99 protein-coding genes, 1 tRNA gene and 1 pseudogene (1 of these 101 cut by a window edge) are annotated in these 113,659 nt (G+C 69.9%); 52 read left to right on the top strand and 49 right to left on the bottom strand.

The window, feature by feature from the left end:
• Window positions 1–228, top strand: the end of a protein-coding gene (locus tag EV148_RS10020; protein ID WP_131997395.1) for a pyrroloquinoline quinone-dependent dehydrogenase. Its footprint begins 1,728 nt before the window's first position; the window shows 228 of its 1,956 coding nt (coding positions 1,729–1,956); the start codon falls outside the window, past its left edge; it ends in the stop codon at window positions 226–228.
• Between the two features lie 213 nt (window positions 229–441).
• Here EV148_RS10020 and EV148_RS10015 read toward each other — a convergent pair whose 3' ends face one another.
• Window positions 442–942: a Slp family lipoprotein gene (locus EV148_RS10015; protein WP_158287418.1), complete on the bottom strand. Its 501-nt coding sequence runs from the start codon at window positions 940–942 to the stop codon at window positions 442–444.
• Between EV148_RS10015 and EV148_RS10010 the strand changes: the two genes are divergently transcribed.
• Entirely contained in the window at window positions 941–1,390 is a 450-nt protein-coding gene (locus tag EV148_RS10010; RefSeq protein WP_131997389.1) for a GNAT family N-acetyltransferase, read from the top strand. The genes EV148_RS10015 and EV148_RS10010 overlap by 2 nt on opposite strands.
• A 48-nt stretch (window positions 1,391–1,438) precedes the next feature.
• Here the strand turns inward: EV148_RS10010 and EV148_RS10005 are convergent, their stop codons facing one another.
• Window positions 1,439–2,848: a hypothetical protein gene (locus EV148_RS10005; RefSeq protein ID WP_131997386.1), complete on the bottom strand. Its 1,410-nt coding sequence runs from the start codon at window positions 2,846–2,848 to the stop codon at window positions 1,439–1,441.
• Between the two features lie 128 nt (window positions 2,849–2,976).
• Here EV148_RS10005 and EV148_RS10000 point away from each other — a divergent pair, with 128 nt between their 5' ends.
• Window positions 2,977–5,181 carry a winged helix-turn-helix domain-containing protein gene (locus EV148_RS10000; protein ID WP_131997383.1) on the top strand — a complete coding sequence of 735 codons (2,205 nt, stop codon included), beginning with the start codon at window positions 2,977–2,979 and terminating at the stop codon, window positions 5,179–5,181.
• Here the strand turns inward: EV148_RS10000 and EV148_RS09995 are convergent.
• Together EV148_RS09995 and nhaD are read right to left on the bottom strand one after the other, a co-directional pair.
• Entirely contained in the window at window positions 5,178–6,365 is a 1,188-nt protein-coding gene (locus EV148_RS09995) for a cation:proton antiporter (RefSeq protein WP_131997380.1), read from the bottom strand. The genes EV148_RS10000 and EV148_RS09995 overlap by 4 nt on opposite strands.
• Window positions 6,366–6,412: 47 nt before the next feature.
• Window positions 6,413–7,798, bottom strand: coding sequence for a sodium:proton antiporter NhaD (nhaD, locus tag EV148_RS09990; RefSeq protein ID WP_199222754.1), 1,386 nt, complete (start codon window positions 7,796–7,798; stop codon window positions 6,413–6,415).
• A gap of 115 nt (window positions 7,799–7,913) precedes the next feature.
• On the opposite strand from nhaD, the gene EV148_RS09985 reads away from it, so the two are divergent.
• Entirely contained in the window at window positions 7,914–9,425 is a 1,512-nt protein-coding gene (locus EV148_RS09985) for a WS/DGAT/MGAT family O-acyltransferase (protein ID WP_241988043.1), read from the top strand.
• A gap of 43 nt (window positions 9,426–9,468) precedes the next feature.
• Here the strand turns inward: EV148_RS09985 and EV148_RS09980 are convergent, their stop codons facing one another.
• Window positions 9,469–9,717, bottom strand: a complete 249-nt coding sequence (locus EV148_RS09980; protein ID WP_131997374.1) for a hypothetical protein — start codon at window positions 9,715–9,717, stop codon at window positions 9,469–9,471.
• A 187-nt stretch (window positions 9,718–9,904) separates the two neighbouring features.
• Complete coding sequence (locus EV148_RS09975) at window positions 9,905–11,620, bottom strand: tetratricopeptide repeat protein (protein WP_131997371.1); 1,716 nt, start codon at window positions 11,618–11,620, stop codon at window positions 9,905–9,907.
• A 228-nt stretch (window positions 11,621–11,848) separates the two neighbouring features.
• Here EV148_RS09975 and EV148_RS09970 point away from each other — a divergent pair, with 228 nt between their 5' ends.
• The 4 genes from EV148_RS09970 to EV148_RS09955 are packed head-to-tail and all read left to right on the top strand — an operon-like array spanning window position 11,849 to window position 14,186.
• Window positions 11,849–12,535: a hypothetical protein gene (locus EV148_RS09970; RefSeq protein WP_131997368.1), complete on the top strand. Its 687-nt coding sequence runs from the start codon at window positions 11,849–11,851 to the stop codon at window positions 12,533–12,535.
• 40 nt (window positions 12,536–12,575) lie between these two features.
• Window positions 12,576–13,391, top strand: a complete 816-nt coding sequence (locus EV148_RS09965) for a helix-turn-helix domain-containing protein (RefSeq protein WP_199222753.1) — start codon at window positions 12,576–12,578, stop codon at window positions 13,389–13,391.
• Between the two features lie 31 nt (window positions 13,392–13,422).
• Entirely contained in the window at window positions 13,423–13,779 is a 357-nt protein-coding gene (locus EV148_RS09960) for a VOC family protein (protein WP_131997362.1), read from the top strand.
• A gap of 2 nt (window positions 13,780–13,781) precedes the next feature.
• Window positions 13,782–14,186, top strand: a complete 405-nt coding sequence (locus EV148_RS09955; RefSeq protein WP_131997359.1) for an SRPBCC family protein — start codon at window positions 13,782–13,784, stop codon at window positions 14,184–14,186.
• Here the strand turns inward: EV148_RS09955 and EV148_RS09950 are convergent.
• Entirely contained in the window at window positions 14,177–14,791 is a 615-nt protein-coding gene (locus tag EV148_RS09950) for a TetR/AcrR family transcriptional regulator (protein WP_131997356.1), read from the bottom strand. The genes EV148_RS09955 and EV148_RS09950 overlap by 10 nt on opposite strands.
• A gap of 51 nt (window positions 14,792–14,842) precedes the next feature.
• On the opposite strand from EV148_RS09950, the gene EV148_RS09945 reads away from it, so the two are divergent.
• Window positions 14,843–15,334, top strand: a complete 492-nt coding sequence (locus tag EV148_RS09945; protein ID WP_131997353.1) for a hypothetical protein — start codon at window positions 14,843–14,845, stop codon at window positions 15,332–15,334.
• Between the two features lie 3 nt (window positions 15,335–15,337).
• Here EV148_RS09945 and EV148_RS09940 read toward each other — a convergent pair whose 3' ends face one another.
• Window positions 15,338–16,765: an aldehyde dehydrogenase family protein gene (locus EV148_RS09940; RefSeq protein WP_131997350.1), complete on the bottom strand. Its 1,428-nt coding sequence runs from the start codon at window positions 16,763–16,765 to the stop codon at window positions 15,338–15,340.
• A gap of 125 nt (window positions 16,766–16,890) precedes the next feature.
• On the opposite strand from EV148_RS09940, the gene EV148_RS09935 reads away from it, so the two are divergent.
• The 3 genes from EV148_RS09935 to EV148_RS09925 all read left to right on the top strand — a co-directional run bounded on the left by EV148_RS09935 (window position 16,891) and on the right by EV148_RS09925 (window position 22,811).
• Entirely contained in the window at window positions 16,891–17,463 is a 573-nt protein-coding gene (locus EV148_RS09935) for an ECF-type sigma factor (protein WP_131997347.1), read from the top strand.
• A gap of 71 nt (window positions 17,464–17,534) precedes the next feature.
• A complete protein-coding gene (locus EV148_RS09930) occupies window positions 17,535–20,018 on the top strand; it encodes a right-handed parallel beta-helix repeat-containing protein (RefSeq protein WP_131997344.1) in 2,484 nt (827 codons plus the stop codon).
• 105 nt (window positions 20,019–20,123) lie between these two features.
• Window positions 20,124–22,811, top strand: coding sequence for a serine/threonine-protein kinase (locus tag EV148_RS09925; RefSeq protein WP_131997341.1), 2,688 nt, complete (start codon window positions 20,124–20,126; stop codon window positions 22,809–22,811).
• Here EV148_RS09925 and xseA read toward each other — a convergent pair.
• Both xseA and EV148_RS09915 read right to left on the bottom strand, forming a co-directional pair.
• Window positions 22,798–24,153 carry an exodeoxyribonuclease VII large subunit gene (xseA, locus tag EV148_RS09920; protein ID WP_131997486.1) on the bottom strand — a complete coding sequence of 452 codons (1,356 nt, stop codon included), beginning with the start codon at window positions 24,151–24,153 and terminating at the stop codon, window positions 22,798–22,800. The genes EV148_RS09925 and xseA overlap by 14 nt on opposite strands.
• Window positions 24,154–24,208: 55 nt before the next feature.
• Window positions 24,209–25,672, bottom strand: a complete 1,464-nt coding sequence (locus EV148_RS09915; RefSeq protein WP_131997338.1) for a phospholipase D-like domain-containing protein — start codon at window positions 25,670–25,672, stop codon at window positions 24,209–24,211.
• Between the two features lie 93 nt (window positions 25,673–25,765).
• Between EV148_RS09915 and EV148_RS09910 the strand changes: the two genes are divergently transcribed.
• From EV148_RS09910 to EV148_RS09900, 3 genes are read left to right on the top strand one after another with little or no spacing between them, the layout of a single operon-like run.
• Window positions 25,766–27,436, top strand: coding sequence for a hypothetical protein (locus tag EV148_RS09910; protein ID WP_131997335.1), 1,671 nt, complete (start codon window positions 25,766–25,768; stop codon window positions 27,434–27,436).
• A 45-nt stretch (window positions 27,437–27,481) separates the two neighbouring features.
• Entirely contained in the window at window positions 27,482–28,732 is a 1,251-nt protein-coding gene (gene ispG, locus EV148_RS09905; protein WP_131997332.1) for a flavodoxin-dependent (E)-4-hydroxy-3-methylbut-2-enyl-diphosphate synthase, read from the top strand.
• Complete coding sequence (locus EV148_RS09900; RefSeq protein ID WP_131997329.1) at window positions 28,725–29,432, top strand: phosphatase PAP2 family protein; 708 nt, start codon at window positions 28,725–28,727, stop codon at window positions 29,430–29,432. Before ispG ends, EV148_RS09900 begins: the two co-directional genes overlap by 8 nt.
• Window positions 29,433–29,505: 73 nt before the next feature.
• Here the strand turns inward: EV148_RS09900 and EV148_RS09895 are convergent, their stop codons facing one another.
• Together EV148_RS09895 and EV148_RS09890 are read right to left on the bottom strand one after the other, a co-directional pair.
• The gene (locus EV148_RS09895; protein ID WP_131997326.1) at window positions 29,506–31,311 is read right to left on the bottom strand and encodes a DUF885 domain-containing protein; all 1,806 of its coding nucleotides are present in this window, start codon (window positions 31,309–31,311) and stop codon (window positions 29,506–29,508) included.
• A gap of 51 nt (window positions 31,312–31,362) precedes the next feature.
• Window positions 31,363–33,402, bottom strand: coding sequence for a bifunctional 2',3'-cyclic-nucleotide 2'-phosphodiesterase/3'-nucleotidase (locus tag EV148_RS09890; RefSeq protein ID WP_131997323.1), 2,040 nt, complete (start codon window positions 33,400–33,402; stop codon window positions 31,363–31,365).
• Window positions 33,403–33,514: 112 nt separating this feature from the next.
• Between EV148_RS09890 and gltX the strand changes: the two genes are divergently transcribed.
• The 3 genes from gltX (at window position 33,515) to EV148_RS09875 (ending at window position 35,943) form a co-directional block, all read left to right on the top strand.
• Window positions 33,515–34,915, top strand: coding sequence for a glutamate--tRNA ligase (gene gltX, locus EV148_RS09885; protein WP_131997320.1), 1,401 nt, complete (start codon window positions 33,515–33,517; stop codon window positions 34,913–34,915).
• 9 nt (window positions 34,916–34,924) lie between these two features.
• Window positions 34,925–35,326, top strand: a complete 402-nt coding sequence (locus EV148_RS09880) for a zinc ribbon domain-containing protein (RefSeq protein WP_131997317.1) — start codon at window positions 34,925–34,927, stop codon at window positions 35,324–35,326.
• A 125-nt stretch (window positions 35,327–35,451) separates the two neighbouring features.
• Window positions 35,452–35,943: a transcriptional repressor gene (locus EV148_RS09875; protein WP_131997314.1), complete on the top strand. Its 492-nt coding sequence runs from the start codon at window positions 35,452–35,454 to the stop codon at window positions 35,941–35,943.
• 174 nt (window positions 35,944–36,117) lie between these two features.
• Here the strand turns inward: EV148_RS09875 and EV148_RS09870 are convergent, their stop codons facing one another.
• Window positions 36,118–37,230 carry an ABC transporter ATP-binding protein gene (locus tag EV148_RS09870; RefSeq protein WP_131997311.1) on the bottom strand — a complete coding sequence of 371 codons (1,113 nt, stop codon included), beginning with the start codon at window positions 37,228–37,230 and terminating at the stop codon, window positions 36,118–36,120.
• Window positions 37,231–37,400: 170 nt separating this feature from the next.
• Between EV148_RS09870 and EV148_RS09865 the strand changes: the two genes are divergently transcribed.
• Genes EV148_RS09865 through eda form a run of 6 tightly spaced genes read left to right on the top strand, consistent with a single transcriptional unit; the run spans window position 37,401 to window position 44,587 of the window.
• On the top strand, window positions 37,401–38,750 hold the full coding sequence (locus tag EV148_RS09865; protein WP_131997308.1) for a GH1 family beta-glucosidase: 1,350 nt from the start codon (window positions 37,401–37,403) through the stop codon (window positions 38,748–38,750).
• A gap of 55 nt (window positions 38,751–38,805) precedes the next feature.
• Window positions 38,806–40,251 (top strand): glucose-6-phosphate dehydrogenase, encoded by a 1,446-nt coding sequence (gene zwf / locus EV148_RS09860; protein WP_131997305.1) that lies wholly within the window; start codon window positions 38,806–38,808, stop codon window positions 40,249–40,251.
• Window positions 40,251–41,255 (top strand): glucokinase, encoded by a 1,005-nt coding sequence (gene glk, locus EV148_RS09855; RefSeq protein WP_131997483.1) that lies wholly within the window; start codon window positions 40,251–40,253, stop codon window positions 41,253–41,255. The genes zwf and glk overlap by 1 nt, the downstream gene beginning before the upstream one ends.
• Window positions 41,252–41,971 carry a 6-phosphogluconolactonase gene (pgl, locus tag EV148_RS09850; protein WP_131997302.1) on the top strand — a complete coding sequence of 240 codons (720 nt, stop codon included), beginning with the start codon at window positions 41,252–41,254 and terminating at the stop codon, window positions 41,969–41,971. The genes glk and pgl overlap by 4 nt, the downstream gene beginning before the upstream one ends.
• Window positions 41,972–41,996: 25 nt before the next feature.
• The gene (edd, locus tag EV148_RS09845; protein WP_131997299.1) at window positions 41,997–43,910 is read left to right on the top strand and encodes a phosphogluconate dehydratase; all 1,914 of its coding nucleotides are present in this window, start codon (window positions 41,997–41,999) and stop codon (window positions 43,908–43,910) included.
• A gap of 5 nt (window positions 43,911–43,915) precedes the next feature.
• Window positions 43,916–44,587, top strand: coding sequence for a bifunctional 4-hydroxy-2-oxoglutarate aldolase/2-dehydro-3-deoxy-phosphogluconate aldolase (gene eda, locus EV148_RS09840; RefSeq protein ID WP_131997296.1), 672 nt, complete (start codon window positions 43,916–43,918; stop codon window positions 44,585–44,587).
• A gap of 6 nt (window positions 44,588–44,593) precedes the next feature.
• Here eda and EV148_RS09835 read toward each other — a convergent pair whose 3' ends face one another.
• From EV148_RS09835 to EV148_RS09805, 7 genes are all read right to left on the bottom strand, one after another.
• A complete protein-coding gene (locus tag EV148_RS09835; protein ID WP_241988042.1) occupies window positions 44,594–47,752 on the bottom strand; it encodes a discoidin domain-containing protein in 3,159 nt (1,052 codons plus the stop codon).
• On the bottom strand, window positions 47,752–48,573 hold the full coding sequence (locus EV148_RS09830; RefSeq protein WP_131997290.1) for a carbohydrate ABC transporter permease: 822 nt from the start codon (window positions 48,571–48,573) through the stop codon (window positions 47,752–47,754). Before EV148_RS09830 ends, EV148_RS09835 begins: the two co-directional genes overlap by 1 nt.
• Window positions 48,570–49,448: a carbohydrate ABC transporter permease gene (locus tag EV148_RS09825; RefSeq protein WP_131997287.1), complete on the bottom strand. Its 879-nt coding sequence runs from the start codon at window positions 49,446–49,448 to the stop codon at window positions 48,570–48,572. The genes EV148_RS09830 and EV148_RS09825 overlap by 4 nt, the downstream gene beginning before the upstream one ends.
• Window positions 49,445–50,719, bottom strand: a complete 1,275-nt coding sequence (locus EV148_RS09820; RefSeq protein WP_131997284.1) for a sugar ABC transporter substrate-binding protein — start codon at window positions 50,717–50,719, stop codon at window positions 49,445–49,447. The genes EV148_RS09825 and EV148_RS09820 overlap by 4 nt, the downstream gene beginning before the upstream one ends.
• Entirely contained in the window at window positions 50,716–52,224 is a 1,509-nt protein-coding gene (locus EV148_RS09815) for a glucoamylase family protein (RefSeq protein ID WP_131997281.1), read from the bottom strand. The genes EV148_RS09820 and EV148_RS09815 overlap by 4 nt, the downstream gene beginning before the upstream one ends.
• 130 nt (window positions 52,225–52,354) lie before the next feature.
• Window positions 52,355–55,369, bottom strand: coding sequence for a TonB-dependent receptor (locus EV148_RS09810; protein WP_131997278.1), 3,015 nt, complete (start codon window positions 55,367–55,369; stop codon window positions 52,355–52,357).
• 41 nt (window positions 55,370–55,410) lie between these two features.
• On the bottom strand, window positions 55,411–56,409 hold the full coding sequence (locus tag EV148_RS09805) for a LacI family DNA-binding transcriptional regulator (RefSeq protein WP_131997275.1): 999 nt from the start codon (window positions 56,407–56,409) through the stop codon (window positions 55,411–55,413).
• A gap of 258 nt (window positions 56,410–56,667) precedes the next feature.
• Between EV148_RS09805 and EV148_RS09800 the strand changes: the two genes are divergently transcribed.
• The 4 genes from EV148_RS09800 (at window position 56,668) to EV148_RS09785 (ending at window position 58,817) form a co-directional block, all read left to right on the top strand.
• Window positions 56,668–57,084 carry a MerC family mercury resistance protein gene (locus tag EV148_RS09800; protein WP_241988041.1) on the top strand — a complete coding sequence of 139 codons (417 nt, stop codon included), beginning with the start codon at window positions 56,668–56,670 and terminating at the stop codon, window positions 57,082–57,084.
• Between the two features lie 70 nt (window positions 57,085–57,154).
• A complete protein-coding gene (locus tag EV148_RS09795) occupies window positions 57,155–58,108 on the top strand; it encodes a cation diffusion facilitator family transporter (protein ID WP_131997272.1) in 954 nt (317 codons plus the stop codon).
• 85 nt (window positions 58,109–58,193) lie between these two features.
• On the top strand, window positions 58,194–58,379 hold the full coding sequence (locus EV148_RS09790) for a 30S ribosomal protein THX (RefSeq protein ID WP_131997269.1): 186 nt from the start codon (window positions 58,194–58,196) through the stop codon (window positions 58,377–58,379).
• 228 nt (window positions 58,380–58,607) lie between these two features.
• Entirely contained in the window at window positions 58,608–58,817 is a 210-nt protein-coding gene (locus EV148_RS09785) for a cold-shock protein (protein ID WP_131997266.1), read from the top strand.
• Between the two features lie 249 nt (window positions 58,818–59,066).
• Here the strand turns inward: EV148_RS09785 and EV148_RS09780 are convergent, their stop codons facing one another.
• Both EV148_RS09780 and EV148_RS09775 read right to left on the bottom strand, forming a co-directional pair.
• Window positions 59,067–59,948, bottom strand: coding sequence for a PhzF family phenazine biosynthesis protein (locus EV148_RS09780; protein ID WP_131997263.1), 882 nt, complete (start codon window positions 59,946–59,948; stop codon window positions 59,067–59,069).
• A gap of 40 nt (window positions 59,949–59,988) precedes the next feature.
• Window positions 59,989–60,927, bottom strand: coding sequence for a CorA family divalent cation transporter (locus tag EV148_RS09775; RefSeq protein ID WP_131997260.1), 939 nt, complete (start codon window positions 60,925–60,927; stop codon window positions 59,989–59,991).
• 84 nt (window positions 60,928–61,011) lie between these two features.
• On the opposite strand from EV148_RS09775, the gene EV148_RS09770 reads away from it, so the two are divergent.
• The gene (locus EV148_RS09770) at window positions 61,012–61,635 is read left to right on the top strand and encodes a rhomboid family intramembrane serine protease (RefSeq protein ID WP_131997257.1); all 624 of its coding nucleotides are present in this window, start codon (window positions 61,012–61,014) and stop codon (window positions 61,633–61,635) included.
• Between the two features lie 133 nt (window positions 61,636–61,768).
• Complete coding sequence (locus tag EV148_RS09765) at window positions 61,769–62,698, top strand: 5'-nucleotidase (RefSeq protein ID WP_131997254.1); 930 nt, start codon at window positions 61,769–61,771, stop codon at window positions 62,696–62,698.
• A gap of 13 nt (window positions 62,699–62,711) precedes the next feature.
• Here the strand turns inward: EV148_RS09765 and EV148_RS09760 are convergent, their stop codons facing one another.
• A complete protein-coding gene (locus EV148_RS09760) occupies window positions 62,712–63,236 on the bottom strand; it encodes a hypothetical protein (protein WP_131997251.1) in 525 nt (174 codons plus the stop codon).
• A 68-nt stretch (window positions 63,237–63,304) separates the two neighbouring features.
• Between EV148_RS09760 and EV148_RS09755 the strand changes: the two genes are divergently transcribed.
• The gene (locus tag EV148_RS09755; RefSeq protein ID WP_131997248.1) at window positions 63,305–65,215 is read left to right on the top strand and encodes a hypothetical protein; all 1,911 of its coding nucleotides are present in this window, start codon (window positions 63,305–63,307) and stop codon (window positions 65,213–65,215) included.
• Window positions 65,216–65,227: 12 nt separating this feature from the next.
• On the opposite strand, the gene EV148_RS09750 is transcribed toward EV148_RS09755, so the two are convergent.
• Complete coding sequence (locus EV148_RS09750; protein ID WP_131997245.1) at window positions 65,228–66,031, bottom strand: polysaccharide deacetylase family protein; 804 nt, start codon at window positions 66,029–66,031, stop codon at window positions 65,228–65,230.
• 114 nt (window positions 66,032–66,145) lie between these two features.
• On the opposite strand from EV148_RS09750, the gene EV148_RS09745 reads away from it, so the two are divergent.
• From EV148_RS09745 to EV148_RS09720, 6 genes are all read left to right on the top strand, one after another.
• A complete protein-coding gene (locus tag EV148_RS09745; protein ID WP_131997242.1) occupies window positions 66,146–67,318 on the top strand; it encodes an acyl-CoA dehydrogenase family protein in 1,173 nt (390 codons plus the stop codon).
• An 11-nt stretch (window positions 67,319–67,329) separates the two neighbouring features.
• The gene (locus EV148_RS09740; protein WP_131997239.1) at window positions 67,330–68,106 is read left to right on the top strand and encodes a hypothetical protein; all 777 of its coding nucleotides are present in this window, start codon (window positions 67,330–67,332) and stop codon (window positions 68,104–68,106) included.
• A 22-nt stretch (window positions 68,107–68,128) separates the two neighbouring features.
• Entirely contained in the window at window positions 68,129–68,692 is a 564-nt protein-coding gene (locus tag EV148_RS09735; RefSeq protein WP_199222752.1) for a GNAT family N-acetyltransferase, read from the top strand.
• A complete protein-coding gene (locus EV148_RS09730; RefSeq protein WP_131997477.1) occupies window positions 68,692–69,342 on the top strand; it encodes a glutathione S-transferase N-terminal domain-containing protein in 651 nt (216 codons plus the stop codon). The genes EV148_RS09735 and EV148_RS09730 overlap by 1 nt, the downstream gene beginning before the upstream one ends.
• Before the next feature lie 26 nt (window positions 69,343–69,368).
• Window positions 69,369–71,675: a thiamine pyrophosphate-dependent enzyme gene (locus EV148_RS09725; RefSeq protein ID WP_131997233.1), complete on the top strand. Its 2,307-nt coding sequence runs from the start codon at window positions 69,369–69,371 to the stop codon at window positions 71,673–71,675.
• 122 nt (window positions 71,676–71,797) lie between these two features.
• Window positions 71,798–72,706, top strand: a complete 909-nt coding sequence (locus tag EV148_RS09720) for an adenylate/guanylate cyclase domain-containing protein (protein ID WP_158287417.1) — start codon at window positions 71,798–71,800, stop codon at window positions 72,704–72,706.
• A 91-nt stretch (window positions 72,707–72,797) separates the two neighbouring features.
• On the opposite strand, the gene EV148_RS09715 is transcribed toward EV148_RS09720, so the two are convergent.
• From EV148_RS09715 to EV148_RS09680, 8 genes are all read right to left on the bottom strand, one after another.
• Window positions 72,798–74,216, bottom strand: a complete 1,419-nt coding sequence (locus EV148_RS09715; protein ID WP_158287422.1) for a DUF1501 domain-containing protein — start codon at window positions 74,214–74,216, stop codon at window positions 72,798–72,800.
• Between the two features lie 13 nt (window positions 74,217–74,229).
• On the bottom strand, window positions 74,230–76,077 hold the full coding sequence (locus EV148_RS09710) for a DUF1800 domain-containing protein (RefSeq protein ID WP_131997224.1): 1,848 nt from the start codon (window positions 76,075–76,077) through the stop codon (window positions 74,230–74,232).
• 108 nt (window positions 76,078–76,185) lie between these two features.
• On the bottom strand, window positions 76,186–77,241 hold the full coding sequence (murB, locus tag EV148_RS09705) for a UDP-N-acetylmuramate dehydrogenase (protein ID WP_131997221.1): 1,056 nt from the start codon (window positions 77,239–77,241) through the stop codon (window positions 76,186–76,188).
• Entirely contained in the window at window positions 77,238–78,263 is a 1,026-nt protein-coding gene (locus EV148_RS09700) for a quinone-dependent dihydroorotate dehydrogenase (RefSeq protein WP_131997474.1), read from the bottom strand. The genes murB and EV148_RS09700 overlap by 4 nt, the downstream gene beginning before the upstream one ends.
• Window positions 78,264–78,274: 11 nt before the next feature.
• Entirely contained in the window at window positions 78,275–78,562 is a 288-nt protein-coding gene (locus tag EV148_RS09695; protein ID WP_131997218.1) for a DUF4190 domain-containing protein, read from the bottom strand.
• 94 nt (window positions 78,563–78,656) lie between these two features.
• Entirely contained in the window at window positions 78,657–79,151 is a 495-nt protein-coding gene (locus EV148_RS09690; protein ID WP_131997215.1) for a cytochrome C, read from the bottom strand.
• 167 nt (window positions 79,152–79,318) lie between these two features.
• Window positions 79,319–80,851 (bottom strand): L-piperidine-6-carboxylate dehydrogenase, encoded by a 1,533-nt coding sequence (amaB, locus tag EV148_RS09685; RefSeq protein WP_131997212.1) that lies wholly within the window; start codon window positions 80,849–80,851, stop codon window positions 79,319–79,321.
• Window positions 80,852–80,953: 102 nt separating this feature from the next.
• The gene (locus EV148_RS09680) at window positions 80,954–81,772 is read right to left on the bottom strand and encodes a DODA-type extradiol aromatic ring-opening family dioxygenase (protein ID WP_131997209.1); all 819 of its coding nucleotides are present in this window, start codon (window positions 81,770–81,772) and stop codon (window positions 80,954–80,956) included.
• A 106-nt stretch (window positions 81,773–81,878) separates the two neighbouring features.
• Between EV148_RS09680 and EV148_RS09675 the strand changes: the two genes are divergently transcribed.
• From EV148_RS09675 to EV148_RS09665, 3 genes are all read left to right on the top strand, one after another.
• Window positions 81,879–81,955, top strand: a tRNA-Arg gene (locus EV148_RS09675).
• Between the two features lie 61 nt (window positions 81,956–82,016).
• Window positions 82,017–82,793 (top strand): glycosyltransferase family 2 protein, encoded by a 777-nt coding sequence (locus EV148_RS09670; RefSeq protein WP_131997206.1) that lies wholly within the window; start codon window positions 82,017–82,019, stop codon window positions 82,791–82,793.
• A 2-nt stretch (window positions 82,794–82,795) separates the two neighbouring features.
• Complete coding sequence (locus tag EV148_RS09665) at window positions 82,796–84,466, top strand: hypothetical protein (RefSeq protein WP_131997203.1); 1,671 nt, start codon at window positions 82,796–82,798, stop codon at window positions 84,464–84,466.
• Window positions 84,467–84,636: 170 nt separating this feature from the next.
• On the opposite strand, the gene EV148_RS18910 is transcribed toward EV148_RS09665, so the two are convergent.
• The 5 genes from EV148_RS18910 to EV148_RS09640 form a co-directional block, all read right to left on the bottom strand.
• On the bottom strand, window positions 84,637–86,166 hold the full coding sequence (locus EV148_RS18910; RefSeq protein WP_241988040.1) for a C13 family peptidase: 1,530 nt from the start codon (window positions 86,164–86,166) through the stop codon (window positions 84,637–84,639).
• A gap of 96 nt (window positions 86,167–86,262) precedes the next feature.
• Complete coding sequence (gene mtnC / locus EV148_RS09655) at window positions 86,263–86,943, bottom strand: acireductone synthase (protein ID WP_131997200.1); 681 nt, start codon at window positions 86,941–86,943, stop codon at window positions 86,263–86,265.
• An 87-nt stretch (window positions 86,944–87,030) separates the two neighbouring features.
• Window positions 87,031–87,477 carry a PH domain-containing protein gene (locus tag EV148_RS09650; RefSeq protein ID WP_131997197.1) on the bottom strand — a complete coding sequence of 149 codons (447 nt, stop codon included), beginning with the start codon at window positions 87,475–87,477 and terminating at the stop codon, window positions 87,031–87,033.
• Window positions 87,477–88,043 (bottom strand): 1,2-dihydroxy-3-keto-5-methylthiopentene dioxygenase, encoded by a 567-nt coding sequence (locus EV148_RS09645; protein ID WP_131997194.1) that lies wholly within the window; start codon window positions 88,041–88,043, stop codon window positions 87,477–87,479. The genes EV148_RS09650 and EV148_RS09645 overlap by 1 nt, the downstream gene beginning before the upstream one ends.
• Window positions 88,040–88,687 (bottom strand): methylthioribulose 1-phosphate dehydratase, encoded by a 648-nt coding sequence (locus EV148_RS09640; protein ID WP_131997191.1) that lies wholly within the window; start codon window positions 88,685–88,687, stop codon window positions 88,040–88,042. The genes EV148_RS09645 and EV148_RS09640 overlap by 4 nt, the downstream gene beginning before the upstream one ends.
• Window positions 88,688–88,916: 229 nt before the next feature.
• Here EV148_RS09640 and EV148_RS09635 point away from each other — a divergent pair, with 229 nt between their 5' ends.
• On the top strand, window positions 88,917–89,258 hold the full coding sequence (locus tag EV148_RS09635) for a high-potential iron-sulfur protein (RefSeq protein ID WP_131997188.1): 342 nt from the start codon (window positions 88,917–88,919) through the stop codon (window positions 89,256–89,258).
• A gap of 123 nt (window positions 89,259–89,381) precedes the next feature.
• Window positions 89,382–90,872 carry a DNA recombination protein RmuC gene (locus EV148_RS09630; RefSeq protein ID WP_131997185.1) on the top strand — a complete coding sequence of 497 codons (1,491 nt, stop codon included), beginning with the start codon at window positions 89,382–89,384 and terminating at the stop codon, window positions 90,870–90,872.
• Between the two features lie 148 nt (window positions 90,873–91,020).
• On the opposite strand, the gene EV148_RS09625 is transcribed toward EV148_RS09630, so the two are convergent.
• Together EV148_RS09625 and EV148_RS09620 are read right to left on the bottom strand one after the other, a co-directional pair.
• Window positions 91,021–92,454, bottom strand: a complete 1,434-nt coding sequence (locus tag EV148_RS09625) for an amino acid permease (RefSeq protein ID WP_131997182.1) — start codon at window positions 92,452–92,454, stop codon at window positions 91,021–91,023.
• Window positions 92,455–92,526: 72 nt separating this feature from the next.
• Entirely contained in the window at window positions 92,527–94,035 is a 1,509-nt protein-coding gene (locus EV148_RS09620; protein WP_131997179.1) for an amino acid permease, read from the bottom strand.
• Window positions 94,036–94,182: 147 nt separating this feature from the next.
• On the opposite strand from EV148_RS09620, the gene EV148_RS09615 reads away from it, so the two are divergent.
• Together EV148_RS09615 and EV148_RS09610 are read left to right on the top strand one after the other, a co-directional pair.
• The gene (locus tag EV148_RS09615; protein ID WP_131997176.1) at window positions 94,183–94,764 is read left to right on the top strand and encodes an NUDIX hydrolase; all 582 of its coding nucleotides are present in this window, start codon (window positions 94,183–94,185) and stop codon (window positions 94,762–94,764) included.
• A gap of 124 nt (window positions 94,765–94,888) precedes the next feature.
• Window positions 94,889–95,770, top strand: coding sequence for a TolB family protein (locus tag EV148_RS09610; RefSeq protein WP_131997173.1), 882 nt, complete (start codon window positions 94,889–94,891; stop codon window positions 95,768–95,770).
• Window positions 95,771–95,860: 90 nt separating this feature from the next.
• On the opposite strand, the gene yeiP is transcribed toward EV148_RS09610, so the two are convergent.
• A complete protein-coding gene (gene yeiP / locus EV148_RS09605; protein ID WP_131997170.1) occupies window positions 95,861–96,424 on the bottom strand; it encodes an elongation factor P-like protein YeiP in 564 nt (187 codons plus the stop codon).
• 76 nt (window positions 96,425–96,500) lie between these two features.
• Window positions 96,501–97,268, bottom strand: a complete 768-nt coding sequence (locus EV148_RS09600; protein WP_131997167.1) for an SDR family NAD(P)-dependent oxidoreductase — start codon at window positions 97,266–97,268, stop codon at window positions 96,501–96,503.
• A gap of 212 nt (window positions 97,269–97,480) precedes the next feature.
• Between EV148_RS09600 and EV148_RS09595 the strand changes: the two genes are divergently transcribed.
• The gene (locus tag EV148_RS09595; RefSeq protein ID WP_131997164.1) at window positions 97,481–100,360 is read left to right on the top strand and encodes a S8 family serine peptidase; all 2,880 of its coding nucleotides are present in this window, start codon (window positions 97,481–97,483) and stop codon (window positions 100,358–100,360) included.
• 47 nt (window positions 100,361–100,407) lie between these two features.
• On the opposite strand, the gene EV148_RS09590 is transcribed toward EV148_RS09595, so the two are convergent.
• Both EV148_RS09590 and EV148_RS09585 read right to left on the bottom strand, forming a co-directional pair.
• Window positions 100,408–100,902 carry a GNAT family N-acetyltransferase gene (locus EV148_RS09590; protein WP_131997161.1) on the bottom strand — a complete coding sequence of 165 codons (495 nt, stop codon included), beginning with the start codon at window positions 100,900–100,902 and terminating at the stop codon, window positions 100,408–100,410.
• Window positions 100,902–101,711: a cyanophycinase gene (locus tag EV148_RS09585; protein ID WP_131997158.1), complete on the bottom strand. Its 810-nt coding sequence runs from the start codon at window positions 101,709–101,711 to the stop codon at window positions 100,902–100,904. The genes EV148_RS09590 and EV148_RS09585 overlap by 1 nt, the downstream gene beginning before the upstream one ends.
• Window positions 101,712–101,984: 273 nt before the next feature.
• On the opposite strand from EV148_RS09585, the gene EV148_RS09580 reads away from it, so the two are divergent.
• On the top strand, window positions 101,985–102,578 hold the full coding sequence (locus tag EV148_RS09580) for a hypothetical protein (protein ID WP_241988039.1): 594 nt from the start codon (window positions 101,985–101,987) through the stop codon (window positions 102,576–102,578).
• A gap of 77 nt (window positions 102,579–102,655) precedes the next feature.
• Here EV148_RS09580 and EV148_RS09575 read toward each other — a convergent pair whose 3' ends face one another.
• From EV148_RS09575 to EV148_RS18675, 5 genes and pseudogenes are all read right to left on the bottom strand, one after another.
• Window positions 102,656–103,552, bottom strand: coding sequence for a hydroxymethylglutaryl-CoA lyase (locus tag EV148_RS09575; RefSeq protein ID WP_131997155.1), 897 nt, complete (start codon window positions 103,550–103,552; stop codon window positions 102,656–102,658).
• On the bottom strand, window positions 103,549–104,211 hold the full coding sequence (locus tag EV148_RS09570; RefSeq protein ID WP_131997152.1) for a hypothetical protein: 663 nt from the start codon (window positions 104,209–104,211) through the stop codon (window positions 103,549–103,551). The genes EV148_RS09575 and EV148_RS09570 overlap by 4 nt, the downstream gene beginning before the upstream one ends.
• Before the next feature lie 66 nt (window positions 104,212–104,277).
• The gene (locus tag EV148_RS09565) at window positions 104,278–104,580 is read right to left on the bottom strand and encodes an antibiotic biosynthesis monooxygenase family protein (RefSeq protein WP_131997149.1); all 303 of its coding nucleotides are present in this window, start codon (window positions 104,578–104,580) and stop codon (window positions 104,278–104,280) included.
• Window positions 104,581–104,586: 6 nt separating this feature from the next.
• On the bottom strand, window positions 104,587–106,602 hold the full coding sequence (locus EV148_RS09560; protein ID WP_131997146.1) for an acetyl/propionyl/methylcrotonyl-CoA carboxylase subunit alpha: 2,016 nt from the start codon (window positions 106,600–106,602) through the stop codon (window positions 104,587–104,589).
• Between the two features lie 9 nt (window positions 106,603–106,611).
• A pseudogene (locus tag EV148_RS18675) lies at window positions 106,612–106,715 on the bottom strand (VOC family protein); the annotation flags it as partial.
• 18 nt (window positions 106,716–106,733) lie between these two features.
• Between EV148_RS18675 and EV148_RS09550 the strand changes: the two are divergent.
• Window positions 106,734–108,290: a tetratricopeptide repeat-containing sulfotransferase family protein gene (locus EV148_RS09550; protein ID WP_241988038.1), complete on the top strand. Its 1,557-nt coding sequence runs from the start codon at window positions 106,734–106,736 to the stop codon at window positions 108,288–108,290.
• A gap of 92 nt (window positions 108,291–108,382) precedes the next feature.
• Here the strand turns inward: EV148_RS09550 and EV148_RS09545 are convergent, their stop codons facing one another.
• Window positions 108,383–109,171 (bottom strand): enoyl-CoA hydratase-related protein, encoded by a 789-nt coding sequence (locus tag EV148_RS09545; RefSeq protein ID WP_131997140.1) that lies wholly within the window; start codon window positions 109,169–109,171, stop codon window positions 108,383–108,385.
• Window positions 109,172–109,310: 139 nt separating this feature from the next.
• Here EV148_RS09545 and EV148_RS09540 point away from each other — a divergent pair, with 139 nt between their 5' ends.
• From EV148_RS09540 to hutG, 5 genes are all read left to right on the top strand, one after another.
• Window positions 109,311–109,556, top strand: coding sequence for a FeoA family protein (locus EV148_RS09540; RefSeq protein ID WP_131997137.1), 246 nt, complete (start codon window positions 109,311–109,313; stop codon window positions 109,554–109,556).
• Window positions 109,553–111,430, top strand: a complete 1,878-nt coding sequence (gene feoB / locus EV148_RS09535; protein ID WP_131997135.1) for a ferrous iron transporter B — start codon at window positions 109,553–109,555, stop codon at window positions 111,428–111,430. Before EV148_RS09540 ends, feoB begins: the two co-directional genes overlap by 4 nt.
• Window positions 111,427–111,732: a DUF6587 family protein gene (locus EV148_RS09530; protein ID WP_131997132.1), complete on the top strand. Its 306-nt coding sequence runs from the start codon at window positions 111,427–111,429 to the stop codon at window positions 111,730–111,732. The genes feoB and EV148_RS09530 overlap by 4 nt, the downstream gene beginning before the upstream one ends.
• A gap of 161 nt (window positions 111,733–111,893) precedes the next feature.
• Window positions 111,894–112,703: a hypothetical protein gene (locus EV148_RS09525; RefSeq protein WP_131997129.1), complete on the top strand. Its 810-nt coding sequence runs from the start codon at window positions 111,894–111,896 to the stop codon at window positions 112,701–112,703.
• Window positions 112,704–112,810: 107 nt separating this feature from the next.
• Window positions 112,811–113,593: an N-formylglutamate deformylase gene (gene hutG, locus EV148_RS09520; protein ID WP_131997126.1), complete on the top strand. Its 783-nt coding sequence runs from the start codon at window positions 112,811–112,813 to the stop codon at window positions 113,591–113,593.
• Window positions 113,594–113,659: the final 66 nt, after the last annotated feature.

The raw sequence follows: 113,659 nt of genomic DNA, 5'->3' as shown, positions 1-113,659 counted from the left end.
GGACTCACCTTCGTCGGCGCGACCACCGACAACTACCTGCGCGCGTTCGATACCGCAACCGGTGCGGAAGTGTGGACGATGCGCCTCCCCGCGGGTGCACAGGCCACGCCGATGAGCTACGAGGCCGGCGGCCGCCAGTACGTCGTCGTCGCCGCGGGCGGCCATGCGAAGTTCGGCACGACGCGCGGCGACTACGTGCTCGCGTTCGCGTTGGCGCGGGAGCGATAGTGCGACGGAGCGGCTGTCATGTGGAGCGACGGACGTCTTCCGCCGCTCCCACAGGGCGCTGCATATGATCTTGCTGTAGCGCGCACCCCGTGCGCGACCGTCGCGCCCCGTTGCATCGCGACGCTGGGGTCGCACACAGGGCGGGCTGCAGGAGAGGGACCGCGTTTCGTGGGTCGCGGTGAAGAGCATCGCGGCTTCCGCCGCCCACGTGACTCACCGGATACCGACGCCCACCCCGACGCCGAAACTCCAATGCCCGCGGTCGTCCGGGAAATCCCGCGGCCACAGGTGCACCTCGGCATCGGCGACGCGCGGATGCACGACCTCGCTGCGATCGATCGTACGGGTTTCGCGGCCGGCGACGCGCCCGCGCAGGCTCAGCCAGCGGCCCGGCGGATAGTCCATCGGTTCGACGAAGCCGGGCAGGACGAGCACGAAGCGCCCCTGTGATGGCGCGCGCGTATCGGGTCGCTGCCCGCGGGCGAGCGGATACGCTACGAGCTGGACTTCGGTCGTATCGGCGAGGTTCTCGAGCGCGACGATCTTGCCGCCCCAGACGACCTCGGCGTCGTGGTAGCGTTCGGGTGCTGCAACGACGTCGGCGACGCCCGGCGAGGCGACGGGCGCGTCCTTGAATACGGGCGTCGCGCAGCCCGCGAGCGCGGCGAGCAGCAGCATCGGCAAGCAAGGCAGGCGGGAGGACGGGCAGGGCATGGGCGAGCACCACGAGCGGTCGATCGACGGACTGCCATTCTCCACCGATCGCGCGCGCCTGGACATCGATGCGATCCACGCCTACCTCGCGCACGAGTCGTACTGGGTACCCGGCATCCACCGCGAGCTGGTCGAGCGCGCGATCGAGCGTTCACTCTGTTTCGGCGTCTACGAAGGCACGCGCCAGCTCGGCTTCGCGCGCGTGGTCACCGACGGCGCCGGCTTCGCCTACCTCTGCGACGTGTTCGTCGTCGATGCGGCCCGCGGGCGCGGCATCGGCAAGCGCCTGATGGAGTTCACGTTCGCGCATCCGGACCTGCAGCGCGTGCGCCGCTTCATCCTCGCGACACGCGACGCGCACGGGCTGTATGCGCAGTACGGCTTCACGCCGCTCGCGAACCCGGAGAAGTTCATGGAGCGCTACGACCCCGATGCGCTGTCGCGTTGAGGTACCGCGAATGCCCGCCGCACACGCGGCGGGCGCCGCGCCGGGTGCTCAGCCGCCGTCGAAGCCGTCGGCGAACAGTGCGTCGCGCGTGTAGAAGTACGCCGCGCCCTGGTAGAGGTTGTCGCCGACCTTGCGCCCGTAGGCGCCGACGAGGAAATGGCCGCCCGAGATGCCGGCCGCGAAGCCGTAGTACGGGAACAGGTCGCTCGGATCGCCCGACGGATGCTCGTACGCCTGCAGCAGGTTCCAGTCGCCACCGGTGTCCAGCCCGAACAGGTCGACGCGCCCCTGGCCGCCCGCGTACCCGGGATACGTGACGACCGCGCGATCACCCGACAGCGCGACCGACACGGCGTAGAAGATGTCGGTCGCGCCGTCGGGCGGGAGGATCTTCTGCGTCTGCGTCCATGCGCCACCATCGCGCGCGAATGCGTAGAACTCGCCGAGGAAGCCGTTGCCGACCGGAACGCCGACGAGCGCGTGCGTGTCGTCGTAGCTGACCGAAAGCCCGAACGCATCGTTGGCGAGGCCGTCGTCGGCGACGATCTGCTGCGCTTGCGTCCAGCCGTTGCCGTCGTTCTCGTAGAGGAATACGGCGCCCTGCGCCGCGTGGTCGCCGACCTTCGTGTTCGGCGAGCCGATCATCACGCTGCCACCATGCGCGGCCACCGCGTAGCCGAACTGGTCGTTGGCGGCGCCCTCCGGGTTGGTGATCTCGCCCGACGGCTGCAGCGATCCCTTGGCCACGCCCGAATACGCGTACACGGCGCCCTGGCCGAAATGGCCGCCGATCGTCGCCGCGTACGAGCCGACGAATGCATGGTCGCCGTCGAGAGCGACCGCGGCGCCGAAGAAGCTCTGTGCGGCGCCGTCGCCGGCGACGAGCTTCTGCGTCTGCGTCCACGCGCCGTCGGCGTGGTGGAAGACGTACGCGGCACCTTGTTGCACGTGGCCGTCGATCGTCGCGAAGTGCGCGCCGACGAGGGCCGTATCGCCCTGGATCGCGACCGCATAGCCGAAGAAGTCGCCGGCCTCGCCATCGTCGGCGGTGAGCACGTCGGTCTGCACCCAGGTGCCGCCCAGGTTGCGGAAGATGTATGCGCGGCCCGGACCGGCCGGGATGCCGCCGGAATCCGAGCCGGGCTGCGGCGCACTGATGATCGCGACATCGCCGTCGATCGCGACCGCCGAGCCGAACGTGTCCTCCTGGATGCCGTCGGTGGCGAACACGTCCTGTTCGAGCCAGGGCACGCTGCCGTTCGGCGACGGTGCGGGCGCGCGCGGCAGTTTCGCCATGGAGCCCCCCGCCTGCACGTGCTGCAGTGCGGCGAGGCGTGCGGGCAACGACGCCGGGAATGCAATCGCCGGCGTCTGGGGTGCGTTCGCGGGCGCAGCCGCGGCGGTGGTCGCGACGGCCGCGAGCGCGAGCGGCAGGAAGGAGCGCAAGGGATTGGACACGGATGGTTCCTCGCCAGCGTTGGGGGAGCACTAGGGATACGACATAGGCTATCGTCCAGCCTGTGCTGCGCCGTGGGCGTGGGTGTAATTTGCGTGTGATCCATGTGTGACGGCGCCGCAGCGTGACCATGCTCATCAAATCCGCCGTGCCAGGACGCGCCGTGTACCGGTTCGGACCGTTCCTGCTCGATGCCGCCGAACGCCGGCTGCGGCGCGGCGAGGACGAGGTCGCGCTCACGCGCAAGTCGTTCGACCTGCTCCTGCTGCTGGTCGAGCACGCCGGGCGCCTGCAGTCGCGCGAGGCGCTCTATGCGGCGCTCTGGCCCGACACGATCGTCGAAGAGCACACGTTGACCTGGCACCTGAGCGCGCTGCGCCGCGCCCTCGGCGACACCGGCGATGCGCCCGCGTACATCGAGACCGTGCGCGGACACGGCTACCGCTTCATTGCCGCGGCGCAAAAAATCGAATCGGCCGAGGCCACCGGCGCAGACGCCATGGCGCCGGACGAGGGTGGCGATCGCGCCGATGCGCCGTCGGCGCAAGGCACGCCGGCCCCGGTGCCGTCGCGGCTCCCGGGGGCCGCGTTCGCGCTGCTGGTCGTGCTCGCCATCGCCGCCGCGGCCTGGGCATTCCTGCACGGCGGCGCGCCCCAACCGGCGCCACCCGCGGCCGCGCAACCGCACTCGATCGCGGTGCTGCCGTTCGCGAACCTCAGCGCCGATCCTGCCAACGCCTACTTCGCGAGCGGCATCCAGGAAACGATCCTCGCCCAGCTCGCCGGCATCGCCGACCTGCGCGTGGTTTCGCGCCGGTCGACCGCTGCCTACGAGAACCGGCCCGCCGACCTTGCCGATGTCGCACGTGAACTCGGCGTGGCCAGCGTGCTCGAGGGCAACGTGCAGAAGTCGGGCGCGGGCGTGCTCATCAACGTGCAATTGATCGATCCTCCGAGCGGCACGCAGCTGTGGGCACACAGCTACCGGCGCACGCTCGCCGACGTGTTCGCGGTGCAGAGCGACGTCGCCGAGCAGGTCGCTTCCGCACTGCAGGCGAAACTCCTGCCGGCCGACCAGGATCGCTTCACGCAGTTGCCGACGCAGGATGCGGAAGCCTACGACCTGTTCCTGCGCGCGGAGTATTCCGCGCTGCAGGTCGAGATGGGGACGGCGACCGACCGCCACGCGGCAACCGCGCAGGCGCGTGCGTTGTACGGGCAGGCGATCGCGCGCGACCCGAAGTTCGCGCTCGCCTACGCACGCCTGTCCTACCTCGAGAGCCACGCCTACTGGCTGCCGCTCGACCACACGCCGGCGCGTGCCGCCGCGGGCCTGCGCGCGGCGCAGCGCGCGCTCGAACTCGACCCGGAGCTCGCCCAATCGCACCTCGCGATGGGCTATGCGCACTACTACGGCAAGCGCGACTACACCGCGGCGCTGGCCGAATTCCGCCGCGCGCTGCGCGACATGCCGAGCAATGCCGACGTCAACGCGTCGATCGCGAACATCCAGCGCCGCCGCGGCGAGTGGGACGAGGCGCTCGCCGGCTACCGCCGTGCCGAGCTGCTCGATCCGCGCAACCCGCAATGGCCGATGCTGGTCGGCGACACGCTGACCAACATGGGACGCTACGCCGATGCCGACGTCGCCTACGAGCGCGCGCTGGTGATCGATCCGCACAGTGCGACGAGCGCGATCAGCCAGGCGTTCTCGCGCGAGATCGGCGGCGATTCGCAAGGGGCGGCCGCCAAGCTCGCGCAGCTTCCGGCCGACGCGAACCCGGACGGCTTCGCCAACACCGCGCGCTTCGTCGCGGCGTGGCTGCGGCGTGACGCAGCGGCCGCGCTGGCCGTGCTCGACGGCGCGCCGCCGACGATCGAAGCACCGTGGACGCCGAGTTCCACGCCGACCGACCTGCTGCGCGCGCAGGCGCTCGAGCGCCTCGGCGAGCACGCGCGCGCGCGCGAAGCCTACGGGCGCGCCCGCGACGCGCTGCAGTCCTTGCTGGAAGAACAGCCCGATGATCCGGCGTCGACCGGCCTGCTCGGCCTCGCCGAAGCCGGCCTCGGACATGCCGATGCCGCGCTCGCGGCAGGCCGGCGCGCGGTCGAGCTCCTGCCGCTCGCGACCGATGCGGTCGACGGGCCGTGCTACCTGCTCACGCTCGCGGAGATCGAGATCCGCGTCGGCGACCCGCGCGAGGCGGTCGCACGGCTGCGCCGCCTGCTCGACATGCCCGCCGGCCGCGAGATGTCGCCGTCGCTGTTCGCGCGCGATCCGCGCTTCGACGCGGTGCGCGACGCGGTCGCCCGCGGCGCGGGCGGCCAGCCCTAGTCCGGCGCCTGCACGGGGGGAGAACGCCGCAGCAGCAGCGAGAGCACGGGCGGCGTCACGATCGACGTCAGCAGCGACATCGCGACGATCACCGCGTAGATCTGCTGCGTGAACACGCCGGCAGCGAGGCCGAGGCTCGCGATGACGACGCCCACCTCGCCGCGCGGGACCATGCCGACGCCGACGATGAGTGCGCCGCGGCGGCCGAGCGGCAGCGCACCGAGCCAGCCGCCGATGAGCTTGGAGGCGATCGCGACGAGGGTCGCCGCGGCGAGCATCCACAGCGCGCCCGCGCTCGCGAACACGGACAGGTCGATCTTCGCGCCGGTGACGACGAAGAAGAACGGCGTCAGCAGCGCCAGCAATGGCTGCATCTGGTGCTCGAGTTCCTCGCGCTGCGGTACTTCCGAGGCGATCATGCCGGCGAGGAACGCGCCGATGATCGCGGCGAGCCCGAAACCGGTCGAGAGCCATGCCAGGCCGAGGCAGATCGCGAGCACGATCGTGAGCGGCGAGAGCGGATTGATCGGGTGCTCGAGCCAGTGCCCGCGCGCGCGCATCACGCGCGTGCCGACCCAGCCGATCACGACGACGAAGCCGATCGCCTGCACCAGCACGAAGGCGAGCCCCGCCACGTTGACGCCTTCGCCACCCTGCAGCGAGGTGACGACGCCGAGCAGCAGCATCGCGAGGATGTCGTCGATGACCGCGGCGCCGAGGATCACCCGCGCCTCGAGGCGCGACAGCGCGCCGAGTTCCTGCAGTACGCGCGCGGTGATGCCGGCGGACGTCGCGACGAACGCGGCGGCGACGAACAGCGAGCGCGTCCATTCGAAGCCGCTGCCGTGCGCCCACAGGGCGCCGAGCACGAACGGCACGATGACGCCGAGCACGCCGACGAGCAGCGCGCTGCGGCCGACCTTCTTGAGTTCGTCCAGGCGGGTTTCGAGGCCGACCGCGAACAGCAGCAGCACGACGCCGATCTCGGCGAGCACGTCGAGTGGCGTGCCGGCGACGATCCCCTCGGGCGTGACCAGGCCCAGGGCCGACGGTCCGATCGCGCAGCCGGCGACGATCTCGCCGACGACACCGGGCAGCTTCAGGCGCTGCGCGATTTCCGCGCCGATCTGCGCCGCGACGAAGATCGCGAACAGCGTGTAGAGGATGTCGGCGGCGTGGTGCATCGGCGACCTTCGCGGGGATTCGCCGCGATGCTACACGACCGTCATCGTCATCCGGTGAAATGACGCGCGTTCAGCCAGAGGTGAACGAGGATGCTCGCCGCGTAGCCGAGCGCGATGACGCCGCTCCAGCGCAGGTGTGCGCCGAACGTGTACAGGCCGCGCGACGCACCCATCAGCGCGACACCGGCCGCCGAGCCGATCGACAGCAGGCTGCCACCGACGCCCGCGGTGAGCGTGACCAGCAGCCATTGGCCGTGGTCCATCGCCGGGTCCATGCCGAGTACGGCGAACATGATCGGGATGTTGTCGACGACGGCGGACAGCACGCCGATGACGGTATTGGCCCAGGTGTAGCCGAGGCTGCCATAGAGCGCCTGCGAGGCGAGTTCGAGGTAGCCGATCGCGGCGAGCGCGCCGACGCAGGCGAACACGCCGTAGAAGAACAGCAGCGTGTCCCATTCCGCATTGGCGATGATGCGGAAGATCGAGTATCTCGAGACATTCGCCTGCCCTTGGGCGAGCGCGTAGACCTGTTCCTTGTGTTCGATCCGCGCCGCGATGATGTTGAGCAGGGCGAGGCCGGTGAGCATGCCGTAGGCGGCGGGCATGCCGAGCCACTGCCGCCCGGCCACGGTGATCGCGATGGTGAGCGCGAACGCGATGCAGATGCCGAACCCGCCGACCTTCACCTCGGCGCGCGACGCGACCGGCTCGGGCCTGCCCGCGGGTACGCTGAAGTGCATGATCGCGGCGGGCACGAGCCAGTTCACGAGCGACGGCACGAAGATCGCGAAGAACTGCGCGAACTCGACCTTGCGCGCCTGCCACACCATCAACGTCGTGATGTCGCCGAACGCGCTCCAGGCGCCGCCGGCGTTGGCGGCGACGACGAGGTTGATGAAGGCGAGGGTGACGAAGCGCCGGTTGTCCGGGCAGACGGCGAGGATCACCGCCGACATCACCAGTGCGGTGGTGAGGTTGTCGAGCACCGGCGAGATGAGGAACGCGAGCGCGCCGGTGATCCAGAACAGCGATCGGTAGCCGAAGCGGCGTCGCACGAGCTGGTCGCGCAATGCATCGAACACGCCGCGTTCGCCGATCGCGGTCACGTAGGTCATCGCGACGACGAGGAAGAAGAACACTTCGGCGTATTCGAGGAACATGTGCTGGAACGCATCGCTCACGCGCGAACCATCGCCGGTGCCATGCGCGATCCACCACGCGAGCAAGCCCCACATGAGGCCGGCCGCGAGCATCACCGGCTTGGACTTGGCGATGTGCAGGCGCTCTTCCGCGATGACCGCTGCATACGCGAGCACGAACAGGGCGAGCGCGATCCAGCCGACCGGATGCGCGGTCAGCCCGAACGTCGCGGACGCTTCGGCCGCGGCCGGGGCGGCGAGCAGCGGCAGCATGAGCGGGTTCGTCATCATGGTTGGTCCATAGCGCGGGATCGGCAAGATTAGCAGCGCCCGTCGCCTTCGCGCATTGCGTTTTGGGCGGCGCCCGTCGATGCTACGACGACCGATGCCGTGCGAAGGGGCACAGATGCGGGATACCGACAGTACGCCGCGCGAGCCGATGTCGAAGGTGGATACGGCCTGGCTGCGCATGGAGCGGCCGACCAACCGCATGATGATCACCGGCGTGCTCATGTTCGCCGGACCGCTCGATCCCGCACGCATCAAGGCACTGCTCGCCGAACGCTTCCTTGCGTTCCGGCGCTTCCGCCAGAAGGCGGTCGTCGGCGCGAACGGCGCCTGGTGGGAAACCGACGCCGATTTCGACCTCGACTGGCACGTGCGCATCGCCGCATTGCCCGGTCCGGCCGACAAAGCCGGCCTCGAGGCGTTCGTGAGCGACCTCGCGTCCTCGCCGCTCGACCTGTCCAAGCCGCTCTGGCAATTCCACGTCGTCGAAAACTACACGGCGCCCGATGGCCGCAGCGGCAGCGTGCTCGTCGCGCGCATCCATCACTGCTATGCCGACGGCCTCGCGCTGGTGCAGGTGCTCCTGTCGCTCACCGACACCGCGCCGCAGCCGCAGGCGCACGCGGAGCTCGCGAAGACCTGGCTCAAGCGCGACCGCGGCAGCGTGCTCGAGCGCCTGCTCGAACCGATGCAGGGGGGCCTGCACAAGGCCGTGGCGCTCGGCGAGAAGACCTGGGCCAGGCTCGCGCAGATGATGGCCGATCCGGCCATCGCGGCCGAGTTCGCCCACGAGGGCAGCGAGATCACGCGTGAACTCGCGATCGCGCTCACCTTGCCGGACGACCCGATCACCGCGCTGAAGGGGCGCCTCGGCGTCGCCAAGCGCGTGGCCTGGGCCGAGCCGCTGCCGCTCGACGAGGTGAAGGTGCTCGGCAAGGTTCTCGGCTGCACCGTCAACGACGTGCTGCTCGCCTGCGCCGCGGGCGCGCTGCGCGGCTACCTGCGCGACCAGGGCGAGGACGTCGATGGCCTGACCATTCGCGCGACCGTGCCCGTCAACCTGCGCCCGCTCGAACATGCGAAGAAGCTCGGCAACCACTTCGGCCTGGTCTTCCTCGACCTGCCGATCGGCGAGCCGAATCCGCTGCGCCGGCTCGAACGCGTGGCCGCGTGCATGCGCGACCTCAAGGGTCGCCGCCAGGCGGTCGTCGCGTTCGGCCTGCTCGCCGCGCTCGGCATGGCGCCCGCGGCGCTGCAGGGGCCCGCGCTCGAACTCTTCAGCCGCAAGGCGACCGCGGTCGCGACCAACGTGCCCGGCCCGCAGCAGCCCCTGTTCATGGCCGGCGTCGAGGTGCGCGAACTCATGTTCTGGGTGCCGCAGACGGGTTCGATCGGCCTTGGCCTTTCGATCCTCAGCTACAACGGCCGCGTCCACTTCGGCGTGATCGGCGACGGCAAGCGCGTGAAAGATCCGGACGCGATCGTGCAGCGCTTCGACGCGGAGTTCGAGAAGCTCGTGCTGATCGCGCTGATGGAAGACTGGAGCGAGGATTTCGGTGCACCGGACGCGGCGGCGACGTTGGCGAAGTTCGCGATGGACCCCGCGGACAGCGCCGGAACGCACGCGTGATCGCCACGCGGGTGCATCGTCGCCGCGCCGGTCGTGCCCGTCGTCATCGGCCGGGGACATTGCGTCGGCCGAACGTGCGCACCGCGTAGCCGGCCGGCCACGCCATGTAGGCGAGCAACAGCACGCAACCGCTCGCGGGCTCGGCCACGGGCGGTGCGAATCCACGGTGCGCCCAGGCGGTCCATGCGACGTAGCCGAGGAAGGCGGCGAGGCCGATCAGTGGCGCCAGCAGCGATGCCGATGCGCGCACGCGCGCAGGCCGCGCGCACGCGCGTAGTTCGATGGATGGCATGTTCGACCCTCGTCGCGCCGCGACCAACGGCGCTCCCGTGTCCATGTCGAAGCAGGGGGCCGGATTTCGACATCAGGGCGCCGTGGGATGCGGGGCCTCGTCATGTTCGAGGCGCCAGCGGTCGATCCCCGCATCCGGCCCACGACGGCCACGACGGCCAAGTCGGGCCGGCGCGCGCCGACGACCGTCAGAGCACCGAAGCGGTCAGCGTGACATCGGCGTCCTTCCACGCCGCCCGCAGCCGGCGTTCGGTCGCGGCCGCATCGCGGTCGCGATGCAGCGCCTTCTGCGCGGCCGCGAGTCCGTGCAGGGCCCAGCCATTGTCCGGATGCTGGCGCAAGTCCTCCTCGTACACCGCTTCGGCCTCGGTCGCGTGGCCCGCCTTCAGCAGTTGTGCACCGAGCAGGTGGCGCACCGGCACGAACCAGTCGGCCGGTTCGTTGTAGGCGAGGCGATCCTCCTTCGCGGCCGCGTCGCGCAGCAGCGCCAGCGCGTCGTTGCGTTGCCCGCGCGCGAGCGCGATGCGTGCGCCGGCGACCTGCGAGGCCACGGCGACGAGGTCGCCGGCGAGGTTGAGTCCCGCCGGCGCGTCCTTCGGCAGGCTCGCCGCGATCGCATCGAGCGCAGCCTTCTCGCGCGCGGCATCGTCCGCCTTGCCGGTCGCTGCGTACGCGCTCGCGCGCACGTAGTGCCAGGCCGCGCGCATGGCGGGCAACGAGGCGTCGGGTTCGGGCTCGGCGAGCAGTTCGTCCCAGCGCGCGAAGCGTTCCATCGCGAACCACGGCTGTGCCGCGTACCAGTCCAGCCCGGCACCCATGTGCAGCATCATGTCCGACAGGTGCGCGCGCATCGCGCGCGTCGCCGCAAGCGACTCGGCCGAGCGGCCCTGCATTGCGGCCGCGTAGCCGAGGAACTGGTAGTTGTGCGCGAGATACATGCCGTAATAGGTCCATTCGGCCGGCTTCGCGCGCTCCATGTAGGCGAGGTCGACGCGCACGCCCGCCCGATTGGCCTCGGCCGAATCGGCATAGCGGCCGACACGCTGGAAGATGTGCGAGGGCATGTGCACGATGTGGCCGGCACCGGGTTCGAGCGAAGGCAGTCGTTCGGCGGCGGCGAGCGCCTTCTCCGGATGCGGCGACGCCTCGATCGCATGGATGTAGTAATGGTTCGCGCCGGGGTGCTGCGGATTGCGCGCGAGCACGCGCTCGAGCGTCGCGACGATCTCGTCCGTGCCGGGCGCGGCGACGCCGTCGTTGCTCCAGAGCTTCCACGGGTTCGCCGTCATCAGCGCTTCGGCGAAGAACACCTGCACGTCGTCGTCATCGGGGAAGCGCCGCGCGACCTCGCGCATCGCGTTCGCATAAGCGACGTTGTACGGCTGCATCGCTTCAGGCGGGAGTGCGTCGGGACCGGCATAGCGCGTCGCGAGCGCGGCCGCGAGTGCCTGTTCCAGCGGCGTCGCGTTCGCCGATTCGCGTTGCGCGGCCTCGACGGCTTGCCACAGCGCCTTCCAGCGATCCGGCATCGCCGGCATGTTGTAGTTCGGTCCGAGCGATTCGCCCGCGCCCCACCAGCACATCGCGCAGTGCGGGTCGAGTTCGATCGCGCGCGCGAACGAGCGCGCCGCCTCGTCGTGGTTGAACGCGTAGATGAGGCGCAGTCCCTGGTCGAACCACGCCTGCGCTTCGGGCACCCGGGTCGTGATGGGATGCGTGTGCGTTCCGAGGTCGTCGAACAGCCGGGCGCCCCGAGCCCATTGCGCAAGGCTCGGCCCCGGCGATGCCGCCGCGTGCGACGCCGCGGGCGTCGCGTTGTCAGCGGCGTGCGACGCGGGAGCATCGGGCCGCGTGCAGGCGGCGATGGCGAGCGTGAGGACGGCGGTCGTCGCGATTCGAATCATGATCCCTCCGGGATGGCGTGCGGAACAGGCGAGCGCCTGCGGCAACGGGCATTGTGCAACAAAGGCGCCTTCGCGCGTGCCGGGCGGCATGCTCCTGCGGATCCGCACGAAATGGACTGTCGCAGCGCGCCTGCGAATGTCTTCGTATACGTCGTCCTTCGTGTTCTAATGAGCGCACCGGCATGGGCGAGGGGCGCAGCCGGGCGAACGCGGATGCGGAGCTTCCATATGGGCATGCCGTTGCGGACGTTGCTGTTCCTGGGCGTGCTGCCGTGCGCGAGTTGCGCCGGCCTGCGGCTGGCCCCGCTCGGCGAACACGCGCAGATCGTGCTGGTCGGCATGCAAACGCCCGCCGACACGGCGCAGGTGAACTACCTGCGCGTCTATCGCGACGTCCGCTGCGATGGCGCTCGTAGCCGCGGCCTTTCGATCGGTCCGGAAGACGCGGGCGACAAATCGCTCGAGGTGGAGGGGGCGCAGCGCGTGTTCCTGTTCGGTACCGCCGAGCGCTGGGCCACGCGTGGCATCACGGGCGAGCCGGGTGTCTTCGACCTGGTGGGCAACCGCTGCGAATTTCTCGTGAGCTTCATCACCGAACCGTCGCACACGTATCGGGTTTCCGAAGACGCGGGCGAAAGCGGCTGCCGCATTTCGGTGCTCGACGAGCAGACCTCGATTGCACCGCCGGACCTCGCCGTGCACGATTCGACCCTGTGCAACGAACTCGGACGCAAGCGCGAGTCGCCGCCGCGTCCGCAGGCGCGCAGGCAGGACGTGCCTCCTGCGGTGACCGATCATCTTCCTTCGCTCGCGCGCGCTGCACCTGACGGCGCACCGGGACGTCCCAGCCGGCGCGCCCGCGCGGGCGCCATACGCGCAATCGCCATGGTTGCGGCCACCCGCGCACCCCGCTAGCCTCGTTCCAATGCAGGTCCGGACGCTCCTCGAACGACCATTGCTCGCGGCGCGCGACTACCGTTGCGAGGCGGGACCGTCCGATCGCCCCTTCGTCGAGTGCTTCCGCGAGCATTCGATCTCGTACGTGCGACGCGGCAGCTTCGGCTGCCATGCGCGCGGCGAACGGCACGAACTCGTCGCCGGCGCGTTCCTGATCGGCCATCCCGGCGACGAGTACCTGTGCACGCATGAACACCATGCCGGAGGCGACGAGTGCCTGTCGTTCCATTTCGCACCCGCGCTGATCGACGGCCTCGACGGACGCGGCGCGACCTGGCGGGCCGGTGCGCTGCCGCCGCTGCCGGAACTCGTCGTGCTGGGCGAACTCGCGCAGGCGATCGCCGAGGGCCGCAGCGACGTCGGGCTCGACGAGATCGGCGTGCTGGTCGCGCAGCGCCTGCTCGACCTGCTCGCGGGACGCGTGCGACCGTGCGGCAAGGCGAGCGCGCGCGATCGCGGCCGCGTGGTCGAGACGGCACTGTGGATCGACGCGAACGCGGCGCAGCCGATCGACCTCGAAACCGCGGCGGCCGCAGCCGGCCTCGGCGCGTTCCATTTCCTGCGCACGTTCGGCCGCGTGCTCGGCGTGACGCCGCACCAGTACCTCGTGCGCGCGCGCCTGCGTCGCGCCGCGCGCCTGCTCGCCGACGGGGATCGCGCGGTCACCGACGTCGCCTACGAGGTCGGCTTCGGCGACGTGTCGAACTTCGTGCGCACGTTTGGCCGCGCCGCCGGCATGTCGCCGCGCGCGTTCCGGCGCGCGGCGCGCGGCGAGCGCAAGATTTTCCAAGAATCTCCGGACGCCCGCGCCTAGGCTGGGATCCTTCCCACGACAGGAGAGCGGCATGTACGACCATCTCGGCCTCAAGGTGAAGGATCTCGACGCGAGCGTGCGCTTCTACCGCGCCGTGCTCGCGCCGCTCGGCCACGTCGCCGATGCGTCCGGCAGCGGGTTCGGACCGCCGGGCATGCCCGGGCTGTGGCTGTACGAACACGCCGGCGCCAGTGGCGGCACCCACGTCGCGTTCCGCGCGGCCGACCGCGCCGCGGTCCGGCGTTTCCATGCGCAAGGGCTCGCGCACGGCGGGAGCGACAACGGCGCGCCCGGCTTGCGCACCGATTACGCGCCGAACTACTACGCGGCGTTCCTGCTCGATCCGGACGGCAACAACGTCGAGGCGGTCTGCATGGAAGCGCGCTGAACATGGCCACGATCGTGCGCGAATTCCACCTCGATGCGACGCCGGAACAGGTCTGGGACGCTGCGCGTGACGTCGACGCGTTGCACACGCGCCTCGTGCCCGGCTTCGTCGTCGACACCGTGGTCGAGGGCGATGTCCGCCGCGTCACGTTCGCCAACGGCATGGTCGCGCGCGAGCGCATCGTCGACGTCGACGATGCGCGCCGGCGCATCGCCTGGAGCGTGGTCGGCTCCGATCGCCTCGAGCACCACAACGCCTCGCTGCAGCTGTTCGCCGACGGGGCGCGTACGCGTGCGGTGTGGATCGCCGACGTGCTGCCGCACGCGGCGGCGTCCGCGATCGAGGCGATGATCGCGCAGGGCGTCGCCGCGATGCAGCGCCGCTTCGCGGCCACGGTTCAGCGATAACCGTCGACCGCTTCGGCGACGAGGCGCTGCACGAGCGCCTCCACCGCCTTGGCGCTGCGCCCGTGCACGCAAAGCATGGCGTGGAATTCGAAACTCGTCAGCGCGAACAGCACGTCGACGAGTTCGGCATCGGCTTTGCCGCGCCGCGGGAACAGCCGGCGCACCAGCGCGGCGAGTGCATGGCGCCGGCGTTCGGTGCGCTCGGCGAAGCTCGCGGCGAGCTCGTCGTCGAGCCGGATGACCGCGTGGAAACGCGGCATCGCCGTGTGGTGCGTCGTCCAGAAGCGGCAGAACACGCCGACGAAATCGCGCAGCGCCCGGGCCGGATCGGGCTGGCCGATGACTTGCGGCAGGTCGAACAGGCCGGCTGCGCGCGCGATGTCGTCGAACAGCGCTTCGAGCAGGCCACGCCGGGATTCGAATCGGTTGTACACGGTCAGGCGCGTCACGCCGGCGACGCGCGCGACGCCATCGAGCGAGAACGCGGGCATGCCGGGTCCGCCGGCGAGCACCGCGCGCGCGGCATCGAGGATGCGCGCGCGCGTCTCGTCCGCCGCGGCGCTGCGCGTGGCGCTGGAATAGGCGCGGGATCGCTTGACAGTCATCGAATTGGATATACAGTGTGTATATTCGACGTATGGATCGGGAGCGCGGACGTGTACGACATTGCATTCATTGTGCTGGCGCGGGCGATCCATGTCATCGCCGGCGTGACCTGGGCGGGCGCGATGTTCCTGCTCGCCATGGCGATCCTGCCTGCGGCACGCGCCGCCGGCGGTGGTCCCTGGTTCGGCGCGCTGATGCGGCGCGTCGGGCCGGCGTCGGGAATTTCGGCGCTGCTGACCGTGCTCTCGGGCATCTACCTGTTTTTCGGGCTGCACGCGCACGACGCGACGCTTGGCGGCTGGGTGCTGCGCGCCGGCGCGATCGCCGCGTTGCTCGCGATGGTGCTCGGCTTCGTGCTCGGCCGACCGGCCGGCCTCGAACTCGCGCGCCTGCAGCAGTCGGGCGAGGGCACGCCGGAGCAGCGCGCCCGCATCGCGTTGCTCGGCCGGCGCGTCGCCCTCAGCGTGCGCGCGACGGCCGGCCTGATGCTCGTGTCGGTGCTCGCGATGGGCGTGTTCCGCTACGTCGTCGCGCTGGGCTGAGGCTCAGCCACGCAGCACCATGAGCCGGCGCTCGGTCATGTCCTCGATCGCATAGCGGATGCCTTCGCGGCCGAGCCCCGAGCGCTTCACGCCGCCGTAGGGCATGTTGTCGACGCGGAAGCTCGGCACGTCGTTGATGACGACGCCGCCGACCTCGAGCCGGTCCCACGCGCGCGTCGCGTGGGCGAGTGAATCGGTGAACACGCCCGCCTGCAGGCCGTAGTCGGAATCGTTGACGCGCGCGAGCGCGTCGTCGAAATCGTCGAACGGTTCGAGCAGGGTGACCGGGCCGAAGGCCTCCAGCCGGTTGATCCTGGCATCGCGCGGCACGTCTTCGAGCACGGTCGCCTCGAGCCGGTTGCGCTCGCGCGCGCCGCCGCAGAGGCGCGTGGCACCGGCCCGTTCGGCCTCGGCGATCCAGGTCGCGAGGCGCTCGGCGGAGGCGTCGTCGATGAGCGGGCCGAGGAAGGTGTCGCGATCGCGCGGATCGCCGGCCGTGAGCGCGCGGGTTGCCGCGACGAAGCGCGAGCGCAGTTCGGCGTAGATCGAGCGATGCGCGTAGATGCGTTGCACCTTGATGCAGCTCTGTCCCGACTGGTAGTAGCTGCCGAACACGAGCCGTTCGACCACGTGGTCGAGCCGGTCGAGCTGGTCGCCGTCGACGATGCAGGCCGCGTTGCCGCCTAGTTCGAGCACGACCTTCTTGCGGCCCGCCTTCGCCTTGAGCTCCCAGCCGACCTGGCCGCCGGTGAACGAGAGGAGTTTCAGGCGGTCGTCGGTGACGAACGGATCCGCATCATCGATCCGGCACGGCAGCACCGAGAATGCGCCCTTCGGAAGGTCGGTCGTGGCCAGCACCTCGCCGATGATGAGCGCGCCGACCGGTGTCTTCTCCGAGGGCTTGAGCACGAACGGGCAGCCCGCCGCGATCGCCGGCGCCACTTTGTGGGCGACGAGGTTGAGCGGGAAGTTGAACGGCGTGATGAACGAGCAGGCACCGATCGGCACGCGCTGGACGAAGCCGCGATAGCCCTTCGCGCGTTCGGAGATCTCGAGGTTCAACACTTCGCCGTCGATGCGCACGGCTTCCTCGGCGGCGACGCGGAAGGTGTCGATCAGGCGCGTGACCTCGCCTTCGGAATCCCTGATCGGCTTGCCGGCCTCGATGCACAGCGCGAGCGCGAGCTCGTCGCGACGCTCGCGGAAGCGCGCGACGCAGTGCTCGAGCACGGCCTGGCGTGCGTGCGGCGGGAATGCGCGCATCGCAGGTTCGGCCGCGGCGGCGGCGGCGATCGCGCGCTCGATCATCGCAGCATCCGCGAGCGCGACGCGCGTGGCGATTTCGCCGGAGTACTTGTCGCGCACTTCGAGCGCCTCGTTCGGCTGCGCGGCCTCGCTCGCGAGGTAACACGGATAGTGTCGCTCCAACATGGGGGTCTCCGCGCGAAGGGCAGTTGGCCTACTGTATGCGGATCCGCTGAACACCGGCAGCACCGACCGGGCCGCCGAACTCGCATGGAACCGCGATCCCGGCGCCCGCCTGCTAGACTCCCGCCATGGCGAACGGGGCAGGGGACACGGCGGAGATCGAGGCGCTGCTCGAGGGCGTGCGCTGCGGGCGCGCGGACGCGACCGACCGGTTGTTCGCGCTGCTCTACGAGGATTTCCGTTCGCAGGCGCACCTGCTGCTGCGGGTAGGACCGCGCCAGACGCTGTGCACGACCGAGCTCGTCAACGAGACCTGGCTGCGCCTGTCCGGCCGCACCCTGTCGGTCGAGAGCCGGCGGCATTTCTTCAACCTCGCCGCGCGCGCGATGCGCCAGCTGCTCATCGATCGCGCGCGCAGCCGGGCCGCCGGCAAGCGCGGCGAAGGCCACGAGGCGCTCACGCTCGGCGCGGCCTCCGACGTCGCCGCCGACGAACCGTTCGACGTGCTCGCGCTCGACCGCGTCATGACCGAACTCGCCGCCACCGATGCCGCGCTGGCCGAGCTCGCCGAGATGCACCTGTTCGGCGGCCTCGGCTTCGGCGAGATCGCCGAACTGCGCGGGGTCAGCGAACGCACGGTATTCCGCGACTGGCGCACGGCGCGCATGTTCCTGCTGCGCTTCATCGGCGACGGCGACTGAGCCGGCTGGCGGCTGGCAGTCGGGCGGGTCCGACTTCGTAAGGGTCAGTCAGGACCCTTGCGAGACGTGCCATGCGCCTGACCCAGCTGTTCGCTTCACTGCTGTTCCTGGTGTGCCTGATCGCCGGCAGGCCGGCCTCGGCGCTCACCGTCTGTGTCGCCGACACCGCGACGCTGGCGAACGCGCTCGGCGCCTTCAATACCCTGCCGGACGGCGCGACGCTGACGATCAAGCTGGTCAAGGGAACCTATCCGATCGGTTCCGCGCTCGGCGCCGTCTACTACAGCAGCTATCCGGAATCGGTCGGCCTCAAGCTGCTCGGCGGCTACAGCGCCGGCTGCACGAGTCGCACCATCGACCCGACCAACACCGTCATAGACGGCCTCGGCCAGAACGGCGCGTACCTGGGCGTGACGATCCATGGCGACGTGGACCTCCTCATCGAGGGTGTCACGTTCACGCGGCTCGTCGGCAGCAGCGTCTACCATTCCGCGCTTTCGCTCGGCCTCGATGTCACCAGCAGCGACACCTCGACGATCGAGATCCGTCACAGCCGCTTCGTCAACAACACCGCACGCCAGGTCATCCACCTCAGCGGCGCGCAGATGCGCTTCGTCAACAACCTCGTCGCGCATAACACGATCGAGGCGGGTTCGGATTCGGCCGCGGTCTACGCGATGTACAGCTACGACGCGGACTCGATGCTGGTCGCGACCAACAACACGATCGCCGACAACAGCGGTCCCGGCCTGCTCGTCGACACCAGCATCAATTCCGACAGCAGCCGCCTCAGCGAGATCGCCGACAACATCCTGCGCGGCAACGGCACGGCCGATCTTTCGCTGGGGCACTTCGCGACGGCCTCCAATCCGCTGCTCGTCTACCAGAACATGATCGGCACGACGACGGGGTACACGCCGGATGCGACCAACCTGGCGTCGGATCCGCGCTTCGTCGACGCCGCCGGGGGCAACTACCGCCTGCAGTCGAACTCGCCGGCGATCAACAGCGGGGCGTTCCTGCAGCTGTGGGGTTTCCCGGCGCACGACATCACGGGCGGCACGCGCATCGTCGGCAGCCGCATCGACCGCGGCGCCTACGAGTCGCCGATCGACGACTCGACGACGGCGATCGTCAGCACGACCGCGGACAATGGCAACAACACCTCGCCGGTTCCCGGCTCGCTGCGTGCGGCGATCAAGGCTGCCAATGCCGCGGCGGGCCCGTACACGATCCGTTTCAACATCGCCGGCGGTTGCCCGCGACTGCTGTCGCTCGCCGCGCCGATGCTCGACGTGACCGGCGACGTGACGATCGACGGCACGAGCCAGCCCGGCTGGACGCCGAACACCCATTTCGGCGCGTTCGACGCGAACCTCTGCTTCGCCATCAATGGCGCGGGCAACCCGAACACGCCCTGGGCGCTGCACGTGCCGGCGAGCGCGCCTGCGAGCGCGCGCCTCGTGGTACGCGGGATCGCCTTCGCCGGCTTCAACGACGCGGCGATCAAACTCGAGGGCGGGCGCGGGCATTCGATCGCCGGCAACCAGTTCGGCGCGCTTGCCTTCACGCCCGCGAACGCGAGCGCGATCCGCGTCACCGGCAATTCCGGCGCCGCGTTCATCGGCGGCTACGACGACGAATCGGCGGTCAACCTCGTCGCCGGCAGCAGCGGCGCGGGCGTCTACATCGACAACGCGGCCGGCGGCTCGGTGGTCGCCAACAACGTCATCGGTTTCCTGCCCGACGGCCTGTCCAGCAGCCCCAATGCGAACGGCGTGTTCGTGTTCAATTCGAAGAACAACACCATCCAGTACAACTACATCGGCAACAACCTGTCGAGTGGCGTGATCCTTTCCGGCAGCGGCTCGAACGGCAACCGGGTGCAGTACAACATCATCGGCATGGCCTACGACGGCTCGCCGTCGGGCAACGGCAGTGCGGGGGTCCTGGTCAGTTTCGCGGCCAGGAACAACACGATCGGCGCGCCGCTGAACGCGACCTGGGGCGGCAACTTCATCGTCGCGAGCACGGGCGCGGGCGTGTGGATTTCGCCGTCGGGCGGGGCCGGCAACAGCGTGCTCGACAACGAGTTCGTCGGCAATGGCGCGCTCGACGTCGATCTCGCCGCCGCCGGGCCGAGCGCCAACCAGGCGACCAACCCCGCCACCGGCCCGAACGGATTGCAGAACTATCCGGTGCTGGCCACCGCGACGCGCGACAGGGTGCATGGCATCGAAGTCGTCACCGGCGTGTTGGACAGCGCCCCGAACACGACCTACCGGCTCGACCTCTACTACGGCCCCGATTGCAACGCGCATGCCGCGGGACGCGGCCTCGCCTTGTACCCGCTGATGAAGACCGCGGTGACGACGGGCGCGCTCGGCAACGTGCCGTTCACCGCGAGCGTGCCGTTCGGATGGGGCAACCTGCCGCTCGGCGTGATCAGTGCGACCGTGACCGACCCGAATGGCAACACCTCGGAAATCGGCAACTGCATCGAGGAGATCGACGACGACCCGATCTTCGCGGATGGCTTCGAAGTGCCGCATTGAGTCGCGCCGGGCGCGGGGTCGGCGGCGTGGCGTGGTGCGGGGCCGCGCCACTCCCGTGATCTTTCACGGGCGTGCGATTAGCATGCGCGGAGAAGGGGAGCTTCGATGAACACAGACGCCGATCGCACCGAACGGTTGCGCCGTGCGCTCGCGCTCGCGCGCGCGGGGCTGGAACGCGCGCCGGACGAGCGCGCCGCATGGCTCGCGCGCGAAACCGCGGGCGACGCCGCCCTGCACGACGAAGCCTGGGCCCTGCTGCAGTTCGACGGCGTGCCGCCGCAGGCGTTCGAACGCATCGGTGAAGCGGCCGATCCCGCGCCCGATCCGCTGCTCGGCGCGACGGTCGGGTCCTATCGCATCGAGCGGCGCATCGGTAGCGGCGGCATGGGCACGGTCTATCGCGCCACGCCCGTCACCGGCGTGACGCGCCAGCCGGTCGCGCTGAAGGTGGTCAAGCGCGGCATGGATTCGGAAGACGTACTGGCCCGTTTCATGCGCGAACGGCAGATCCTCGCCGGGCTCGCCCATCCGAACATCGCGCGCCTGCTCGACGGCGGCCTCACCGCCGACGGACGGCCGTGGTTCGCGATGGAACTCGTCGACGGCGAGCCGCTCACCACCTGGTGCGATGCGCGCCGGCTCGGGGTCGCGCGCCGCGTGGAGCTCTTCCTCGGTGCGTGCGAGGCGGTCGCCTATGCACACCGCAATCTCGTCGTGCATCGCGACCTCAAGCCGGCGAACGTCCTCGTCACCGACGCGGGCGAGGTCAAGCTGCTCGATTTCGGCATCGCCAAATTGCTCGACGGCGCCGCCGACGCGACGCGCACGCGCGCGGCGATGACGCCGGAGTACGCCGCGCCGGAGCAGTTCGCGCGAGGTCCGGTGACGACACAGACCGACGTCTGGCAGCTCGGCCTGCTGCTGCACGAGCTGCTCGCGGGGCGGCGCGCTTCGCGCAATGGCGAAGGTGGCAGCACCGCACGCCTCGATGCCGGCGCCGACGACGGGCTGCTCGCCGAGCGCGCGGCCGCGCGCGGCACGACCGCGGCCGCGCTGCAGCGTGCGCTGCGCGGCGACATCGCGCGCATCGTGCGCCGTGCGATGCACCACGACGTCGCCCGCCGCTACGCGAGCGTGGCCGCACTGGCCGACGACCTCGGCCGTTGGCTGCGCAACGAGCCCGTCAGCGCGACCGACGACACGCTCGCCTATCGCGCGCGCATGTTCCTGCGCCGCCATCGCGCCGGCGTCGGCGCCGCGGCGGCGGTCGTGCTCGCGCTCGGCATCGGGCTCGGCCTCGCCCTGCGCGAGGCGCGCGAGCTGCGCCGCGCCGAGCGTTCGACCGAGAATGCACTCGGCGTGCTGGAAGACGTGTTCCTCGGGGCCGACCCGTGGCGCGCGAAGGGGGGTGACACGCGCGCGGTCGACCTGCTCGCCAGCGCGCGCACGCGCATCGCCGCCGACATCACGCGCGACCCGGCTATGGCTGCGCGCCTGCTCGACGAAATCGGTGAAGTGTTCGTCTCGCTCGGCGACCGCGCTTCCGCGGAAGGCACGCTGCGCGAAGCGGTCCGCGCCGGCGAACTCGCCGGAGCGGCGGCGACCGTGCCGACGGCGTCCGCGCGCGCGCGCCTCGCGCATTACCGTCTCGTCGGCGACGGCGACCGCGCTGCCGCGGGCGAACTCGACGCGGCCATCGCGCAGCTGCGCACGGCGGGCAGGGACGGCCGCGTGCCGCTCGCCAAGGCGCTCGAGTACAAGGTCGACGACGCCTTCAACCGCGGCGACTACGCGGCGATCCCCGCGCTGTCGAACGAGGCCGTGCAGCTCTACCGGGCGGCATCGGGCGCGATGTCGGTCGAGTACGCGGGCGCGCTCGGCAACCAGGCTTCGCTGCTGCGGGCGATCGGCCGGCCTGCGGACGCGCTCGCGCCGGCGGCGGAGGCGTGGCGCATCATCGGTGAGCTCGGCGGCGCGCCGCCGGGGGCGCGGCTCTATGCGGAGCAGCAATACGCCGGCGCGCTCGCGGCGAACGGGCGCGGCGCCGAAGCCGAGCCGCTGCTGCGCGATGCGCTCGCCCGCGTGCGGGTGGACATGCCGACCGACCACGACCTCGCCGATGCGATCGCCTGGGAACTGGCGAGCACGCAGGCGACGATCGGCCGTTTCGACGATGCTGCGGACGGGCTGCGCGCGCTGCTCGCGCACATCGACACGAAGAGCGCGAACCTCGCGGCCGTGCACAACATGCTGGGCAGCAGCGAGCTCGCGCGCGGCGACGCGCGGGCCGCACGGCAGGCGTACGAGAATGCGGTACGCCTGCTGTGCACCGATGGACAGGCCACGCCGCCGTGCGTGATCGTGCGGTTGAACCTGGCCGAGGCCCTGCTCGCACTCGGCGCCGCGGAGGCGGCGCCGCTGCTGCACGCGCTGGATGCGGACATCGGCGTCGCCGACGGTCGTGCGCGGCACCGCTGGCGCCTGCTCGAAGCACGCCGGTTGCTCGCCGCGGGCGAGGTCCAGGCGGCCCGCGGGCTACTCGCGCCGCTGCTGGCGCAAGCGCGCGCGACGACGACCGAGCCGACCCTCGATGATGCGAACGTGCTCGCCGAGGCCGCAGCCATCGAGGCGCAGGCGGGCGAACGCGATGCGGCACTCGCCGACTATCGCGCGGCGGAGCGCCGCCTCGCGGCGATCTGGGCCGGTGAACCGCCGCAGCTGGCGAAGATCCGCGCGCGCATCGCCGCGCTGGAGGGGCCGAACGCGGCAGCGGGGGCGATCAGCGGTCCTTGACCACCAGGGCGAGTTCGCCGTCCGCGAGCCGCGCGCGCAACGCGCGGCCCGGCGGCGCCTGACCGATCGAGCGCACGACCTCGCGCCCGTCGTCGTCGAGCAGGATCGCGTAGCCGCGTTCGAGCGTCGCGAGCGGGCTGACCGCGTGCAGGGTACGCGCGAGTTCGCCGAGGCGCGCACGACGGCGTTCGACGCCGTGCCGTGTCGCGACGCGCAGGCGTTCGAGCAGGGCACGTGCGTGTTCGTCGCGCCGCACGAGCCGCGCCGCCGGGTGCTGCGCGAACAGGCGCAGGCGCAACTGGCGCGTGGCGGCTTCACGTCGCTCGAGCAGGCCGCGGGCGCGCTCGACGAGGCGCCGGCGCAGCACGTGCAGGCGCTCGTCCGCGCGCGCGAGGCGCACCCGCGGACGCTGCGCATTGAGGCGCGCGAGCAGGTGGTCGATCCGCTGCGTGCGCGATTCGAGCAGGCGCCGCAGCAGTTGCAGCGCGCGTTCGCGTTGGCGCGCGAGCGCGCGCGCGAGGTCGCGCGCGTCGGGCACGAGCAGTTCGGCCGCTGCCGACGGCGTCGGCGCGCGCAGGTCGGCGGCGAAATCGGCGATCGTGAAATCGATCTCGTGGCCGATCGCGCTGACCACCGGCACCGCGCTCGCGCGGATCGCGCGCGCGATGCCTTCGTCGTTGAACGCCCACAGGTCCTCGAGCGAGCCACCACCGCGCGTGAGCAGCAGCACGTCGTGGCGGCGCGCGCGCGACGCCGCCTGCAGCATCGCGACGATCGCCGCGGGTGCTTCGCGGCCCTGCACCGGCACCGGCAGCACGTCGACCGTGGCGAGCGGGAAGCGCCGCGCGATCACGCTGAGCACGTCGCGCACGGCCGCGCCGCTCGCCGACGTGAGCACGCCGATGCGCCGCGGCAGGCGTGGCAGCGGGCGCTTGAGCGCCGCCTCGAACAAGCCTTCGGCGGCGAGCCTGGCCTTGAGCTGCTCGAATGCGCGTTGCAGCGCCCCGTCGCCGGTCGGCTCGAGCGAATCGACGATCAGCTGGAACTCGCCGCGCTGCTCGTACAGGCTTACGCGCACGCGCGCGAGCACGTGCATGCCGTCGGCGGGCCGGAAGCGCAGCCAGGTGCTGCGCGGGCGGAACATCGCGCAGCGCACCTGCGCGCCGGCGTCCTTGAGCGTGAAGTAGAGGTGCCCCGACGCGGGGCGCGAGAAATTGGAGATCTCGCCCTCGACCCAGACCAGCGGCAGCGCGTCCTCGAGCAGGTCGCGCACGAAGCGCGTCAGCGCGGACGGCGTGTATACCTCGCGCGGAGCGCGGGAAGGGGCGACCGGATCGGACATGATGGTGTTGCGCGTGCGGCCGGACAGGTTACCGCAAAGCGCGTGCATGCGGCGCTCAGGCAGGAGGGCCGGATGCGTCCTCGCGCCTCGGCGGTGCCCTGCGCCGCAGGTCGACGTAGCGCGCGACGAGGGCGATGCCGATCCATGCCGCGAGCACGGCGAGCGGCCAGGCGACGAGGCGCGGCCAGGCCAGCGCGAGCACCGCCGCCACGAGCAGCGAGATGCCGGCGACGAGCAGCGGCGCGCATTCGGCCGGGCCGAGCACGCGCCGGTTGGTGATCGCCGCGCCGATCGAATTGGCGAGGCGCAGCGCGCCGGCCGCCGCGCGGCCGGAGCTGCCGCCCTGCGCGCGCGCATTGCGCGGTGCGCGCTCCGCGCTGGCGCGGCGACGCTTCGGCATCTTCAGCACGATTTCGGTCGAGCGCGCGAGGTCCTGCTCGTACTGCGCCTCCATGCGACGCGCGAAGGCGTCGTCCTCGATCGCGAGGTCGATCTCGCAGTTGCCGATCCAGCTGGCGAGATTGAGGTTGCTCGAGCCGACGCGTGCCCAGCGGCCGTCCGCGACCGCGGTCTTGGCGTGCAGCATCGACCCGTTCCATTCGAACACACGGATACCCGCCTCGAGCAGCGGCCGGTAGCCGGCGCGCGACAGCGAGCCGACCGCGGGGATGTCGCTGCTGCCCGGCACGAGCAGGCGCACGTCGACGCCGTCGCGCGCGGCGGCGATCAAGGCCTGCACGTACGGCGCGACGCCGACGAAATAGGCATCGGTGAGCCAGAGGTTGCGCCGCGCCATGCCGGCGATGAGCTGGTCGAGCCGGTACAGGCCGGCGGTGTTCGGCACGGTCGCGACGACGCGGAGGTCGACCTGGCCCGAGGGCAGGGCCGCCGCGGGCGCGTCATCCGGTGGCAGCGGTTCGCCGAGCTGGCTCCAGACCTCGGCGAATGCGTGCGCGAGCTCGAGCACCGCGGGACCACGCACCGCCACCGCGGTATCGCGCCACGGCTCGATGCCACGGGCGGCATCGCCGAGCCATGTGCCGCTGACGCAGATGCCGCCGACGAAACCGATCGCATGGTCGATCACGAGCAGCTTGCGATGATCGCGCGAGAGCCAGCCGAACGGGCTCGCCAGCCGTGGCGGGTTGTAGGCGCGCACCTCGCCGCCCGCGGCGACCAGCGGGGCCCACAGGCGCGGCCCCGACTGGCCGAGGCAGCCGAGCCAGTCGCGCACGACGCATACGCGCACGCCCGCGGCCGCGCGTTCGGCGAGTGCCGCGACGAATTCGCGGCCGAGCGCGTCGTCGCGGAAAATGTAATTCTCGAACAGGATCGACCGCTCGGCGCCGCGGATCGCCGCGAGCCAGGCATCGAATGCCGCGCGCGCGTCGATGAGCAGGTCGACGCCGTTGCCGGCGAGCAGGGGCGCGCCGGCGGCGCGGCTGAACGACTGCTCGGCGAGCAGGCGCAGCGCCGACGGGCGCGTCGGCGGCGATGGCAGGGGGGCGGTGGCGGCCATGGCTTCGAGTGTAGCCGCAGCGCCGCGCCCGCGGACCCCCGATGGCGCGCTCCTTGCACTATCGGTTCAGGGCGCAGTACAAGGAGCTTGCGCATGAACGACGCCTATCGCCGCCTCGTCGCCTCCCTGCCGGTGCCTGCCGGCAATACGTTCGCACACGACGCGCGCGCGCTCCGCGCATGGATCGACGCGCTGCCGATGGCGAACTTCCAGATCGCCGCGCAGCGCATGCTCGACGGCCTGCAGGCATTCAACCGCACGCGCAGCGAGGGCGTGCGCCGGCTCGAAGCACTGGAGATGCTGCGCGGCACGGTCGCCCAGCTCGCCGCCGCGGCCGACAAGCAGATCGTCGGTTCGAGCTTCCCGCTGCCGGCGCAGAAACGCGAACTCGGCGCGCTCGCACTCGGCTTCCAGGCCGGACTCGCGCTCGGCTACCGCCTCGCGCTCGCCGAGCTCTGCGCGCCCGCAGGCGCCGTGCCGTTCCTGCGCGGCAAGCAGGTCGTGCTCGCCGCGGTCCGCGCGCTGCAGCACGGCGGCGAATGGCTCAACAGGGCCTGCATGCTGTATCGCACGCCGCCGGCCGGCGCCTGGCAGGCACTGCACGACGTGCATCGCTTCGTCGCCGCGTTGCGCCTCGCCGACCGCACGGTCGAGGATGCGCAGGCACCGGTCGATGCGCGCTCCGCCTACGTGCAGGTGCTGCTCGTCGCGCTCGCCAATCCCTACCGCTACACGCAGCGCGAGCAGGGCGAGCTCGTCGCGCTCGCGCGCGTGCTCGCGCCGCTCGCCCAGCTGCGCGAGCGTGGCGGCGACGGCGACGTCGTCGTGCGCACCGACGTCGATCGCGGCCCGGGCTACCTGCCGGAGGAAAGCGCGGAGGCGACGCCGGACGAACTGTCGCTGCATCTGGCCGGGCTGCTCGGCGTGGTGGAGGGGCAGCTCGCGGCAGCCGCGGGCGCGCGCAGCGTCGCGATCCGTGGCCGTGGCGGCCCCGCGCAGACGCTCGACATGCCGCTGGCGCGCCGCTTCCTCGCCGGCTGGAGCGCGCACGGCGAACGCAACCACGCGCGCGTCGGTGGCGGGCACGTGCTCGACACCGTGCTCGGCCTGCAGGACCTGCATGCGACGCTCGCCGGCGGCGAGGATTTCGAGACCTTCATGCAGCACGTGCGTGGCCAGGTGATCAGTCTCGCCGACCTCGACTACGGTGCTGCGTGGGCCAAGCGCGCGAACGGCGTCGCGCGCACGCTGCGCTTCCCCGCGCGGGTCATCGACCAGGGGCTCGGCGGCTACCGCCTGCTGTGGGAGCGCGGCCCCGGCGGCGAGACCGTACGCGCGCGCGTCGCCGAACTGGTCGGACTGTCGCTGCCGGGGGACGCCGATGGCGAGCGCGGCGACTGGATGGTCGGCGTGATCCGCTGGATCCGCATCGACGACGAGGGCCGGGTCGACGCCGGCGTCGAACTGCTCGCGCGGCGTGCCCTGCCGGTCGGCCTGCGTACCCTCGACGACAGCCGCCGGCCGCCCGTGCGCGGCGTGCTGCTCGCGCCGCTGGACGGGGGGACGCTGAACCCGCGCCCCGGAATCGACTACGATGCGCTGCTGGCATCGACCGAGATCGACCGCGGCGTGCGCGAACTCGAACTGACCGCGCCGCCGGACCTGGTCGGACCGCCGATGCCCGCGCGCAGCGAGCGGCTCGGCAACCTGCGCGTGCTTGAAGCGACCGGCATCTATCAGCATTTTGGGCTGGCCCAGCACTGACCGCGACGCGGCGGCGCGGGTACCGCCCCGGAGTCAGGCCATTCCATGAGTTCAAGTGCCATCACCGGCGTCGCGCACGCGCGACGCGCGAGCGTGCCCGTCGCGGTGCGCTCGGTCGTCGTCGGCGGCCGCGCGCCGATCGTCGTGCAGTCGATGACCAATACCGACACCGCCGACGTGGTCGCGACCGCCAGGCAGGTCGCCGAGCTCGCGCGTGCCGGCTCGGAACTCGTGCGCATCACGGTGAACACGCCGGAAGCGGCGGCCGCCGTGCCGCGCATCCGCGAGCGGCTCGACATGGCCGGAGTCGGCGTGCCGCTGATCGGGGACTTCCACTACAACGGCCACCAACTGCTCGAACGCGAACCGGCCTGCGCGGAAGCGCTGGCGAAATATCGCATCAACCCGGGCAACGTCGGCTTCGGCAAGAAGAAGGACGCGCAGTTCGCCGCGATCATCGAGACCGCCCTGCGCCACGCCAAGCCGGTGCGCATCGGTGCCAACTGGGGCTCGCTCGACCAGTCGATGGTCGCCGCATTGATGGACGAGAACCATGCGCGCGCCGAGCCGTGGGACGCCGCACGCGTCGGGCGCGAGGCGCTGATCCGCTCGGCGCTCGACTCCGCCGCGCGCGCCGAGGAACTCGGCCTGCCGCGCGAGCGCATCATCCTGTCGTGCAAGGTGTCGGGCGTGCAGGAGCTCATCGCGGTGTATCGCGACCTCGCCGCGCGCTGCGACTACGCGCTGCACCTCGGCCTGACCGAGGCCGGCATGGGCTCGAAGGGCATCGTCGCGTCGAGCGCGGCGCTCGCGGTGCTGCTGCAGGAAGGCATCGGCGACACGATCCGCATCTCGCTCACGCCGGAACCGGGCGAGGCGCGCACGCGCGAAGTCATCGTCGCGCAGGAGCTGCTGCAGACGATGGGCCTGCGCGCGTTCACGCCGCTGGTCACCGCGTGTCCGGGCTGCGGCCGCACCACGAGCACGCTGTTCCAGGAACTGGCCAAGACCGTGCAGGACCACGTGCGCGCGAAGATGCCCGAGTGGCGCCTCAAGTACGACGGCGTCGAAAACCTCACGCTTGCCGTGATGGGCTGCGTCGTCAACGGGCCGGGCGAATCCAAGCACGCCGACATCGGTATTTCCTTGCCGGGTACCGGCGAGGCGCCGGCAGCGCCGGTGTTCATCGACGGCAGCAAGGCGATGACCCTGCGCGGCGAGAACATCGCGCAGGAGTTCGTCGGCATCGTCGAGGACTACGTCGCGCGCCGCTACGCGCCACGCCTGCATGACTGAAGCGGGCGACGTCGTCCGCGCCGACGCGCGGTTCGGCGTCGCGTTCCTGCGCCGGCACGGCCTGCTGCTCCTGCTCGCGTTCCTCGGCGTGCTCGTCCCGCTGGCCGGGTTCGGCGTGCTCGCGCACGAACTGCGCGAGGGCGGCGGCTTCTTCTTCGACGAACCGCTGCTCCATGCAGCGCATGCACTCGAGCACGCGGGGCTCGACCGCTTCTTCGTCGCGGTCGCCGCGCTCGGTTACCAGTGGGGCGTGGTGCCGTTCGATGTCGCGCTCGTCGCGGTGCTGGGTTGGCGCCGGCGCATGCGCGAGGGCCTCTTCGCCGGTGTCGCGACGATCGGTTCGGCCCTGCTCAACCTCGGCGCGAAGCCGCTGTTCGCGCGCGACCGGCCGAGCCTGTGGCAATCGATCGCGCCGGAAGGCAACTACAGCTTCCCGAGCGGCCACGCGATGGGCTCGATGACACTCGCCTGCGTGCTCGTGCTGCTGTGCTGGTGGACGCGGCTGCGCTGGCCCGTGCTGGCGGCGGCGATCGTGTTCGTCATCTTCGTCGGCGCGTCGCGCATCTATCTCGGCGTGCACTATCCGTCGGACATCCTCGCGGGCTGGGCAGCCGCGGTCGCGTGGTGCCATGCCGTTTACGGCATCGTGTTCCGCGGCGGAATGCGTCCGTGGGGCGGGGACGGGCGTCGGGGCGTGTAGCACGGAGCGCGCGGCGGGATTTCCTCCCGGCGTGCTCCGCCCCGGATCGTCCCGTGCCGGCGGACGCGCGGACTCAGTCGATCGGCAGGTCCAGCAGCAGTTCGCGCGCGTAACGGACCGGCGGCGAGCCGAACGAGAGCAGCTTGTCGTGGTACGCGCGCAGGTCGAATGAAGCCCCCGCGCGCTGCTCGGCTTCCTTGCGCAGGTCGAGATGTTCCTGCCAGCCGACGAAATAGGTCGGCAGCTGCGCGGAGGTCAGCTGCGCGCGCGTCCACTTGCCGGCGGCTTCGCGCTCTTCCTGGAACGCGCCGAGGGTCATGAGTTTCATCGCGTCGTCGCGGCTCATACCGTCGACGTGGATGGCCTGGTCGAGGATCGCGTTGGCGATCGTGCGCAGGTCCCACTTGAGGTGCACGAGGCGATACAGCGGATCGCCGTCGAGGTAACCCTCGTCCGCCATGACCTTCTCTGCATAGACGGCCCAGCCCTCGACGAACGCGCCCGAGTACAGTACCGCGCGCAGGGTCGACGGGTACTTGTTGGAATGCCACAGCTGCAGGTAGTGGCCGGGCATCGCTTCGTGGATCGTCAGTTCGTGGATCGAGCGCGTGTTGTATTCGCGCAGGAACGAATCGACCTGCTTCTTCGACCAGTCGTCGGGGATCGGCGAGACCGCGTAGAACGTGTCGAGCCCCTTGTCGAGCGGCCCCGGGGGATCGCAATAGGCGAGGGCGACGCCGCGCTGGAACTCCGGCATCGTGATGATCTTCACCGGGGCATCGGGCAGCGAGACGATCCCCTTTTCGCGCACGAACGCGGTCGCCTCCGCCAGCGCCTCCTCGGCCGTCGTCAGCACCCGGTCGCGTGCTGGCCGGTCCTTGTAGGCGAGTTCGAGCGCGGCCTGGATCGCCGTCTGCTGCTGCGCGTCGGTCGGATGTTCGGGCAGCGGGGGCGCCTTGCGCTTGCCGGCAAGCACCGTGCGCGCGATCGCGTACATCTGCTCGCGCGTGCTCTTCAGCGCGGCTTCCGCGCGCGTGCGGATCTCCTGGCGCGTGAGCGGCGAATTGAGCGCGAACGCGAGCTTGGCGTCGTAGAGCTCGGCGCCGAGGCGGAAGTCGCCTTTCGCATTCGGCACGAGTTCGGCATCGAGCCAGTGCTGCTGGTCGTCGACGGCCTTGCGCAGGTTCGCCGCCGCGGACTCGAGGCGCTCGCGGTCGGCGGCCGGCAACTCCTTCGCATGCGGCAGGATCAGCCCGTCGACGAGGCTGAGCACGCCCTTGTTCTGCTTCGACACGGTTTCCGCGTGCACCTTCGGCACCCGCGCCGGATCGAGGTTCGCGCGCATCTGCGCGAACAACGCCGGCAGCTTCTCCATGCGCGCGGTCGCCGCGCGCAGGCGCTCGGGCAATGGCGCGTATTCGCGCGCCATGAGCCCGTACAGCGCGCCGCCGGCGAGCTGGCTGTAGAACGTCGGGTCCCAGGCCCAGCTGCGCAGTGTTTCGTTGGCGAAGATGTCCGACCGCAGCTGGTTGCGCAGCATGCCGTAGTCGACCTGGTTCTCGCGCGAGAGCGCGCCGCGGTCGATGGCCTCGAGTTCGGCAAGCATGCCGCGCGAGAACTCGAGCGAGCGGCGCAGCCCGTCGGCGCTGAGGTCGTCGAGTTCGCCGTCGTGGCGATGGTCGCCGACCGTGGTCGCGGTGACCGGGCTCGCCGCCATCGTGCCGTCGAGCCAGCGCTCCGACAGCGCGGCGAACTGCTGGTCGGCGGAAACCACCGCCGCCACGGGGGCAGTCGCGGCGGCGCCGCCGTGACGCGGTGTTTGCGGTGCGCAGGCGGCGAGGGCGAGACAGGCCGACAATGCGAGCAGGGTGCGTGACATGGGAACTCCGTATCGGCTTCGCCCGCGTGCGCGCGGCGGCAGCCGCCGACTCTAGCGCACGCGGCCGCGCTGCTCGTGACGCGCAGCAGCAGGCGCGCCCGCGGCGAGGTCCACTGCATACATCGACGAGCCGTCGCCGTTGTCCTTGAACAGCGATACGCCCTCGATGCCGGCCGCCTTTGCCTGCGCGAGCTTGCCGCTCGCGCTCTTGACCAGGATCGGCCCCGCCGTGCGCACCGGCACGAAATGCCAGGGGCGATCGGTGCCGTCACGTGCGCGCTCGAGGTGCTTGCGCGTGCGCACCCAGGCGATGACCACGTCGCGGTTCGCATCGGGCGCGGAAATCACGATGCTGGAGCCGTCGAGGCCGGGGAAATGGCCGCCGCCGCTCGCGCGGTAGTTGTTGGTGACGACGATGAACGGCTGGCCGGGTTCGACCGGCTTGCCCTGGTACGTGAGATCGCGGATGCGTTCGCCTTGCGGCCTGGTCACGTCGATCGCATAGGTGAGGCCGCCCTGGATCACGTCGAAGTTGTAGCCGGAGAACTTGCGGTTGACGAGTTCCTGCGGCGCGGTAGATGCCGGGTCGATGCGGTTGAAGCGGCCGGCGGAATGTTCGAGCCAGGCCTTGACCGCCGCGCCGTCGATCTTCACCGCGGTCAGCGTGTTCGGGTAGAGGTAGATGTCGGCTGCGCTGCGGATCGCGAGCGGACCCGGTTCGATGTCGGTGTAATCGTCGGCGGCGCTGAAGCCGGTCTTGAACGGTGCCGCCGCGGATACGACGGGGATGCCCGCGTACTGCGGCAGGTTGGCTGCGATGTAGCGCTCGGCGTAGTCGCGCTGGGCGTCGTTGATCACCTGCAGCGCGGTCGTGTTGCCGAGTTCGGCGAAGTAGCTCGTCATCGCGAAATCGGTGTCGCCGATCGGCTGCGACACGTAGTCGATCGTCGCGGCATGCACGGCGGCGACGAGTGGCGCGATGCGCGGGTCCGGCGCGACGGGCGTGCCGTCCTTGCCGCGCACGTTGCGCACTTCGCTGTGCGACTGCGCGGCGTCGATGGTCCAGTGGCCATCCTCGCGCACGAGCGCGAGGTCGACCACGCCGAGGCTGCGGCCGAAGAAGTTCGCCATGACCGCCGGCTTGCCGTGCACGAACCCGCGCTGGTTGTCGACACCGGCCATCGTGGCGAAGCGCGACTGCGCATTGGCCGGATCGGGAAACGCCGTATGCGAATGGCCGAGCAGGAGTACGTCGATGCCGGGTTCCTGCGCGAGGTACCAGTTGGCGTTCTCCATCATCGACCCGTACGGCGCGGTGTCGAGTCCACCGTGCGAGATCGCGACGACGAGGTCGACGCCCTTCGCGCGAAGTTCGGGAACCCAGCGCCGCGCGGCCTCGACGAGGCCGGTCGTGGTCACCTTGCCGTCGAGGTTGCGCCGGTCCCATTCGACGATCGGCGGCGGCGTGAAACCGATGATGCCGATGCGGATCGGTGCGGTCGTTTCGCGGCCGTCGCCGTCGACGAGTTTCAACGTCCGGTCGAGCACCGCGTACGGTGGATACAGCGGCTGGCCGTCGCGCACGGACACCGCGTTCGACAGCACCAGCGGGAAATGCGGCCCGGCGCACGCCTGTCCGTCCGCACCGTCGACGGCGAGCGGATGGCCGGTCACCTGCGCGAGGTAGGGCAGGCCGTAGTTGAACTCGTGGTTGCCGATCGTGCCGCCGTCGTAACCGAGCGCGTCCATCGCGCGGTACATCGCGAGCTCCTCGTCGCAGCGCAGCGGATGCACGAGCGCCTGGTAGTCGGCGAGCGCCGTGCCCTGGATCGTGTCGCCGGCATCGAACAGCAGGGTGTTGGGGAACTCCCTGCGCGCCTCGTCGACCAGCGTCGCCATGCGCTCGAAGCCGAGCGCGTCGTCCTCCGCGAGGCGGTAGTAGTCGTAGCTCAGCACGTTGGAATGGATGTCGGTCGACTCGAGCAGCGCGAGGCGCGCGCGGGTGCCTTCGGCGACGGTCGGCGGGCGCGGCGACGGCGAGGTGCAGGCGCCGAGGAGCAGGATGGTGGCGACCAGGGGAAGGTAACGCATGGCTCGGGCTTCCGGAGGGAAGCGGACATTCTGCCCGCAATCGATGGTCATCGACACCGGTGCGCCGCGGCTCCGGTAAACTTGCGCGCCGTTCAAGCCGAAGCCGATCCAGATGACCGTCCGTACCCGATTCGCCCCCAGTCCCACCGGCTACCTGCACATCGGTGGCGCGCGCACCGCGCTGTACTGCTGGCTCGAGGCGAAGCACCGTGGCGGCGAGTTCATCCTGCGCATCGAGGACACCGACCGCGAGCGTTCGACCGAGGCCGCGGTGCAGGCGATCCTCGACGGCATGAACTGGCTCGGTCTCTCGCACGACGAAGGCCCGTACTACCAGACCCTGCGCATGGACCGCTACCGCGCCGTCGCCGAGGAGCTGCTCAAGGCCGGCAAGGCGTACTACGCCTACGAGTCGAAGGAGGAAATCGAGGCGATGCGCGCCGAGGCGATGGCGAAGGGCCTCAAGCCGCGCTACGACGGCCGTGCCCGCGAGCAGAACCTGCCGTACCGCGACGACCCGAACCGCGTGCTGCGCTTCAAGAACCCGACGGCCGGCAGTGTCGTGTTCGAGGACAAGGTCAAGGGCCGCGTCGAATGGTCGAACGAGGAACTCGACGACCTCGTGCTGATCCGCTCCGACGGCTTCCCGACCTACAACTTCGCCGTCGTCGTCGACGACATCGACATGCGGATCACCGACGTGATCCGCGGCGACGACCACGTCAACAACACGCCGCGCCAGGTCAACATCTACCACGCGCTCGGCGCGGCGGTGCCGAGCTTCGCGCACCTGCCGATGATCCTCGGGCCCGACGGCCAGAAGCTGTCCAAGCGCCACGGCGCGGTCAGCGTGATGCAGTACCGCGACGACGGCTTCCTGCCGCACGCGCTGCTCAACTACCTCGTGCGCCTCGGCTGGTCGCATGGCGACCAGGAGATCTTCTCGCGCGAGGAGATGATCGAGCTGTTCGACGCGGCGGACGTCAACAAGTCCGCCTCGCGCTTCGACCTCGAGAAGCTGTCGTGGCTGAACCAGCAGTACCTCAAGAACGACGATCCGCTCGAGCTCGCGCCGCATTTCGAATGGCAGCTGCGCGCGGCCGGCATCGATCCGCGCGAGGGCCCCGACCCGGTCGATGTCATCGTCGCGCTGCGCGACCGCGCGCGCACGCTGAAGGAAATGGCCGAGAAGGCGCGCGTCTGGTACGCACCGCTGGAAGGCTACGACGAGCAGGCAGTCGCCAAGCACCTGAAGACGCCGACCGCGCGCGCCGCACTCGAAGCGGCGCATGCGCAATTCGCCGGCCTCGCGGAGTGGAAGGTCGAGACGATCCACGCCGCGATCGAAGCCGCCGCGGCCGCGATCGGCGAGGGCATGGGCAAGATCGCCCAGCCGCTGCGCGTCGCGCTGACCGGTACGCAGGTGTCGCCGTCGATCGACCACACGGTGTTCCTCGCCGGGCGCGACGAGGCCCTGCGCCGCATCGAGGCGGCGATTCCGAAAACCGGCTGAGATCCACGCATGGCGCTCGATACCTGCATCAGCGCGTTCCTCGCGCTCGATGCGAACGATCCCGATTCCGCCCCCGCGGCCCTGGCGACCTGCATGCGCGTGCTGCTCGATCCCGTGCTGTGGCAATGGGCGATCGGCATCACCATCGGCTGCGCCGTCGTCGGCCTCGCGATCGGCTGGGTGCGCGGCCGCTGGCTCGCGGGACTCGTCTGGGGAGCCGCGCTCGGTCCGATCGGCTGGGCGGTGATCCTGCTGTCGAAGTCGGGCCTGGGCGAATGCCCCGAATGCGGGAAGGGCAACGTACCGCGTGCGAAGGCGTGCCGGCACTGCGGCGTGAACCTGGCCGCGGCGGCTGCGCGTTCGGAGCGCTCGACGCTCAAGCGCGTCGAGCGGCAGCGCGGCAGCTGGTGACTTCCTGCGAATGAGGCGGAGCCTTTACTTCATGCGGCACGGTCGCATGTACGGCATGACGGCATCCGTATGGCTCCCGCGGCTTCTTGGCGGGCGTTAAGATGGGCTGCCGCCGGACGCCCGCCATGAGCCACGCCAGTCGACACAGCCACCATCACGAACACGAGCACGACGCGAACGCGTTCGTCGGCGCGGTGTCGAGCGCGTGCGAGCTGCGCGGGTTGCGGCTGACGCCGCTGCGGCTGCGCGTGCTGGAACTCATCGCCGCCGAGGAAAAGCCGGTCAAGGCCTACGACCTGCTCGATCGCCTCAAGGACGAACACGGCAGCGCGGCGCCGCCGACGGTGTACCGCGCCCTCGATTTCCTGCTCGAGAACCGCTTCATCCACAAGCTCGAGTCGATCAATGCCTACGTCGGCTGCCACCATCCGAACGAGGCACACCAGGTGCCTTTCCTGATCTGCGACGTGTGCTCGGGGGCGGTCGAAGTCTGCGACGAGCGCGTATCCCGGCTGCTGTCCGAGCAGGCGAAGGAGCGCGGCTTCCGCCCGCGAGCGCAGACGCTCGAAGTGCACGGCATCTGCGCGGCCTGCCGCGCCGCCGTCGTACCGGCCTGAACGTCAGCGGTCCACCCCTGGCGCGATGGCGCGTTCCCGCAGCGCGTAGCCGCCGCGTTCATGATCTCCACGCCCAAGGGGCGGGCGAGGCATGATCGGCGATCCCTTCCCGTGCGATCGCGCCGCTGCAGGCCGTGAGGACGAACAGCGCGACGAACCGGGCGAGGCGGCGATTCACGGCGCGTCGGCGTCGATGCGCCGTCCACCTTCGCGTTCGAAGAAGTGCATGCGCTCCGCGTCGTAGCCGAGCCGGAGCGCGTCGCCGGCGGCCGGCAGGTCGTGCGGCGGCAGGCGCACGACGAGTTCGCGCCCGCCGCAATCGAGGTTGAGGAACGCTTCGTTGCCGACCGGCTCGACCGATTCGACGCGCGCGGGGACGGCGTCATCGTCGTCGTCGCGGGCGACGTGGAGGTGTTCCGGGCGCAGGCCGACGATGATCCCGCGATCCGCGCAGGCCCGCAGCTTCGCCAGCAGCGCCGGCGGCGGTGCGAGCGCGAGCTCGATGCCGTCGGCGATGCGCACGCGCAGCGTGCCGTCGCGCTCGCACAGCGGTCCTTCGAGCAGGTTCATCTTCGGGCTGCCGACGAAGGTCGCGACGAACGCGTTCGCCGGTCGTTCGTACAGGCGCATCGGCGCATCGATCTGCTGCACGCGGCCGTCGCGCATGACGACGATGCGCTGGCCGAGCGTCATCGCCTCGATCTGGTCGTGCGTCACGTAGATCATCGTCGCGCCGACCGCGCGATGCAGCTTGGCGATCTCGACGCGCGTGGACAGGCGCAGCTTGGCATCGAGGTTGGACAGCGGCTCGTCGAGCAGGAACACCGCCGGCTGGCGCACGAGCGCGCGGCCGAGCGCGACGCGCTGGCGCTGGCCGCCGGAGAGTTGCGCGGGCTTGAGCGGCAGCAGGCGGCCGAGGTCGAGCATCGCCGCCGCGTCGGCGACGCGGCGCTCGAGTTCGGCCTTCGGCGTGCCGCGCAGCCTGAGGCCGAACGCGAGGTTGTCCGCGACGCTCATGTGCGGATAGAGCGCATAGTTCTGGAACACCATCGCGATGTCGCGGTCGCGTGGCGAAACCTCGTTGACGACGCGCCCGCCGATCGAGAGCGTGCCCGCGGTGATCGTTTCGAGCCCGGCGACCATGCGCAGCAGGGTCGACTTGCCGCAGCCGGACGGGCCCACCAGCACGAGCATCTCGCCGTGCGCGATCTCGAAATCGGCGTCGTCCACGCCGACGTAGCCGTTCTCGTAGACCTTGCGGACGTGCTCGAATCGGACGGTTGCCATCGGCTGCCTGTCGCGTCGCTGCCCGGTGCGATCGGGCGGATCCCTCCATCCGGCGCAGGGCCGGAGGGTCGGGCCAAGATAGCTGCACATCGGATACCGCTTGCGCTATCCTGCAATGTAATCGTTTTCACGCCGCGAGTTCCAGCGGTCCGCACAGGCAGGGAAGGGCGATGAGCCAGGCGTTCGAGTTTCCGCAAGGCTTCCTCTGGGGCAGCGCGACGTCGGCGTACCAGATCGAAGGCTCGCCACTCGTCGATGGTGCCGGGCCGAGCATCTGGCATCGCTTCGTGCGCACGCCGGGCATGGTCCACGACGGCGACACCGGCGACGTCGCCTGCGATCACTACCGCCGCTACAAGGACGACGTGCGCCTCATGCGCGAACTTGGCCTCAAGGCGTACCGCTTCAGCGTGGCCTGGGCACGCATCCTGCCGGAAGGCAAGGGCCGCGTGAACCCGGGCGGCCTCGACTTCTACGATCGCCTCGTCGACACCCTGCTCGAAAACGGTATCGAGCCGCTGCTCACGCTCTACCACTGGGACCTGCCTGCCGCGCTCGACGATCGCGGCGGCTGGCTCAACCCCGACATCGCGCACTGGTTCGCCGAGTACGCATCGGTGATGTACCGCAGGTTCGATGGTCGCGTGAAGAAGTGGGCGACGCTCAACGAACCGTGGGTCGTCACCGACGGCGGCTACCTGCACGGCGCGCTCGCGCCCGGCCACCGCAACCGCTTCGAGGCGCCGATCGCGACCCACCACCTGCTGCGCGCGCACGGCGCGGCCGTGCAGGCGTACCGCGCCGAAGGCAAGCATGCGATCGGCCTGGTCGTGAACCTCGAGCCGAAGTACGCGGCGAGCGACAGCGCCGAGGATCGCGCCGCGGTCCGCCGCGCCGATGCGTACATGAACCGGCAGTATCTCGACCCGGTGTTCTTCGGTCGCTATCCCGATGAACTCGAGGAGATCTTCGGCGAAGCGTGGCCGCAATGGCCGGCCGAGGATTTCGAACTGATCCGCCAGCCGATCGACTACGTCGGCTTCAACTACTACACGCGCAGCGTCACGCGTCACGACGAACAGGCGTGGCCGCTCAAGGCCGCGCCGGTGAAGCAGCACGCGACCTATACGGAAACCGGCTGGGAAGTGTTCCCGCAGGGCCTCACCGACACGCTCGTCTGGCTGCGCGACCGCTACGGCAATCCACCGGTCTACATCACCGAGAACGGCTCGGCGTTCTACGACCCGCCGGTCGCCGACGGCGACACGCTGGACGATCCGCTGCGCGTGGACTACCTTCGCAAGCACCTGCGGGCGATCCATGCGGCGATTTGCATGGGTTGCGACGTGCGCGGCTACATGGCGTGGTCGCTGCTCGACAACCTCGAGTGGTCGCTCGGCTTCTCCAAGCGGTTCGGCATCGTGCACGTCGACTTCCAGACGCAGAAGCGCACGCCCAAGCGGAGCGCGCGGCTGTATTCGAGGATCGTCGGAAGCAACGGTCGCGCCCTCGCCGAGTAGCCCCGCCGCGCAGGCGTCCAGGCCGCCCCGGCGGCGCGCGAGAAGGAGGCGACACTTGCACGACACGCTGCTGCTGTTCGGCGCCACCGGCGACCTTGCCGCGCGCCAGTTGTTCCCGTCGCTGCTGCACCTGTCCGTGGACGCCCTGCTGCCCGGCGGATTCCGCATCGTCGCGGTCGCACGCCAGCCGATGTCGACGGAGGAATTCCGCGCCTGGCTCGGCGACAAGCTCGCCAGGGAAGCGGCCGGCAGCGATGCGGTCGCGGCCTTGCTCGCGTGCGTCGAGTACGTGCACGTCGACCTCGCCGACGCGGCGGCGATCGCGCCGGCGCTCGCCGGCATCAGCGGTCGCTGCGTGAGCTACCTCGCGACGCCGCCGTACCTGTTCGTGACGATCGCGCAGGGGCTCAAGGCGGCCGGCCTGCTGGAAGCGCCCTCGCGCCTCGTGCTGGAGAAGCCGATCGGCAGCGACCTCGCCTCGGCGCGCGCGATCAACGCCGCGCTGGACGCCTGCCTCGGCGAGGACCGCATCTTCCGCATCGACCATTACCTCGGCAAGGCGGCGGTGCAGAACCTGCTCGCGCTGCGCTTCGGCAACACCCTGCTCGAAGCGGTGTGGCAACACCGCTGGATCGAGTCGGTCGACATCCTCGTCGCCGAAACGGCCGGCGTGGACGGCCGCGAGAGCTACTACGCCGACTACGGCGCGCTGCGTGACATGGTGCAGAACCACGTGCTGCAGCTGCTCTGCCTCGTCGCGATGGAGCCGCCCGCGTCGCTCGACGCCGACGTGCTGCGCGACGAGAAGGTCAAGGTGCTGCGTGCGCTGCGGCCGTTCCGTGCCGACGGCGTGGGCACCGAATCGGTGCGTGGCCGCTACGAGGCCGGCCTCGTCGACGGCGAACCCGTGCGCGGCTTCCAGCTGCAGGCCGTGAAGGGGCGCGAGCCGGTCGAGACCTTCGTCGCGCTGCGCGCATCGATCGACAACTGGCGCTGGGCGGGCGTGCCGTTCCGACTGTGCACCGGCAAGCGGCTCGCGCAGCGCGTGACCCAGGTGGTCGTGAACTTCCGGCCGACTTCGCACTGGCTGTTCGAGAAACCGCGGCGCGAACGCGCGAGCCCGAACCGCCTCGTGCTGCGCCTGCAGCCGAGCGAGAACATCGAGCTCGAACTCATGAGCAGCCTCGCCGGGCCGGAATGGGGAGCGCTGCAACTGCAGCCGCTGCCGCTGGACCTGTCGATGGAGCCGCCGCTGCGTCGGCGCATCGCCTACGAACGGCTGCTGCTGGATGCGCTCAACGGCAACTCGACCCTGTTCGTGCGCAGCGACGAGGTCGAAGCGGCATGGGCCTGGATCGACAGCATCGAATCGGCCTGGCGCGAGTCCGATGCGCCGATCCTGCCGTACATGGCCGGCAGCTGGGGGCCGGGCGCGGCCGCCGATTTCCTGCGCAACCTGCCGACCTCGGCCGAGCGCGCGCGCGCGGCGCGCACGGCGTGATGGAGCGCGCCGCCGGCGAGTGGGTGCTGCTCGCCGACGTCGGCGGCACCAACGTGCGCTTCGCGCTCGCCGACACCGGCGCGCCGATGCCGCTGCTCGATGGCAGCGTGCGGCGCCGGCGCGTGGCCGATTTCGCCGGCTTCGGTGATGCTGCGCGCGACTACCTGGAAGCCCTGCCGCAGCGCCCGCGCCGCGGCGTGTTCGCGGTCGCCGGCCCGGTCACCGGCGACAGCGTGCGGATGACGAATCATCCCTGGCTGCTCTCGCGCAGCGCGCTGATGGCAGAGCTCGCCCTCGACGAACTGCGCATCGTCAACGACTTCGCCGCGATGAGCCACTGCGTTCCCTTGCTCGGCGCGCGCGACGTGCATCCGCTCGGCGGCACGCATCGCGCGGCCGATCCGCGCCGGCGTTGCACGTATGCGATCGTCGGCCCCGGCACCGGCCTCGGCGTCGGTGGCCTCATCGTGGAGCAGGGGCGCTACGTCGCGCTCGAGACCGAAGGCGGCCATGTCGGCTTCGCGCCCGGCGACGAGGTCGAACTCGAAGTCCTGCGCCGGCTGATGCCGCGCTTCGGTCGTGTTTCGGCCGAACGCGTGCTGTGCGGCTCCGGCCTCGTCAACCTGCATGCGGCGCTGCATCCGCACGCGCCGCCACGCGAAACGCCGGAGTCGATCACCGCCGCGGCCGCGGACGACCCCGCGTGCAGTGCGACGCTCGACCGCTTCTGCGCGATGCTCGGCTCGATCGCCGGCGATTTCGCGCTCGCGTTCGGCGCCTGGGACGGCGTCTACGTCGCGGGCGGGCTCACGCCGAAACTGCTCGCGCGCCTCGACGCCGGCGAATTCCGCCGCCGCTTCGAGGCCAAGGGCCGCTATGCGCGCGTGCTCGCCGGCGTGCCGACGATCGCGGTGCTGCATGAGGATGCGGGCTTGCTCGGCGCGGCCGCGCTGGCGGTGCTCGATGCCGGTCGCGCGTTGACGCGCGCAGGGGATCCGGCATGACCGCGCGTCACGTCTGGCATGCGAGTACCGACGAATCGACGTGGGCGCGCGGTGCGGCCGGCGCGTTGCGCGACGCGCTCGTCGCGGCGCTCGCACGCTCGCCGCGCGCGCTGATCCTGGTCTCGGGAGGAAGCACGCCCGCGCCCGTGCATCGCGCACTCGCCGCGGAGCAGCTCGACTGGTCGCGCGTCGTCGTCTCGCTCGTCGACGAGCGGGACGTCGAACTCGACGCCGACGGCAGCAATGCGCGACTCGCCGCGGAGACGCTGCTGACGGGGGCCGCGGCGGCCGCGGAGTTCTGGCCCTTGCGCCCGGCGCACGCCGTGCTCGACGCGGCGGTCCAGGCAGCCAATGCACGCCTGCGTGCAGCGAGCGGCACGCTCGAGCTCGCCGCGGTCGTGCTCGGGATGGGCGAGGACGCACATACGGCATCGCTGTTCCCGGGTTCGCGCGGCCTCGCCGCCGCGCTCTCGACCGCCGAGCCGTATGCCGCGATCGATGCGCAAGGCTGCGCCGGAGCGGGGCGCTGGCCGCGGCGCATCAGCCTCACGCCGGCCGGCTGGGCCGGCGCTCCGACACGACTGCTCCTGCTGCGCGGCGGTGCCAAACGCTCGGTGTTCGAACGCGCCGTGAACGAGGACGCGCTGCACGCGCCGGTGCGCGCAGCGCTTGATGTCGGCAGCACGCCTCTCCATGTCCACTGGTGCGCCGCGTGAGGCGGTGCCGCTCCGGAGTCCATTCATGTCCATGAATCCGCGCATCGAGGCCGTGACGCAGCGCATCCGCGAGCGCAGCGTCGCGACGCGCGCCGCCTATCTCGCGCTCGTCGACGGCGCCCGCACGCGCGGTCCGAACCGCAGCCATCTTTCCTGCGGCAACCTCGCCCACGTCTCGGCCGCTTGCGGCGCGGCCGACAAGGCGGCGCTGATGGGATCGGCGCGGCCGAACATCGGCATCGTCACCGCCTACAACGACATGCTGTCGGCGCACGAGCCGTTCGAAACATATCCGGCTTTGATCCGCGAAACGGCGCGCTCGGTCGGCGCGACCGCGCAGGTCGCCGGCGGCGTGCCGGCGATGTGCGACGGCGTCACGCAGGGCCGCGTCGGCATGGAGCTGTCGCTGTTCAGTCGCGACGTGATCGCGCAGGCGACCGGCATCGCGCTCAGCCACGACGCATTCGATGCGGCGCTCTGCCTCGGCGTGTGCGACAAGATCGTGCCGGGCCTGCTGATCGGCGCACTCGCGTTCGGCCATCTGCCGGTCGTGTTCGCGCCCGCGGGTCCGATGCCGTCGGGCCTGCCGAACAAGGAGAAGGCCGCCGTGCGCGAACGCTACGCGGCCGGCCAGGCGACGCGCGAGGAACTGCTGGCGGCCGAATCCGCGTCGTACCACGCGCCCGGCACCTGCACGTTCTACGGTACCGCGAACTCGAACCAGATCCTGCTCGAGGCGATGGGCCTGCAGTTGCCGGGCACCTCGTTCGTGAACCCGGGCACGCCGTTGCGCGACGCATTCACGCGTGCGGCGACGATGCGTGCGGCCGCAATCACCGCGCTGGGCGACGATTACCGACCGATCGGTCGCCTCGTCGACGAGCGCGCGCTCGTCAACGCGATCGTCGCGCTGCTCGCCACCGGCGGCTCGACCAACCACACGATCCACTTCGTCGCGGTCGCGCGTGCCGCCGGCCTGCTCGTGACCTGGGAAGACTTCGACGAGCTCGCCGCGTGCGTGCCGCTGCTCGCGCGCATCTATCCGAACGGCGATGCCGACGTGAACCGTTTCCATGCCGCGGGCGGCACCGCATTCGTGTTCCGCGAGTTGCTCGACGCGGGCCTGCTGCACGACGTCGAGACGATCGTGCCGGGCGGCCTGCGCGCGTATGCACGCGATGCGCGCCTCAACGCGGGCGGCATCGGCTACGTCGATGCGGCGCCGGCGAGTGCCGACGACGCGATCCTGCGCCCGGCGAGCGCGCCGTTCGAGGCGACCGGCGGGCTGCGCCTGCTGCAGGGCAACCTCGGCCGCGCGCTCGTCAAGGTGTCCGCGGTCAAGCCGCAGCATCGGCGCGTCGAAGCGCCCGCGGTCGTCGTCGACGATCCGGGCCGCCTGCGCGAGCTGCACAAGCAGGGTGGGCTGCCACGCGACTTCGTCGCGGTCGTGCGCTACCAGGGTCCGCGAGCGAACGGCATGCCCGAAATGCACAGCCTCATGCCGCTCCTCGGCATGCTGCAGAACCAGGGACGGCAGGTCGCGCTCGTCACCGACGGTCGCCTGTCGGGGGCGTCAGGCAAGGTGCCGTCGGCGATCCACGTGACCCCGGAAGCGGACCTCGGCGGCGGCATCGCGCTCGTGCGCGACGGCGACATCGTGCTCGTCGATTGCGAAGGCGGCGTGCTGGAGGCGCGCGTCGACGCGGCGACGTGGAGCGCGCGCCGGCCCGCGCCGAACGGTTCACCGGCGGGTCTGGACATCGGCCGCGCATTGTTCGCCCTGAGCCGCGCGAACGTCGGCCCGGCGGACGAGGGTGCGCTGTCGATCTCGTGCGGCCCGCCACGGCCGCCGACGCCGGTCGGCGAGCGCCGCACGGAAACCGAATACGATCTCGGCCGCGTCGCCGCGTACGCGCCGTTCGAAGCGAAGGATGCCTGAGACCGATGACGACCGACGACGCGCGCCTCGGAGACACGCAATACGCCGCGATCGGGCTGCTGCGCGCCACGCGCATCCTGCCGGTCGTCACCGTCGCCTCGGCCGAGCAGGGCGTCGCCGTCGCGCGCGCGCTGCTCGCCGGCGGCATCACGGCGATCGAGATCACCTTGCGCACGCCCGCGGCGATCGAGGCGATCGCCGCGGTGAAACGCGATGTCGACGGCATCGCGGTCGGTGCGGGCACCGTGCTCACGCCGGGCCAGATCGACGCCGTGCGCGCCGCCGGCGCGCAATTCCTCGTCACGCCGGGCACGCCGCCCGCGCTCGCCGACGCACTCGCCATGTGCGGCCTGCCCGCGGTCCCCGGCGCGGCGACGCCGACCGAACTGCTCGCGTTGCACGCACGCGGCTTCCGCGTCTGCAAGTTGTTCCCGGCCAGCGCGGTCGGCGGGCTGCCGCTCGTGCGCGCGCTGCAGGCACCGCTCGCCGACGTGCTGCTGTGCCCGACGGGTGGCATCGGCGAAGCCGATGCGCCGCACTACCTCGCCGAGCGCAATGTCGCCTGCGTCGGCGGCTCGTGGATGGTGCGCGCGGACTGGATCGCGCAGGGGCGCTACGACCTCGTCAGCGAAGCATCGGCGCGCTCGCTCGCGGCGATCGGCCGCGCGCGCGGCTGAGCCGGGTCAACGCGTGGTGCGCGGGTCGATCACGAGGTCGGCCGGCAGCGCGCGGATGCGCACTTCGCGAGCGCGCGCTTCGACCACCTTGCCATCGAGGCGGATGCGCGCGGACGCGAGGTCGGCGAGCGGAAACACGACGCCACCGGGCGGCAGGCGCAAGCTGCCGCGCGCCACATGCAGGTGCGTGCGCGTACCGTCGCGACGCAGCGTATACGACAATTCCCCGTACGGCGTGCGCAGGCCGTCGACCGCGACGCCGTCTCCGTCGAGCCAGGTGTCGGGTACGCCTGCGGCGAGCACGAGTGCCTCGTCGCCTTCGCGTTCGTAGGCGAACAGGTCGAGCACGGAGCGGATGAAATCCGACGCGACCCAGCCGTGCGGCATGTCGCCGACGAAACGCGACGCGCGCGCATCGTGCCCGACCACTTCGGCCCACTGGTTCCACTCGGCCGGGCGCCGGCCCTGCATGAAGAACGCGATCGCGGCGTGCGCCCGATCGCGCCAGCCGAGCCGCACGAAGCTGCCGACGGAGCGCCATTCGTACGGCGTGTAGTCCTTCCAGGCGCCGCCGTCGCGGCGGCGCTCGAACTCGCGCCAGTAGCGTTCGAACGTGTTGTGCAGCAGCTCCTGCGGCAACGCGTCCTGCTCGCCCGCGGGCGAGAGCGCGATGGTCGTCGAGGTCGCGTCGAAGTCGCCGAGCTCGGCGCAACCGGGCAGGTAGTCGATCGCGTGCGCGGCGACCGCGGTCCTGATCGACGCGTGCAGGTCGGCACGGAACGCGTCGCGTTCCTTCGCGATGCGCGTGGCGTCGGCGTCGCGGCCGAGCACGCCGGCGAGCAGGATGGCGGCGTCGTAGCCGGCGAGTGCCCAGTAGTCGTCCCAGTACGAATGCATCGGCTTGGCCGAATAACCTTCGTGGCTGATCGAGGCCGGCATGAGGCCGTAGTTCGCCGCCGTGGCGGGGGTGCGATTCGCCGCGCCGCGTTCGCCGGCGCGCAGCGCATCCATGTACTTCACCGCGGCATCGACGTGCGGCCACGCCGCCTCGGCGACGCGACGGTCGCGGGTGTAGCGCCAGACTTCGCCGGCGAGGTAGGCGAGCTCGCCGTGGCTGTCGTTCTCGGGCACGGGATCGGAACCGCGCGCATCGACGCAGCAAGGCACCTTGCCGCTCTTGAACTGGTACGGCGCGTACCAGTCGAGGTAGGCGCGCGCGACATCGGCATGGCCGAGGCGCAGCAGCGCGTCGGCCATCATCGCGCCGTCGCGGATCCACGAACGCGCATACGAACGCGTTCCGGGTCGCAGCGCCGCGCCGTCGCGGCTGACGAGGATGTGCGCGAGTGCGGTACGCAGCGTGTCGGCGAGCGGCTGCGCCGGCCCGGGCACGCGCAGGTCCACGCGGTCGAGCACGTCGTGCCAGCGCGCGGCGACGCGCGCGCGTGCGGCCGCGAGCGCCGCTTCGCTGCCGATGCCGTCGAGCGGCGCCGTCGCGCCCGCGTCGAGCGGCACGGCGAGGGCGATCGCGCGGCTCGCGCCCGGCGCAAGTTCGAGCCGGTAGAGCAGGGCGCCGGAGGCGAGCCGCGTCGGGTCGTCGACGGCTGCCGCGGGCAGCGCGGCGCCCCGCGTCGCGAGCCGCTCGGCGATCATGCCCGCGTCGAAGGCGCTCGCGACGAAGCGTTCCGGCGCATCGCGCGTGTACACGCGCGCGCGACCGTCGACGACGACCGCGCGATCGGCGTAGCCGAGCGACCGGATCGGACTGACGCCGCCCGGCGTGTTGAGGAACTGCACCGACGGGTTCACCTGGAACGGTTGCACGGCGAGTGCGAGCGTGAGCGCGCGCGGTCGCGTGCCCGTGTTGCGCACGAGGTAGGTCGCGACGAGGCGCGAGTCACCGGGTTCGCCGGCTGCGAACACGTCGGTATCGAGTTCGATGTCGCGCGCCTGCCAATGCACGCCCGGCATCGGCAGGTAGCGGTCCTGCAGCGAATGCGTGATCGTCGCGTCCGCCCAGGTCGTGAGCCGGCCCTGCTCGTCGAGCAGGAACGGCTCGATCGAGAAGCCGCCGTGCGCGACTTCGAGCGCGCCGTCCTCGGACAGCAGGCCGGTTTCGTGGCCGCCGTCGGTGCCGATGATGGTCCAGTAGGTCTGCTCGCCGAGGATGCCGCGCGGGTAAAGCCCGCGCCTCGCGCGCTGCGCGAGGGCCCCGAAGAACGCATTGGTCGATGCGCCGAAGGCGAGCGGCTCGACGTCGATCGCGGCGAGCCCATAACCCTCCTTCGGGCCGTCGTGCATGGCGATGCGCAGGTAGCGCGACTCCGACTCGGGCAATGCGAGCGGGTCGATGCCGCCATTGCCGGTTTCGACGTGGCGAACGTCGCGCCAATGGCGGCCGTCGTCGGACAGCGCGACGTCGTAACGCGTCGCGGGTGCGTCGTCGCTCCAGTGCAGCACGATGCCGCCGAATTCGCGCGGCAGGCCGAAGTCGAGCGTGAAGGCCTGCGCGCGGCCACGGCGCGGGTCGCTGCGCCAGGCCGTGCCGGCATCGCCGTCGAGGGCGAACGCGGCCGATGTCCCGGCCTGCGACGAGGATGCACGTGCGCGCGGTCGCGGCCACGTCGCCGGGAGGGGCGGCAGCGGCTCGAACGCGAGGCGATCGAAGCACGCTTCGCCCCTGCCGCCGCTGCCCGCGTAGATCGTGAACTCGACGAACTCGCTATGCCGCAGCACCTTGTCGGTCGCCGGTCCCCAGGCGAAGTCGACCTGGCGCTTCTTCAGCCGCAGCGCCTGCGGTTCGCGTGCAAAGACGAAGTTGGGGCGATGGACCCACCAGACATTGTCGCCGCTCGCGTCGACGAGCTTGAACTGCAACGCATTGCCGGGGGCATTGCCGCGCACGCGGAACGAGAACGCGTAGTTGTCCGGGTAGTCGATCGGCAGGCGCCGGCGCATCGACGCGAAACCGGAGACGCCGTGAAAGTCGAACGCGAGGCAGAGTGCGTCGCCATCCCGGCGCAGGGAGGCCTCGACCTGGTCGGAACCCGTGGCGGTCCACGCGGTTGGATCGGCGAACGCGTCGTCGAACGCCGGCGTGGCGGCTGCGGGGTTCGCTGCGAACGCGCCGGTGAGTGCGATGGCGGACAGGGACGCGGCGCGCATCATCCCTTCACGCTGCCGAGCAGCAGCCCCTCGATGTAATGGCGTTGCAGCACGAAGAACAGCGCGAGTACGGGGACGAGCGTGACGACCGAACCCGCCATCATGAGCTCGTTGTCCTGCACGTGCTCGCGCGAGAGTGCGGCGAGCGCGACCGGCGCGGTCTGCCACGCCTGGTCGCCGAGCACGATCAACGGCCACATGAAATCGTTCCAGCTTGCCAGGAAGGTGAAGATCGCCAGCGTCACGACGATGGGTTTCAGCAGCGGCAGTACGATCGAAGCGAAGATGCGCAGTTCGCCCGCGCCGTCGATGCGCGCGGCCTCGAGCAGGTCGTCGGGGATCGAGCGCGCGTACTGGCGCACGAGGTAGATGCCGAACACGCTCGCCAGCGCCGGCACGACCACGCCGCCATAGCTGTTGACGAGGCCGAGCCATTTCATGATCAGGAACAGCGGGATCATGCCGACCTGCGCCGGGATCAGCAGCGCGCCGAGCAGGGCCTGGAACACGCGTTCGCGTCCGGCGTAGCGCAGCTTCGCGAACGCGTAGCCGGCGGCGAGGTTGAACGCGAGCGAGACGAGGGTCGTGAGCGTGGCGACGATCGCGCTGTTGAGCAGGTGGCGCCCCATGCCCGCGCGCTCGAACAGCTCGCGGTAGTTCGCGAGCGTCGGCCGCGACGGCAGCAGCGGTGGCGGATACGTGCTCGCCTCGCCGTGCTGCATGAACGAGACCGAGAGCATCCACAGCAATGGGAACAGCGCGACGACCGCGAGGCCGGCGAGGGCGCCGTTGATCGCGAACGCGGGCCAGCGCCGGCTCATGCATAGCCCCCGCGCTTGCCGATGCGCACGAGCACGCGCGTGACGACGAGGATCAGCGCGAACAGCAAGAACGCGATCGCGGTCGCGCGCCCGAGGCTCCACCATTCGAAGCCTTCCTCGTACATGTAGTAGAGCACGCTGACCGTGCTCTGCAGCGGATCGCCACGCGTCATCACGTACGGCTCGGCGAACAGCTGGAAATAGCCTGCGACGGTGATGATCGCGACGAGCAGCAGCGCCGGACGCAGCAGCGGCAGGGTGACGTGGCGGAACTGCTGCAGTGCATTGGCGCCGTCGATGCGCGCGGCTTCCCGCAGTTCGGCCGGTACCGCCTGCAGCGCCGCGAGCAGGATCACCATGTTGTAGCCGAAGTTCTTCCACACCGCGAACAGGATGATCGCGGGCATCGACCAGTGCGGGTCGCCGAGCCAGTCGATCGGCGCGATGCCCGCCTTCGCGAGCAGGTAGTTGATGAGTCCGTAGCGCGTGTGGAGCAAATAACGCCAGATCACCGCTACCGCGACGACGGTAGTGACGACCGGTGCGAACAGCGCGGTGCGGAAAACGCCCTTCCAGCGCGCGAGGCGCGAGTCGAGCAGGAGCGCGGCGCCGAGCGACGCGGCGATCGACAGCGGCACGCCGACGCCGACGAAGTAGAGCGTGTTGCCGAGCGATTTCCAGAACAGCGGCGCGCGCAGCACATCGATGTAGTTGCCGAGCCCGACGAAGCGCAGGTTGCCGAGGTCGGCGAGCGCGTAGAGGTCGAAGTCGGTGAGGCTCAGCACGAATGCGGCGAGCACCGGCACGAAGAAGAACAGCCCGATCACGACGAGCGCGGGCAGGGTGAACAGCCAGGCGGCGCGCCGTTCGTTCATGGCGCCGTCTTGCGCCGCCCGAGCATCCAGCGCCGCTTGGCGAGGATCGCGTCGACGCGCGCGTCGAGCTCGGCGAGGCTGGCATCGATCGACTGGCCGCCGCGCACGGTGCGCTCCGCCGCGTAGCGGATTTCCTGCGCGATGCGCTCCCATTCGGGGACCTTCGGCGCGGCTACCACGCGTTCGAGCTGGTCGCGGAACGCCGTCGCGTACGCCTCGCCCGCGAGCGCGCTGCCCTGCCAGGCGCTGCGTCGCGGCGGCAGGTCGCCGCAGAGTGCGTGCAGGCGCTGCTGCTGCTCCGGGCGCGAGAGGAATTCGATGAGCTGCCAGACCTCGTCCTTGTGGCGCGAGGCGCGGAACATCACGAGGCTGCTGCCGCCACCGATCGCCGCCCCCGGTCCGTCCGGCCCGGGCAGTGGCGCGGTCATCCATTTGCCCTGCATGCTGGCGGGCAGGCGGCGCTTGAACTCGCCGATGTTCCAGGGCCCGGTGACGTAGAACGCGTAAAAGCCGTTCGCGAACTCGTCCCAGACGTTGGAGATCTGCGTGTCGCTCATCGGCGGCGCCCAGCCATTGCGGTACATGTCGACGTAGTAGGCGAAGGCGCGACGAAAGCCCGCGCTTTCGAAATTACCGCGGCTCGCATCGTCGCGCAGCAGCGGATCGGCCTGCTGCACGCCGAGGTTGACGAGCAGCTCGAACTCGTTGAGCGGCAGCAGGATCGCATAGTCGCCGGGCTTCGCATGCTGCTTCACCGCGGCGAGCTGGCGCGACCATCCGGCCCAGTCGCGCGCAGGCGCGTCGAAGCCGGCCGCGGCGAGCAGGTCGGTGCGGTAGAACAGGAGGCGCGTGTCGATGTACCACGGCACGCCGTAGAGGCGGCCGTCCATGGCGTTCGTGTCCCAGATGCCCTGGAAGTAGTCGTCGGCGTCGATGGCCGGCGAGGCATCGACGCGCGCCTGCAGCGGTTCGAGCGCACCGAGCGTGGCGAGCTCGGGCAACCAGGTGTTGCCGAGCTGGCCGAGGTCGGGCAGCGCATCGCCGGCGAACGCGGTGAGAAGTTTCTCGTGCGCCGCGGTGAGAGGCAGCGCCTGAACCTCGACGTGCACGCCCGGATGCAGGTGCTCGAAATCGGCGAGCAGCGCAGGCACGACTTCGGCCTCGCGACCGATCGCCCAGAACCGCAACGTCACGCCCTCCTCGCGCGCACCGCTGCATGCGCCGAGCACGAACGGCAGCGCGAGCGAGGCGAGGCGGGCGAGCGCGTTCATTCCTTTCCGGTGGTCCTACCCTGTGGCGCGTCATGCGCGAGCCAGCCACCGATGAAGCCGGCGCGCGCGAGGCCACGCCGGATGTGCGGATTCTTCCGCATCACGTTCCAGACGAAGCCACTGCGATAGTTTTCGATCATCGCGACGATCGGGCCTTGGTCGATGCCGAGATAGAGAGTGTCCACCCAGCCGACGCCTTCCACCACGCGGCCGGTGCGCAGCGGCCGGTCGGCATAGTCGAAGCTCGGGTTGAACGCGTCGACGAAGCCGTAGCGGGTGTAGAGCACGCCGCCGTCGCGCTCGCGCATCGCGCGGATCGCGGGGATGACGATGTCGGGCGCGAACGCGATCGACGACGTCGCCGCGGTCGGCGCGATCGTGCCGTCGTCGATCGTGCCGAACAGGCCCGCGCCGCGCGCGATGTAGCCATGGAACGGCTTGGGATCGCTCGCGTAGCGATCGATCTCGCCGATGCGGATGTCCTTGCGCGGGCCGTTGCAGGCGGTGAGGCCCCACACGTCCTTGCCGTAGCCCTTCCACTGCAGCGGGTTGTGGATCGCGTACTCGCGCTGGGCGAGCGTCGCGCGCTTGCTGTTCTCGAAGTAGTCGAGGTCGTGCGCGCGCATGTACTCGTCACGGATGCCGCGGAAGTCGATCCAGACGTGGCTGTACTGGTGGCCGAACAGCGGCGCGAAACCGAGGTGCTGCTGGCCCTGGAACGTGCCCCAGGTGTGATCGTAGGTGGCCGTCCATTCGCTCCATGCGGCCGGCTCGACCGCGTGCGTGGGCGAACCGAGCGCGAGCACGTACAGCAGCATCGCCTCGTTGTAGCCGCGCCAGTCGGCGTGGATGAAGCCCGCTTCCGGCGTCCAGCCCATCGCGACCGCGGGTGCGCGTGGCGAGGCCCAGTTCCAGTCGACGCGCGCGTAGATCGCCTCGGCGAGCCGGCGGATCTCGCGTTCGTCGCGCGTGTCGCGATCGTAGTAGGACTGCGCGAACAGCACGCCGCCGAGCAGCAGCGTGGTGTCGATCGTCGACAGCTCCACCCATTTGGCCGAGTGGTAGCGACGCCCGCTCTGCATGTCGAGGAAGTGGTAGTAGAAACCCTTGTAGCCGGTCGCGTCGGGCTGCTCGCCCTGGGGCGCGTCATGGAAGAAGCGCAAGGTCGCGAGCGTGCGCTTGACCGCCTCGCCGCGTGTCATCCAGCCACGCTCGGCGCCGATGCCGTAGGCGGTGAGCCCGAAGCCGACCGACGCGATCGAGGAGAAATAGTCGCCGCCGTGGTCGTCGGGCCAATGGTCGGGGACCTGGCCGTTGGCGGTGTTGGCGCTGTCCTTGAAGAACGCGAACGTGCGCTGCTCGACGTCCTCGAGCAGCGCACGATCCTGTTTTGAGCGGGAAGACCAGGCGCCCTCGTCGAGCGCGCGTCCCGGCGATGCGACGAATGCGAACGAGAGGAGCGCCGCGAAGGCCGCGAGGCGGCCGAAGCGAGGCATGAATTTCATGGGTTTCCCAAGGTTCGGCATGAGGTTATGGTTCGCCAGGCCCGCGCCGCCCGGGTCGTCCGGCATCGCGCCGGGCGTGTCGCCACGGCGCAATGCTTCGGTGCAAGCGCCACGATCGCGCCGCGTCCGGTCAGAAGCGGAAGCCCGCCGTGACCTTCATCGTGCGTGGTACGCCGGTGATGTTGCCGACGGGGTTGTAGATCGCGACGGTCTGGCTGAACGTGCCGTTCGAACTGACGAGCACGTCATTGTAGTTCTTGAAGTTGAACACGTTGAGGAAGTCGATGCGGATATACGCCGACAGGCCCGCGGAGAGGTCGAAGTTCTTCGTCGCCTGCAGGTCGAGCGAGCGATAGCCGAGGAAGTGCCCGCCGAAGCCGAGGTCCTGCCCGCCCGGGATCGAGGCGACCGGCCCGCAGTGCGCGCCCGACGGGAAGAAGCGGTTCGGGTCCTCGAAGCAGCCGATGTCGTTGTGCGGGATCGGCGTCGCCAGGGTGATCTTGCCGGAGAACAGGAAACCCCATGGACCGTCGATCGAGCCGGTCGCGACGAGGCGATGCCTGGCCGCCGCGTTCGAGGTGATGAACGGATAGTCGCCGATCGTCTCGCCGTCGAACGCGTAGTGCTCGTTGATGTCACGGTTCTGCTTCGCATTGGTGTAGGTGTAGGCGATCGATGCGCTCCAGCCCGATTCCCTCGTGTACGGCTTCTCGGCCGACAGCAGCACCTGCGTCGTCTTCGTCTCGATGCCGTTGTTGCCGATGATCAGCGCACCGAAGCCGGGCACGCCGTTGCCCCATGGCTGTCCGCCGTTCATCCAGAACGCGCCGTTCGGGTAGCGGTTGCCGAGCGTGAACACGAAGCCGTTCTTGCTTAGGATGCGCGACACCGCGGCACTCGTGTTCCAGTCGCCGAGCGCATTGCGCATGCCGAGGCTGAACTGGTCGGAGTAGGGCACCTTGAGGTGGTTGTTGATCATGTCGACTTCCGAACCGACATTGCTCGCCGCGACGAGCGCCTGCAGGTTGGCGAGGCCGTTGAGGTAGTTCGGATCCCAGTCGAAGCACGGATTGTTGCCATTGCGGCATTGGCCGGTGAGCGGGTCGCGGAACCAGACGGTGAACTGCGGCAGCGCGGACTTGGTCTGCTCGAGCTGCAGGTAGTCGTAGAGGTCGCGATCGTAGGCACGGCCGGCGCCGCCGAAGATCACGTGCTGCTCGTCCGCGCCGATGTCGTAGGAGAAGCCGAGGCGCGGCTGCCATTCGCCCTTGTAGGCGCTGCGGTTGTGGCCGTTGCTGATGTAGTCGTTGATGTCGACCCCGCCGAGGCGCAAGGCGTCCGCGTAGGTCTGGCCCGGCGGCGCATTCGGGTCGGGGTTGGGGCTGTTCAGCGCGGCGATGACGTTGGCCGGCGTCACGTGGTCGAGGTAGGACGAATTGTCCTCGTAGTCCCAGCGCACGCCGAGGTTCAAGGTCAGGTGGTCATTGACCTCCCAGTCATCCTGGATGTACGCGCCGAACTGCTTGTCGGCCGACCGGGCGACCGGGTCGAGGCCCGGCACTGGACTCGTGAAGAATGCCTTGTACGGGGTATCGGCGGTGCCTTCGGGGCCGACATTGAAGGTGAACTGCGGATTGACGTCGGCCGCGTCCTGCGCGGTCAGGTCGACCTTCTTGTACTTCGCGCCGAGCTTGACCGTATGGTTGCCCATCCAGTTCAAGTCGCTGAAGGTCAGGTTGTCCTGGATGCTGGGCCCCTTCTGGCCCTTGTTCTGCGTCGCCAGCGGCGACGCGGCCGCGGTACTGACGATGGTGGCGTCGTCGCTGCCGCGGGCGAGCGTATAGACGTAGCCGTTGCCGGCGTTGAGCGGCGTCGGTGCGTTGTAGGTCTTCTCCCAGCTCGCGAGCAGCTCGTTGTACCAGCTGTCGGCGCTGTGCTGCCAGCGCGCATCGATGCGCGTGTCGTTGTTCTTGACGAGGATGCTCGCCGAACGCGCCTGCGAGGTGCCGATGTTGTCGGCCTGGTCCTCCTTGCGCACCTTGCTGCTGATCTCGAAGCGGTCGCGATCGGAGAATTCCCAGTCGATCTTGCCGAAGTAGAGGTCCTCGGTGAACGGCAGGTCGGCCGGACCGAACTCCGCCGCCACGTTCGCGGGGAGGAGGTTGCGGATGTCGCCGCCTTCGATGGTCGTACCCGGTACGACCGTGATCGGCGTGTCGAAGCGCTTTGCTTCGTAAGTGAAGAAGAAGTGCATCGCATCCCGGATGATCGGGCCGCCGAGGGCGATGCCGTATTCCTTCTCCATCGAAGGAATCTTCCCGTGCGCGTTGTCCTCGGCCGGCGTGCTCGAGCGCCAGTCCTGGTCGGTATAGGTGTGGAACACCTCGCCGTGGAATTCGTTGGTGCCGGACTTGGTCTCGGCGGTGACCGCCGCGCTCGAGATCTGGTCGTACTCGGCCTTGTAGTTCGAGGTGATGACCTTGTATTCACCGATCGCGAGCTGCGGGAACGGATTGCCCTGCGAGTTGAACTGGCCGGCGACGCCGCCTTCCTTGACGTAATTCTTCTGGCCGACGCCGTCGATGAACACGTTCGTGTTGTTCGCGCTCTGGCCGCCGCCGGTGAGCTTGGTGTGTCCGCTCGGATCGGTGCTGAACACCATGCCGGGCACGGTGTCTGCGAACTCGAGGAAGTTGCGCGTGATCTGCGGCACGGTCTGGATGCGGTGCAGCGAGACCGTATTGCCGACTTCGGAGGTCTTCACCTCGGTGAGCACCTGCGCGGTCACCGTGATGCCCTCGAGCGTCGTCGTCGGCGTGCCCGTCGGCGCCGCGGCGAGATCGAGCGTTGCCGTCGAGGCGACGGTCAGGGTGACGGTGCGTGCGGTGCCCGCGCCGGCATCGACCTGGTACGTGCCGGGCGGCAGGCCGACCAGCGAATAGGCACCTTCGGCACTCGCCTTGGTGCGGCGCACGGCACCGGTGGCGACGTTCCTCGCGGTGATCTCGCTGTTCGCCGGCGCCTTGCCGCGCAGGTTCGCATCGGCCGTCTGTGCCCAGGCGAGCGTCGGCAGGGCGCTCGTCGCGACGACGGCGCTCGCGATCATCGCCGCGAGCAGCTTCTTCTTCAGGATCGGTGCAGGCATGGCTCTCTCCCCGGCATGCTCACGTGGCTTCGACTGGAAGGTCAGGTCGTGCCGCTCGAGGCGCGCACGACGATTTCGCACGGCAAGACTTCACTGCGCACCGGCAGCGTTCCCGGTGCTTCGAGTTCGGCGACGAGGCGGTTGAAGGCGGCGCGGCCGAGATCGGCGATCCGCACGCGCACGGTGGTCAGCTGCGGCGTCACGTAGCGCGCGATCGGCACGTCGTCGAAGCCGGCGAGTGCAATCTCGCCAGGGACATGCACGCCGTGCTCGGCGAGCGCGATGAGGCAGCCGACCGCCATCATGTCGTTGGCCGCGAAGACTGCGTCCGGCCGTCGCGCGAGCGCGGCGATGCGCAGGCCCGCCGCATGGCCCGACTCTTCGGAAAAATCGCCGTCGAGCAGCAACGCGTCGCGTGCGAGCGACGCCGCGGCAAGGGCGTCGAGCCAGCCGCGACGGCGTTCGTCGGCGTCGAGGTTGCCGGCCGGGCCGCCGATCATCGCGATGCGCCGGCAGCCGCGGGCGAGCAGGTGGCGCGTCATCGCGAAGGCGCCACCATGATTGTCGAGGTTGAGCGTCGGGAACCGCGACGGCTCCGGCGGTGCGTTCATGAGCACGGCCGGCAACGCCTCGGGCAGGCTTTCATGCAGGAACGAGGCGTCGACGTGCGGCGACATCACGAGCAGCCCGTCCACGCGACCCTGCATCGAGCGGATCGCCGCGGTGGCTTCGTCGGCGTCGCCGTGCGAGCTCGACACCAGCAGGTGCAAGCCCTGCGCGCGCGCGGCGACGTCGATGCCGCGGATGAGTTCCGAGAAGAATTCGCCGTGCAGGTCCGGCAGGACGGCGCCGATCGTCCGCGTGCGCCGCGTGATCAGGCTACGCGCGGCATCATTGGGGCGGTAGCGCAACTTGCTGGCGGCATCGAGGATGCGGTGCCGCGTCTCGTCGGTCACGTTGTCGCGTCCGTTGAGCGCGCGCGATACCGACGCGACGGACACGCCCGCAGCTTTGGCAACGTCCTTGATGGTTACGGCCATGTGCGCAACGAGTGGATGTAAACGTTTACATTATGCGGGCCGATGGCGGGATTGTCATGCTGCATCACAGCAGCCATTCCACCCGGTGTGCGGGCAGATGCCGGACGACCTGCGGGCCGCTTCGGGCAAGGTTCAGTTTTGCGTTATATTATAACAACGAGGGCTGCGGGCCCACGCGCCATCCGCTTGAAAAAGCCATCATTCACCGCCATGCCGAAGTGCGCCGCGTTACAGTGTAGCCTCGTTGGAGTCACCGAGTTGGCAGGACGCAATCCAGGACGTTTCGCGCGCTTCGCCGACCGGTTCGGGGCCACGGCCTCGTTCGCCTGCGCATTGCATTGCGCCGCGCTGCCGCTCTTGCTCGCGATCCTGCCCGCCCTCGGGCTCGGCTTCCTCGCCGATCATGCGTTCGAGCGCGCGTTCATCGCCTTCGCGAGCGCGCTCGCATTGGCGTCGCTCGCCTTCGGATTCCGGCGCCACCGTCGTTTCCGGGCATTCGGTTTCCTCGTTCCCGGTGTCCTCCTCCTCGTCGCGGGCGTCGTCGTCGACGTCGACGGACGCCCGTTCGTGCATGCGTTGCTGGTGAGTTTCGGCGGCATGCTCGTCGCGCTTTCGCACCTCGCCAACCTGCGCCTCGCCCATGCGCACGTGCACGATGCCGCGTGCGGCCATTGAGCGGCGGTGATTGTGTAACCGTCGCCGTCGCGCCTAGCATCCGCCCGATGCAGCCACGCCCGCGCTCGCCGTGAACCCCTCGCACCACCACCCGCACCACCCGCACCACGCGCACGCCGGTCACCATCACGGCCATGCCCGCACGCCGGGCAGCGTGCGCGAGCGGCGATTGCTGGTCGCGTTCGCGCTGACCGCGTGCACGCTCGTCGGCGAGGCCGTCGGCGGATGGCTGTCGGGTTCGCTCGCGCTGCTCGCCGATGCGGGCCACATGCTCGTGGACGCGCTGGCCTTGCTGTTCGCCTGGCTCGGCGCACGCTTCGCGCAGCGGCCGCCCGACGCGCGACGCAGCTTCGGCTACGCGCGGCTCGAGGTGCTGGTCGGTTACACGAATGCGCTCGCGCAGTTCGTGCTCGTCGCCTGGATCATCGCCGAGGCGGCGGGGCGCCTGCTGCAGCCGACGATGATCCTGAGTGGCACGATGCTGGTCGTCGCGATCGGCGGCCTGCTCGTCAACGCGCTGGTGCTGCGCGTGCTGCACGATCACGACCACGACGACGTCAACACCGCGAGTGCGCGCCTGCACGTGCTCGGCGACCTGCTCGGTTCGTTCGGCGCGGTGGCCGCGGCGCTGCTGATCCGCTGGTTGGGCTGGAACTGGGCGGACCCGGCGATCTCCGTGCTCGTGTCCGTGCTGATCCTCGGCAACGCCTGGCAACTGCTGCGCCGATCCGGCCACATCCTGCTCGAGGGCACTCCGAACGGCTTCGACGCGGCGAATGTCGCCACGACGCTGCAGGATGCCGGCCTCGGCATCCTCGACGTCCATCACGTGCACCTGTGGGAGCTGTCCGGCGGGCGTGCGATGGCGACCCTGCATGCGCGCATCGGGCCGGGCACCGACGCCGACCAGGCGATCGGAGGCGCGCAGCGCGTGCTGCGCGAGCGCTTCGGCATCGCCCATGCGACGGTACAGGTCGAAACGGCCGACTGCGCCGCAGGGCCCTGCGGAGGCGCGCACGCCTGATGCCTCCGCTGCGCGGGCGTGCTTGCGCCGCAGTGGCGGGCTGCTATCCTGCGCGCCCGTTTACCGAATCGTCACAGGAGTCATCATGGGCAAGGGCGACCGCAAGACCCGCAAGGGCAAGATCGGCATCCGCAGTTACGGCAACGTGCGTCCGCATTCCTCGAAGAAGGCCGGCGGCGCGGCCAAGCCGGTCGCCAAGACCGCCAAGCCGGCGGTCAAGAAGGCCGCCGCCCCGGTGAAGAAGGCCCCGGCCAAGAAGGCGGCGGGCTGACGGAAATCCCGTCCAACGGGGTCTTTACAAGGAATTAGCATTCGCAAACGAATGCGGGTATAGTCGAGCGCACTGTGTTTGCTAGGGTCACTGTGAATCGTGGCCTTTGATGCAGTTGATCCTAAGACGATCCGCTCATCGTTTCGCCTCGCTAGCTCCCGGCAACCCAGTCTCGGACGTGGAATAGTTCCGCGCTCGCGATGTTCAACGTGTTTTCAGGAGTTTCAGATGTCGAATCGTCAGACCGGTACCGTCAAGTGGTTCAATGATGCCAAGGGTTTCGGTTTCATTACCCCGGAGAGCGGCCCGGACCTGTTCGTGCACTTCCGCGCGATCATGGGCACCGGTTTCAAGTCGCTGCAGGAAGGCCAGCGCGTGAGCTTCGTTGCCGTGCAGGGTCAGAAGGGCATGCAGGCCGATCAGGTCCAGGTGATCTGATCCCGCCGCCCAGCGTGATTTCAAAGCCCCGGGCGGAAACGCCCGGGGCTTTTTCTTTGTTCTTTGTTCACCCTGGCGCCGGACGTGGCCGCGCGGGGTCGCGTCGCAAGCGGCCAATCGACGTCATTCCCGCGAAAAGCGGGAATCCATCGTGCATCTGCCCTTGGAAGCCCGGGCGCGGGAAACCACAGCAACGGTGTGGGTGCGGAAGCCCAGACGCGGCGGCAGGCCTGCAGGGAGCAGGCCGCTTCAGTGCGGCCAGTCCACCTCTCCGCGGACGACGGTCGTCGTTGCGCCGCCGACCCAGACGTCCGCGCCCTCGATGCGGACCCGCAGCGACGCGTCGCGGCCGATCTCGCGTCCCTGGCTCACGCGATAGCCGCGGGCGAGGGGACCTGCGGGCTCGCGCTGCGCGATCCAGGCGGCAATCAGGCCGTTCGCCGCACCGGAGGCCGGATCCTCGACGATGCCGACGCCGGCCGGGAACGCGCGTACGACGAGCTCGTGGCCGTCGCCGTTGCAACGTGCGAATACGCACAGGCCGAGGCTGTCGCTCGCGCGGGCGAGGCGTGCGATCGCGGCGTGGTCGGGGCGCCAGGCGCGCACCTCGTCTTCATCGAGGAACTCGGCCACCCACCAGCGCCGGCCACCCTCGACGAACGCGGGCGGCAGCGCGCCGAGCCTGACGCGTCCGAGCACGTCGCGCAGCAGCGGTTCGCCTTCCGCGCCCACGCGCAGCACGTGCGCAGCGGGCGCGCGCACGAGCAGCCGGCGGCCGGCGTCTTCGTCCTCGACACGGATCGGCAGCAGGCCGGCGCCGCACTCCTGCACCAGGCGACCGCCGGTCGCGCGCGCGATGCCGCTTTCGAGTACCGCGTGAGCGCTGCCCACGGTCGGATGGCCGGCGAACGGAATTTCCTTGTCCGGGGTGAAGATGCGCAGGCGATAGCTCGCCCCGGCCTGCGTCGGCGGCAGCACGAACGTGGTCTCGACGAGGTTGGTCCAGGCGGCGAAGCGCTGCATCTGCGCGTCGCTCCACCCGTCGGCGTCGAGCACGACGCCGAGCGGGTTGCCGCCACCCGGCGTCGCCGGGAATACGTCCAGTTGCAGGTAGCGCGAGATCGTGGGCATGCATCGGCGGCGTCGGGCAGGGCCGCGGATCATACCGCCGCTACATCCAGTTGCGCCGCTTGAACCAGAGCAGCGGCAGCACGATGCTCAGCGCGATCGCGACGAGCGCGAGCGGGTAGGCGTGCGGCGCGTGCAGTTCGGGCATGCGGTCGAAGTTCATGCCCCAGATGCCGGCCAGGATCACCGGCGGAATCGATACGACCGAGGCGACGGTGAGGATCTTGATCACGTCGTTCTGGTCGATGTTGATGAAGCCGAGCACGGCGTCGAGCAGGAACTGCAGCTTGTCGGTGAGCTGGCTGTCGAACTCGCACAACACGTCGAGGTCCTTCTGCGCCGCGTGCAGGTGCGCGAGCGCGGGTTTGCCGAACCATGCCGGCGCTTCTTCGCGCAGCGCGAGCACGAGGCGCAACAAGCCGGTCGCCGACAGGCGCAGGCGCGCGAGGCGCGTTTCCACGCGGCCGATCTCGGCGAGCGTCGAGCGCAGCAGGGCGGTATTGCGCCGCCCGCTGTCGAAAATGCGCGTCGACAAGGTGCCGACCTCGGCCGCGACGGCCTCCATGCGGTCGGCGGCGCTGCCGACGATCGACTGCACCAGCGTGACGAATGCGTCGGTGCTGGTGCCCGCTGCGGCCGCGCGGACGCGCTCCGCGGCGAGATCGAATGCAGGCGAGGGCGCATAGCGCAGCGAGACGAGGTATCGCTGCGTCAGCACGAAGCCGACGGGGCTCGGCGCGACGTCGTCGTCGGGGCTGAAATACGGAATGCCGAGACGCAGCACGTCGCCGGCGATGCCGACGCGATTGGACAGTTCGATTCCGCCGAGATGCTCGCGATCCGGCAGGCGCAGGCCGGTCGCGGCTTCGACCTGCGTGCGCTCGCCCGCATCGCCGCCGACGAGGTCGAACCAGCAGCCGTCGGTGCCGGCGACGCCGGTCGTGGTGGCCGATGCGGCGCTGGAGGCGTGGCAGGTCAGCATGCGATGGTTTCCACTCGCGCGCTTGTTCGCGGCGGCGCGGGCATCATATATCGTCCACTCCCGTCCGCCGTCGAGCGCTGCCGCATGCCCACCGCCACCCCCGTCGTGAACGTCGCGATCATCGCCGTCACCTGCATCGTGTCGTTCATGGCGTTCTCCAATCCGCAGTTGCTCCAGCGCCTCATCCTCTGGCCGCCCGCGATCACGCGCGGCAGGGAATACTGGCGGCTCGCGACCTGCGGACTGATCCATGCCGATCCGCCGCACCTGCTGTTCAACATGATCACTCTGTACTTCTTCGGCGCGTCGATCGAGCGGTTCTACACCCAGCATACGGGCGTGCTCGGCTACCTGCTGTTCTACGTCGGTGGCCTCGTCGTGTCCTCGCTGCCGAGCTGGCAGCGCCATCGCGACGATGCCGGCTATCGCAGCCTCGGTGCGTCCGGTGCGGTCTCCGCGGTGTTGTTCGCGTTCATCCTCTGGCATCCGTGGACGACGATCTACGTGTTCGTGCTGCCGGTGCCCGCGATCCTCTACGCCGTGGCCTACATCGCCTATACGATCCACATGGACCGCCAGCGCAGCGACAACGTCAACCACAGCGCGCACCTGTGGGGTGCCGCGTACGGCGTCGTCGCGACCGTGCTGGTCGAACCGCGCCTGCTCGGCGCGTTCTTCGGCCAGTTGCTGCGTCCGTCGCTGATGTAGACACCGCTTGCAAGCACGATGCGGATGCCGACAATCGCAACGAGCCATCCACGGAGCAGGACATGAGCCACGCGGGTCCGCACACGCCCGAGATGCCGGCCTCCGGCGGCCGCAGCCGTTGAGCGGAGCACGCATGCTTCCGTCCGCCGGCGGCCCCCACGCGCACGCGAACGCTTCCCCGGGCGGCAACCTCGTCGTCGCGATCTCCTCGCGCGCGCTGTTCGACCTCGGCGACAGCCACGAATTGTTCGAGCGCGAAGGCGTCGACGCGTTCGCGCGCCACCAGATCGAACGCGAGGACGAGCTGCTCGCGCCCGGGATCGCCTTCCCGCTGGTGCAGAAGTTGCTCAACCTCAACCGGGCCGCGCCCGAGGCGCCCCGGGTGGAAGTGATCCTGCTGTCGCGCAACTCGGCCGACACCGGCCTGCGCATCTTCAATTCGATCGAGCACTACGGCCTCGACATCGCGCGGGCCGCATTCACGCGCGGCGCGCCGACGTCGCCGTACGTACATGCGTTCGGCGCGGACCTGTTCCTCTCGGCGAACCCCGACAGCGTCGCGCAGGCGCTGCGCGCGGGCATCGCTGCGGCGACGATCCTGCCATCGAAGGCGCCGCAACGGCAGTCCGACCAGCTTCGCATCGCGTTCGACGGCGACGCGGTGCTGTTCGGCGACGAATCGGAACAGGTGAGCGAGAGCGCCGGCATCGACGCGTTCCACCGGCACGAAACCGAGCGCGCGCGCGAGCCGCTGTCCGGCGGCCCGTTCCGTGGCTTCCTCGATGCGCTGCATCGCCTGCAGCAGGCCTTCCCGAGCGAGGCGTCGCCGATCCGGACCGCCCTCGTGACCGCGCGCTCCGCGCCCGCGCACAAGCGCGTGATCCTGACCTTGCGCGAGTGGGACGTGCGCATCGACGAGGCACTGTTCCTCGGCGGTCGTCCCAAGGGCCCGTTCCTCGAGGCGTTCGGTGCCGACATCTTCTTCGACGACTCGGTCGCCAACGTCGAATCCGCGCGCCGGCACGTCGCCACCGGCCACGTGCCGCGCCGGCTGGGCGGGTGAACGCTGCCGGCGGTCAGAACGGGCCGAGGGCGTGCGCCTTCGCGACGAGCGCGCGGCGGACGTTCTCGTGCAGGGGCTTGTGCCAATGCACGATCAGGTGCTCGTGGCCGGCATCGACGAAACCCGCGGCGGTCGCGACTTCCAGCGCGCGCCTGTCGCCGCAATGACCGAAGAATGCGTCGCAGCAGTCGGCGTAGCGCGCGAACGCGTACTTGAGCACGAGGTACCAGACGCCGCCGGCCGCTTCGATCGCGGCGCGGTGCGCCGGTTCCATCGCGCGGATCGTCTCGCCGTTGCTGCACGAGCCGCCCGACAGGTAGATGTCGCCGAACGGCCGCATGTGCGAGTAGCCGGCCAGGCGAAAGCCGTCGCGAGGGTTGCCATAGAGGGCGACGAGGTGGCGTCCGGACGGTGGCGGCGCCGATGCGAACTTGCGCCGGAACAGGTCGCCGGCGACGAACTGCGCGTCGTCGATTTCGGTGATCGTGAAGAACGCGCGCAGCGGTTCGGGGATCGTGTGCAAGGCGTCGTGTTCCATCGCGGGTCCGGGCGGTCGATCGCGCCGAACTGTAGCGCGACGGCGATGGGCGCACCACGCAGGCGTGCATGCTAGGCTCGCGCACCCCGCTTGCCTGCATGCCCGTGTTCCAGACCGCTTCCTTGCCCGGACGTCGTCCCGGCGCGCGTGATCCGTGGCGCATCGCCGCGTACGCCTTCATCGCCCTGATGTATGCGATCCATGTCCGCGCGGCGCTCAATTCGCAGGCCGTGCCGGATTTCTGGCGCGACTTCTACTGGGCCAGCGCGATCGCGCACGGCGAGGCATTCCCGTTCGCGGGTCCGCAGATCTACCAGATGGTCGAACTCGGGCCGTGGTGGTTCTACCTGCTCGCGTTGCCGGTACGCCTCGGCGCGGGCAGCGCCGGCACGCTGGTCTTCGTGCAGCTGCTCGCTGCATCGAAGTATCCGCTGGCCTGGCGGCTCGGCGCGCGAATGGTCGATACGCGTTTCGGGCTCGCCTGCGTCGTCGGTCTCGCGGTCGCCGGCTGGTCGGCGGCAGGGCTGGTGTTCCCTTCGCACATCGCGCTGGTGGAGCTCGTGCTGTTGCTGCTCGCCGCGGTGACGTGGCGCTGTGCGGTGATGCTGTCGACGCGCAACGCGCTGCTCTACGGCTTCGCCTGCGCCGCGTGCATCCATGCGCATCCGACCACGGTCACGTTCGTCGCCGCCTCGGGCGTGTTCCTGCTGTGGCGGCACCGTTCGAGGGCCGCCTTCGCGCGGCTGGCGCTCGCGGCGTCCATCGTGCTGCTCAGCCTGCTGCCGCCCTGGCTGGACCGCGACGCGGTCACCGAGCATGCGCTCAAGCCGTTGTCCGGCTACCTTGGCGGCGACGTCGGCGTCGGGCTGCTGCACCGCATCCCCGGGGTCGCCTGGGGCGTGCTCGCGGTCGGTGCGTGGTGGGGGCTGCTGCTCATGACGCCGTTGCCGCTCGCCGCCGCGCAGGCCGCCTGGTGGCTCTACTGCCTGTGCCTCGTTTTCGTCGCGGCCGGTTACGCCCGGTTGCCGGCTGTCGCGCCCGCATCCGGCGTGCGCCTTCGGTTCGTCGGCGGCCTGGCCTTCGCTGCCTTCCTCGCGCAGGTTGCCTTCGTCGTGTCGCTGCGGCCGATCACGCCGGTGTGGATGGTGCCCTCGTGCGTGCTGCCGCTCGCGCTGGCGATCGCGATCGGCTGGTACGGCTGGTTCGCGCGCCCGGGCCTTGCGCGCCGCGCCGGCACGCTCGCGCTCTGTGTCTACGCCGCGATCGTCGTCGCGCCGTATTCGCTGTTCCTGCACGACATCCGCGAACTGCGCCAGATGCCCGGGGCGAATCCGTACTATGACGCCGGGGACCGCAGTGACACCTTCGTGACCGCGCCGGTGCCGTTCTATCCCGCCGTGCGCATCGACCGGATCGCGCGCGAGCTGTGCCGACCCGCGACGCTGCATGCGCGGCTGGCGGCAGTCGTCGAAGCGACGTTCGCGGCGCCCGTGCGCGACGCCTGCGGCCATTGGCCGGAGTTCCGCTTCGGCGGCACCGCAGGCGACCACCATCTCGCCGGCCTGCGTTCCCATGCGGCGCGCGCGAGCGGCGTCGCGCCGGCGCGCGTCGTGGCCGGCATGGCGCTGTACGAGCACGTGCGGCCGATCGCACCGGAGCAGGGCGGGCGCGCCGAGCGCCTGCGTCGCCTGCAGATCGATCCGGACAGCGCAGCGGGATCGCCGCGACCGGCCACGTTCGAATTCGATGCCGAGGCCGGCGATGCAGTCGTGTTGACCAACCGGCTGCCGCTCGCGGCACCGATGACGATCGATGCCGTGGTCGCCGGGGGCCAGCCGGCACGCCTCGCCGACGACGACGGTAGCGAGCGCGTGTACCTGTGCGCGGCCTGCGCCGATGGCGCGCGCGTGCACTGGCGTGTCGACGTGCAGGCGGTCATCGGCAACATCGATCTCGTCGTCCTCGAACGCGCGCGCTGACCCCCGCGCCGATCAGCCGGCCAGCAGGCGCTCGAGTTCGCCGGGCGACTTCCAGTGGGCGCCGGCGATGTAGCGCGGCAGGTTCCAGCGGTGCGCGCCCGGGCTGACGGGCGCGGCCTCGGTACCGAACGCCGCGCGCAGGCGATGGCGGCCGGCGTGGCCGGGCAGGTATTCGCGCAGCAGGTAGTCGTTGGTTTCCCCGTACGGATAGGCGAACAGCCGGCTGCGCCGCGGCGCGAGGAAGGCGTCGAGCCAGTCGGCGGCCTGGCGGATCTGTGCGTCGGCGGCGTCGTAGTCGTCGATCGTGCGGAACGTGCCGGCGCGGTCGGTCGCGCCGGGCAAGGTCGGATGGTTGTGGTCCCAGCCGTGGCTCTCGATCGCGAGCAGGCCCTCGGCCTGGGCCGGGCGCCACCACTCGTCGCCCCACCAGCCGCGCCCGGCGAGGCAGGTGCGATCGAGCGTCGCACGCGCTTGCGGCGAGACGATGACGAAGCTCGTCGCGTGCACCGGTGCGCCGCTTTCCGCGGCGAAATCGCGCAGGATGCCGGCGAAGCCGCGCTGCGGACCCCAGGTCGGGTGGTCGATGTCGTGCCAGTCGAACCAGGAGCCGTCGTCGAAGCTCAACGCGACGGCGCCTTCCACCGCGCTCGCGGGCGCGTCGCCGAGCAGCACGTCGACGACCGTCGCGAGCGGCACGACGCGCAGGCCGAGCCGCGCGAGCAGGCGCAGGTCGGTGGCCAGCGCGACGTGGTCGTTGTCCGCGTAATCGTTTCCGGAGACGTTGTTGGAATGGTAGGCGAGGACGGGGACGCGCATGGCGGTAGCCGGGTTCGGGGGGCCGAGTATGCGGTACGGCGCGGCGCGGATGCATGGCCGGGCAGGCGGCGGGCCGCTACACTATCGCGCTTTGCCCGCGCCCGGATCCGAGCCATGCCTGCCACCCCGCTGAACCCGACCGACCTCTACGACATCCGTTCGATGCTGTCCGACGAAGAGCGCATGGTGCAGGACACCGTCGCGCGCTTCACCGACGAGCGCGTGCTGCCGATCATCGGCGACTGTTTCGACAAGGGGCGCTTCCCGACCGAGTTGATCCCGGAGATGGCCGAACTCGGCCTGCTCGGTTCCTCATTGCCGGTCGAATACGGCTGCGCGGGCATGAACGGCGTCAGCTACGGCCTCGTCTGCCAGGAACTCGAGCGCGGTGACTCGGGCATCCGCAGCTTCGCCTCGGTACAGAGCTCGCTGTGCATGTACCCGATCTACGCCTACGGCAGCGAGGAGCAGCGCAAGCGCTGGCTGCCGGAGATGGCGGCCGGCAAGGTGATCGGCTGCTTCGGCCTGACCGAGCCGCACGGCGGCTCCGATCCGGCCAACATGAAGACGAACGCGAAGAAGGATGGCGCCGACTGGATCCTCAACGGCGCCAAGATGTGGATCACCAACGGCAACCTCGCGCACATCGCGATCGTCTGGGCGCAGACCGACGAGGGCATCCAGGGCTTCATCGTCGAGAAGGGCATGCCCGGCTTCACCGCGCAGGAAGTGCACAAGAAGATGAGCCTGCGCGCGTCGGTCACGAGCGCGCTGTTCTTCGACAACGTGCGCGTGCCGGAGGCGAACCGCCTGCCCAACGTGAAGGGCCTCAAGGGCCCGCTCGGCTGCCTCACCCAGGCGCGCTACGGCATCACCTGGGGCCCGATCGGCGCGGCGATCGCCTGCTTCACCGAAACCACCGAATACGCGAAGAACCGCACGCTGTTCCAGCGCCCGATCGCGGCGACGCAGGCGGTGCAGATCAAGCTCGCGGACATGGCGCGCCGCATCACCCTCGCGCAGCTCCTGTCGCTGCAGCTCGGCCGCCTCAAGGACAAGGGCGTGATGCAGCCGACGCAGGTGTCGCTGGCGAAGTGGAACAACGTGCGCATGGCGATCGACATCGCGCGCGAATGCCGCGACATCCTCGGCGGCGCCGGCATCACGACCGAGCACTGCCCGATCCGCCACGCGCTCAACCTCGAGTCGGTCATCACCTACGAAGGCACCGAAACGGTGCACCAGCTCGTGGTCGGCCGCGAAGTCACGGGCATCAACGCGTTCTGATGGCGGCATTCATGAGCGTGTCCAACGGATCGATCTTCGCCGCGTTCGCGGCGGCCCTGGCGATCATGTCATCGGGCTGTGTAACGAACACCCAACCCAGAACGCAACCGGTGACCGGTACGCGGATCGTGCTGATCGACACGCTCGATTCCGCCGTGATGAACGCACACATGGGCATGACCGTGTTCGGCAACTACAACGAACCGATCGAAAACGACTGGAATGTTCCGGCCAGTGCGGAAGCGTACGTGACCGCGCTGTTCAAGGCCGAAGGCAACGACGTGGTGAAGGTCGAGCCGGACCCGCAAAGGCTGGACGCGTTGCGCAAGGGCGCGCATCTGCGGACGGGGTGGTCCGAGTTCCACGTCGACCCGACTTTCGCGGCGTGGTTCAAGAGCCTGCTGGACGGCAATCGAGCGACCGCCGTGATCGTGCTTCGCGGCGCCGAGACGCAGGTCGTGCCCAATTCGGTCGCGAGATACAGCGGCTACGGGGTCCTTTCCATCATGGGGTTCAAGCCGAGCGAGGCGACGCTGTTCTCGCTCGTCTACGCGGACGTCCTCACCGGGGAGCCGCTGGCGATGATGAGGCACGAAGGCCCGGTGCGATGCCGGAAGCGTATTCCGACCGCATCCATGGACGTGGCCAATCTCAAGGATTTGACCGCGAAGGACCTGCAACCGTTTCGCGAGGACCTCGTGCGGATCGTCAATCGCGGCATCGGACACGATATCTCGGCGTCGGGGTTGCTCCGGAAAACGGTACCGGCCTGCGAGTTCGAGAAGTAGCCGTTACGTCGAAGGCCACTTCATGAGGACCTGTCGGATGCAGGACCCGCGCATAGAAACCGAACGTCTCCTTCTTCGCCTGCCGCGCATCGAGGATTTCGACGCGTACGCGGAGATGCACGCGAACGAGGACGCCGCGCGCCACATCGGCGGCGTGCTGCTGCGCGCGCCGGCGTGGCGCAAGTTCCTGCAGATGCCCGGTGCGTGGATGCTGCAAGGCTACGCGATGTTCTCGGTGGTCGAGAAGGCGAGCGGCCGCTGGGTCGGCCAGGCGGGGCCTTGGCAGCCGGAGGGCTGGCCCGGTACCGAGGTCGGCTGGGCATTCCATCCGTCCGCGTGGGGCAAGGGCTACGCCACCGAAGCCGCGACCGCGGCGACCGACTGGGCGTTCGCAAACCTCGGCTGGAGCGAGGTCATCCATTCGATCGCGCCGGAAAATGTCGCCTCGCAGGCGGTCGCGCGCCGGCTCGGCTCGGTCAATCGCGGCCCCGGACGCTTGCCGCCGCCGCACGAGGACGTGCGCATCGACATCTGGGGCCAGTCGCGCGAAGACTGGCTCGCACGACGCAACGGAGCACGCGCGTGATCACCATCCACGGCTATTCGCCGTCGGGCAACTGCCACAAGCTGCGCATGCTGCTCGGCCACCTCGGTCGCGTCGAAGGCCGCGATTATCGGTGGATCGAAACCGACAGCGCGCACGGCGCGACGCGCACGCCCGAGTACCTCGCCAAGAATCCGAACGGCCGCGTGCCGATGATCGAAACCGGCGACGGCCGCATCCTGGTCGAGTCGAACGCGATCCTCTACTGGCTCGCCGAAGGCACCGCGTATTTCGCGGGCGACACCTGGCAGCGCGCGCAGACGCTGTCGTGGATGTTCTTCGAGCAGTACAGCCACGAACCCTACGTCGCGGTCGCGCGCTTCATCTGCGGCTGGACGCCGCTCGATTCGCCGCGCCGTGCCGACCTGCCGCGCTTGCGCGAGCGCGGCCATCAGGCGCTCGCCGTGATGGAGAAGCATCTTTCCGCGCACGACTGGTTCGGCGCGACCGGCTACGGCATCGCCGACATCGCGTTGTACGCGTACACGCATTGCGCGGAGGAGGGCGGCATCGCGCTCGCCGCGTATCCCGCGTTGCGCGCGTGGCTCGGACGGATCGAATCGCAGCCCGGCTTCGTGCCGATGCCGCCGATCGCGGCCGAAAACGCCGAACGAATCGCACGCTCCCTCTGATCCCGCGCCTTCCGGATTCCCACGCCATGAACGCGATTCCCAATCCCATCCCCGCCCGCCACAAGAATGTCAACCGCGCCGAAGTCTGCGACCAGAATTTCGCCGAGTTCGTGCAGGCCTGGAGCGGCACGCCGCGCCGCGCACCGCGCGCCGACGAGCCGGTGCTGCCCGGCAGCCTGTGCACCGCGCTCGATTTCATCGAGCTGTTCGAATCGCAGCTGGTTTCGCGCCACCTCGACCTGATGGCGCGCGTATTGCGCGTGAAGAACAAGGTGTTCTACACGATCGGCTCGTCCGGCCACGAAGGCAACGCGATGGTCGCGCGCCTGACGCGCCATACCGACCCCGCGTTCCTGCACTACCGCAGCGGCGCGCTGATGGCCGAGCGCTTCCGCAAGCTGCCGGGCATGGATCCGATCATGGATTCGGCGCTGTCGTTCGCCGCGAGCAAGGACGACCCCGCCTCGGGCGGCCGCCACAAGGTGTGGGGCAGCAAGCCGCTGTGGGTGTTGCCGCAGACCTCGACGATCGCCTCGCACCTGCCGAAGGCGCTCGGCACCGCGGTCGCGATCGAACAGGCGCGGCGTATCGGCCATGCGTTGCCCATCCCGGCGGACTCGATCGCGATCTGTTCGTTCGGCGACGCGTCGTCGAACCATGCGACCGCGCAGACCGCGTTCAACGCGGCGCAGTGGACCGCGTACCAGAAGCTGCCCGCGCCGGTGTTGTTCGTCTGCGAGGACAACGGCATCGGCATCTCGGTGAAGACGCCGGGAGGCTGGGTAGGCAACGCGTTCCGCAATCGCGACGGCCTCGACTACTTCTACGCCGACGGCCTCGACCTGGCGGAAGGCTACGAGCAGGTCGCGCGCGCGGTCCATCACTGCCGCACGACGCGCCGGCCGACGTTCCTGCACCTGCGCACGACGCGCATCATGGGTCACGCCGGCACCGATTTCGAGATCGAATGGCGCAGCATCGAGGAACTGGTCGCGGTCGAGGCGACCGATCCGCTGCTGCGCAGCGCGGCGATCGCGCTCGAATCGGGCCTGTACACGAAGGAATCGCTGCTCGCGAAATACGAGGACATCCGCAGGAAGTGCTTCGCCGCCGCGGAAGAAGCGGATCGTCGTCCCAAGCTCGACAAGCTCGAGGACGTGATGGCGCCTCTCGCGCCGTACACGCCCGACAAGGTCGCCGCCGAGGCGAAGCGCGCCGACTACGCCGACCGGCGCCTCGCCGTGTTCGGCGGCGAGGACAAGCTGCCCGAGAAGCTCGCTCCGCGCCACCTCGCGATCCAGATCAACAACGCGTTGCACGACCTGTTCTGCAAGTACCCGGAGACCTTGTTGTTCGGCGAGGACGTCGCGCAGAAGGGCGGCGTGTACACGGTCACCAAGGGCCTGCACAAGGCGTTCAGGAACGCACGCGTGTTCAACACGCTGCTCGACGAGACGATGATCCTCGGCCTCGCGCAGGGCTACGCCAACATGGGCATGCTGCCGGTGCCCGAGATCCAGTACCTCGCGTACTTCCACAACGCCTGCGACCAGATCCGCGGCGAGGCGGCGTCGCTGCAGTTCTTCTCCAACGACCAGTACCGCAACCCGATGGTCGTGCGCATCGCCGGCCTCGGTTACCAGCGCGGGTTCGGCGGTCACTTCCACAACGACAATTCGATCGCCGCGCTGCGCGACATCCCCGGCCTCGTCGTCGGCTGTCCCTCGCGCGGCGACGATGCCGCGACGATGTTGCGCACGCTCGCCGCGCTCGCCAAGGTCGACGGGCGCGTGACCGTATTCCTCGAGCCCATTGCGCTGTACATGACCAAGGACCTGTACGAACCCGGCGATGGCCAATGGCTCACCGCGTATCCCGCCCCCGACCAGGCGATGCCGCTCGGTGAGGGCCGCATCTACGAAAGCGGCGCCGGTGTCGGCCGAGGTCCGGCCCCCGGCTCCGAGCTCGCGGATCTCGTGATCTTCACCTACGGCAACGGCGTGCCCATGAGCCTGCGCGCGGCGCGCGAGATCGAGAAGACGCTCGGCTGGACGGTGCGCACGATCGACCTGCGCTGGCTGGTGCCGCTCAACGAGGCGTTCATCGGCGAGCAGGCGAAGCGCGCCAGGCGCATCCTCGTCGTCGACGAGGGACGCCACTCCGCCGGCGTCGGCGAAGGCGTGATCACCGCGATCGTCGAGGCGGGCGAGGGCGCCAGGCCGCTGCGCCGCGTCGTCGGTGCCGACACCTATACGCCGCTCGCGGGCGCCGCCTTCCTCGTGCTGCCCGGCGACGCCGACATCGTCGCCGCGGCACGCGAGCTGGCCGGCTAGTCCATGAACGGGGGTGCCGCGATGGCGGCGCCCGCAGTCGAACCTCGGTGCGCGTCGGTTCACGCACCGGGTGCGCGGCACGCCGAATGCCGGCCCCGCGTGGATTCGCTATGATTTCCACAATGACCGAGCGCCACCCCCTGACGATCCTGTTCGCCGATGTCTCCGGCAGCACGCGGCTGTTCGAGACGCGCGGCGACGAGGTCGCGCGCCGCATCGTCGCCAACGTGCTGCTCGCGCTGGCCGAGGTCTCGGCGCGCCACGGCGGCCGCGTCGTCAAGACGATCGGCGACGAGATCATGTGCACGTTCCCGGCGCCCCTGAACGGGCTGCTCGCCGCGACCGACATGCACCGGCGCATCAAATCCGATCCGGAATTCCAGCGCGACAACCTCGCGATCCGCATCGGCCTGCACCACGGCGACGCGCTGGTCGAGAACGGCGACGTGTTCGGCGACGCGGTCAACACCGCCGCGCGCATGGCCGACAAGAGCCTCGCGCGCCGTGACCAGATCGTCGCGACCGCGAGCACCGTCAACGGCGTGACCAACACGACCGGGCTGCGCGTGCGCCCGCTCGGCAGCGCGTGGGTGCTCGGCAAGCAGGCGCCGATCGAGATCGTCGACGTGCTGTGGCAGGAAGACGTCGCGCACGTGACGACCGTGCAGCGGGTGATGACCGCGATCGACGCAGCGCCGCCGGATCGCCCGCGCCTGATCCTGCGCTTCAAGAGCCAGGTATTCGAAGTCGACGAGGGCACGCCGTTCTCGATCGGCCGCGATCCCGCCAGCAGCCTCGTCGTCGAGACCGAATGGGTCTCGCGCAACCACGCCCTGATCGAGTGGAAGCGCGGCTATTTCATGCTCGCCGACCGCTCGACCAATGGCAGCTGGCTGAAGATCGGCGACGACGACGAGTTGTTCGTGCACCGCGACGAAACCCACCTGCGGCGTAGCGGCACGATCAGCCTCGGCCAGGCGCACCAGGTCGACGACGCCGACCTGATCTGGTTCCAGTGCGGCGGCGAGTGAGCCGTCGCCGGGGAAACCTTCGGGGCATGCCGGCATTCCCGCGAGCGGCATCATTGCCGCGCAGGCGCCTGCGGGAGCGACGCGATTCGCCTCAGGCCGCGTCGAACCCGTTGCCGAAGATCTGGTCGTAGCCCGTCGGGGGCAGGTCGCTGCCCTGGAAGATGCCGAGCGGCGCATAGCCCGAGTAACCGGGGAACGCGTAGTAGATGTTCGGATTGCCCATGCGGCGGATCAGCGCCTCGGAAATCACCCGGCGGTAGTCCGTCGTCACCGCGACGTCGGTGCCCTCGTACAGCTGCGCGGTCGCGAGTCCCGGGAAGGTGCCGTAGACGTGCGCGCCGTTCACCGTGCCGCCGAGCACCGTGATCACGTTGCCGTAGCCGTGGTCGGTGCCGCCATCGGCATTCTCGAGCACGCGCCGGCCGAACTCGCTGACCACGATCACGCTGACGCGCTGCATGAGGTTGCCCTGCGCGGCGGTCGAAAGGTCGGTGTAGAACGCCGACAGGCCCTGCGAGAGGCTTTCCACCTGGTTGCCGAACCAGTCGTAGCTCTGCGTCGGGTTGCCCTGGCCGACGTGCGTGTCCCAGTTGCCGAGGTCGATGGTGACCGCGCGCAGCCCGAGGTTGAGCTTGATCATCTGCGCGACATTGCGCAGCTGGGCGCCGAAACCACTGTTGTAGGCCAGCGTGTAGTTGGCGCCGCCGGTCGGCTGGTAGCCGTTCGGGTGGTTCGTCGCGTCCCAGGGATTGAAGTCGATCGGTCGCAACAGCGCGAGTGAATCGAGCGTCTCGCGGCCGGCGCGTTCGAGCTGTGTCGTGCTGCCGCTCCACAGCGCATTCATGCGGCCGACCGCACCGACGATACCGTGCGCGGCATCGTCGTCCTGCCACGACCAGTGGAACGTGTCGAGGCGGAAGTCCGAACCGCTGTTCATCGTGATCGCGTCGCTGCTGCCGAGCAGGCTGCTGGCGGTGATGCTGCCCATCGACACGGCCGGCAGCGGCACGTTCGCGGGCAGGCCGCCGCTGACGAGGTGGCGCGTAAGCCAGCCGATGCCGTTGCCGCTGCCGCCACCGACGCCGAACTCGAGATTGGACTGCGCTTCGAAATGGCTGCGCACGACCGGGTTCGGCTGCATCTGTCCGGCCGCGACGACGAACGCGGCGTGGCCGGCCTGGTAGAGCGCATGCAAACCCGTCGCACGCGGATGCAGCGCCCACGTGGTGTTGGCGAGCGCGAGCGCGGCGCCCGCGCCCGATACCGGTACGCGCGTATTCGTGCGCGCAGCCTCGTAGTCGGCGCGATACGGGCTCGACGCGCCGGGCGGCAACAGGCTGAGGCCATCCATCGCGCCGCGCAGGAACACGACCACGAGCGTGTCTTCGGTCGCCGCCGCCGGCAGCAGGTCCGGCGGTGCGAACCAGGCGCGGGCGCGGCTGCCCGGACCCGCGGCGAGCGCGGTGACGCAGCATCCCTTGAGGAAATCGCGGCGATTGAATGCATTCATGGCGATCGACCCCTCAGCGGCGCAGGAATTCGGGTGAGCACAGGAGCATGCCGATCGCGACGCGCAGGCGCGCGATCGTGTAATGCCTGGACAGCGTGTTCGGCGGGTTGAGGTGCCAGACGCCGACATGTTGCGGCTGGCCGTTGCTGGTCGAATCGGTCACGAGGTCGAGCGGATCGGCCGCCGCGGCTTCCTGGCGGAAGAAGTCGAGCACGACGCCGAAGGTCGGCTGTGGCCGGTAGCCGAGGATGCGGTCGCACCAATAGCCGATGATCTTCGCCGCGGTGCGATCGGCCGGGTCGGGGAACGCGGCGAGCGTCTGGCCCTGGATGTCGACGATGAAGGGATACGCGTTGTTGTAGCTCTCCGTCTCGTGCATCTCGAGCAGGCGTGGCAGCAGCTTGAGCGTGAGGCCGAGCGCGCCCGTGCTCGACCACGCGCTGATCGTGTCGGGATAGCCGTTAGGCGCGGGCCAGTAGAACAGGCGTTGCCCGGCCGCCTGCATCCGGCCGAGAAGTTCCTCGGTGGGCGTGTAGGTCGACGTGTTGTCCGGTACCGGCACGAAGCCGGACATCGTCGCACGCAGCGCGCTGACGACGCTGCGCGCGGGGCTTTTCATCTTCGTGCCCCAGCCGGTCTTGAACTCGTTGGAGTGCAGGATGAAGGCAACCACCTGCGCGATCTGGTCGGGGGCCTGCCATTGCTGGTGGAACAGGTTGGCCGCGGCCTGCACCAGCGAGTCGGGGACGACGTCGCCGATGAAGCGGCGGCACAGCTTGCCGGCGATGAAATGCGCGGTACCCGGATGCTGCGCGAGCATGTCGAACAGCCGGGTGCCGTCGCCCTGGGCCTGGTACGGGGCGAAATAGCGCGCGAGCACGTGCTTCGGTGCCTGGTCGTGGCGGGTGTCGTCGTAGGCGAACGTGCCGGGTGCCGCACCGCCGACCGGTCCCCACCAGTTCGATCCCGAGATCGTCCAGCCGGTCAACGCGCGGGCGGCCTCGTAAACGTCGTCGTCGACGTAGCGCAGGCGTTCCTCCTCGCCGTCCCACGCGGTGAAGTGGCCGAGCGCGTTCATGTTGTTGAAGCTGTCGGGGTTGGCGACGATGCCCGCATAGTTCTCCGCGCCGAGCGTGTGCAACTCCATCAGTTCGCGCGCGTAGTTTTCATTCGGATGGCCCGACACGCTGCCGTACAGGTCGAGCATGTACATCATCGCCGCCGACTGGCAGGTCGCCTGCAGCATCGCGCGGAAATTGCCGAACACGTTGGGGCGGATCGCATCGCGGTCGAACGGCGGGAACAGCGGCCCGCCGTCGTAGTCCCAGCCGAACACGCTGAAATGGTCGTGCCAGAACGAAACCATGACCTCGAACAGCTGGCGCTTGCTGTGCAGCTGGCGGATCAGCGTCGCGCACTCGGTCTCGGCGATCGGCAGCATGCGCTGGAAGTAGTTGCTGCTCGCCTCGCGCGCAGCCCACAGTTGCTCGGGCGTCCTGGAGAGCGTGGTGAAGCCGGCGTTCGCGAGCAGGGCGTCGCAGACGGCGTCGTTGATCGTTGCCGGTGACAGCTGCTGGTCGACCCAGGCCTGCCAGCGCGCCTCGTCGGTGCTGCCGAGCGCGTTGAACGCGATGGCGTCCACGATCGAGTAGCCGAAGGTCGCGCGCGTGAGCCAGCGCACCGAGGCCGGCGGTGGCGTGAGCGCATCGGGACTCGCGGGCAGGTCGTCGAATATGCCGTCGCGACCCGGGCGGCGACGCGACAGGTTCGGGTCGGTCGGTGGAGCGACCGCGGCGAAGACGGCGTCGAACAGGCGGCGGCGCGCGGCGTGGAACGCGGCACTCGCAGGGGCAGCGGCCATGGAACGGGCTCCGGAAGCGCGAGGAGGGTGCGCGATTGTGGTCCGGACGCGCCGCCGCGGCTGTGACCGCGCGCGCGCTTCAGGCGGGTGGCCGCGTGCCGGCCGGTTTCAGACGACGAGCGGTTCCGCTTCGAGTTCTACGCCGAAGCGTCCGAGCACGCCCGCTCGCACGCGCTCGGCCAGCGCCCAGAGTTCGGCGCCGCTCGCATGGCCGTGATTGACGAGCACGAGCGCGTGGCGGTCGGACACGCCCGCGTCGCCCTCGCGCAGCCCCTTGTAGCCGCATGTCTCGATGAGCCACGCGGCGGAAAGCTTGTACAGGTCCCCGGCCGGCCAGGCCGGCAGCGTCGGATGCTCGCGTTGCAACGCCTCGGCCCGGGCCGGGTCGACGAGGGGATTCTTGAAGAAGCTGCCGGCATTGCCGAGCAGGGCGGGGTTGGGCAGCTTGCGCGTGCGGATGCGCGCGATCGCCTCCGCCACGGCGGGCGCGCGAGGTTCTTCGATGCCCATCGCGGCGAGTTCCTCGCGCACGCCGGCGTAGTCGAGGCGCAGCGGCCGCTCGCGCACGAGCTCGAATTCCACTGCGGTCACGACGTAACGGTCGCGCTCGCGCTTGAAGATCGAATCGCGATAGCCGAAGGCGCAGTCGGCCTTGGCGATCCGCACGAGTTGTCCCGCGCGGCGGTCCCAGGCTTCGACCGCGACGATGAACTCGCGCACTTCGGTGCCGTAGGCGCCGATGTTCTGGATCGGCGCCGCGCCGACCGTGCCGGGGATGAGGATGAGGTTCTCCAGGCCGACGTAGCCGCGCGCGAGCGACCAGCGCACGAAGTCGTTCCACGGCTCGCCCGCCTCGACGCGTACGTGCGCGCGGCCGCCCTCGTCGCCGAGCACGCGCACGCCGTGTGCGGCGATCGCGAGCACGACCCCGGGCCAGTCGCGCGTGAACAGGATGTTGCTGCCTTCGCCGAGCACGAGCAGGGGCTGCGCGCGCAGCGCCGCATAGCCGAACAGTTCGCCGAGCGCGGCCGGCTTGCGCACGTCGACGAGCATCTGCGCGCGGGCGGCGACATGGAACGTGTTGCGGCCGAGCAGCGAGGCGTTCTCGACGATCGTGTAGCCGTTGCCTTCGGCGATCGCGGCACCCGTGCGATGGACGCTCATGCGCCGTTCCCCCGGCGAATCGCCTCGACGCACTCGGCGACGAGGGCCGGACCCCGGTAGACCATGCCGCTGTAGAACTGCACGAGCGTGGCGCCGGCCGAGATCTTCGCCGCGGCATCCGCGCCGCGCAGGATGCCACCGACCCCGACCAGCGGGACGGTATCGCCGAGTCGCGCGTGCATGCCGCGCAGCACCTCGGTCGAGCGCCCGAACAGCGGCGCGCCCGACAGGCCGCCGGCTTCCTCGGCGTGGCGGTGGCCGGCGACCGCGCCGTGGTCGATCGTCGTGTTGGTGCAGATGACGCCGTCGATGCGCGCGGCGCGCAGCACGTCGGCGATCGCGTCGAGTTCGGCCTCGGCGAGGTCCGGCGCGATCTTCAGCAGCATCGGCTTGCGCCGGCCGTGCTGTGCGCCGAGGCGCTCCTGCGCCTCGCGCAGGGTGCCGATGAAGCGCTTGAGCGTTTCCTCTTCCTGCAGGTCGCGCAGGCCCTGGGTGTTCGGAGAGGAGATGTTCACGGTGACGTAGCTCGCGCGCGCGTACACGCGCTCGAGGCAGTGCAGGTAGTCGTCGATCGCGCGTTCGTTCGGCGTGTCCTTGTTCCTGCCGATGTTGATGCCGAGCACGCCCGTGTATCGCGCACGCTCGACGTTGCGCACCAGCGCGTCGACGCCGTCGTTGTTGAAGCCGAGGCGGTTGATGACGGCTTCGTGCTCCGGCAGGCGGAACATGCGCGGCTTCGGGTTGCCGGCCTGGGGCCGCGGCGTCGTCGTGCCGACCTCGATGTAGCCGAAGCCGAGCGCGGCGAGCGCATCGACGTGCGTGCCGTTCTTGTCGAGCCCCGCGGCGAGGCCGACCGGGTTGCCGAAGCGAAGGCCGAACGCGTCGACCGGCAGCGGCTGCGGCTTGCCCGCGAGCAGCGGGTTCGTTCCGGTGCGCCAGGCGGCCTCGATCGCCGCGAGGGCGAGGTCGTGCGCGCGCTCCGCATCGAGGCAGAACAGGAACGGACGGGCCAACGCGTACACGCCGGAAGTACTCAATGCCAATGCGAGCCGAAGAACGCGAGACCGCCGAAGAACAGCATGATCGCGATGAATGCGAGCGCGAACAGGGCGAGGTGGATCCAGCCGAGCACGAGGCCGGCGATCGCCATGCCGTCGCCTTCGATCGACCCGGGCGGTGCGCGGCGGATTTCGCCGCGCGCGAGGTGGCCGCAGATCACCGCGGCGATCGCCCCGATGAAGGGCAGGCCGACCCAGCAGACGATGCCGAACACGAGACTGAGGACCGCCGTCGTACTCGTACGCGATGGAGTGCTGTTCATGCGCGGAAAAACCGGGAATGCGGCGCGCGGGTGGCGCCGGTGCGCAAGAGTAGTCACTCGCGCGCGGCGGTTCAACGCGCCGCGCGCGCGGGCGTCAATGCGCCGCGGGATCCTGCGGCGGGGCAGGGAACTGCACGACCGGGCCCGCCGGCCGTACGCCGGGCGGCAGCGCGGCGGGCGCCTCCTTGCCGGCCGGGCCGAGCGCCTGCACGAACGCGTACAAGGCCTCGAGGTCGGCATCGCTCATCGCGTTGACCGCCCAGTACGGCATCGGCGGGCGCGCCTTGAACGAATGCGCATACTGCTTGAACGACGCGAGGTCCATCGTCGCGAAGCGCAGGCGCAGGTTCGGCGCATAGGTCGTACCCCATTCGCCCGACCAGCCGAGCTCGTCGCCGGTCAGCCATTGCGATTCGGGGACCTGGCCGCCGCTCGCGGCGAAGCCGGGGGTGTGGCAGTCGTTGCAGCCGCCGATCAGGGCGACGTAGCGGCCGTGCTGCACGAGATCCTCGCGCGACGCGGCGGTGAGCGTGGCGACGGCGGCGCCCGCACCGATCACGGCGGCGAGGGCGAAGACGAGTCTGTTCATCGGACGTCCTGGCGGCGCGGCGGGGTGGCGCGCCTTCGTACGTCTCAATACGGCTGCGGGGCGCGATTCCTATCAGGCCCGCCGTCGGCTCGACTGGCCGAAGGCGCCGGATCCCGGCTTTGGCCGGGACGGCGCCGTCATCGGGAACCGCGTTCGCGCGATGCCGGTCAGAACTCGAACTTGATGCCCTGCGCGAGCGGCAGCGCGTCCGAATAGTTGATCGTGTTGGTCTGGCGGCGCATATAGGCACGCCACGCGTCGGAGCCGGACTCGCGGCCACCACCGGTTTCCTTCTCGCCGCCGAACGCACCGCCGATCTCGGCGCCCGAGGTGCCGATGTTGACGTTGGCGATGCCGCAGTCGGAACCCGCCGCGCCGAGGAACGCTTCGGCCGCCTTGAGGTTCTGCGTGAAGATCGCCGACGACAGGCCCTGCGGCACCGCGTTCTGCATCGCGATCGCCTCGTCAAGCGCGCGGAACTTCATCACGTAGAGGATCGGCGCGAAGGTTTCGTGCTGGACGATCGCGGCGTCGTTGGACAGGCCGGTGATGATCGTCGGCAGCACGAAGTTGCCCTTGCCCTCGATCGCGGCGCCGCCGGTCTCGACCTTGCCGCCGGCTGCCTTCGCCTGCGCGATCGCGTCGAGGTAGGCCTGCACCGCGTCGCGGCTGTTGAGCGGGCCCATGAGGTTCTTCGGGTCGGTCGGGTCACCGATCTTCTTCTCCACCTGCTTGTACGCGGCAACGAGCTTGGCGAGCACGTCGTCGTGGATCGACTCGTGCACGAACAGGCGGCGCGTGGTCGTGCAGCGCTGGCCGGCGGTGCCGACCGCGCCGAACACGATCGCGGGGATCGCGAGCTTCAGGTCCGCGGTCTCGTCGACGATGATCGCGTTGTTGCCGCCGAGCTCGAGCAGCGAACGGCCCATGCGCTGCGCGACGCGCTCGCCGACGATGCGGCCGATGCGCGTCGAGCCGGTGAAGCTGATCAGCGGCACGCGCTTGTCGTCGACGAAGGTCGAGGCGAGCTCGGTGCCGGCGTCGTTGAACAGGAAGAACAGGTCGGGGAAGCCGCCCGCCTTCAGCGCGTCGTTGCAGATCTTCATCGCCGCGATCGCCGACAGCGGCGTCTTCGGCGACGGCTTCCAGATCGAGATGTCGCCGCACACGGCCGCGATGAAGCTGTTCCAGGCCCACACCGCGACCGGGAAGTTGAAGGCGGAAATGATGCCGACGAGGCCGAGCGGGTGCCACTGCTCGTACATGCGATGGCCCGGGCGCTCCGAGTGCATCGTCAGGCCGTAGAGCTGGCGCGACAGGCCGACCGCGAAGTCGCCGATGTCGATCATCTCCTGCACTTCGCCGTCGCCTTCGGGCTTGGACTTGCCCATCTCGAGCGCGACGAGCGAGCCAAGCGCGTCCTTGTGCGTGCGCAGCGCGTCGCTGCACAGGCGGATCGCCTCGCCGCGGCGCGGCGCGGGCGTCACGCGCCAGGTCGCGAACGCAGCCTGCGCGCGCCTGATGATCGTCTCGTAGTCGCTCGCGTTGGCCGAATGCACCTCGGCGATCACCTCGTTCGTGCTCGGGTTGATCGACTGCAGCAGGCCGGCGTCGGTCGTCTTCGACCATTCGCCGTGGCCGAGGTAGGTACCCGAATTGACGGGGTCGAGGCCGAGGGACTTGAGGATCTGCGCGGACATGGAGGCTCCAGGTGAGGCGGGACGCGCCGGGGCGCGCGAAACCGGCGATTGTAGCAGGACGGGGCCGGCGCCGTCGGCCGTTCCGAGGCAGGCCGAGGCCGATCAGCCGAACTGGAACGCGGATACGGGTTTGCCGAACACGCGGTCGTTGAACGTGCGCCGGCCGTGGTCGCCGCCACCGGCGCCCGCGACCACCATGAGCGGCAGCAGGTGCTCGGCACGCGGATGGCAGGCGAGCGCCGCGGGCATGCTCTTCCACGCGGTCAGTCGCTTCTCGCGGGCGCGCGCGTCGGTGTCTTCCACCGCTTGCGCCAGTGCGGCATCGAACTGCTCCGCGCCGCCGACGACGCGCGGATCGTCGGCGAAGAACTCGCGCAGGTTGTGGTAGCTCATGCCGCTGCCGACGACGAGCACGCCTTCGTCGCGCAGCGGCGCGAGCGCGCGACCGATCGCGAGGTGCGCTGCGGGATCGAGGCCGCCCTGCAGCGAGAGCTGCACGACCGGGATGTCCGCGTCCGGCCAGGCGAGCAGGAACGGCACGAACACGCCGTGGTCGTAGCCTCGTGTCGCATCCTCGTCCGATTCGATGCCGGCGTCGGCGAGCAGGCGGCGCACGCGCGAGGCGAGTGCCGGCGAGCCGGGCGCCGGATAGGACAGGCGATAGGTGTGTGGCGGAAAGCCATGGTAGTCGAACAGCATGCCGGGATTCGCGCCGCTGTTGACGGTCGGGCGCGCCGCCTCCCAGTGCGCGGAGACGACGAGGATCGCCGACGGCTTCGCGCCGATCGAAGCGGCGAGGCCGCGCAGGTAGGCGGCCATGCCGTCCCAGGCGTGCGGCGCCTGCGGCGGCGGATCCATGAAGAAGCAGGGGCCGCCGCCGTGCGGGAGGTAGACGGTCGGCAGGCGTCGAGCGGTATTCATCGCGGGCAGTCCCGTGTGCATGCTGGCCATATGGAGGCGCGCCACACCGGCCGCAAGCGCACGGTAGGCCGCATCCGGGCGAGCCGCTACAATGCGCGGGCCACACGGCCCCGTAGCTCAGCTGGATAGAGCGCGCCCCTCCTAAGGGCGAGGTCGCCCGTTCGAATCGGGCCGGGGTCGCCATCCATGCGCGCGCGAGGTTCCATCCGGCCGCGCGGCGGCACCGCAACGGAACCACTCGCGCATGCTCCACGGAAACCGAATCGTCGTCGTCATGCCCGCGTACCACGCGGAAAAGACGCTCGCGGCCTGCTACGCGGCGATTCCGCACGACATCGTCGACGGCGTGCTGCTGGTCGACGACGCGAGCGACGATGCGACCGTCGCGGTGGCCGAGTCGCTCGGCATCCGCACGCATCGCCATCCGGCCAACCGCGGCTACGGCGGCAACCAGAAGACCTGTTATGCGCTCGCGCTCGAAGAGGGCGCGGACATCGTCGTCATGCTGCACCCGGACTACCAGTACGAGCCGAAGCTGATCACGGCGATGGCCGCGATGATCGCCTCGGGCGTGTACGACGTCGTGGTCGGCTCGCGCATCCTCGGCAACACCGCGATCGCGGGCGGCATGCCCTTGTACAAGTACGTGTTCAACCGCGCGCTCACCGCGGTCGAGAACCTCGTGATCGGCTCCAAGCTGTCGGAATTCCATTCCGGTTACCGCGCGTTCTCGCGCAAGGTGCTCGAAACCCTGCCGCTCGCGACCAATTCCGACGACTTCGTGTTCGACAACCAGATGCTCGTGCAGGCGCACGCGTTCGGCCATCGCATCGGCGAGATCTCCTGCCCGACGAAGTACTTCCCCGAAGCGAGCGAGATCAATTTCCGCCGCTCGGTCGTCTACGGCTTCGGCGTGCTCGGCACCGCGCTGGAATACCGGCTGTGGAAATGGGGGCTGCGTCGCTCGCCGCTGTTCTCGCGCGAGCCCGGCGACCGCCTGCAGCCGGCGAGGGCGCGCTGACCTTGGCTGCGGCGCGGCGCGGCCATCCCGCAGCGGCGTGGCCGTGGTGGCTGCTCGCCGGCCTCGCGCTCGCCGCCGGAGTGTGGTTGCGCGCGTCCCAGCTGCGCACGCAGATGCTGTTCGACGACGAGTGGCATGCGGTACGCATGCTGATCCGCTCGGACATGGCGGGCATCGCCGGCCATTTCGGTTTCGCCGACTACTGCATTCCGCTCACGCTGTACTACCGCTGGCTGTACGAGCACGCGATGCTCGACGAATGGGCGATGCACCTGCCGCTGCTGCTCGCCGGCTGCGCCCTGCTGCCCGTCGCGCCGTGGCTGCTGCGCGCCTCGCTCGCGCCGGCGACGCGCGCGACGTGGGTCGCGCTGCTCGCAGTGTCGCCGCCACTGGTCTACTTCAGCCGCACGGCGCGCCCTTATGCGCTGCTTGCGTTGTGCGGCGTCGTCGCGATCGCGGCATTCCGCAACTGGTACGAGCGGCGCGGCTCACCGCGCACATGGGCGTGCCTTTACGTCGTGGCGACCTTCGTCGCCGGGTGGGCGCATCTGCTCTCGCTCGTCTTCACGCTCTGGCCATTCGCCTGGCATGGCCTCGGTGCGCTGCGTGGCTGCCTCGATCGCGCGACGCGACCCGCGGCCGCGCGCCGGCTCGCCTCGCTGGCCGGGCTCGGGGTGGCCACCGTGCTGCCGCTCGCGCTCGTGCTCGCGCCGCCGCTGCTCGGTGACTGGGCGTCGATGGCGGCCAAGGCGGGCACGAATACGGTCAGCGTGGAGAGCGTCTTCCGCACCTTCCTCATGCAGTTCGGCCTCGCCGACGCCCGGGCCGCGGCGCCGGTGGCCGCGTTGTTCGCGTTCGGTGCCTGGCGCCTGTGGCGGCGCGAGCGCGCGCTCGTCGCGCTCGTGCTGTCGGGATGCGTCGTCGGCGCGATCGTCGTCTGCGCCGCGCGGCCGGCGTGGATCCAGCACGCGCCGGTCCTCGTGCGCTACGCGGCACCGGTGCTGCCGTTCCTGCTGCTGTTCCTCGCCGAAGGCATCGCGGGCCTCGCCGGCAAGCTGCGCGTGCCGGCATTCGCGGCGCTCGCCGCCGGCATCGCCGTCGCTATCCTCGCCTGGCGCGGACCGTTGCCGCAGTGGTACTACACGCCGAACCAGTTCATGGGCCACGCGCTGTTCCAGTTCGACTACGCGGCGGACGCGAATCCCTACGTGACCGAACTCGAACTCGGCCCCGTATCGGCGTTCTACCGCGACCTCGCCCGGCGCCCCGCGGGCAGCGTCACGCTGATCGAAGCGCCCGGCCTGCTCGAGTCGAACTACGTCCCCGATCCGTGGCTGCAGCAGATCCACCGGCAGAACGTGAAGCACGCGCTTGCCGCGCCCGTATGCGGTTCGGGTGAAGGTTGGGACGAGTACCCATACACCGCGACGGGCGACCGCTTCACGCGCGTCGCGCGCCTCGCCGAACTCCTCGATGGCGCGACCTGGGGCGGCGACTACCTCGTGCTGCGGCTCACGCCGTGGACGCTGCCGCCCGGCGCGCGGTTCCCATGGCCGGTGGCGTGGCCGGACATGCCGGCCTGCATCGCCAAGGTCGAAGGGATCCTCGGCGCGCCGGTATTCCGCGACGAGACGATCGTCGTGTTCGACTTGCACGGGACGCGGCGTCGATGAGCGTGTTCGCGGGCGCGTTAAACATGAAGAACGCGGGGCATACGAAGAAGGGAGCCGATGAAAAGGCTTTTACCCGGCTAGCTCCGTGTGCTTCGTGTTTCAAGCTTCCTTTTCTTGTGTCGTCGCAACCCGTGCCGGACGCGGGTTCGTTCCCGATCGGACGATGAGGCTCAAGGGGGCGCGCCCTCGCTGGCAGGCGTGAAAGGGACCGCCGGCGCCTCGTGCAGGGTGCGGCGCCAGGCCGCGAGTCTTGCTTCGATGCTCGCGCTCGTCGCGATCTGCGGTTCGGAGTGCAGGATCGGTTCGGCACCGGCGTCGGCATCGTCCTTCGAAGCGGCCTTGGCGTCCTTCTGATCGGCCGTCTCCCAGGCATCGACCGACGCGCGCGCGAGGTCGAACGCCTCGCGCAAAGACGTCGTCCTGTTCAGCGCCTCGGCCAGGAAGGCCTTGCCGAAATAGGTGATGTCGGAATCGGCGCCGCAACCGAACGAGGTGCGGTCGGCGCGCGCCGAGGTGAGCACCATCGTCGAGTCGTCGCGCAGGGCGTCGATGTACCCGCCGGAATAGCACGCGTTGACGACGATGACCTTCCAGCGCATCGCCGGCGTGGTCTTGAGCGCGTCGGCGATGTCCTCCGGGCCGATCTGGTTGAGCGGCAGCGGGTCGAGGTCGACGAGGAGCTGGTGGTCGTCCGAGCCGTGCGTGGTGATGTAGAGCAGGAGCACGTCCTCCGCGGGATCCATCGTGCGCGCAACCGCGGCGAGCGTGCGCTGCAGGTTGGTCCAGCTCGCGAGCGGCCGCGTCGTCACGGTCGCCGCATGGTTTTCCAGCACCACGGTGCGGCCTTCGGCGCCGAAGCGGCGGGCGAACAGGGTCTCCACGTACTCGGCTTCGTTGCGGAACACGTCTTCCTGCGCATCGCCTGCGAACGCGACCACGTAGAGGTCGACCTTGCCCGGCGTCTGCGGCTTCAGCTTCGCGAGTGCTGCGTCGAGCAAGGCAGGCTGCGCATACATCGCCGCTTCGGCGTCGAAGGCCGTGCTCGCGGTGGTCGTGTCGCTGCTGCCTTCGTCCGGGTCCACGGTCGCGTCGACGCCGTTGCCCGCGTCGCCACGCCCGGCCTCCCCGGCGTCCGCCTGTACCGTCGGCATCGTGCGGATCAGCGGCGACTGCGGCAGCCACCACCAGCTGGCGGCGCTGATCGCGTAGGCGAGCACGGCGCTGCCGAGCGCATGGCCGAGGCCGCGCGGCGCGAGCCAGTGCGAGAACACGAGCAGGACGAAGAACCACCAGCATCGCCCGGCCAGCTCGGCGAGCAGCGCCAGCGCGCCGTGCCCGTGCCTGGCGAGGTAAACGGCGAGTTCGCCGACCGGCCAGTGCACGACGACCGCGGTCGCGACGGTCGCGGCGAGCAGCACGCTCGCGATGCCCCATACCGCTTCGCGGCGCGCCGCGAGCACGGCGAGCAGCCATGCCGCGATGAGGGTCAGCATCGAGTCGCACAGCACGGTCAGCACGCCACCGGGCAGCAGCATCCATGGTGGCGTCGTATCGGCCATGCCGATGAGGATCGACGCGAGCAGGTACACCACGATGACGCCGACGAACACGCCGGCACCGACGGTCGTGGACGCCACGCGGGGATGGCGGAACAGGGCGGCGCGCAGGCCGTCGATCAGGATCGCGGGAAGTCGGGGCACGGCAGCAGGGAAGGTGGGGGACGAACGGCCGTACGCACGGCGCGCGCCATTATCGACGTGCGCGCGTCGCCGCACCATCCCGCGCGGCGCACGGGCTCAACGCTCGATCGCGTCGAAGTCGGCGACGCAGCGGTGCGCGCCTCCGGCAGGGCAGGTGCCTGGCTCGCGCGCGAGCAACGTCGTCTGCAGGCCGGCCGCGGCGGCGGCGTCGAGCTCCTCGACGATGTCGGAAAGGAACAGGATCGCCCCGGGCGGCTCGCCGATCGCGTTCGCGATGCGCCGGTAGGACTCGGCGTCGCGCTTGGGGCCCGTCTCGGTATCGAAATAGCCGGAGAAGCACGGCGTGAGGTCGCCTGCCTCGGTGTGCGCGAAGAACAGCCGTTGCGCCGGCACCGAACCCGACGAATAGACGTAGAGCCGCTTGCCCTCCGCCTGCCAGGCACGCAGGCGCGCGGCGACTTCGGGATAGACGTGCGCGCGGTACTCGCCGGTCGCGTAACCGTCCTTCCAGATCATTCCCTGCAGCGCCTTCAGCGCGGTCGACTTGCGATCGGCATCGATCCAGCCGACGAGCAGTTCGATGATCTCCTGGCGGCTCGCCGAGACGAGTCCTGCTTCCTTCGCCGCTTCGTGCAGCCAGTGCTGCACCTGCGCATCGTCGGCGTGCGTTTCGACGAAGGCGGGCAATCGCTCGCGCGCGTACGGGAACAACACGTCCTTGACGAAGCTGATGGAGCTCGTCGTGCCTTCGATGTCGGTGAGGATCGTCGTGATCATCGCTCGGATTCCGATGCTGCGTGTGGGAGCGGCTTCAGCCGCGATGCTCGCCGACAGGCGAGCCCCTGTTCGCGGCGGCAGCCGCCCCTAGGAGGTGTGCTCGGCCGGATGCCCGCGGGTCGCCTCGACATTCGTCGCGTACGCGCCTTCGATCGCGCGCTTCGCCGCGAGCGGCGCATCGAGCCGCGTGAAGATCATCGCGGTCTCGCCGCGGCCGGTCAGCACGACGTCGCCGTAGCCGAACAGGCGGCCCCAGGCACTCTGCCGCAGGTCGATCGTCTCGATCGAGGCGAGGCGCAATTCCGTCGTCTCGCGGCTCATGATGCCGGTCTTGCGCACGACGCGGCGGTTCGTCACGCCCTGTTCGATCGAGCGCAGGCGCAGCCATTCATACAGCGCGGCGAGCAGGGCGAGGCCGAGCGTCGGGATCGCCAGCAACAGGAACACGATGAGGCGCCATTTCGCCGTCCAGTGCAGGTCGAAGCGCGCGACCACCGTTTCGCCGGGCGCGAGCGACTCGTCGAGGTACGACATCAGGCCGTCCCGGTCGACGGATGCGGCGTCATGCGCGGGAAGCGGCCGGCGATGTCGTCGCCGGTGAATTCGGCGACCCAGCCCTCCTTGTTGGTGAACAGGCGGATCGCGATGAAGTAGGGCGATTCGCTCATGTCGAACCAGTGACGCGTGCGGTCGGGCACGCCGATGAGGTCGCCGCTCTCGCACAGTACCTCGTACACCTTGCCGTCGATGTGCAAGGTGAACTGGCCGGCGCCCGCGACGAAGAAACGCACCTCGTCTTCGCTGTGCGTGTGTTCGCTGAGGAACTTCTGGCGCAACGCGGCGCGGTCGGGATGGTCCGGCCGCAGGCTGATCACGTCGACCGACTGGTAGCCTTCCTCGCGCATGAGCCGGTCGATGTCGCTGCGGTAGGCGGCGATCACCTCGTCCTGGCTCGCGCCTGGCACGACCGGCCGGGATGCCTCCCATTGTTCGAAGCGCACACCGACCGCGGCGAGTTCGCGCGCGATCTCGGCCGGGTCGGTATGGGCCGACAGCGGTGCGTCCGCGCGGCTGTCGTCGTAGATGCGCAAGCGACTCATGGCGTGGCTCCCTTCAGGCGCAACAGGTCGAGTTCACAGTTCAGCAGGAATTCGAACGCCTCGAGGTGGCGCCGCGTTTCCGCCATGTCCTTGCCCCATGTGTAGATGCCGTGGCCATCGATCAAGTAGCCGTGCAATGGCTTTCCGGCGTCGAGCCAGGCATCGACGCGCGCGACGAGCTCGGGCATCTCCTGCGTGTTCGGGAACACCGGTAGATCCAGCACGCTCGCGTGCGTGGTGTAGCCCGCGATCGCCTTCTGCAATTCCCAGCCCTCGAAGCGCACGACACCGCGCGGCGCGAACAGGCGCGACGCGACCGACTGCGCGCGCGAGTGCGTGTGGAGCACCGCACCGGCGGCGGGAAAGCGGCGGTAGACCTGGGTGTGCAACGCGGTTTCGGCAGACGGGCGCGCCTCGGTGCCAACCGGGTGGCCGTCGAGGTCGACCACCATGATGTCGTCGATGCCGAGACGCCCCTTGTCGCGCCCGGAAATCGTCACGGCCGCGTGCCCGGCGTCGAGGCGCATGGAGAAATTGCTGCTCGTCGCGGGCGTCCAGCCGAGGGCGCCGAGCTCCCGCCCGGCGTCGGCGATCTCTTGCGCGCAGCGCTCCAGGCGGCTGCGATCGATGGGGGAGGAATTGATGGCGCGACTCCAGGCAACCCGCAGGGACAGTTGCGCCTACTATACCGAAGCGGCGCGCCGGCCCGACTTCACTTCCGGGTCATCGGCGATCCGCTACCGTTCACGCGGCGCGATGCGGCAAAGCGGCGCAGCAACATGCTTGCCGGCGCGCGTCGCGCTAAGCTGAACAGGTCGGGCGCGGGCGCGTCCGGGCAGTACCCAGGCAAACGCAAACCAAGAGGAGTGGATCATGTCGGACCCAGCCGAAAGCCAGGCCAGACGCCGTTTCCTTAAGATCGCCGTCGTCGGCGCCGCGGTCGCGCCGGTCGCCGCGGGCCTGTTGCCGCGCATGGCGGCAGCACAGGACTCGGCGCCGCACCTCGATCCGAACGATCCGACGGCAAAGGCGCTCGCCTACACCGAGGACGCCAACACCGCCAAGGGCAACCCGGTCTACAAGGAGGGTTCGGCCTGCCACAACTGCAACTTCTACAAGGGCCACACCGAAATGACCTACGGCCCCTGCGACCTGTTCCCGAGCAAGGTCGTCAGCGCCAAGGGGTGGTGCGCGAGCTGGACCAAGAAAGTCTGATCCAGCATCAGGTGTATCGTCGCTCCCGACCGACGCCGGGAGCGTACGCCTGCTGCGGAGAGTCTCGGCATCTGAGATCGCGGCTGCGACAATCGCGCTCCGTCACCCCATGCGGATCCGCGCGTGTCCTCCTTTCCTTCGATCGACTTGATCCTCGCCGGCCTGGCCGGCTTCATCGCGGGCCTGCTCGCGGCCTGGCCCGCCGTGCGCTCGCGCATCGCCCGCGCGCATGCGGATGGCCGTGCCAGTCGCGACGCCGAGATCGCGACGCTCGGTGGCCAGCGTGATGCCGAGGCGCGGCGCGCGGAGGAATTCGCCGCGCGCATCCAGCGCTACGAGCACGAGTGGACGCAGGCAGAGCAGAACCTGCGCAAGGTGACCGCGCACGCAGCGGCGCAGCAGGCGCAGGCCGAGCGGCTCGCGCGCGATCTCGCCGATGCACGCCGTGCACGCGACGAGGCGCAGGCCCAGCTCGTCGACCTCACCGGCCGCCACGCGGCGCTCGAAGCCGGTTCGGCGGCGCAGGCGCACGCGGCCGCCGAGAAGCTGCAACTGCTCGAGCAGGCCGAGGTGCGCCTGCGCGAGGCGTTCCAGAATCTTGCCCAGGGCATCCTCGACGACAAGGCCGAACGCCTGCGCGAGCAGAGCGGCCAACAGCTGTCCGGCCTGCTCGATCCGTTCAGGGAACAGCTCAAGCAGTTCCGCGAGACGGTGGAGCAGCGTCATGCGAGCGACCAGCGCGAGCGCGGCATGCTGGCACAGGAGATCCAGAGCCTGCGCCAGCTCAACCAGCGCATCAGCGAGGACGCGCTGAATCTCACGCGCGCGCTGAAGGGCGATACGCGCGCACAGGGTGCGTGGGGCGAACTCGTGCTCGAACGCGTGCTCGAGGCGTCCGGTCTCGCCGAGGGGCGCGAATTCGAGTTGCAGGTGGTGATGGCCGACGAAGACGGCGGCCGGCCGCGCCCGGACGTCATCGTGCACCTGCCCGAACGCAAGGACCTCGTCATCGATGCCAAGGTCTCGCTGACCGCCTACGAGCGCATGCAGTCGGCGACCGACGAGGGCGAACGCGACGCGCTGCTGCGCGAACACGTCGCGTCGGTGAAACGTCACGTCGATTCGCTGTCGAAGAAGAAGTACGACAGCATCCCCGGCCTGCACACGCTCGACTTCGTGCTGCTGTTCGTGCCGATCGAAGCCGCGCTCATCGAGGCGGTTCGTGCCGACGACACGCTCTACACCTATGCGCTCGCGCGGAACATCTCTCTCGTCTGCCCGAGCACCCTGCTCGCGACCCTGCGCACGGTGTCGCACCTGTGGCGGCTCGAGGACCGCAACGCCAATGCGATGGAGATCGCCAAGCGCGCCGGCGCGCTGCACGACAGCTTCGTCATGCTCATGAGCGAGCTGCAGGGCATCGGTGACGCGCTAGCGCGCGCGCAGGCATTGCACGAAGGTGCACTCAAGCGGATCGGCAGTGGCCGCGGCCATCTCCTCGGCCGCGTCGACCAGTTGCGCCGCCTCGGCGCGGACGCGCGCAAGCAGCTCTCCCTGCTGCCCGACGAGGCAAAGTCCGAATCCGAGGCCGACGAGAACGCCGACGACGCGTAGGCAAGGCGGCGACGCGGCGGCATGCAACGCGAGGCGGGCTCCTCTTGGCCCGCGAGTCCGCCGCCCGGCAGGGTGGGATGCAGCGGCGCGAAAACGCTGGATGGTCGAAACACCGCGTCCGCGAGGCTCGCCGCGAACCCCCGCCGCATCAACGGCGCAAACGACTGTGGCGGAATCCGTAGGCGAAGTAGATCACGAAGCCGATCACCGTCCACACGCCCATCAGGGTCCAGTTGTACCAGTTCTCCCAATACAACAGCGTGAAGCAGCTCAGCACGCCGAGCACGCAGGTGACCGGCGCCCACGGCACGCGGAACGTGCGCGGGAGGTCGGGCTGCGTCTTGCGCAGGATCAGCACGCCGATGCAGACCGCGACGAACGCGATCAGCGTGCCCATCGAGACGAGGTCGCCGAGCACGTCGAGCGGAAACACCGCGGCGAGCGCGGCGATGCCGATGCCGGTGATCACGGTGTTGATGTGCGGCGTGCGGTAGCGCGGGTGGATCTTCGCGAACACCGGCGGCAGCAGGCCGTCGCGTCCCATGATCATGAAGATGCGCGGCTGCGCGATGACCATGACCAGGATCACCGACGACAGGCCGATCAGCGCGCCGATCTCGACCAGCCAGCGCAGCGCGCCGAGCTGGGGATGCGCCTTGATCGCGGTGACCACCGGTTCGCTCGTGCCGAGCTGGTCGTACGGCAGCAGGCCGGTCAGCACCGCGGCCATGCCGATGTAGAGCACGGTGCACACCGCGAGCGAGGCGATCGTGCCGAACGGCAGGTCGCGCTGCGGGTTCTTCGCTTCCTGCGCCGCGGTCGAGGTCGCTTCGAAACCGATGTAGGAGAAGAAGACGAGCGTCGCGCCGCGCATGATGCCGGCCCAGCCGTACTTCTCCGGTCCCTGCTGTTCGGGGATGAACGGGTGCCAGAGGTCGGGGTTGACGTAGCTCCAGCCCGCGATGATCACGATGACGATCAGCGCGACCTTGAGGATCACCATGGCGGTGTTCACGCTGCTCGACTCGCGGATGCCGATGTAGCAGAGCCAGGTCAGCGCGAGCACGATCGCGACCGCGGGCAGGTTGAAGTAGGCGCCGGTCGCGACGAGCTGGTTGTCCTTGAAAGCGAGCGGTGCATTGGTGAGCACGTCGGGCAGGTGGATGCCGACGTGGTCGAGCAGGCTCGTGAAATAGCCGGTCCAGCTCACTGCGACCGCCGATGCCGAAACGCCGTATTCGAGCACCATGTTCCAGCCGATGAACCAGGCGACGAGTTCGCCGAGCGTTGCGTACGCGTACGAATAGGAGCTGCCCGACATTGGAATCAGCGTCGCGAACTCGGCGTAACAGAGCGCGGTGAAACTGCAGCACAGCGCCGCGATGATGAACGACAGGATGATCGCGGGGCCCGCGTGTTCGGCCGCGGCCTGCCCGGTGATCACGAAGATGCCGCCGCCGATGACCGCGCCGATGCCGAGGGCGGTGAGGCCCCAGGGGCCGAGCGTGCGCTTGAGGCTCGGGCCGTCGTCGATGGCGGCGTTGCTGAAATCGGTCTTCTTCGCGAGCAGTTGGTCGAGCATGGCGGATCCGCTGTCGGGCGCTGGCAGGAAAAGGCCGGCGCGAGGCCGGCCTTCGTTGACGTGTTGCAGCCGTCAGTTCGACGGCGGTGCGAGCTGGCTGCGGCGATAGCCGTACAGGCGATACAGGACCAGGCCGATCACTGCCCAGCCGACGAACACCCCCTTCGCGATCGCGCTGAGGTTCACGAACAGCACGCAGCAGCCGATCACTGCGAGTGGGCAGACGATCCATACCAGCGGCGTGCGGAACGGGCGCGGCCGCTCGGGCTGCTGCCGGCGCAGGATCATCACGCCGATCGCGACCATGGCGAACGCGAGCAGCGTGCCTGCATTCGACGTGTCGGCGAGTTTGCCTACGGGGAACAGGGCGCCGCAGATCGAAACGACGATGCCAGTCACGTAGGTGATGACGTGCGGCGTGAAGAAGCGCGGGTGCACGGCCGAGAAGGCGTCCGGCAGGAGCCCGTCGCGCGACATCGTGAAGAAGATGCGGGTCTGGCCGAACATCATCATGAGGATCACCGACGGCAGGGCGATGACCGCCGCGAGGCCGATCAGGTTGCCGATGACGGGATGGCCGAGCATGCGCATCACGTGCGCCAGCGGCTCGCCGCTGCACACCAGGGCGTCCGAACCCACGCAGGCAGCCGTCATGGCCGGGGTGCCCGGGTCGAGCGGGAGGCCGTCGGCGCCGAACAGCGGTTGCGCACCGATCGAACCTGCGGCGCCGTAGCCGACGAGCAGGTAGAACACCGTGCAGACCAGCAGCGCGCCGAGCAGTCCGATCGGTATGTTGCGATTCGGGTTCTTGGTTTCCTCGGCCGCGGTGGACACCGCGTCGAAGCCGACATAGGCGAAGAAGATCGAGGCCGCCGCACCGAGGACGCCGACGCCATTGCTGCCGATCGGATTGCCCCAGCCACCCGGCATGAACGGATGCAGGTTGGCGTTCGTGACCGCGGGAATCGCCAGCAGGATGAACGCGGACAGCGCAACGATCTTGATGCCGACCAGCACCGCATTGACGCGTGCGCTCTTGGACGTGCCGATCACCAGCAGCCAGGTCACGGCGAGGCCGATCAGGAAGGCGAGCAGATTGAAGCCGCCGCCGGAGAAATAGCCGGTCTGCAGCCAGTCCGGCAGCGCCAGCGATCCCGGCGCGACGAGGCCGAACAGGTCGTTGTTGAGCAGGCCGTTCATGTACTTCGACCAGCCGACCGTCACGGCGGTCGCACCGATCGCGTATTCGAGCACGAGCGCCCAGCCGACGACCCAGGCAATGAGTTCGCCCATCACGCCATAGGTGTAGGTGTAGGCGGAGCCGGACACCGGCAGCATCGAGGCCAGTTCGGCATAGGCGAGGGCGGCGAGCCCGCACACGACCGCGGCGATCACGAACGCGATCATCATCGACGGTCCCGCCTTCTGCGCGGCTTCGGCGGTCAGCACGAAGATGCCGGTGCCGATGACCGCGCCGATGCCGAGCAGGGTGAGCTGGATGGGGCCGAGCTGGCGCTTGAGCGCCTTCTTTTCGGCAGTTTCGAGAATCTGATTGAGCGGTTTGACGCGCCAGAAAATCATTGCATCCCCTTCGCGAGCGTTGTGGATTGCGGGCGACCGCGCGCCCGGAGCCCCAGCGCCGTCGTGCAGCGTGCCCCTCGACCTTCGTCGAATGCAGCGGCCCGGTACCATACGCGAGCCCTTCCCGACCAGCAAGGCACATTCGGCATGTCCGACGATGCTGCCCCGCGGCAATCCCTGCTCGCGCACCAGTTGCACTGGCTCGCGCTGCTCGACGCCTATGCGGCGGCGCATCCCGATGAACACGAGGTCGTCGCGTGCTTTCGCGAACTGCTCAGTACGGATGCGCATGCGGCACGACGCGAACGCCGCGAAGGCCATCTCACCGGCGCCGCCTGGCTCGTCAGCGGCGACGGCGCACGCGTACTCCTGACCCACCATCGCAAGCTCGACCGCTGGCTGCAACTCGGCGGGCACGCCGACGGCGATGCCGACCTCGCTCGCGTCGCGCTGCGCGAGGCGGAGGAGGAGTCGGGCCTCACGGGACTCGAGCTCGAACCCGCCGTCTTCGATCTCGACCGCCACCGCATTCCTGCGCGCGGGGCCGAGCCCGAGCACTGGCACTACGACGTGCGCTTCGTCGTGCATGCGCGTGGCAGCGAGGCGTTCGTGGTCGGCGAGGAGTCGTTCGCCCTCGCGTGGCGTGATATTTCTGCCATCGCGCACGACCCGCATGCCGATGTGTCGCTGCGGCGGATGGCGCGCAAGTGGCTCGCGCGCGGCGGCTGAGCCCACGGTTCGTCGCGGCGCATGCTCCGTTCACCGCAGCGCGCGTCGTCGAGGCGGGCATGCGCAGGCGCCGCGCGCGGAACATGCATCACCTTTTCGCCCGGAGACTCGAACGATGGCACCCATGCATCGCAGGCACCGCGCGCCATCCATCGCGACGGCCGTGATTTCCTCGGCGTTCGTCGCGTGCGGCGTTGCGGCCGGCGAACGCGTCGAGCCCTGGACCCCGGCCGGCATATCGAGCAGCCGGTTCGAATCGCACGCCGCATTCGACCCGCGCACGGGCGACGTCTGGTTCGTGCGCAGTTCGCCGAAGTTCGAAGGCTGGCGCATCCTCGTCAGCCGTTGCGGTGCGAACGGGTGGGGCGATCCGCAACCGCCCCCTTTCCCCGGCGACGGCGTCGAGGCCGATCCCTGGTTCACCTCCGATGGCCGCACGCTCTATTTCATATCCTCGCGCACGCGCGACGGGACGCCGCGCAAGGACCTCGACATCTGGCGCGTCGACCGCGCCGCGGGCGGGCAGTGGGGGACACCGCAACGCCTGCCCGAACCAGTCAACTCGAGCGCGCAGGAATGGTTCCCGCGCCTCGCCTCGGACGGCTGGCTGTATTTCGGCTCGGGCCGGCCCGGTGGCCACGGCAAGACCGACATCTGGCGCGCCCGCGAAGAGGGCGGCCGATGGACCGTCGAGAATGCGGGCCCCGCGTTCAACGGCCCGGGAGACGAGTACGAGCCGCTGCCGTCGACGGACGGTACGTGGATGCTCCTCGAAGGCAACGGCGCCTACTACCGCGTGCGCCGCGACGGCAATGGCTGGCGTCCGCGCGAGAAGCTGCCGGCGGAGATCAATCGCAACGGCAGCGAGATCGGCGCGACGTTCTCGCCGAGCGGACGCACCGTGCTGTTCGCGCGCGACACGAAAGGGCCCCTGTCCGGCGAGTTCTTCCTCTGGCACGTCGGCGCGCACGAAGCCTGGCCGCCGGCATGCCCCGCGCCGAAGTGATCTTGGCCCGGCATCGGGCGCGAGGCTGCGCGAGGGTGTCATCCCGGCTTTCGCCGGGACGACGGCGGAACCTCGAAGCGGGATGCGGCCTCAGGCGCGTCCGGCGAACTCGCCCGTGAGCGTGTTGACGTTCACCTTCTCGCCGGTCGTGATGTACTCGGGCACCTGGATCTCGATGCCGGTGGACAGCTTCGCGGGCTTGGGGCGCTTCGTCGCGGTCGCGCCCTTGAGTTCCGGGGCCGTCTCGACGACTTCGAGCACGACCGATTGCGGCAGTTGCAGGGCGACCGGCGCGTCCTCGATCAGCTGCACGTAGCAGCCCTCGATGCCATCGACGAGATAGCCGGCGGCGTCGCCGATCGCGCTCGCGTCGAGCGTGTACTGCGTGTAGTCCTCGCTGTCCATGAAGACGTAGGCGTCGCCGTCCTTGTACGAGTAGGTGACCGCGCGGCGCACGAGTTCGGTTTCGCGCAGTTCGTCCTCCGCACGCAGCGACACGTCGAGCTTCGTGCCGCCCGGCACGCTGTACATGATGAAGCGGTAGGTGACGTTGCCGCCGCGACCCTGCGGCGAGCTGCGCTCGATGTCGCGCACCTGGTACACCTTGCCGTCGTGCTCGACGACGTTGCCCTTCTTGATTTCGGAAGCTTTCATCGGGTTCGGGATTCGCGATCGGGGAGTGGAATCGACAGGAGAGGGAATCGGAGCGATGCGTGTTCCGAGTCCCGTGCTATTTCGGCGCGAGCCGGATCGCGCCGTCGATGCGGATCGTCTCGCCGTTGAGGTAACGGTTCTGCAGGATGAAGGCGACCGTGTCGGCGAACTCCTCCGGCTTGCCGAGGCGCGACGGGTAGGGCACCTGCGCGCACAGGGACTGGTACACCTGCTCCGGCATGCCGTCCACCATCGGCGTGTGGAACACGCCGGGCGCGACGGTCATGACGCGCACGCCGATGCGCGCGAACTCGCGCGCCATCGGCAGGGTCATGCCGACCACGCCGCCCTTCGACGCCGAATAGGCCGCCTGTCCGATCTGGCCCTCGAACGCGGCGATCGACGCGGTGTTGACGATCACGCCGCGCTCGCCGTCCTCGCCCGGTGCGTTGTGCTGCATGAGGTCGGCGGCGGCCTTGGCGACGTTGAAGCTGCCGACGAGGTTGACCATCACCGTGGTCGAGAACGTCTTCAGCGGCATCGGGCCTTCCTTGCCGAGCACGCGGCCGGCGCCGAGGATGCCCGCGCAACTGATAGCCGCGTTGAGCCCGCCGAGCTTCGCGTGGACCTCCTTCAAGGTCGCGGCGACGCTGGCCTCGTCGGTGACGTCGGTTCGGAAATAGGCCGCGGCGGCGCCGAGCCCGGCGGCGGCGGCGTGGCCCTTTTCGTCGTTGACGTCGAGCAGCGCGACCTTGGCGCCGTGCGCGACGAGGTGGCGCGCGACGGCGAAGCCGAGCCCGGAAGCGCCGCCGGTGACGGCGGCCTTGACCTGATCGAGTTGCATGGGGATTCCAGCGCGAAAAAACGGGGCGCGGATTCTACCAGTCCCGACGGGCGGGGGCGCGCGCGGCCCTCGCCGCGGCCCAGCCGGAACACATGGCGGATCGACGCACGATGCGGCGTAACGGAGATCCTGCAAGGGTGGCGCGCCGGCCGGCGCGCCACGATCGCGCCGGGCCATGCTGCGCCCGGCGCAGCGACCGGGAGGAACCCGCCATGAAGCACCTTTCCCTGAGCCTGCTCGCGACCGCGATCGCGCTCGGCCTTTCCACGCCTTCCATCGCGGTCCCGCCGGGCGCCGACGACGATGCCGCGGCGCTGGCGCACACGCTCGGCATCGCCGCCGAGCGGCTGCAGCACGTCGGTACCTCGGATGAAACCCTCATCGACGGACGCGAGCTGCACACGATCAAGGCGATCGATGCCGCCACCGGCGAACCGGTGGGAGGGACCTACAGCAATGGCATTCCCGTCGATGCAACCCGCGTGCGCGCCGAGGCGGGAGCGAACTGGCGCATGGCGTACGGCGCGATGACGCCGGCGCTGCTCGAGCGCATGCAGGGCGCGGCGGCGAGCGACCGGCTCGTCGTGGACCTCTGGTACGCCGTCGACTTGCCCGACGACGGCGGCGGTCCGAGCGGTGGCGTGCCGGTGGCGGCCGCGCACGGCGGCGGGCCGGGCGAAGTGGCTGCCGCCTCCACCGACGGCGGCAAGCGCGATGCGGTGCGGCTCGCGGAAGGGCCCGCGTTTTCCTCGACGTCACCGGGCACGACTGCAGGGGCCGCGGCCGAGTCCGAACCGGCGAAGCTCGACGACGATCCCGCATGGCAGGCCCGCGTCGCGACCGAACGCGCGGAGCGCGCCGCGGCGGTCGAGGCGGTCGAGGCGGGCAACCAGTTCCGCCTCGCCGACCTGCGCGCGGCGATCGCCGGCCCGCGCGCGGCGATGTTGCAGCGGCTCGAAGCGGGTGGCGCGAAGATCATCTATGCGAGCGATTTCGTGCCGTCGGTGATCGTCGAGCTCACGCCCGGCGCCGCCTGGACGATCGCGCGCTGGCCCGGGGTCGCGATCCTCGACGACACCGGCGGGGAGCGCGGCCCCAGCCTCGATGTCGCGCGCCCGACCGACAACGTCACGCCGGTCAACGCGGTCGGCTACGATGGCAGCGGCGTGACCGTCGCGGTCGTCGAGGGCGGGCGTATCTACCCGAGCAACCCGTACATGACGGTGTCGCAGAGCCGGGACACCGGGCTGCCGACGGCCGACCACACCACCTGGGTCGGCGGCATCATCGCGAGCACGCATTCGACGCATCACGGCATGGCCGCCGGCAGCACGCTTATCAGCGCGAACGGCGACTACAACACCAGTGGCTCGCTCGAAGCCGCGACCGACTGGGGCGCGGCGCGCGCACAGGTGCTCAATCACAGCTGGGGCTTCAAGAACGTCGCCAGCAATGCGCTCAATGCGTTCGACCGTCGCCTCGACTACATCGCACGCAACTCGTTCCGCCTCAACGTGCACGCGGCCGGCAACTACGGTGCGCCGAACTGCGGGCAGACGCCGCCGACCACCGTGTACGGCGTCGAGTCACCCGGGCGCGGCTACAACACGCTCACCGTCGGTGGCTACAACGACCACAATACGATCGGCTGGGGCGACGACGACCGCTACGACTGCTCGGCCAACGGCTGGCCGATCGGCGACGGTGCGGGTGGCACGCACGTCAAGCCCGAGGTCGACGCCGGCGCGGTCGACATCGTCTCGCTCGCGCAGACGACGAGTTCGACCTCGCCGCTCAGCGGTGGCCTGTGGGGCACGAGCTTCGCCGCGCCGGCGACGTCGGGACTCGCCGCCGATCTCATGGAAGCCGACAGCCAGCTCGCCGGTTCGCCCGTCGCGACGCGCGCGCTGATGATGGTCGGCGCGCTGCGCAGCGCGGGCGACCGTCCGGCCATCGACGGCACCGCGTCGATCTATGCCACCGAGAACGGCCCATGGTGGTTCCAGGGCGTCGACGCGTCGAGCTTCCCGAAGACCTACGAGGTCTATGCGCACGAAGGCCAGCGCGTGCGTTTCGCGATCGGCTGGATGTCCAACGTCACGCTGAACGGTTCGACCTATTCCAACGACAACATCCCGGCCGACCTCGACCTCACCGTGTATCGCGGCGACGGCACCACCTTCGTCACGAACTCGAACAGTTCCTACAACAACTTCGAGCTGGTCGACTTCTACGCGCCGGCGACCGACACCTACAAGTTCAAGATCACGCTGTTCAACACCTGGAGTGGTAGCGGCACGCCATTCGCCGCGGCGGCACGCCTCGACGGCGCGCTGCTGTCGCGCGGTGCCTGGTGGCATCTGAACGGCGCGCCGAAGGCGCAGGGCACGTTCTTCGACATCCGCCCGGACAGCGAGTACGCGGGCTGGATCCCGTACTGGCGCGGCGTATCACTGCGCCCCGCCGCCAGCGCCGACTACGATCTCGAACTCTACGGCGCTTCGTGGTTCCTCGACCCGGTCAACACGACCGACACGTTCAACCGCCCGCGTCTCGCCTTGTCGCAGTATGGCGGTGGCGGTGCCGTCGACTTCATCATGGTCGACGGCAACCATTGGCCGTCGACGCAGCGCGAATTCTTCCGCGTCAAGAAATATTCGGGCAGCGGCGACTATTCGATCGTCGCCGCGAACGGCGCGTACTACTCGTCGGGCAATGGCGGAGTGTTCGGCCCGTACACGATGGACGCGAACACGTCGTTGCTGGTCGCCGACATGGGCTTCGAAGCGAACAGCGAGCGCCGCGTCACGCTGATCCCGGGCAGTGGCGCCGGGTCGGCCGACATGGGCCTCGCGTTCTACCGCTCGAACGGGGCGGATTCGACGACCTGGGCGCAGGGCCGCAGCCAGTCGGTGGCCGCGGCCGATGCCGCGGGTCCCGGTGGGGTGGAAACGATCCGCTACCGCTTCGACGGCACGGCAAACGATTTCCTCGGGCTCGCCGTCTACAACAAGACCCAGGGGACGACGCCTTCGTTCCATCTTCTGGTGACGCCGAGCGCGATCTTCACCGACGGTTTCGACGGCGGCTGACGCCGGCGCAACCAGGCCGGACCGCGCGCGCAAGGCGGCGGTCCGGCTCAGAGGTCGAGCAGGTAGAAGCGGTTGCAGCCGTGGTGGCCGGTCGCGCCGAGCGCGTGGTCGATGCGGCGGAAGCCGCTCGCGAGATAGAGCGACTGGGCGCGGTCCATGCCGGTCAGCGTCTCGAGATAGCACTGCCGGAAGCCGAAAGCACGTGCCGCATCGAGGCAGCGCGCCATCAGCGCGCGCCCCGCGCCGCGCCCGCGCAACGTGGGCAGGAAGTACATCTTGCGCAGCTCGCAGATGCCTTCGCCCGCTGCCTGCAGCGGCGCGACGCCGCCACCGCCGGATACCGTGCCGTCGAGTTCGACGACGAAGTACGCGTGGCGTGGATGCGCGTAGTGCGCGCTCATCGCGTCGACCTCGACGTCGTGGATCGCGAAGCCGGGGCCATCGGCGCCGAACTCCGGCATGACGGTGCGGATGATCGCCGCGATCGCGGGCTCGTCGCTGGCCCGGATCGGGCGGATCGTGATGCTGCCGGCGTCGTCCATCAGTCGACCGTGCGGCGGAAGTCGAGGTCGTAGCGCGCACCGCCGGTCAGCGCGTGCAGGCGCAGGTTGGTGATGCGGATCGGCGCACCCGGCGCGACGTCGGCGACGTTCGACTCGGCCATCTCGGCCGGGTCGATGATCGTGACGCCACCGCAACCGAGCACTTCGAGCACGTTGTCCGGACCGACGGCGGCGGCCGTCGCGGCATCGAGGCCGAGGCCGAGTGCGAACGGATTCAATGCGAGCGCTGCGAGCAAGCGGCCGAGACGATCGCTTGCATGGCCGCCCTGGTCGATGACGACTCGATTGGTCAGGCCGAGGCCGGGTGCGAAGTTCGCGCCGCCGCTGCGCGGCGTCGCGCCCTCGGCGCCGTGCGTGAGCATGTGCTCGCACAGGATCGCCGCGCCGCCCGCGCAGCCGGCGACGGCCATGCCTTCCGCATTGCGCCGGCGGATCGCCCGCGCGAGCGCGGTGCCACCGATCAGCGTCGACAGTCGCAACGGCTGGTCGGAAACGAGCACGACGAGTTGCGCATGGTCGACCGCATCGAGCAGTCCGCGTGGCTCGGCCTCGGCGCGCGCGCGCAGCACGGCGCGCCGCACGTCGCCGGCCCCGGCCGCGTACATGCCGGACTCGAGGTCCGATCCCGCATCGGTATCCTCCGCAGCCACGAGCAACACCACGCGCGGCTGCGCGCCGAGCAGTGCGAACACGCGCGCGAGCAGGCGCGTGCCGCGTTCGTCCGCGTCGAGCTCGCCACAGGCGATGATCAGGCCGCGGTGGCGATCGGGCGCAAGCTTGGCGGGCATCGGTGTCTCGCGGTGGGAGTCCGCCACCGAGTATAGCGAGGATGGCGCCACCGCCCGCGCCGCCGCGGCGTTCGTGGCCTGCCTGGAGCGCTGCGTCGGCGGAGCGTGCCTGCACGGGGCCAGGGAACGGCTGGCACGGCGTTTGACCACGGCACCTCCTCCGCGTCGCGATTGACGAAGCGCTGCCGCGGTAGGACATTTCGTCTCCCCGGCGCGGGCGCGCCGGGCAAAAACGCTTCGAACGGGGAGACAGCCATGCTCGCAACCTGGTTGATGAAACGTTCCCTCGCGGTTCCGCTGCTCGTGCTGTGCGCCGCGACCGCCGTCGCCGCCGACAAGGGCAGGACGGCCGACACCATCCACACCGACAGGACCAAGGCCGAAGGCAAGGCGCCTTCCGATGCCGAGCTCATCGCGAGCGCGATGAAGGCAGCGCCGGCGAAGGTCGCGCAGGGTGCAACCGTCGTCGGCATGGACGCGAACGGCATGCGCACGCTGCGCAAGGGCAGCAATGGATTCACCTGCATGCCCGACAATCCCGCGACGCCGGGTCCCGACCCGATGTGCATGGACGCGAACGCGATGGCGTGGATACACGCCTATCTCAAGCACGAGGATCCGCCGAGCGGCAAGGTCGGTTTCATGTACATGCTCGCCGGTGGCACCGATGCGAGCAACACCGATCCGTACGCGACCAAGCCGGAAGCGAACAACCACTGGATCCATACCGGACCCCACGTGATGGTCGTCGGCGGCGACGAGAGCTTCTACGACGCCTATCCGAAGTCGGCCGATCCCGACACGTCACAGCCGTACGTGATGTGGGCCGGCACCAAGTACCAGCACCTGATGGCGCCCGTGCACTAGCAATGCCGCGTCGACCAAGCGCGTAGGCCTCGGTCTCCCGATCGAGGCATCCCTGAAAGCGGTGGGCCCAGGCCCACCTACGCGGTCATTGCGCGCGCGACGCGGCTCGAGGTCGCGCGTCCGAGCTGCTCGCTGAGCCAGATTCCGGTCGAGACGAGCGCGGGCAGGTCGATGCCGGTCGCGATGCCCATGCCCTCGAGCATGTAGACGACGTCCTCGCTCGCGACGTTGCCGGTCGCACCCTTCGCGTACGGGCAACCGCCGGTGCCCGACACGGAACTGTCGACCACCGCGACGCCTTCCTCGAGGCAGGCGAGGATGTTCGCGAGCGCCTGGCCGCGCGTGTCGTGGAAATGCACCGCGAGCGCGTCGACAGGCACGTCGCCGGCGACCGCGCGCAGCATGGCGCGCGCCTTCAGCGGCGTGCCGACGCCGATCGTGTCGCCGAGCGAAATCTCGTAGCAGCCGAGCTCGTACAGTCGCCGGGCGACACGCACGACGTCGGCGACCGGCACCTCGCCCTGGTACGGGCAACCGAGCACGGTGGAGACGTAGCCGCGCACGCGCACGCCGTCGGCGATCGCCCGTTCGAGCACGGGCATGAAGCGTCCGATCGATTCGTCGATCGACGCGTTGATGTTCCTGCGGTTGAACGCCTCGCTCGCCGCGGTGAAGATCGCGACTTCGCGCGCGCCGACCTCGCGCGCGCGCTCGTAACCCTGCAGGTTCGGCACGAGCACGGGGTAGGCGACGCCGTCGCGCTTCCGTATCCCGGCGAATACCTCGGCGGCATCGGCGAGCTGCGGCACCCATTTCGGGCTGACGAAGCTCGTCGCTTCGATCGTGCGCAGGCCCGTCGCGGAAAGGCGGTCGATCAGCTCGATCTTGGTCGCGGCGGGAATGACCGTCTTCTCGTTCTGCAGGCCGTCGCGCGCGCCGACCTCGACCACGCGGACCGTGCTCGGCGTGCTCATCGGCGCGGCTCCCGGATGGCGCCGCGCTGCAGGCGCCGTTCGACGTCCTGCAGGTCCTCACGGCTGCGCACGAACACCAACGATGGTTTCGATTCGAACAGGTCGTGCTTGCGCACGAGGTCGAGCATCTGCTGGCGCCCGCCGCGCACGTAGACGTGCAGTTCGTTGCGGCCTTTCTGCACGGTGCCATCGAGCGAGCCGTCGATGACGAGCTTCGCCACCTTGGCATCGTCGACCTTGCGCAACTCGAGCCGGTTGCCGCGCACGCGGTACCTGGCGAAGAAGAACGATTTCTGCGGCGGCGGGTCGATGTCGTATGGCGCCTTCAGGTCGACGAGCCCGCGCAGTGCGGCGTCCGAGACGACGACGTAGTCGTCGCCGCGCACGTGCACGTAGTTGATCGGCACGCGCGTGCGCTTGAACGGTCCGCCGGCTTCGGGTTGTTCGATCAGGGTGAACGCGCAGGCCTCGTCGACGGCGAAGCCGGTCAGGTGGCGCTCGCCATCGGTCCGGCGCAGGTCGTCGCCTTCCTCGAACCACAGGCCCTTCCAGGCGGTGTCGCAGGTCTCGATGTTGTCGCCGAGCGGCGACTCGAAGCGCGTTTCGACGCAGGCGCCGATCAGGGCACAGGCGAGCACGGGAAACAGCAGTCGGATCATCGGGCGCATCGATCGGTACTCCATGGATTCGTCCGCACGCGTGCTCGCGCACCACGCATGCGCGGCTCAGTCGATCACGGTGTGCAGGCCGAGCCAGGTTTCGTCGTAGGTATAGGCTTCGCAGCGGCGATCAAGCGCGGCGTATTCATCGGCGAGCGACGCCTTCGCGTGCGCGTAGTGCGCTTCGCTCTGCCAGCGGTCGATCGTGAGCCAGGTCGCCGGTTCGCCGTGCAGCTTGAGCAACTCGGTGCCCGCATAGCCTGGCGCGCGCTCGAACAGGTGCACCCAGTCGCCGCGCGGGCCGTACGCGCGTGCGAATTCCGTGGCCATCTCCGGTCGCACGCGGAAGCGCCAGATCGTTGCGATCATCGCCGCTCACCCGGCCTGGGCGAGGCGCACGAGCACGGCGTCGGCTTCGACGAAATCGCCGGCCGCGGCCTGCACCGCTTCCACGCGGCCGGCGCGCGGCGCCTTCAGGCTCAGCTCCATCTTCATCGCTTCCATCACGAGCAGTTCCTGCCCTTCGGCGACGTCCTCGCCCGGCTTCGCCTTGACCACGACGATGCGGCCTGGCATCGGTGCGACGACGCGATCGCCGCTCGCCTCGCCCGCCGCGGCGTAGGCGAAGGCCGGCGCGTGCGTGAAGCTGCGACGACGATCGCCGTCGTGCACGGTCACGCGCTCGTCGTCGAGCACGACGCGCCAGCGCCGCGTGATGCCGTCGACGGCCGCCGAAAGCACGCCCTCGTGCAAGGTCGCGCGTTCGACTTCGGCGTGCGTGCTGCCGGCATCGAGCCGGTAGCGTCCGGCGGCACCGTGTGCACCGACTTCGACGCGTGTGCCGCGGTCGAGCAGGGCGACGATGCGCTTGCCGCGATGGCCGAGGCGCCAGCCGTCGGCTTGCGCCCAGGGCGAGAAGGGGTCGCCGGACGCGCGCGCGAGCCGCGGCGCCGCCGCTTCCTCGTGCAGCAGCCATGCGGTCGTGGCGGCGAACAGCGCGAGTGGGTCCTCGCCGGCTTCGGCCCGGGGCGCGAGGAACTCGTCGAGATGGCGATCGAGATAGCCGGTGTCGATGCGGCCCTCGACGATCGCCGGATGGCGCACGAGCCGCTCGAGGAATTCGACGTTCGACTTCGGCCCGACCACGGCGCAGGCGGCGAGCGCCTCGCGCATGCGCACGAGCGCGGCTTCGCGCGTGGTGTCCCACGCGATGAGCTTGGCGATCATCGGGTCGTAGAAGATCGTGACGGTGTCGCCTTCGACCACGCCCGAATCGACGCGCACGTGCGCGGACGGCGCCGGCAGGTGCAGCTTGTCGAGGGTACCCGAGCCCGGCAGGAAGCCCTGGTCGGGGTCTTCCGCGTAGAGGCGCAACTCGATCGCATGGCCGTTCGCGGGCACCGCCTTGTTGCGGATCAGCGAGCCCGGCAGCTCCTCTCCGGCGGCGACGCGCAACTGCAGTTCGACGAGGTCGAGGCCGAGCACCATCTCCGTGACCGGATGCTCGACCTGCAGGCGCGTGTTGATCTCCATGAAGTAGAAATCACCAGCGGGGCCGACGATGAACTCGACCGTGCCGGCGTTGACGTAGTCGAGCGCACGAGCGGCAGCGACCGCGGCGTCGCCCATCTTCTCGCGCAGCGACGGGGTAACGAACGGCGAGGGCGTTTCCTCGAGCACCTTCTGGTAGCGCCGCTGCGCCGAGCACTCGCGTTCGTTGAGATGGACGATGTTGCCGTGGCGGTCGCCGAACACCTGGAATTCGATGTGGCGCGGTTGTTCGATGTAGCGCTCGAGCAGCACGCGTTCGCGGCCGAACGCGTTCTTCGCCTCGCGCTGGCAGCTCTCGAGGTTCGGCGCGAACTCGTCGGCCGAGCGCACGATGCGCATGCCCTTGCCGCCGCCGCCGTGCGCGGCCTTGATCATCAACGGAAAACCGATGCGCGAGGCCTCGCGTGCGAGCAGGGCCGGGTCCTGGTCCTCGCCGGTGTAGCCGGGCACGACCGGCACGCCGCGCGCGGCCATGAGTTCCTTCGCGCCGGCCTTCGAGCCCATGCGTCGCATCGAATCGGCCGCGGGGCCGATGAAGACGAGCCCGGCGCGTTCCACCGCGTCGGCGAAGTCGGCATTCTCGGAGAGGAATCCGTAGCCGGGATGGATCGCCTCGGCGCCGCTCGCACGCGCGACCTCGATGATCGCGTCGCCGCGCAGGTACGAGTCGGCCGGGCGCGGCCCGCCGATCGGCCAGGCGACGTCGGCGAGGCGCACGTGCTGCGCGCCGGCGTCGGCGTCGGAGTGGACCGCGACGGTTTCGATGCCCAGGCGGCGGCAGGTGCGGATGATGCGGCAGGCGATTTCGCCGCGATTGGCGATCAGGATGCGCTTGAACATGAGGCGGCTTCAGGCTTCCGGTGCGTGGCGGACGGCTTCGACGTCGTGGCCGTCGGATCGAACACGAAGGCGCCGTGGTAGTGCGCATGATAATGCGGGCGCAGGCCCGGCGCGCGGGGCGGTACGGTAGCATGCGCGCTCGATCGGTGGTCGCGGTGGATGCGAGGACGATGATGCAGCAGGGTGCGGGCGCATGGCTCGAACGCGGTCGCGCGCAGGTGCTGCGCGGCGACGTCGATGGCGCGATGGCGACGTTCGTCGCCGCGCTCGCCGAGCACCCGGATTCGGCCGACGTCGTCGTCGCGCTCGCGGGCCTCGAATGGCAGCGCGGGCGCGTCGGCGATGCCGAGGCGCGCCTGCAGGCGCTGCTCGCGCACGAGCCCGGTTGCCCCGCGGCGGCCTTCCTGCTGGCCCGCCTGTTGCGCGATCAGGCGCGCATGGCTGCGGTCGAACGTACGCTGCGCGCGGTCGACTGGCGCATGGCGCGCGTCGGTGACGCGATCCAGGCGATCGAACTGCTCGACGACTGCGGCCGCAAGCGTGCCGCGCTCGACGTGGCCGAGGTGGCGATCGCGAAGCATCCGGACGATCCGCGCCTCCACGCGTACGCGGGCATGCTCGCGATGCAGCTCGGCGAGTTCGAGCTCGCGCGCGAGCGCTACGCGTTCGCGTTGCGGCGCGATCCGCGTGCGCTCGAATGGCAGTCGGCCTACGGATACGCAGTGTCCAAGCGCTACAGCGACGGCGACGACGCCGACTTCACGCTCATGCAGGGCTTCCTCGAACGCCCGCAACTGGCCGATGCCGCGCGCGCGTCGGTGCTGTTCGGGCTCGGCAAGATGCACGACGACGTCGGCCGCGCCGCGCAGGCGGCCGCATGCCTGCGCGAGGCGAACCGCCTCGTCGCCGCGCAGCTGCCGTGGTCGGCGAAGGACTGGCGCCGCCTCGTCGCGGCGCGCCTCGATGCGAAGCCCGTCGCTCCGCCCGCCGCAGGCGACGACGCGTTCGTGCCGGTGTTCGTGCTCGGCCTGCCGCGCTCGGGCACGACGCTCGTCGCCGACTGGCTTGCGCGCCATCCGGCCGTGTGCAACCGCGGCGAGCTGCCGCTCGTCGCGCGCCTCGCTGCCGACGTCGCGCGTGCGGCGAATCCGGTGGCGGCGCGCGAGGCCGCCGCGCGCACGTACCGCGTGCAGGTCCGCCAGGACGACACGGCGGCGCGCTGGTTCATCGACAAGCAGCCGCTCAACTTCCTGCACGTCGATTTCATCCTCGCGACGTTCCCGGGCGCGCGCGTCGTCTATTGCGGGCGCGATGCGCGCGACACGGCGTTGTCGATCTTCATGCAGCATTTCGCGGGCGCGGAGTACGCCTTCGCCTACGATTTCGAGCGCATTGCCGCGGTGGTGCAGGGCGAGCGGCGGCTGCGTGGGTCCGCATTGCAACGCCATCCCGCGCGTGTGCGGGAGGTGCGCTACGAGGAGTTCGTCGCCGATCCGCTCGCGGCGACGACCACGCTTGCGGCCTGGATCGGCTTGCCACCGCACGACTTCGCGCGGGCGCCCGCGAGCGAACGCGTGATCAGCACGGCGAGCGCATGGCAGGCGCGCCAGCCCGTGCACGCCCGCTCGATCGGGCGCTGGCGCGCGTATGCGGAACATTTGCCGGAGTTGGCCGCCTTCGATCCGTAGCGGGTCGCGCTGTGCGCGCCGGTCGCGCAGGCGCGCCCGCGCCCACCAGGGCTTCCTCTAGGCGCCCCTGCGCACGACCGCTGTGCCTTCGTTCAGCGCACCCAATCCGGCGCGCGCTTGTCGAGGAACGCGCCCAAACCATGCTGGCCTTCGGCCGACACGCGCAGGCGCGCGATGAGCGCCGCGTTTTCCTCGTCGATGCGTTCGGCCGATTCGCGCGTCATGCCGCCGATGCGCAGCGCGAGGCGCTTGGCTTCGTCCTGCGCGAGCGGGCCGCCCTTGCCGAGGAAGTGCACGCAGCGGTCGACGGCTTCGTCGAGCTGGTCGGCGGCGACCGTCTCGTGCAGCAGGCCGATGCGCGCCGCGGTCGCCGCGTCGAACACTTCGCCGCTGACGAACAGGCGGCGCGCCTGGCGCACGCCGATCGCGGCGACCACGTAGGGCGAGATCACCGCGGGGACGAGGCCGAGCTTGACTTCGCTCAGCGAGAACTTCGCGCCCTCGACGCCGATCGCGATGTCGCAGCACGCGACGAGGCCGACGCCGCCGCCGTAGGCCGAGCCGTTCACGCGCGCGATGGTCGGCTTGGAGAGGAAATTGAGCGTGCGCATGAGCGTGGCGAGGCGCAGCGAATCGGCGCGATTGTCCGCTTCGCTCGCCTTGGCCATGCCGCGCATCCAGTTGAGGTCGGCACCGGCGGAGAACGATGCGCCGACGCCGGTGAGCACCACCACGCGCACGGCCGGATCCCGTTCCGCGTCGCGCAGGGCGGCGGTGAGGTCGGCGATGAGCGCGTCGTCGAACGCGTTGTGCACCTGGGAACGGTTCAGCGCGATCGTCGCGACGTGGCCGGCGACGGTGACGAGAACGGCTTCGCTCATGAGGGACTCCATCCGGGGGACCGCGATGATAGCGGGCACGCCGGATGCCGCCCATGCGGCGCCTGGCCCCTCCGGCTATGCCGCGCATGCGGATACCGAGTATAATGCGAACCATTCTCATCTTGCGTGCAGTGCCGGCGTGCGGTTATCGGACATGAAGAAGGGTGCTACCGGTGTCGTCACCGCGGTCGAGGATGCCCACTCGGCCGACCCGATCGCGCGGCGCCTGCGTGAACTCGGCTTCGTGCAGGGCGAGCCCGTGCGCGTCGTCGCGCGCGGTCCGATCGGCGGCGATCCCTTGCTCGTGCAGATCGGCTACACGCGCTTCGCGTTGCGCAAGAGCGAAGCCGCGCGCGTGAACGTCACGCCGGAGGCGGTTGCGTGAACACCGTCGCGACCTCGCTGCGCATCGCCCTGGTCGGCAATCCGAACTGCGGCAAGACGGCCCTGTTCAACCGTCTCACCGGTGCGCACCAGAAGGTCGCGAACTATGCGGGCGTGACCGTCGAGCGCAAGGAGGGCCGTTTCGTCGCGCCGTCCGGGCGCGTGCTGCAACTGCTCGATCTCCCCGGTGCCTACAGCCTCGACGCGGCCAGCCCCGACGAGGCGATCACGCGCGACATCTGCGAAGGCCGCCATCCGCAGGAACCTGCGCCCGATCTCATCGTCTGCGTCGCCGACGCGACCAACCTGCGCCTGCACCTGCGTTTCGTGCTCGAGCTCAAGCGCCTCGGCCGGCCGATGGTGCTCGCGCTCAACATGATCGATGCGGCGAACCGGCGCGGCATCCGCGTCGACGTCGCCGCACTCGAGGCGGCGCTCGGCATGCCCGTGGTCGAGACGGTGGCGGTGAAGCAGGGCGGGGCGGCCGCACTCGTTGCGCGCCTCGATGCGATGCCCGCGCCGTCGGCAGTGCCCGCGGGTGCGCCGGAAGGCACGACGCACCGTGCTTCGGGCGAAGACGACGACCTCCACGCCCAGGTGCGCGCGCTGCTCGCCGCGACGGTGACGATGCCGCGCGCGACCTCGGCTACCGACGATGCGATCGACGCGGTCGTGCTGCATCCGGTCGCGGGCCTCGCGATCCTCGCCGCGGTGATGTTCCTGATCTTCCAGGCCGTGTTCTCATGGGCCGCGCCGCTGCAGGACGCGGTGTCGGCCGCGGTCGCCGCGACCGGCGCGCGGGTGGGCGGACTGCTCGCGTCGATGCCTTTGCTGCAGAGTCTGGTCACCGACGGCATCTTCGCCGGCCTCGGCACCGTGCTCGAATTCCTGCCGCAGATCCTCGTGCTGTTCCTGTTCATCCTCGTGCTCGAGGAGTCGGGTTACCTGCCGCGCGCTGCGTTCCTGCTCGACAAGCTCATGTTCAAGGCGGGGCTCACCGGGCGTTCGTTCATTCCACTGCTGTCGAGCTTCGCCTGCGCGATTCCCGGCATCATGGCCACGCGCAGCATCGCCGACCCGCGCGACCGCCTGACCACGATCCTCGTCGCTCCGCTGATGACGTGCTCGGCGCGCCTGCCGGTGTACACCCTGCTGATCGCCGCGTTCATCCCGCGCCATGCCGTGCTCGGCGTGTTCAACCTGCAGGGTGTCGTGCTGTTCACGCTGTACTTCGCCGGCATCGCGAGCGCGCTCGCGGTCGCCTGGGTGATCAAGCGCCTGCGCAGCGACAAGAGCGACCATGCGCTGATCATGGAGCTGCCCTCGTACCGCATACCCAACCCGCGCGACGTGGCCTGGGGCCTGTGGGAGCGCGCGAAGATCTTCCTGCGCCGCGTCGGCGGCATCCTGCTCGCGCTGACCGTGCTGCTGTGGTTCCTGTCGAGTTTCCCGGCGCCGCCCGAAGGCGCGACGCAGCCGCCGATCGATTACAGCTTCGCCGGCCACATCGGCCGGTGGATGACGGTCGTGTTTGCGCCGATCGGCTTCAACTGGCAGATCTGCGTGGCGCTGATCCCGGGCCTCGCCGCGCGCGAGGTCGCCGTGTCTTCACTCGCGACCGTGTACGCGTTGTCGGCGACCGGCGACGGCGCGGACGCCGCGCTCGGCACGGCGATCGCCGCGCAGTGGTCGCTCGCGACCGCGCTGTCGCTGCTCGCCTGGTACGTGTTCGCGCCGCAGTGCATGTCCACGCTTGCGGTGATCCGGCGCGAGACGAATTCGTGGCGCAACGTATGGATCGCCGCGGGTTACCTGTTCGGTCTCGCCTATCTCGCTTCGTTCGTCACCTACCAGGTCGCGAGGGCGATGGCATGAGCGCGATGGTGCTGCAGGCGGTCGTGATCGCGCTCGTCGTCGCCTGGAGTGCGTGGTTCGCATTGCATCGCCTGCTGCCGGTGACGACGCGCCGCCTGCAGGCGCGCCTCTTCGCACCGCTCGACCGCGCCGGCATGCCGGCGTGGCTGCGCACGCTCGGCGCACGCCTGCAGCCGAAGGCGACCACCGGCGCGAGTTGCGGCGACGGCTGTTCGAGCTGCGGCGGTTGCTCCGCCGCGCAGGCACGGCCGGACGATGCGCCGATCCCGCTCGTGTTCCGTCCGCGCCCCAAGGCGCACTGAATCGCGCCTGACACGGCCGCGCCACGGTTGCCGGCCGTGTGGCCATGTTTGCGGCAGAATCCCGACCCCGTGGGGGTGTCTTGCCCACGATTCCATGCCCTGCCGCCCGCTGCCGTCGCCCGCGCGATCGCAGCGTCCGGTGCAATCGACGGAGAACGGACATGCACGCCACTTCCCGAGGGATCGCCGCGGCACTCGTCGCCGGCACCGCCACCGCCGCGCACGCCGAATCGCGCGCGCTCGACCCCGCGAGCCTCTGGCTCGGCGGCTACTACACGAATGCGGACCTCTCGATCCGTGCGAGTGCGGACGCCGGCAGCCTCGGCACGGTCGACACCGGCCGCGTCCATCTCGCCTCCGGCCACGAAACGCTGGCCCGAGCGCGCCTCGATCTCGTGTTCTGGGAATCGCAGGGGCTCACGTTCGACTACTACTCGCTCGGTCGCACGAGCAGCCACGTGCTCGACCAGCCGTTCTCCTATGAAGGCACGGACTACGACCTCCATTCGACCCTGACCGGCAAGTTCGACCTCGCCGCCGGCAGCGCGGCGTGGCGCTGGTGGTTCGGCGGCGAGGACGACGTGTTCGGCCTCGGCCTCGGCGCGGTGTATTACCAGGCGAAACTGCGCATGGCGGGCACGGCGACGCTCGATGACGTATCGGCCGAGGTGACCAAACGCTGGAGCGAGGACGCGGTCGCGCCGCTCGTCACGCTCGGCTACAAGCATGCGTTCTCCGAGAACCTGCGCGTCTACCTCGATGCGTCCGGCGTGCGCAAGAACGGCGGCGTGCTGTCCGGGCATATCTACGATGCGCGCGTCGGCGTCGAGTGGTTCCCATGGCAGGCGGTCGGCATCGGCGCCGAGTACGGCGTTTCGCGCATCCATCTCAAGCGCAATGGCGAGGCCTACGACGCCACGATGGACATCGACCTCGATGGTCCTTCGCTGTTCGCGCGCTTCCGGTTCTGACCGGTGCGTGCCCGGCCGCGCCGCTGGAGGAGCAGCGCGGCCGATTCCCGCTCGATGGCGACGGCGTCCGGCGCGCGCCCACGGCCATCGGCCTATAGAATGGGCGAATGGACGTATATACCCTGCATCGCGGCACCACGCCGTTGTTCGTGAGCCTGCCGCACGACGGTAGTTTCATTCCCGCCGACCTGTCGCAGCGCCTGATGCCCTCGGCGCGCCGCGCGCCCGACACCGACTGGCACGTCTCGCGCCTGTATGCGTTCGCGCTCGAGATGGGCGCGTCGATGATCGTGCCGAAGCATTCGCGTTACGTCGTCGACCTCAATCGCCCGTCGGACGACGCGTCGCTGTATCCGGGGCAGAACACCACGGGTCTCTGCCCGATCGTGCAGTTCAGCGGCGAGCCCGTGTACCAGGCCGGCGAGGAGCCGCATCGCAGCGAGATTTCGCAGCGCGTCGAGACGTACTGGCGGCCGTACCATGCCGCGCTCGAGCAGGAGATCGCGCGCATCAAGGCCTCGCATGGCCGCGTCGTGCTGTGGGAAGGTCATTCGATCCGCAGCGTGGTGCCGTTCCTGTTCGAGGGTCGCCTGCCGGATTTCAACCTCGGTACCTCGGCCGGAGAAAGTTGCGCGCCGGCGTTGCAGGCCCGCCTCGCATCGATCCTCGGCGCGCAGTCGCACTACTCGCACGTCGTCAACGGCCGCTTCAAGGGCGGCTACATCACGCGCCACTACGGACGGCCGGAAGCGGGCGTCGACGCAATCCAGCTCGAACTCGCGCAGCTGAACTACATGGACGAAGTCACGTTCGACTATTTGCCCGAACGCGCCGCCCCGACGCAGGCCGTGATCCGCGAATTGTTGCAGGCGTGCCTCGAAGCGGCGTGATCGCCATCGCGTGACGCGCCCCGGGGAAACCGTGTAGGGCGGGTCGAGCGCACAGCGCGAGTCCCG

Origin of the sequence: Dokdonella fugitiva, from assembly GCF_004342425.1 — a bacterium.
Taxonomy (GTDB): domain Bacteria; phylum Pseudomonadota; class Gammaproteobacteria; order Xanthomonadales; family Rhodanobacteraceae; genus Dokdonella_A; species Dokdonella_A fugitiva.
This window is presented reverse-complemented; position numbering and strand designations above follow the sequence as displayed.

Coding starts and splice junctions, on each gene's coding strand:
- EV148_RS09910 (WP_131997335.1), top strand. CDS start 25,766: ATGAACGACGCCTATCGCCGCCTCGTCGCCTCCCTGCCGGTGCCTGCC.
- EV148_RS09765 (WP_131997254.1), top strand. CDS start 61,769: ATGCTTCCGTCCGCCGGCGGCCCCCACGCGCACGCGAACGCTTCCCCG.
- EV148_RS10000 (WP_131997383.1), top strand. CDS start 2,977: ATGCTCATCAAATCCGCCGTGCCAGGACGCGCCGTGTACCGGTTCGGA.
- EV148_RS09880 (WP_131997317.1), top strand. CDS start 34,925: ATGGCGCTCGATACCTGCATCAGCGCGTTCCTCGCGCTCGATGCGAAC.
- EV148_RS09690 (WP_131997215.1), bottom strand. CDS start 79,151: ATGAACAGACTCGTCTTCGCCCTCGCCGCCGTGATCGGTGCGGGCGCC.
- EV148_RS09805 (WP_131997275.1), bottom strand. CDS start 56,409: ATGGCCGTAACCATCAAGGACGTTGCCAAAGCTGCGGGCGTGTCCGTC.
- EV148_RS09995 (WP_131997380.1), bottom strand. CDS start 6,365: ATGCACCACGCCGCCGACATCCTCTACACGCTGTTCGCGATCTTCGTC.
- EV148_RS09635 (WP_131997188.1), top strand. CDS start 88,917: ATGTCGGACCCAGCCGAAAGCCAGGCCAGACGCCGTTTCCTTAAGATC.
- EV148_RS09695 (WP_131997218.1), bottom strand. CDS start 78,562: ATGAACAGCACTCCATCGCGTACGAGTACGACGGCGGTCCTCAGTCTC.
- EV148_RS09780 (WP_131997263.1), bottom strand. CDS start 59,948: ATGCCCACGATCTCGCGCTACCTGCAACTGGACGTATTCCCGGCGACG.
- EV148_RS09745 (WP_131997242.1), top strand. CDS start 66,146: ATGCCTGCCACCCCGCTGAACCCGACCGACCTCTACGACATCCGTTCG.
- mtnC (WP_131997200.1), bottom strand. CDS start 86,943: ATGATCACGACGATCCTCACCGACATCGAAGGCACGACGAGCTCCATC.
- ispG (WP_131997332.1), top strand. CDS start 27,482: ATGAGTTCAAGTGCCATCACCGGCGTCGCGCACGCGCGACGCGCGAGC.
- EV148_RS09925 (WP_131997341.1), top strand. CDS start 20,124: ATGAACACAGACGCCGATCGCACCGAACGGTTGCGCCGTGCGCTCGCG.
- EV148_RS09915 (WP_131997338.1), bottom strand. CDS start 25,672: ATGGCCGCCACCGCCCCCCTGCCATCGCCGCCGACGCGCCCGTCGGCG.
- EV148_RS09770 (WP_131997257.1), top strand. CDS start 61,012: ATGCCCACCGCCACCCCCGTCGTGAACGTCGCGATCATCGCCGTCACC.
- EV148_RS09785 (WP_131997266.1), top strand. CDS start 58,608: ATGTCGAATCGTCAGACCGGTACCGTCAAGTGGTTCAATGATGCCAAG.
- EV148_RS09820 (WP_131997284.1), bottom strand. CDS start 50,719: ATGAACGCGCTCGCCCGCCTCGCCTCGCTCGCGCTGCCGTTCGTGCTC.
- EV148_RS09935 (WP_131997347.1), top strand. CDS start 16,891: ATGGCGAACGGGGCAGGGGACACGGCGGAGATCGAGGCGCTGCTCGAG.
- EV148_RS09825 (WP_131997287.1), bottom strand. CDS start 49,448: ATGAACGAACGGCGCGCCGCCTGGCTGTTCACCCTGCCCGCGCTCGTC.
- EV148_RS09525 (WP_131997129.1), top strand. CDS start 111,894: ATGCACGCCACTTCCCGAGGGATCGCCGCGGCACTCGTCGCCGGCACC.
- EV148_RS09830 (WP_131997290.1), bottom strand. CDS start 48,573: ATGAGCCGGCGCTGGCCCGCGTTCGCGATCAACGGCGCCCTCGCCGGC.
- EV148_RS09755 (WP_131997248.1), top strand. CDS start 63,305: ATGCTAGGCTCGCGCACCCCGCTTGCCTGCATGCCCGTGTTCCAGACC.
- EV148_RS09955 (WP_131997359.1), top strand. CDS start 13,782: ATGGCCACGATCGTGCGCGAATTCCACCTCGATGCGACGCCGGAACAG.
- EV148_RS09775 (WP_131997260.1), bottom strand. CDS start 60,927: ATGCTGACCTGCCACGCCTCCAGCGCCGCATCGGCCACCACGACCGGC.
- hutG (WP_131997126.1), top strand. CDS start 112,811: ATGGACGTATATACCCTGCATCGCGGCACCACGCCGTTGTTCGTGAGC.
- EV148_RS09625 (WP_131997182.1), bottom strand. CDS start 92,454: ATGCTCGACCAACTGCTCGCGAAGAAGACCGATTTCAGCAACGCCGCC.
- edd (WP_131997299.1), top strand. CDS start 41,997: ATGTCCATGAATCCGCGCATCGAGGCCGTGACGCAGCGCATCCGCGAG.
- EV148_RS09900 (WP_131997329.1), top strand. CDS start 28,725: ATGACTGAAGCGGGCGACGTCGTCCGCGCCGACGCGCGGTTCGGCGTC.
- xseA (WP_131997486.1), bottom strand. CDS start 24,153: ATGTCCGATCCGGTCGCCCCTTCCCGCGCTCCGCGCGAGGTATACACG.
- EV148_RS09580 (WP_241988039.1), top strand. CDS start 101,985: ATGAAACGTTCCCTCGCGGTTCCGCTGCTCGTGCTGTGCGCCGCGACC.
- EV148_RS09645 (WP_131997194.1), bottom strand. CDS start 88,043: ATGAGTCGCTTGCGCATCTACGACGACAGCCGCGCGGACGCACCGCTG.
- pgl (WP_131997302.1), top strand. CDS start 41,252: ATGACCGCGCGTCACGTCTGGCATGCGAGTACCGACGAATCGACGTGG.
- EV148_RS09720 (WP_158287417.1), top strand. CDS start 71,798: ATGACCGAGCGCCACCCCCTGACGATCCTGTTCGCCGATGTCTCCGGC.
- EV148_RS09715 (WP_158287422.1), bottom strand. CDS start 74,216: ATGAATGCATTCAATCGCCGCGATTTCCTCAAGGGATGCTGCGTCACC.
- EV148_RS09980 (WP_131997374.1), bottom strand. CDS start 9,717: ATGCCATCCATCGAACTACGCGCGTGCGCGCGGCCTGCGCGCGTGCGC.
- EV148_RS09870 (WP_131997311.1), bottom strand. CDS start 37,230: ATGGCAACCGTCCGATTCGAGCACGTCCGCAAGGTCTACGAGAACGGC.
- EV148_RS09975 (WP_131997371.1), bottom strand. CDS start 11,620: ATGATTCGAATCGCGACGACCGCCGTCCTCACGCTCGCCATCGCCGCC.
- EV148_RS09790 (WP_131997269.1), top strand. CDS start 58,194: ATGGGCAAGGGCGACCGCAAGACCCGCAAGGGCAAGATCGGCATCCGC.
- EV148_RS09570 (WP_131997152.1), bottom strand. CDS start 104,211: ATGATCCGACTGCTGTTTCCCGTGCTCGCCTGTGCCCTGATCGGCGCC.
- EV148_RS09810 (WP_131997278.1), bottom strand. CDS start 55,369: ATGCCTGCACCGATCCTGAAGAAGAAGCTGCTCGCGGCGATGATCGCG.
- EV148_RS09530 (WP_131997132.1), top strand. CDS start 111,427: ATGAGCGCGATGGTGCTGCAGGCGGTCGTGATCGCGCTCGTCGTCGCC.
- yeiP (WP_131997170.1), bottom strand. CDS start 96,424: ATGAAAGCTTCCGAAATCAAGAAGGGCAACGTCGTCGAGCACGACGGC.
- EV148_RS09565 (WP_131997149.1), bottom strand. CDS start 104,580: ATGATCGCAACGATCTGGCGCTTCCGCGTGCGACCGGAGATGGCCACG.
- EV148_RS09970 (WP_131997368.1), top strand. CDS start 11,849: ATGGGCATGCCGTTGCGGACGTTGCTGTTCCTGGGCGTGCTGCCGTGC.
- eda (WP_131997296.1), top strand. CDS start 43,916: ATGACGACCGACGACGCGCGCCTCGGAGACACGCAATACGCCGCGATC.
- EV148_RS09735 (WP_199222752.1), top strand. CDS start 68,129: ATGAGGACCTGTCGGATGCAGGACCCGCGCATAGAAACCGAACGTCTC.
- EV148_RS09545 (WP_131997140.1), bottom strand. CDS start 109,171: ATGAGCGAAGCCGTTCTCGTCACCGTCGCCGGCCACGTCGCGACGATC.
- gltX (WP_131997320.1), top strand. CDS start 33,515: ATGACCGTCCGTACCCGATTCGCCCCCAGTCCCACCGGCTACCTGCAC.
- EV148_RS09875 (WP_131997314.1), top strand. CDS start 35,452: ATGAGCCACGCCAGTCGACACAGCCACCATCACGAACACGAGCACGAC.
- EV148_RS09575 (WP_131997155.1), bottom strand. CDS start 103,552: ATGAGCACGCCGAGCACGGTCCGCGTGGTCGAGGTCGGCGCGCGCGAC.
- EV148_RS09760 (WP_131997251.1), bottom strand. CDS start 63,236: ATGGAACACGACGCCTTGCACACGATCCCCGAACCGCTGCGCGCGTTC.
- EV148_RS09865 (WP_131997308.1), top strand. CDS start 37,401: ATGAGCCAGGCGTTCGAGTTTCCGCAAGGCTTCCTCTGGGGCAGCGCG.
- EV148_RS09615 (WP_131997176.1), top strand. CDS start 94,183: ATGTCCGACGATGCTGCCCCGCGGCAATCCCTGCTCGCGCACCAGTTG.
- EV148_RS09610 (WP_131997173.1), top strand. CDS start 94,889: ATGCATCGCAGGCACCGCGCGCCATCCATCGCGACGGCCGTGATTTCC.
- EV148_RS09680 (WP_131997209.1), bottom strand. CDS start 81,772: ATGAATACCGCTCGACGCCTGCCGACCGTCTACCTCCCGCACGGCGGC.
- EV148_RS09710 (WP_131997224.1), bottom strand. CDS start 76,077: ATGGCCGCTGCCCCTGCGAGTGCCGCGTTCCACGCCGCGCGCCGCCGC.
- nhaD (WP_199222754.1), bottom strand. CDS start 7,798: ATGATGACGAACCCGCTCATGCTGCCGCTGCTCGCCGCCCCGGCCGCG.
- EV148_RS09725 (WP_131997233.1), top strand. CDS start 69,369: ATGAACGCGATTCCCAATCCCATCCCCGCCCGCCACAAGAATGTCAAC.
- EV148_RS09940 (WP_131997350.1), bottom strand. CDS start 16,765: ATGTTGGAGCGACACTATCCGTGTTACCTCGCGAGCGAGGCCGCGCAG.
- EV148_RS09560 (WP_131997146.1), bottom strand. CDS start 106,602: ATGTTCAAGCGCATCCTGATCGCCAATCGCGGCGAAATCGCCTGCCGC.
- EV148_RS09750 (WP_131997245.1), bottom strand. CDS start 66,031: ATGCGCGTCCCCGTCCTCGCCTACCATTCCAACAACGTCTCCGGAAAC.
- EV148_RS09590 (WP_131997161.1), bottom strand. CDS start 100,902: ATGGACGACGCCGGCAGCATCACGATCCGCCCGATCCGGGCCAGCGAC.
- EV148_RS10015 (WP_158287418.1), bottom strand. CDS start 942: ATGCCCTGCCCGTCCTCCCGCCTGCCTTGCTTGCCGATGCTGCTGCTC.
- EV148_RS09595 (WP_131997164.1), top strand. CDS start 97,481: ATGAAGCACCTTTCCCTGAGCCTGCTCGCGACCGCGATCGCGCTCGGC.
- EV148_RS09960 (WP_131997362.1), top strand. CDS start 13,423: ATGTACGACCATCTCGGCCTCAAGGTGAAGGATCTCGACGCGAGCGTG.
- EV148_RS09985 (WP_241988043.1), top strand. CDS start 7,914: ATGCGGGATACCGACAGTACGCCGCGCGAGCCGATGTCGAAGGTGGAT.
- murB (WP_131997221.1), bottom strand. CDS start 77,241: ATGAGCGTCCATCGCACGGGTGCCGCGATCGCCGAAGGCAACGGCTAC.
- EV148_RS09670 (WP_131997206.1), top strand. CDS start 82,017: ATGCTCCACGGAAACCGAATCGTCGTCGTCATGCCCGCGTACCACGCG.
- EV148_RS09930 (WP_131997344.1), top strand. CDS start 17,535: ATGCGCCTGACCCAGCTGTTCGCTTCACTGCTGTTCCTGGTGTGCCTG.
- EV148_RS09585 (WP_131997158.1), bottom strand. CDS start 101,711: ATGCCCGCCAAGCTTGCGCCCGATCGCCACCGCGGCCTGATCATCGCC.
- EV148_RS09950 (WP_131997356.1), bottom strand. CDS start 14,791: ATGACTGTCAAGCGATCCCGCGCCTATTCCAGCGCCACGCGCAGCGCC.
- EV148_RS10010 (WP_131997389.1), top strand. CDS start 941: ATGGGCGAGCACCACGAGCGGTCGATCGACGGACTGCCATTCTCCACC.
- EV148_RS09895 (WP_131997326.1), bottom strand. CDS start 31,311: ATGTCACGCACCCTGCTCGCATTGTCGGCCTGTCTCGCCCTCGCCGCC.
- EV148_RS09890 (WP_131997323.1), bottom strand. CDS start 33,402: ATGCGTTACCTTCCCCTGGTCGCCACCATCCTGCTCCTCGGCGCCTGC.
- EV148_RS09600 (WP_131997167.1), bottom strand. CDS start 97,268: ATGCAACTCGATCAGGTCAAGGCCGCCGTCACCGGCGGCGCTTCCGGG.
- amaB (WP_131997212.1), bottom strand. CDS start 80,851: ATGTCCGCGCAGATCCTCAAGTCCCTCGGCCTCGACCCCGTCAATTCG.
- EV148_RS09835 (WP_241988042.1), bottom strand. CDS start 47,752: ATGCGCGCCGCGTCCCTGTCCGCCATCGCACTCACCGGCGCGTTCGCA.
- EV148_RS09620 (WP_131997179.1), bottom strand. CDS start 94,035: ATGATTTTCTGGCGCGTCAAACCGCTCAATCAGATTCTCGAAACTGCC.
- glk (WP_131997483.1), top strand. CDS start 40,251: ATGGAGCGCGCCGCCGGCGAGTGGGTGCTGCTCGCCGACGTCGGCGGC.
- EV148_RS09650 (WP_131997197.1), bottom strand. CDS start 87,477: ATGTCGTACCTCGACGAGTCGCTCGCGCCCGGCGAAACGGTGGTCGCG.
- EV148_RS09550 (WP_241988038.1), top strand. CDS start 106,734: ATGCGCGCTCGATCGGTGGTCGCGGTGGATGCGAGGACGATGATGCAG.
- EV148_RS09815 (WP_131997281.1), bottom strand. CDS start 52,224: ATGAAATTCATGCCTCGCTTCGGCCGCCTCGCGGCCTTCGCGGCGCTC.
- EV148_RS09740 (WP_131997239.1), top strand. CDS start 67,330: ATGAGCGTGTCCAACGGATCGATCTTCGCCGCGTTCGCGGCGGCCCTG.